The 110,397-nt window shown below is 64.9% G+C and carries 109 protein-coding genes and 1 tRNA gene (1 of these 110 running past the window's edge); 56 read left to right on the forward strand and 54 right to left on the reverse strand.

Annotated elements, in window-relative coordinates; all coding sequences use genetic code 11:
* From B5D62_RS13765 to B5D62_RS13780, 4 genes are all read left to right on the forward strand, one after another.
* On the forward strand, nucleotides 1-654 hold the 3' portion of the coding sequence (locus tag B5D62_RS13765; RefSeq protein WP_085934411.1) for an SDR family NAD(P)-dependent oxidoreductase. Its footprint begins 120 nt before the window's first position; the window shows 654 of its 774 coding nt (coding positions 121-774); its start codon lies off the left edge, out of view; it ends in the stop codon at nucleotides 652-654.
* 29 nt (nucleotides 655-683) lie between these two features.
* A complete protein-coding gene (locus B5D62_RS13770) occupies nucleotides 684-1,217 on the forward strand; it encodes a hypothetical protein (protein ID WP_085934412.1) in 534 nt (177 codons plus the stop codon).
* Nucleotides 1,218-1,325: 108 nt separating this feature from the next.
* On the forward strand, nucleotides 1,326-1,922 hold the full coding sequence (locus B5D62_RS13775) for a 2-hydroxychromene-2-carboxylate isomerase (RefSeq protein ID WP_085934413.1): 597 nt from the start codon (nucleotides 1,326-1,328) through the stop codon (nucleotides 1,920-1,922).
* On the forward strand, nucleotides 1,922-2,356 hold the full coding sequence (locus B5D62_RS13780) for an OmpA family protein (protein WP_085934414.1): 435 nt from the start codon (nucleotides 1,922-1,924) through the stop codon (nucleotides 2,354-2,356). The genes B5D62_RS13775 and B5D62_RS13780 overlap by 1 nt, the downstream gene beginning before the upstream one ends.
* Before the next feature lie 30 nt (nucleotides 2,357-2,386).
* Here B5D62_RS13780 and B5D62_RS13785 read toward each other — a convergent pair whose 3' ends face one another.
* The 5 genes from B5D62_RS13785 to B5D62_RS13800 form a co-directional block, all read right to left on the reverse strand.
* Nucleotides 2,387-3,376 carry an NADPH:quinone oxidoreductase family protein gene (locus tag B5D62_RS13785; RefSeq protein WP_085934415.1) on the reverse strand — a complete coding sequence of 330 codons (990 nt, stop codon included), beginning with the start codon at nucleotides 3,374-3,376 and terminating at the stop codon, nucleotides 2,387-2,389.
* A gap of 4 nt (nucleotides 3,377-3,380) precedes the next feature.
* On the reverse strand, nucleotides 3,381-5,216 hold the full coding sequence (locus B5D62_RS13790) for a carbamoyltransferase family protein (RefSeq protein ID WP_085934416.1): 1,836 nt from the start codon (nucleotides 5,214-5,216) through the stop codon (nucleotides 3,381-3,383).
* 16 nt (nucleotides 5,217-5,232) lie between these two features.
* Nucleotides 5,233-5,385: a DUF5989 family protein gene (locus B5D62_RS32890; RefSeq protein WP_139373871.1), complete on the reverse strand. Its 153-nt coding sequence runs from the start codon at nucleotides 5,383-5,385 to the stop codon at nucleotides 5,233-5,235.
* A 21-nt stretch (nucleotides 5,386-5,406) separates the two neighbouring features.
* Complete coding sequence (locus B5D62_RS13795; protein WP_085934417.1) at nucleotides 5,407-5,838, reverse strand: SxtJ family membrane protein; 432 nt, start codon at nucleotides 5,836-5,838, stop codon at nucleotides 5,407-5,409.
* A gap of 80 nt (nucleotides 5,839-5,918) precedes the next feature.
* Entirely contained in the window at nucleotides 5,919-6,575 is a 657-nt protein-coding gene (locus B5D62_RS13800) for a TetR/AcrR family transcriptional regulator (RefSeq protein WP_085934418.1), read from the reverse strand.
* A 125-nt stretch (nucleotides 6,576-6,700) separates the two neighbouring features.
* Between B5D62_RS13800 and B5D62_RS13805 the strand changes: the two genes are divergently transcribed.
* Genes B5D62_RS13805 through B5D62_RS13825 form a run of 5 tightly spaced genes read left to right on the forward strand, consistent with a single transcriptional unit; the run spans nucleotide 6,701 to nucleotide 10,533 of the window.
* Nucleotides 6,701-7,360 (forward strand): HAD-IA family hydrolase, encoded by a 660-nt coding sequence (locus B5D62_RS13805; protein WP_085934419.1) that lies wholly within the window; start codon nucleotides 6,701-6,703, stop codon nucleotides 7,358-7,360.
* A gap of 11 nt (nucleotides 7,361-7,371) precedes the next feature.
* Nucleotides 7,372-7,926: a regulatory protein RecX gene (locus tag B5D62_RS13810; protein ID WP_231714802.1), complete on the forward strand. Its 555-nt coding sequence runs from the start codon at nucleotides 7,372-7,374 to the stop codon at nucleotides 7,924-7,926.
* Between the two features lie 36 nt (nucleotides 7,927-7,962).
* On the forward strand, nucleotides 7,963-8,313 hold the full coding sequence (gene arsC, locus B5D62_RS13815) for an arsenate reductase (glutaredoxin) (RefSeq protein ID WP_085934421.1): 351 nt from the start codon (nucleotides 7,963-7,965) through the stop codon (nucleotides 8,311-8,313).
* 4 nt (nucleotides 8,314-8,317) lie between these two features.
* Nucleotides 8,318-9,988: an adenylate/guanylate cyclase domain-containing protein gene (locus B5D62_RS13820; RefSeq protein WP_085934422.1), complete on the forward strand. Its 1,671-nt coding sequence runs from the start codon at nucleotides 8,318-8,320 to the stop codon at nucleotides 9,986-9,988.
* Nucleotides 9,989-10,044: 56 nt separating this feature from the next.
* On the forward strand, nucleotides 10,045-10,533 hold the full coding sequence (locus tag B5D62_RS13825; protein WP_085934423.1) for a tetratricopeptide repeat protein: 489 nt from the start codon (nucleotides 10,045-10,047) through the stop codon (nucleotides 10,531-10,533).
* Between the two features lie 15 nt (nucleotides 10,534-10,548).
* On the opposite strand, the gene B5D62_RS13830 is transcribed toward B5D62_RS13825, so the two are convergent.
* Nucleotides 10,549-11,181, reverse strand: coding sequence for a LysE family translocator (locus tag B5D62_RS13830; RefSeq protein ID WP_085934424.1), 633 nt, complete (start codon nucleotides 11,179-11,181; stop codon nucleotides 10,549-10,551).
* 31 nt (nucleotides 11,182-11,212) lie between these two features.
* On the reverse strand, nucleotides 11,213-12,052 hold the full coding sequence (locus tag B5D62_RS13835) for a universal stress protein (RefSeq protein ID WP_085934425.1): 840 nt from the start codon (nucleotides 12,050-12,052) through the stop codon (nucleotides 11,213-11,215).
* 161 nt (nucleotides 12,053-12,213) lie between these two features.
* Between B5D62_RS13835 and B5D62_RS13840 the strand changes: the two genes are divergently transcribed.
* Nucleotides 12,214-15,726, forward strand: coding sequence for an indolepyruvate ferredoxin oxidoreductase family protein (locus B5D62_RS13840; protein WP_085934426.1), 3,513 nt, complete (start codon nucleotides 12,214-12,216; stop codon nucleotides 15,724-15,726).
* A gap of 182 nt (nucleotides 15,727-15,908) precedes the next feature.
* Here B5D62_RS13840 and B5D62_RS13845 read toward each other — a convergent pair whose 3' ends face one another.
* Nucleotides 15,909-16,505 carry a YqgE/AlgH family protein gene (locus B5D62_RS13845; RefSeq protein ID WP_218191055.1) on the reverse strand — a complete coding sequence of 199 codons (597 nt, stop codon included), beginning with the start codon at nucleotides 16,503-16,505 and terminating at the stop codon, nucleotides 15,909-15,911.
* A gap of 134 nt (nucleotides 16,506-16,639) precedes the next feature.
* Between B5D62_RS13845 and B5D62_RS13850 the strand changes: the two genes are divergently transcribed.
* From B5D62_RS13850 to B5D62_RS13865, 4 genes are all read left to right on the forward strand, one after another.
* Entirely contained in the window at nucleotides 16,640-17,122 is a 483-nt protein-coding gene (locus B5D62_RS13850; protein WP_085934428.1) for a peroxiredoxin, read from the forward strand.
* Between the two features lie 218 nt (nucleotides 17,123-17,340).
* Nucleotides 17,341-18,003, forward strand: coding sequence for a hypothetical protein (locus B5D62_RS13855; RefSeq protein WP_085934429.1), 663 nt, complete (start codon nucleotides 17,341-17,343; stop codon nucleotides 18,001-18,003).
* A gap of 66 nt (nucleotides 18,004-18,069) precedes the next feature.
* Nucleotides 18,070-18,945: a shikimate dehydrogenase family protein gene (locus B5D62_RS13860; protein WP_170920933.1), complete on the forward strand. Its 876-nt coding sequence runs from the start codon at nucleotides 18,070-18,072 to the stop codon at nucleotides 18,943-18,945.
* A gap of 65 nt (nucleotides 18,946-19,010) precedes the next feature.
* Nucleotides 19,011-19,850: an SDR family NAD(P)-dependent oxidoreductase gene (locus tag B5D62_RS13865; RefSeq protein ID WP_085934431.1), complete on the forward strand. Its 840-nt coding sequence runs from the start codon at nucleotides 19,011-19,013 to the stop codon at nucleotides 19,848-19,850.
* Here the strand turns inward: B5D62_RS13865 and B5D62_RS13870 are convergent.
* From B5D62_RS13870 to B5D62_RS13880, 3 genes are all read right to left on the reverse strand, one after another.
* Nucleotides 19,840-20,598 carry an SDR family NAD(P)-dependent oxidoreductase gene (locus tag B5D62_RS13870; protein ID WP_085934432.1) on the reverse strand — a complete coding sequence of 253 codons (759 nt, stop codon included), beginning with the start codon at nucleotides 20,596-20,598 and terminating at the stop codon, nucleotides 19,840-19,842. The genes B5D62_RS13865 and B5D62_RS13870 overlap by 11 nt on opposite strands.
* An 84-nt stretch (nucleotides 20,599-20,682) precedes the next feature.
* Complete coding sequence (alkB, locus tag B5D62_RS13875; protein ID WP_085934433.1) at nucleotides 20,683-21,336, reverse strand: DNA oxidative demethylase AlkB; 654 nt, start codon at nucleotides 21,334-21,336, stop codon at nucleotides 20,683-20,685.
* Between the two features lie 18 nt (nucleotides 21,337-21,354).
* A complete protein-coding gene (locus B5D62_RS13880; protein ID WP_085934434.1) occupies nucleotides 21,355-21,861 on the reverse strand; it encodes a MarR family winged helix-turn-helix transcriptional regulator in 507 nt (168 codons plus the stop codon).
* 78 nt (nucleotides 21,862-21,939) lie between these two features.
* Between B5D62_RS13880 and B5D62_RS13885 the strand changes: the two genes are divergently transcribed.
* A complete protein-coding gene (locus B5D62_RS13885; RefSeq protein WP_085934435.1) occupies nucleotides 21,940-22,809 on the forward strand; it encodes an EamA family transporter in 870 nt (289 codons plus the stop codon).
* Here the strand turns inward: B5D62_RS13885 and B5D62_RS13890 are convergent.
* Nucleotides 22,804-23,511, reverse strand: coding sequence for a haloacid dehalogenase type II (locus B5D62_RS13890; protein ID WP_085934436.1), 708 nt, complete (start codon nucleotides 23,509-23,511; stop codon nucleotides 22,804-22,806). The genes B5D62_RS13885 and B5D62_RS13890 overlap by 6 nt on opposite strands.
* A gap of 115 nt (nucleotides 23,512-23,626) precedes the next feature.
* On the opposite strand from B5D62_RS13890, the gene B5D62_RS13895 reads away from it, so the two are divergent.
* The 3 genes from B5D62_RS13895 to B5D62_RS13905 are packed head-to-tail and all read left to right on the forward strand — an operon-like array spanning nucleotide 23,627 to nucleotide 25,115.
* Nucleotides 23,627-24,238, forward strand: coding sequence for a GyrI-like domain-containing protein (locus B5D62_RS13895; protein WP_085934437.1), 612 nt, complete (start codon nucleotides 23,627-23,629; stop codon nucleotides 24,236-24,238).
* 37 nt (nucleotides 24,239-24,275) lie between these two features.
* Entirely contained in the window at nucleotides 24,276-24,572 is a 297-nt protein-coding gene (locus B5D62_RS13900) for an ArsR/SmtB family transcription factor (protein WP_085934438.1), read from the forward strand.
* A gap of 33 nt (nucleotides 24,573-24,605) precedes the next feature.
* On the forward strand, nucleotides 24,606-25,115 hold the full coding sequence (locus B5D62_RS13905) for an SRPBCC domain-containing protein (RefSeq protein WP_085934439.1): 510 nt from the start codon (nucleotides 24,606-24,608) through the stop codon (nucleotides 25,113-25,115).
* A gap of 33 nt (nucleotides 25,116-25,148) precedes the next feature.
* On the opposite strand, the gene B5D62_RS13910 is transcribed toward B5D62_RS13905, so the two are convergent.
* Complete coding sequence (locus B5D62_RS13910) at nucleotides 25,149-26,027, reverse strand: LysR family transcriptional regulator (RefSeq protein ID WP_085934440.1); 879 nt, start codon at nucleotides 26,025-26,027, stop codon at nucleotides 25,149-25,151.
* Between the two features lie 163 nt (nucleotides 26,028-26,190).
* Here B5D62_RS13910 and B5D62_RS13915 point away from each other — a divergent pair, with 163 nt between their 5' ends.
* The 3 genes from B5D62_RS13915 (at nucleotide 26,191) to B5D62_RS13925 (ending at nucleotide 29,208) form a co-directional block, all read left to right on the forward strand.
* A complete protein-coding gene (locus B5D62_RS13915) occupies nucleotides 26,191-27,435 on the forward strand; it encodes an MFS transporter (protein WP_085934441.1) in 1,245 nt (414 codons plus the stop codon).
* Nucleotides 27,436-27,472: 37 nt separating this feature from the next.
* Nucleotides 27,473-28,657, forward strand: a complete 1,185-nt coding sequence (locus tag B5D62_RS13920; RefSeq protein ID WP_085934442.1) for a serine hydrolase domain-containing protein — start codon at nucleotides 27,473-27,475, stop codon at nucleotides 28,655-28,657.
* Nucleotides 28,658-28,791: 134 nt separating this feature from the next.
* Nucleotides 28,792-29,208 (forward strand): VOC family protein, encoded by a 417-nt coding sequence (locus B5D62_RS13925; protein WP_085934443.1) that lies wholly within the window; start codon nucleotides 28,792-28,794, stop codon nucleotides 29,206-29,208.
* A 56-nt stretch (nucleotides 29,209-29,264) separates the two neighbouring features.
* Here the strand turns inward: B5D62_RS13925 and B5D62_RS13930 are convergent.
* Nucleotides 29,265-29,341: transfer RNA gene (locus B5D62_RS13930), tRNA-Arg, on the reverse strand.
* A gap of 251 nt (nucleotides 29,342-29,592) precedes the next feature.
* Between B5D62_RS13930 and B5D62_RS13935 the strand changes: the two genes are divergently transcribed.
* From B5D62_RS13935 to sorB, 3 genes are read left to right on the forward strand one after another with little or no spacing between them, the layout of a single operon-like run.
* A complete protein-coding gene (locus B5D62_RS13935) occupies nucleotides 29,593-30,465 on the forward strand; it encodes a DMT family transporter (protein WP_170920934.1) in 873 nt (290 codons plus the stop codon).
* 48 nt (nucleotides 30,466-30,513) lie between these two features.
* Nucleotides 30,514-31,719 (forward strand): SorA family sulfite dehydrogenase catalytic subunit, encoded by a 1,206-nt coding sequence (gene sorA / locus B5D62_RS13940; RefSeq protein ID WP_085934445.1) that lies wholly within the window; start codon nucleotides 30,514-30,516, stop codon nucleotides 31,717-31,719.
* A gap of 11 nt (nucleotides 31,720-31,730) precedes the next feature.
* Entirely contained in the window at nucleotides 31,731-32,045 is a 315-nt protein-coding gene (sorB, locus tag B5D62_RS13945) for a SorB family sulfite dehydrogenase c-type cytochrome subunit (protein WP_085934446.1), read from the forward strand.
* A gap of 3 nt (nucleotides 32,046-32,048) precedes the next feature.
* On the opposite strand, the gene B5D62_RS13950 is transcribed toward sorB, so the two are convergent.
* Together B5D62_RS13950 and B5D62_RS13955 are read right to left on the reverse strand one after the other, a co-directional pair.
* Nucleotides 32,049-32,891, reverse strand: coding sequence for a GNAT family N-acetyltransferase (locus B5D62_RS13950; RefSeq protein ID WP_085934447.1), 843 nt, complete (start codon nucleotides 32,889-32,891; stop codon nucleotides 32,049-32,051).
* Between the two features lie 49 nt (nucleotides 32,892-32,940).
* Nucleotides 32,941-34,287 carry an LLM class flavin-dependent oxidoreductase gene (locus B5D62_RS13955; RefSeq protein WP_085934448.1) on the reverse strand — a complete coding sequence of 449 codons (1,347 nt, stop codon included), beginning with the start codon at nucleotides 34,285-34,287 and terminating at the stop codon, nucleotides 32,941-32,943.
* A 163-nt stretch (nucleotides 34,288-34,450) separates the two neighbouring features.
* Here B5D62_RS13955 and B5D62_RS13960 point away from each other — a divergent pair, with 163 nt between their 5' ends.
* Both B5D62_RS13960 and B5D62_RS13965 read left to right on the forward strand, forming a co-directional pair.
* A complete protein-coding gene (locus B5D62_RS13960) occupies nucleotides 34,451-36,988 on the forward strand; it encodes a hybrid sensor histidine kinase/response regulator (protein WP_085934449.1) in 2,538 nt (845 codons plus the stop codon).
* Nucleotides 36,985-38,385, forward strand: coding sequence for a sigma-54-dependent transcriptional regulator (locus tag B5D62_RS13965; protein WP_085934450.1), 1,401 nt, complete (start codon nucleotides 36,985-36,987; stop codon nucleotides 38,383-38,385). Before B5D62_RS13960 ends, B5D62_RS13965 begins: the two co-directional genes overlap by 4 nt.
* A gap of 305 nt (nucleotides 38,386-38,690) precedes the next feature.
* Here the strand turns inward: B5D62_RS13965 and B5D62_RS13970 are convergent, their stop codons facing one another.
* The 4 genes from B5D62_RS13970 to B5D62_RS13985 all read right to left on the reverse strand — a co-directional run bounded on the left by B5D62_RS13970 (nucleotide 38,691) and on the right by B5D62_RS13985 (nucleotide 42,104).
* Complete coding sequence (locus B5D62_RS13970) at nucleotides 38,691-39,278, reverse strand: hypothetical protein (protein ID WP_085934451.1); 588 nt, start codon at nucleotides 39,276-39,278, stop codon at nucleotides 38,691-38,693.
* Nucleotides 39,279-39,551: 273 nt separating this feature from the next.
* Complete coding sequence (locus tag B5D62_RS13975; protein ID WP_085934452.1) at nucleotides 39,552-40,400, reverse strand: urea carboxylase-associated family protein; 849 nt, start codon at nucleotides 40,398-40,400, stop codon at nucleotides 39,552-39,554.
* 109 nt (nucleotides 40,401-40,509) lie between these two features.
* Entirely contained in the window at nucleotides 40,510-41,925 is a 1,416-nt protein-coding gene (locus tag B5D62_RS13980) for an Asp-tRNA(Asn)/Glu-tRNA(Gln) amidotransferase GatCAB subunit A (RefSeq protein ID WP_085934453.1), read from the reverse strand.
* A complete protein-coding gene (locus B5D62_RS13985; protein ID WP_139373872.1) occupies nucleotides 41,922-42,104 on the reverse strand; it encodes a hypothetical protein in 183 nt (60 codons plus the stop codon). Before B5D62_RS13985 ends, B5D62_RS13980 begins: the two co-directional genes overlap by 4 nt.
* An 89-nt stretch (nucleotides 42,105-42,193) precedes the next feature.
* Here B5D62_RS13985 and B5D62_RS13990 point away from each other — a divergent pair, with 89 nt between their 5' ends.
* Nucleotides 42,194-44,326: a cation:proton antiporter domain-containing protein gene (locus tag B5D62_RS13990; protein ID WP_085934455.1), complete on the forward strand. Its 2,133-nt coding sequence runs from the start codon at nucleotides 42,194-42,196 to the stop codon at nucleotides 44,324-44,326.
* A gap of 34 nt (nucleotides 44,327-44,360) precedes the next feature.
* Here the strand turns inward: B5D62_RS13990 and B5D62_RS13995 are convergent, their stop codons facing one another.
* Nucleotides 44,361-45,206: a 6-bladed beta-propeller gene (locus B5D62_RS13995; protein ID WP_085934456.1), complete on the reverse strand. Its 846-nt coding sequence runs from the start codon at nucleotides 45,204-45,206 to the stop codon at nucleotides 44,361-44,363.
* Nucleotides 45,207-45,334: 128 nt separating this feature from the next.
* Between B5D62_RS13995 and B5D62_RS14000 the strand changes: the two genes are divergently transcribed.
* Entirely contained in the window at nucleotides 45,335-45,994 is a 660-nt protein-coding gene (locus tag B5D62_RS14000; RefSeq protein WP_085934457.1) for a glutathione S-transferase family protein, read from the forward strand.
* A 7-nt stretch (nucleotides 45,995-46,001) separates the two neighbouring features.
* On the opposite strand, the gene B5D62_RS14005 is transcribed toward B5D62_RS14000, so the two are convergent.
* From B5D62_RS14005 to B5D62_RS14065, 13 genes are all read right to left on the reverse strand, one after another.
* Nucleotides 46,002-50,243 carry a translocation/assembly module TamB domain-containing protein gene (locus B5D62_RS14005; RefSeq protein ID WP_085934458.1) on the reverse strand — a complete coding sequence of 1,414 codons (4,242 nt, stop codon included), beginning with the start codon at nucleotides 50,241-50,243 and terminating at the stop codon, nucleotides 46,002-46,004.
* Nucleotides 50,243-52,132 carry an autotransporter assembly complex protein TamA gene (locus tag B5D62_RS14010; RefSeq protein ID WP_085934459.1) on the reverse strand — a complete coding sequence of 630 codons (1,890 nt, stop codon included), beginning with the start codon at nucleotides 52,130-52,132 and terminating at the stop codon, nucleotides 50,243-50,245. The genes B5D62_RS14005 and B5D62_RS14010 overlap by 1 nt, the downstream gene beginning before the upstream one ends.
* A 44-nt stretch (nucleotides 52,133-52,176) precedes the next feature.
* On the reverse strand, nucleotides 52,177-53,211 hold the full coding sequence (locus B5D62_RS14015; RefSeq protein ID WP_085934460.1) for a P1 family peptidase: 1,035 nt from the start codon (nucleotides 53,209-53,211) through the stop codon (nucleotides 52,177-52,179).
* Nucleotides 53,211-54,404, reverse strand: coding sequence for a class I SAM-dependent rRNA methyltransferase (locus B5D62_RS14020; protein WP_231714803.1), 1,194 nt, complete (start codon nucleotides 54,402-54,404; stop codon nucleotides 53,211-53,213). The genes B5D62_RS14015 and B5D62_RS14020 overlap by 1 nt, the downstream gene beginning before the upstream one ends.
* Nucleotide 54,405: 1 nt before the next feature.
* Nucleotides 54,406-56,076, reverse strand: a complete 1,671-nt coding sequence (gene ggt, locus B5D62_RS14025; protein WP_085934461.1) for a gamma-glutamyltransferase — start codon at nucleotides 56,074-56,076, stop codon at nucleotides 54,406-54,408.
* The gene (locus B5D62_RS14030; protein ID WP_085934462.1) at nucleotides 56,073-56,876 is read right to left on the reverse strand and encodes a methyltransferase domain-containing protein; all 804 of its coding nucleotides are present in this window, start codon (nucleotides 56,874-56,876) and stop codon (nucleotides 56,073-56,075) included. The genes ggt and B5D62_RS14030 overlap by 4 nt, the downstream gene beginning before the upstream one ends.
* Before the next feature lies 1 nt (nucleotide 56,877).
* Nucleotides 56,878-57,276 (reverse strand): carboxymuconolactone decarboxylase family protein, encoded by a 399-nt coding sequence (locus tag B5D62_RS14035; protein WP_085934463.1) that lies wholly within the window; start codon nucleotides 57,274-57,276, stop codon nucleotides 56,878-56,880.
* 66 nt (nucleotides 57,277-57,342) lie between these two features.
* On the reverse strand, nucleotides 57,343-58,068 hold the full coding sequence (gene phbB, locus B5D62_RS14040; RefSeq protein WP_085934464.1) for an acetoacetyl-CoA reductase: 726 nt from the start codon (nucleotides 58,066-58,068) through the stop codon (nucleotides 57,343-57,345).
* A gap of 68 nt (nucleotides 58,069-58,136) precedes the next feature.
* Nucleotides 58,137-59,366, reverse strand: a complete 1,230-nt coding sequence (locus B5D62_RS14045; RefSeq protein ID WP_085934465.1) for an MFS transporter — start codon at nucleotides 59,364-59,366, stop codon at nucleotides 58,137-58,139.
* A gap of 137 nt (nucleotides 59,367-59,503) precedes the next feature.
* A complete protein-coding gene (locus B5D62_RS14050; RefSeq protein WP_085934466.1) occupies nucleotides 59,504-60,685 on the reverse strand; it encodes an acetyl-CoA C-acetyltransferase in 1,182 nt (393 codons plus the stop codon).
* 75 nt (nucleotides 60,686-60,760) lie between these two features.
* Complete coding sequence (locus B5D62_RS14055; protein ID WP_085934467.1) at nucleotides 60,761-62,551, reverse strand: FAD-binding oxidoreductase; 1,791 nt, start codon at nucleotides 62,549-62,551, stop codon at nucleotides 60,761-60,763.
* Nucleotides 62,552-62,670: 119 nt separating this feature from the next.
* The gene (locus B5D62_RS14060) at nucleotides 62,671-63,543 is read right to left on the reverse strand and encodes a LytR/AlgR family response regulator transcription factor (protein ID WP_085934468.1); all 873 of its coding nucleotides are present in this window, start codon (nucleotides 63,541-63,543) and stop codon (nucleotides 62,671-62,673) included.
* Nucleotides 63,540-64,730: an alpha/beta fold hydrolase gene (locus tag B5D62_RS14065; protein ID WP_231714804.1), complete on the reverse strand. Its 1,191-nt coding sequence runs from the start codon at nucleotides 64,728-64,730 to the stop codon at nucleotides 63,540-63,542. The genes B5D62_RS14060 and B5D62_RS14065 overlap by 4 nt, the downstream gene beginning before the upstream one ends.
* 408 nt (nucleotides 64,731-65,138) lie before the next feature.
* Between B5D62_RS14065 and phaR the strand changes: the two genes are divergently transcribed.
* Both phaR and B5D62_RS14075 read left to right on the forward strand, forming a co-directional pair.
* The gene (gene phaR, locus B5D62_RS14070; RefSeq protein WP_085934470.1) at nucleotides 65,139-65,765 is read left to right on the forward strand and encodes a polyhydroxyalkanoate synthesis repressor PhaR; all 627 of its coding nucleotides are present in this window, start codon (nucleotides 65,139-65,141) and stop codon (nucleotides 65,763-65,765) included.
* A gap of 5 nt (nucleotides 65,766-65,770) precedes the next feature.
* Nucleotides 65,771-65,983 (forward strand): DUF1289 domain-containing protein, encoded by a 213-nt coding sequence (locus B5D62_RS14075; protein ID WP_085934471.1) that lies wholly within the window; start codon nucleotides 65,771-65,773, stop codon nucleotides 65,981-65,983.
* On the opposite strand, the gene B5D62_RS14080 is transcribed toward B5D62_RS14075, so the two are convergent.
* The gene (locus B5D62_RS14080) at nucleotides 65,970-66,779 is read right to left on the reverse strand and encodes an enoyl-CoA hydratase/isomerase family protein (RefSeq protein WP_085934472.1); all 810 of its coding nucleotides are present in this window, start codon (nucleotides 66,777-66,779) and stop codon (nucleotides 65,970-65,972) included. The genes B5D62_RS14075 and B5D62_RS14080 overlap by 14 nt on opposite strands.
* A 107-nt stretch (nucleotides 66,780-66,886) precedes the next feature.
* Nucleotides 66,887-67,987: an SGNH/GDSL hydrolase family protein gene (locus B5D62_RS14085; RefSeq protein ID WP_139373873.1), complete on the reverse strand. Its 1,101-nt coding sequence runs from the start codon at nucleotides 67,985-67,987 to the stop codon at nucleotides 66,887-66,889.
* A gap of 205 nt (nucleotides 67,988-68,192) precedes the next feature.
* Here B5D62_RS14085 and B5D62_RS14090 point away from each other — a divergent pair, with 205 nt between their 5' ends.
* Complete coding sequence (locus B5D62_RS14090) at nucleotides 68,193-69,800, forward strand: serine hydrolase domain-containing protein (RefSeq protein WP_085934474.1); 1,608 nt, start codon at nucleotides 68,193-68,195, stop codon at nucleotides 69,798-69,800.
* Between the two features lie 48 nt (nucleotides 69,801-69,848).
* On the opposite strand, the gene B5D62_RS14095 is transcribed toward B5D62_RS14090, so the two are convergent.
* Complete coding sequence (locus B5D62_RS14095) at nucleotides 69,849-70,877, reverse strand: amino acid ABC transporter substrate-binding protein (protein WP_085934475.1); 1,029 nt, start codon at nucleotides 70,875-70,877, stop codon at nucleotides 69,849-69,851.
* A gap of 264 nt (nucleotides 70,878-71,141) precedes the next feature.
* Between B5D62_RS14095 and B5D62_RS14100 the strand changes: the two genes are divergently transcribed.
* Complete coding sequence (locus B5D62_RS14100; protein WP_085934476.1) at nucleotides 71,142-71,816, forward strand: hypothetical protein; 675 nt, start codon at nucleotides 71,142-71,144, stop codon at nucleotides 71,814-71,816.
* A gap of 88 nt (nucleotides 71,817-71,904) precedes the next feature.
* On the opposite strand, the gene B5D62_RS14105 is transcribed toward B5D62_RS14100, so the two are convergent.
* The 6 genes from B5D62_RS14105 to B5D62_RS14130 form a co-directional block, all read right to left on the reverse strand.
* Nucleotides 71,905-72,684, reverse strand: a complete 780-nt coding sequence (locus tag B5D62_RS14105) for a succinate dehydrogenase iron-sulfur subunit (protein WP_085934477.1) — start codon at nucleotides 72,682-72,684, stop codon at nucleotides 71,905-71,907.
* Between the two features lie 15 nt (nucleotides 72,685-72,699).
* Nucleotides 72,700-74,532, reverse strand: coding sequence for a succinate dehydrogenase flavoprotein subunit (gene sdhA / locus B5D62_RS14110; RefSeq protein ID WP_085934478.1), 1,833 nt, complete (start codon nucleotides 74,530-74,532; stop codon nucleotides 72,700-72,702).
* Nucleotides 74,533-74,534: 2 nt separating this feature from the next.
* Nucleotides 74,535-74,915 carry a succinate dehydrogenase, hydrophobic membrane anchor protein gene (gene sdhD, locus B5D62_RS14115; RefSeq protein ID WP_085934479.1) on the reverse strand — a complete coding sequence of 127 codons (381 nt, stop codon included), beginning with the start codon at nucleotides 74,913-74,915 and terminating at the stop codon, nucleotides 74,535-74,537.
* 11 nt (nucleotides 74,916-74,926) lie between these two features.
* The gene (gene sdhC, locus B5D62_RS14120) at nucleotides 74,927-75,325 is read right to left on the reverse strand and encodes a succinate dehydrogenase, cytochrome b556 subunit (RefSeq protein ID WP_085934480.1); all 399 of its coding nucleotides are present in this window, start codon (nucleotides 75,323-75,325) and stop codon (nucleotides 74,927-74,929) included.
* A 142-nt stretch (nucleotides 75,326-75,467) separates the two neighbouring features.
* Nucleotides 75,468-76,535, reverse strand: coding sequence for a MaoC family dehydratase (locus B5D62_RS14125; RefSeq protein ID WP_085934481.1), 1,068 nt, complete (start codon nucleotides 76,533-76,535; stop codon nucleotides 75,468-75,470).
* Complete coding sequence (locus tag B5D62_RS14130; RefSeq protein WP_085934482.1) at nucleotides 76,532-77,410, reverse strand: HpcH/HpaI aldolase/citrate lyase family protein; 879 nt, start codon at nucleotides 77,408-77,410, stop codon at nucleotides 76,532-76,534. The genes B5D62_RS14125 and B5D62_RS14130 overlap by 4 nt, the downstream gene beginning before the upstream one ends.
* A gap of 67 nt (nucleotides 77,411-77,477) precedes the next feature.
* Here B5D62_RS14130 and pdxY point away from each other — a divergent pair, with 67 nt between their 5' ends.
* Nucleotides 77,478-78,329, forward strand: coding sequence for a pyridoxal kinase PdxY (pdxY, locus tag B5D62_RS14135; protein ID WP_085934483.1), 852 nt, complete (start codon nucleotides 77,478-77,480; stop codon nucleotides 78,327-78,329).
* Nucleotides 78,330-78,336: 7 nt separating this feature from the next.
* Nucleotides 78,337-79,032 carry a LysE family translocator gene (locus B5D62_RS14140; RefSeq protein WP_170920935.1) on the forward strand — a complete coding sequence of 232 codons (696 nt, stop codon included), beginning with the start codon at nucleotides 78,337-78,339 and terminating at the stop codon, nucleotides 79,030-79,032.
* 31 nt (nucleotides 79,033-79,063) lie between these two features.
* On the opposite strand, the gene B5D62_RS14145 is transcribed toward B5D62_RS14140, so the two are convergent.
* The 3 genes from B5D62_RS14145 to B5D62_RS14155 all read right to left on the reverse strand — a co-directional run bounded on the left by B5D62_RS14145 (nucleotide 79,064) and on the right by B5D62_RS14155 (nucleotide 82,384).
* A complete protein-coding gene (locus B5D62_RS14145) occupies nucleotides 79,064-79,654 on the reverse strand; it encodes a malonic semialdehyde reductase (protein WP_085934485.1) in 591 nt (196 codons plus the stop codon).
* Between the two features lie 151 nt (nucleotides 79,655-79,805).
* Nucleotides 79,806-81,251, reverse strand: coding sequence for a tetratricopeptide repeat protein (locus B5D62_RS14150; RefSeq protein WP_085934486.1), 1,446 nt, complete (start codon nucleotides 81,249-81,251; stop codon nucleotides 79,806-79,808).
* Between the two features lie 119 nt (nucleotides 81,252-81,370).
* Entirely contained in the window at nucleotides 81,371-82,384 is a 1,014-nt protein-coding gene (locus tag B5D62_RS14155; RefSeq protein WP_085934487.1) for an aspartate-semialdehyde dehydrogenase, read from the reverse strand.
* Nucleotides 82,385-82,647: 263 nt separating this feature from the next.
* Between B5D62_RS14155 and B5D62_RS14160 the strand changes: the two genes are divergently transcribed.
* The 9 genes from B5D62_RS14160 to murJ all read left to right on the forward strand — a co-directional run bounded on the left by B5D62_RS14160 (nucleotide 82,648) and on the right by murJ (nucleotide 90,997).
* The gene (locus B5D62_RS14160) at nucleotides 82,648-83,859 is read left to right on the forward strand and encodes a CaiB/BaiF CoA transferase family protein (RefSeq protein WP_085934488.1); all 1,212 of its coding nucleotides are present in this window, start codon (nucleotides 82,648-82,650) and stop codon (nucleotides 83,857-83,859) included.
* The gene (locus tag B5D62_RS14165) at nucleotides 83,856-85,070 is read left to right on the forward strand and encodes a CaiB/BaiF CoA transferase family protein (RefSeq protein WP_085934489.1); all 1,215 of its coding nucleotides are present in this window, start codon (nucleotides 83,856-83,858) and stop codon (nucleotides 85,068-85,070) included. The genes B5D62_RS14160 and B5D62_RS14165 overlap by 4 nt, the downstream gene beginning before the upstream one ends.
* A gap of 27 nt (nucleotides 85,071-85,097) precedes the next feature.
* Nucleotides 85,098-85,430, forward strand: coding sequence for an Mpo1-like protein (locus tag B5D62_RS14170; RefSeq protein ID WP_085934490.1), 333 nt, complete (start codon nucleotides 85,098-85,100; stop codon nucleotides 85,428-85,430).
* 93 nt (nucleotides 85,431-85,523) lie between these two features.
* A complete protein-coding gene (locus B5D62_RS14175; RefSeq protein WP_085934491.1) occupies nucleotides 85,524-86,456 on the forward strand; it encodes a thioredoxin family protein in 933 nt (310 codons plus the stop codon).
* Nucleotides 86,457-86,477: 21 nt separating this feature from the next.
* A complete protein-coding gene (locus tag B5D62_RS14180) occupies nucleotides 86,478-87,206 on the forward strand; it encodes an LON peptidase substrate-binding domain-containing protein (protein WP_085934492.1) in 729 nt (242 codons plus the stop codon).
* 22 nt (nucleotides 87,207-87,228) lie between these two features.
* Nucleotides 87,229-87,441 carry a Trm112 family protein gene (locus tag B5D62_RS14185; RefSeq protein WP_085934493.1) on the forward strand — a complete coding sequence of 71 codons (213 nt, stop codon included), beginning with the start codon at nucleotides 87,229-87,231 and terminating at the stop codon, nucleotides 87,439-87,441.
* Nucleotides 87,438-87,854, forward strand: a complete 417-nt coding sequence (locus B5D62_RS14190; RefSeq protein ID WP_231714805.1) for a gamma-butyrobetaine hydroxylase family protein — start codon at nucleotides 87,438-87,440, stop codon at nucleotides 87,852-87,854. The genes B5D62_RS14185 and B5D62_RS14190 overlap by 4 nt, the downstream gene beginning before the upstream one ends.
* Nucleotides 87,855-87,960: 106 nt before the next feature.
* Nucleotides 87,961-89,229 carry a flavin-dependent oxidoreductase gene (locus B5D62_RS14195; RefSeq protein WP_085934494.1) on the forward strand — a complete coding sequence of 423 codons (1,269 nt, stop codon included), beginning with the start codon at nucleotides 87,961-87,963 and terminating at the stop codon, nucleotides 89,227-89,229.
* A gap of 181 nt (nucleotides 89,230-89,410) precedes the next feature.
* On the forward strand, nucleotides 89,411-90,997 hold the full coding sequence (murJ, locus tag B5D62_RS14200; RefSeq protein ID WP_085934495.1) for a murein biosynthesis integral membrane protein MurJ: 1,587 nt from the start codon (nucleotides 89,411-89,413) through the stop codon (nucleotides 90,995-90,997).
* Between the two features lie 3 nt (nucleotides 90,998-91,000).
* Here the strand turns inward: murJ and B5D62_RS14205 are convergent, their stop codons facing one another.
* The gene (locus B5D62_RS14205) at nucleotides 91,001-91,945 is read right to left on the reverse strand and encodes a M14 family metallopeptidase (protein ID WP_085934496.1); all 945 of its coding nucleotides are present in this window, start codon (nucleotides 91,943-91,945) and stop codon (nucleotides 91,001-91,003) included.
* 69 nt (nucleotides 91,946-92,014) lie between these two features.
* Between B5D62_RS14205 and B5D62_RS14210 the strand changes: the two genes are divergently transcribed.
* A complete protein-coding gene (locus B5D62_RS14210; RefSeq protein ID WP_085934497.1) occupies nucleotides 92,015-93,298 on the forward strand; it encodes an MFS transporter in 1,284 nt (427 codons plus the stop codon).
* A 3-nt stretch (nucleotides 93,299-93,301) separates the two neighbouring features.
* On the opposite strand, the gene B5D62_RS14215 is transcribed toward B5D62_RS14210, so the two are convergent.
* Nucleotides 93,302-95,092: a peptide ABC transporter substrate-binding protein gene (locus B5D62_RS14215; protein ID WP_085934498.1), complete on the reverse strand. Its 1,791-nt coding sequence runs from the start codon at nucleotides 95,090-95,092 to the stop codon at nucleotides 93,302-93,304.
* A gap of 217 nt (nucleotides 95,093-95,309) precedes the next feature.
* On the opposite strand from B5D62_RS14215, the gene B5D62_RS14220 reads away from it, so the two are divergent.
* From B5D62_RS14220 to trpS, 3 genes are all read left to right on the forward strand, one after another.
* Nucleotides 95,310-96,296, forward strand: a complete 987-nt coding sequence (locus tag B5D62_RS14220) for an MBL fold metallo-hydrolase (protein WP_085934499.1) — start codon at nucleotides 95,310-95,312, stop codon at nucleotides 96,294-96,296.
* Nucleotides 96,297-96,357: 61 nt separating this feature from the next.
* Nucleotides 96,358-97,821: an amino acid permease gene (locus B5D62_RS14225; RefSeq protein WP_085934500.1), complete on the forward strand. Its 1,464-nt coding sequence runs from the start codon at nucleotides 96,358-96,360 to the stop codon at nucleotides 97,819-97,821.
* 138 nt (nucleotides 97,822-97,959) lie between these two features.
* Entirely contained in the window at nucleotides 97,960-99,030 is a 1,071-nt protein-coding gene (gene trpS / locus B5D62_RS14230) for a tryptophan--tRNA ligase (protein ID WP_085934501.1), read from the forward strand.
* Between the two features lie 90 nt (nucleotides 99,031-99,120).
* Here trpS and B5D62_RS14235 read toward each other — a convergent pair whose 3' ends face one another.
* Nucleotides 99,121-99,504, reverse strand: coding sequence for a nuclear transport factor 2 family protein (locus B5D62_RS14235; protein ID WP_085934502.1), 384 nt, complete (start codon nucleotides 99,502-99,504; stop codon nucleotides 99,121-99,123).
* A 143-nt stretch (nucleotides 99,505-99,647) separates the two neighbouring features.
* On the opposite strand from B5D62_RS14235, the gene B5D62_RS14240 reads away from it, so the two are divergent.
* On the forward strand, nucleotides 99,648-100,589 hold the full coding sequence (locus B5D62_RS14240; RefSeq protein ID WP_085934503.1) for a LysR family transcriptional regulator: 942 nt from the start codon (nucleotides 99,648-99,650) through the stop codon (nucleotides 100,587-100,589).
* A gap of 233 nt (nucleotides 100,590-100,822) precedes the next feature.
* On the opposite strand, the gene B5D62_RS14245 is transcribed toward B5D62_RS14240, so the two are convergent.
* Nucleotides 100,823-101,035, reverse strand: coding sequence for a cold-shock protein (locus B5D62_RS14245; RefSeq protein WP_085934504.1), 213 nt, complete (start codon nucleotides 101,033-101,035; stop codon nucleotides 100,823-100,825).
* Between the two features lie 358 nt (nucleotides 101,036-101,393).
* On the opposite strand from B5D62_RS14245, the gene B5D62_RS14250 reads away from it, so the two are divergent.
* Together B5D62_RS14250 and B5D62_RS14255 are read left to right on the forward strand one after the other, a co-directional pair.
* The gene (locus tag B5D62_RS14250) at nucleotides 101,394-101,765 is read left to right on the forward strand and encodes a hypothetical protein (protein WP_218191056.1); all 372 of its coding nucleotides are present in this window, start codon (nucleotides 101,394-101,396) and stop codon (nucleotides 101,763-101,765) included.
* Nucleotides 101,766-102,252: 487 nt separating this feature from the next.
* Entirely contained in the window at nucleotides 102,253-102,594 is a 342-nt protein-coding gene (locus B5D62_RS14255; protein WP_085934506.1) for a hypothetical protein, read from the forward strand.
* Nucleotides 102,595-102,794: 200 nt separating this feature from the next.
* Here B5D62_RS14255 and B5D62_RS14260 read toward each other — a convergent pair whose 3' ends face one another.
* Entirely contained in the window at nucleotides 102,795-103,256 is a 462-nt protein-coding gene (locus B5D62_RS14260; protein ID WP_085934507.1) for an SRPBCC family protein, read from the reverse strand.
* The gene (locus tag B5D62_RS14265; protein ID WP_085934508.1) at nucleotides 103,249-103,584 is read right to left on the reverse strand and encodes an ArsR/SmtB family transcription factor; all 336 of its coding nucleotides are present in this window, start codon (nucleotides 103,582-103,584) and stop codon (nucleotides 103,249-103,251) included. The genes B5D62_RS14260 and B5D62_RS14265 overlap by 8 nt, the downstream gene beginning before the upstream one ends.
* A 266-nt stretch (nucleotides 103,585-103,850) precedes the next feature.
* Here B5D62_RS14265 and B5D62_RS14270 point away from each other — a divergent pair, with 266 nt between their 5' ends.
* A complete protein-coding gene (locus B5D62_RS14270) occupies nucleotides 103,851-104,468 on the forward strand; it encodes a hypothetical protein (protein WP_085934509.1) in 618 nt (205 codons plus the stop codon).
* A 78-nt stretch (nucleotides 104,469-104,546) separates the two neighbouring features.
* Here the strand turns inward: B5D62_RS14270 and B5D62_RS14275 are convergent, their stop codons facing one another.
* Nucleotides 104,547-105,437, reverse strand: coding sequence for an AraC family transcriptional regulator (locus tag B5D62_RS14275; RefSeq protein WP_085934510.1), 891 nt, complete (start codon nucleotides 105,435-105,437; stop codon nucleotides 104,547-104,549).
* A 223-nt stretch (nucleotides 105,438-105,660) separates the two neighbouring features.
* Here B5D62_RS14275 and B5D62_RS14280 point away from each other — a divergent pair, with 223 nt between their 5' ends.
* From B5D62_RS14280 to B5D62_RS14290, 3 genes are all read left to right on the forward strand, one after another.
* Nucleotides 105,661-106,416 carry an SDR family NAD(P)-dependent oxidoreductase gene (locus B5D62_RS14280; protein ID WP_085934511.1) on the forward strand — a complete coding sequence of 252 codons (756 nt, stop codon included), beginning with the start codon at nucleotides 105,661-105,663 and terminating at the stop codon, nucleotides 106,414-106,416.
* Nucleotides 106,417-106,501: 85 nt separating this feature from the next.
* On the forward strand, nucleotides 106,502-106,774 hold the full coding sequence (locus B5D62_RS14285; protein ID WP_139373874.1) for a hypothetical protein: 273 nt from the start codon (nucleotides 106,502-106,504) through the stop codon (nucleotides 106,772-106,774).
* A gap of 103 nt (nucleotides 106,775-106,877) precedes the next feature.
* A complete protein-coding gene (locus tag B5D62_RS14290) occupies nucleotides 106,878-107,291 on the forward strand; it encodes a four-helix bundle copper-binding protein (RefSeq protein WP_085934513.1) in 414 nt (137 codons plus the stop codon).
* A gap of 341 nt (nucleotides 107,292-107,632) precedes the next feature.
* On the opposite strand, the gene B5D62_RS14295 is transcribed toward B5D62_RS14290, so the two are convergent.
* Entirely contained in the window at nucleotides 107,633-109,339 is a 1,707-nt protein-coding gene (locus B5D62_RS14295) for a heparinase II/III family protein (protein WP_170920936.1), read from the reverse strand.
* 284 nt (nucleotides 109,340-109,623) lie between these two features.
* On the opposite strand from B5D62_RS14295, the gene B5D62_RS14300 reads away from it, so the two are divergent.
* The gene (locus B5D62_RS14300; RefSeq protein ID WP_085934515.1) at nucleotides 109,624-110,088 is read left to right on the forward strand and encodes an Hsp20 family protein; all 465 of its coding nucleotides are present in this window, start codon (nucleotides 109,624-109,626) and stop codon (nucleotides 110,086-110,088) included.
* 49 nt (nucleotides 110,089-110,137) lie between these two features.
* On the forward strand, nucleotides 110,138-110,371 hold the full coding sequence (locus B5D62_RS14305; RefSeq protein WP_085934516.1) for a DUF1150 family protein: 234 nt from the start codon (nucleotides 110,138-110,140) through the stop codon (nucleotides 110,369-110,371).
* Nucleotides 110,372-110,397 lie beyond the last annotated feature (26 nt).

The following is a 110,397-nucleotide window of genomic DNA, read 5'->3' on the forward strand; positions in this document are numbered from 1 at the left end:
GGCACGCGCGCGGAGAAGAACGAGAAGGCCGTGGCGCAGCTCAAGAAGCACGGCCGCAAGGTCCATGCGCAGATCGTCGATGTCGGCGACGAGAAACAGGTCGAGGCCGCCTTCGCCGAAACCGTGAAGGTGATGGGTCATGTCGACAACTGCGTCGCCAATGCCGGTGTGTCGGGACGGGGCAAGGGCTCGATCCTGGAGATGGACACCGAGGAATGGCGTCGGGTCCTGCGCATCAACCTGGACGGCGTGTTCTTCACCTTCCGGGCGGCGGCTAAGCACATGGCCGAGCGCGGAAAGGGCGGCTCGCTGGTGGCGATGGCCAGCACTGCGGCAATCGAGGGCGCGGCACGGTCCAGCCACTACGGCGCCAGCAAAGGCGGCGTCTGCGCCATGGTCCGGGCGCTCGCGGTCGAGCTCGCCCGCTACAACATCACGGTAAATTCAATCCTGCCCGGCTGGATCGAGACCGAGATGACGGCCAATGCGGTCGCCAATCCGAAGTTCGCCGGCAACGTCCTGCCGCGTATTCCGGAGCGCCGCTGGGGGACCGGGGCCGACTTCGGTCCGATCGCGGTCTATCTCGCCAGCGATGCGACCCGGTACACGACAGGGCGCGACTTCGTCATCGATGGCGGCTATACGCTGTTCTAGGTTCCATGACAGGCAGGGGAGCAAGGCTCATGATCAAGTGGACAGGGTTGGCAGCGATCGCGCTCGGGATTTCGGTTGCTTCCGCCTCGGCTCAGACGCCCACCAAACCAGTCTCTGCTCCCGCCGCGACGGCCGCCAAGCCGGTGCCCAGCGAAGAGCGCTATGTCGGCTACTATTATCCCAAGCCGACCTCGACCGAGACCTATACCTCCCAGCTGCAGACCATCGCCGGCGTCGACCGGGCCCAGCGCATCCAGTTCGTGACCGTGGTGTCTCAGGGCACCCTGCAATCGACCTATCGCGTGCCCTATGCCGTGTTCGCCAAGGGCGACAAGGCCGAGCACATGATCATCGTCGGCCTGTCGTCCGGTGAGCTGAACACGATCTACCGGATCCGCGCCCTGCTGGCCAACATGACCACCATGTCGCGCACCTCGCCGTTCTTCCAGGAGCATACGGTCGCCGAGGACGCGACCTTCTTCGATCTCCTGAAGCTGCTGGGCTTCCACGACGTCACCGTGACCGATGGCGACAAGATCGCCCATCAGGTGACGATCAAGTAGCGCTTCCTCGCGAACCAGGCGGCGCCGCCGCTTGTGCACGCCCTCGGCAAACTTTCTTGAGCCGCGCCGGCTGCCGGCGCAGGCTCGGCCGGTTTCCGGGAGGAATCGATGTCACGCACGCTTGAATTCTATTTCGACTACGGCAGTCCCTACAGCTATCTCGCCGACACGCAGGTGGAAGGGATCGCGGGGCGCACAGGCGCAACGCTGACACGCAAGCCGATGCTGCTGGGCGGTGTGTTCAAGGCGACCGGCAACAGCTCGCCGGCCGAGCAGCCTCTGAAATCGAAATGGAGCGCCTTCGACATGCCGATGTGGGCGCGCCATTACGGCGTCCCCTTTCAGCGCAATCCCCACTTCCCCGTGAATACGCTGGCGCTGATGCGCGGCGCCGCTGCGGCGGAGCTGGACGGCACCTTCGAGATCTATCATCCGGCCATGTTCAAGGCGATGTGGGTCGATGGCCGAAATCTCAACGACCTCAAGGAAGTGGCCGCGGTCCTGATCCAGGCCGGCCTCGACGCCGCTCACATTGCCAAGCGGATACAGGACCAGGACGTGAAGGATCGTCTCAAGGCCACCACCGACGAAGCCGTGGCGCGAGGCGTTTTCGGCGCGCCGACATCGTTCGTGGGCGAGATGATGTTCTTCGGCAACGACCGTTTGCCGTTCGTCGAGCAAGCTCTCAAGGGAGAACAAATTTGATGCGAGTCGCTGCCCTTTTCGTTGCCGGTGCGCTGGTCGCGGCCAGCCCGGCGCTGGCGCAGACGGTGGCAACGTGCCCCGTCGGCACGGGCGCAGCGGCGGAATCGCAACCGGTCTGGATCCTGTTCGATCTCGGCAGCGCCAAGCTTCGACCCAATGCGAAGCCGGCGATCGCCGAGGCGGTCCGGACGGCCACGGCGCGTCAGTCGGTCAAGGTCTGCGTCATCGGTCAGACCGACAAGCTCGGCGACAAGAACTACAATGCCCGGCTGGCACGGGAGCGGGCCCAGACGGTGGCCACGGAACTCGTCCACGCGGGACTTTCAGCCAGCAAGGTCGTCATCGCCAGCAATCCCGAAGCGTTCGGCAATCTGAGCTTCGGCGAACGCAATGCCCAGGAAGAGGATCGCCGGGTCACGATCGTGTTCCGCTGACAGCTTCCCGCCTGCGGGCCGGCGATGGTACTAAGGCGCCGCCATCTCGATGACGGCTTTGCCGACCACCTTGCGGTCCAGCAGTGCCTGGAAAGCGTCGGCCACGCGCTCCATGGGAAAGCGATGCGAGATATGCGGCCGCATCACACCCAGCGCCGCCAGCCGTGGCAGCTCCTCGACATAATCGCGGCCCAGCTCCGGAGAGAGTCGCTGGACCGTCTCTCCGGCGCGGACGCCCAGGATCGACAGGCCCTTGATCAGCACGTGATTGGACATGATCCGACTCGGGCCGCCCGACGTGAAGCCGACCACCAGCAGACGGGCGCCATAGGCGGCGGCCCGCAAGGACTTCTCCAGCACCTCGCCACCCACCGGGTCGTAAATCACATTGGCGCCTGCGCCGCCCGTCAGGCCTTTCACCACGGCGACGAAATCGCTGGTGCGATAATTGACGACCTCATCGGCGCCCTTGGCCTTCACGATGGCCAGCCTGGCATCGTCGCCGCCGGTCGCGATCACGCGGGCCCCGAGATGCTTGCCGAGCTGGACGGCGGCAAGTCCGACGCCGCCCGACGCGCCATGCACCAGCAGGACCTCGCCCGACTTGAGCTGCCCGCGATGAACCAGGGAGTGGTAGGCGGTCTGCGCAGCGACGCGGAAGCCGGCTCCTTCCGCCTCCGACCAACCCTCCGGCAACGGCAGCAACGGACTGGTTCCCGGCAGCTTCACATATTCGGCGAATGCCCCGGGACGCAGATTGAACATCACGCGATCACCGGGTCGCCAGCGCTCGACCTCGCGACCCACGGCGTGGATCGTGCCCGCCCCTTCGATGCCTGGAATGAAGGGCAGCGCCGGTTTGTGCTGATAGGCGCCGGCGACGGTCAGGATATCGGGGAAGTTGATGCCCGCGGCCCCCACCTTGACCACGATCTCGACGGGCCCGGGCTCGGGGAGCGGCCGCTCCTCAACCCGCAGCACCGAGGGCTCGCCCAAGCGATCGCAGACGATCGCCCGCATGCGGCTAGTCGAGCTCGAAGGCGTTCTTGTAATCGAGCTTCAGCGACGGATCCTGATCTTCCTTCTTCAGGAAGCAGTTACCGACCACCAGAACTTCGATCTCGCTGCCCATGAAGCAGCGGAAGGCATCCTCGGGTGTGCAGACGATCGGCTCACCGCGCACATTGAACGAGGTGTTCACGACCACCGAGCTGCCGGTCTTGGCCTTGAAGGACGAGAGCAGATCGTAGAAGGCCGGGTTGGTTTCCTTGTGCACGGTCTGGATGCGGCCGGAATAATCGATGTGCGTCACGGCCGGGATGTCGGAACGCGGCACGTTCAGCTTGTCGATGCCGAACAGCTTCTCCTCGTCAGCCGTCATCTTCCGGCGGCGGCTCTCCACCACCGGCGCGACCATCAGCATGTAGGGGCTGTCGGTGTCGATCTCGAAATACTTGTCGACGTCCTCGCGCAGCACCGCCGGTGCGAACGGGCGGAACGACTCGCGGTACTTCACCTTGAGATTGAGCGTTTTCTGCATCGACGGCGAACGCGCATCGCCCAGAATGGAGCGGGCGCCGAGCGAGCGCGGACCGAACTCCATGCGGCCCTGCATCCAGCCGACAGCCTTCTCGTCGGCCAGCGCCTGGGCGGTCTGGTCGATCATCTGGTCACGCGTGAGACGTGTGAACTTGGCGCCGACCTTGGTCAGACGCTCGGCGATCTCGTCGTCGCTGAACTCGGGGCCGAGATAGGAGCCGGCCATGCCGTCCTTTTGGCCGTTGAGCTTGCGCGGCTGGCCCATGAAGCCGTGATAGGCGGCATAGGCAGCGCCAACCGCGCCACCGGCATCGCCAGCCGCCGGCTGCACCCAGATATTCTCGAAGATGTTCTCGCGCAGCAGCTTGCCGTTGGCGACGCAGTTCAGCGCCACGCCACCGGCGAGGCAGATATTCTTGGCGCCGGTTTCCTTCTTCACCGCGCGGCCCAGCCGAATGACGATCTCCTCGGTAACCGCCTGCACCGATGCCGCCAGATCCATGTGATGCTGGGTCAGCAATTCCTCGGGCTTGCGCGCCTTGCCGCCGAACAGCTCGCCGAACTTGTCGTTCGTCATGCGCAAGCCGGTGCAGTAGTCGAAATACTGCTGATCGAGGCGGAAGCTTCCGTCCTCCTTCAGATCGACGATCTTGTCGAGGATCAGGTCTTTGTATTTCGGCTCGCCGTAGGGCGCGAGGCCCATGACCTTGTATTCGCCAGAGTTGACCTTGAAGCCGGTGTAATAAGTGAAGGCCGAATAGAGCAGGCCGAGCGAATGCGGGAAGTGAATCTCCCGCAGCATCTCGAGCTTGTTGCCCTGACCCCAGGCCAGCGAGGTGGTCGCCCATTCGCCGACGCCGTCCATGCACAGGATCGCCGCCTCGTCGAACGGCGACGGAAAGAAGGCCGACGCGGCGTGGCTCTGGTGATGTTCGCCGAACAGCAGGCGCTTCTGCCAATCGAACTCCGGCTGCCACTTCTTCATCTCGTCGCGCAGCAGCGTCTTCTGGAACAGCTTCTCCTTCAGCCACAGCGGCATGGCCATGCGGAAGGAGGTGAAGCCGCGCGGCGCGTAGGCGAGATAGGTCTCGATCAGTCGCTCGAACTTCAGGAACGGCTTGTCGTAGAAGGCGACGTAGTCGACGTCGCCCAGCTTGATGCCGGCCGTATCGAGACAGAACTCCACCGCGTTCTGAGGGAAGCCCGCATCGTGCTTCTTGCGCGTGAAGCGCTCTTCCTGCGCCGCGGCGACAAGATGCCCGTCTTCGACCAGCGCCGCGGCGCTGTCGTGATAGAAGGCCGAGATTCCCAACACACGCATGAAGTGCGCGCTCCGATCAGAACAGGGTGTAGATGAACGGCGCGATGGCCGATCCCTTGGTCAGCACGATCAGGCCGCCGAATACCACCATCATGATGAGGATCGGCAGCAGCCAGAACTTCTTGCGTTCCCGCATGAAGGCCCAGAGTTCGACGATGATGGAGCCCATTCGAAGACGGTCCTTTCGAGATCAGAACTGGTTGCGCATGGATTGCGGCGGCGGTCCGGGCGGCGTCCGGTCGATCCAATAGCTCCGGGCGCCGCGGTCGAGCTTCAACCGCAGGAAATCCTTGCCGCCGGCGCGCATCAGCAGGCCGATCGGCGTGATCGTGAGAAAGAAAAGGAGGCCGAGCACGATCGGGTTGACCACCTTGTAGAGGAGCAACCCGAATTTCAGCCACAGCCGATTGAGTGGATTGAGGATGCGCGGATAGACCAACGCGACCAGCAGGAACGCCACCGCCAGCGGCAGCGTCCAATGCCAGCCCGCGTGGCCGCGCCACCAGGAAAGGCCACTGACAAGGGCGAAGAACCCGGCGAAGACCAGACCGAATCCTCGGTCTGATCCCGCCTTCACATGGTCGTCGCGCGAATAGTCCTCGTGTAACTGGCTAGTCGCCATTCGAAGCTGTCGGATCCCTAAAAAAGCGGGCCCTTAAGTCCCCGATCGTTACCGCCAAGTCAATCGGCGCGAACGCTAACTTATTGCTTGGCTGTTCCCAGCCCGTGTGCCAGCAGCGCCCGCAGGGTCAGACGCCATACGGCGGCGGCCCGTTCGAGGCTCAGTCCGTCACGACGACGCAGGACGATCCAGGCATCGAGTGACAGCGCGGCGCCGATCGCGTCCGCGAGTTCCTCGCGCGCCGTTTCGCTCAAAACGGCGAACTCGGGAGCGAAGACTTCCATGGTTGCATCACGCAACTGTTGCCGCAGCGCCAATCCGCGCTCAAGAAGAGCCGGGTGATGGACGAACTGGCCGGCCGCAACGCGCAGCGGGACAGCCTTGTCGAACATCTGGATCAACCCTTCGACCAGGGCATCGATCCGTGCCTCCTGAGGCTGGTCAGCCGGTGGCGGTGCCGCAACCGGGATCTCCTTGCTCATGCTGTCAGCCACAGTCACGAAAAGTGACTCGACGTCGCCGAAATGCTGGAAGACCGAACGGACCGAGACGTCGGCTCGCCGCGCGACACCCACCACCGTGGGAGCCTCGCTGGTCTCCTCGATCATCGCCTTGGCGGCCTCGATGATCTTGCGGCGGGTCGCAGCCGCCCGCCTATTGCGTCCATCCGTCCGGACCAACTCGTTAACTTCAACTGCCACGGCGTTGCCGCGCGGCATAACCGCTGCTTCGCTCATTTGCACTTTCCCGACCGGAGTGATGACATACGGGTAGGAACGACCTGGCCCGTTGCCTGTGGAGGGCGTGAGATATAAGCCGACTGCGGCAGGAACAAGGTGAAGACGGTCGCACTGTGACGAATATGAGCCATGCAAATTTCCCGAAGGCGGTCCTCTGGGATTTCGGGGGAGTCATCCTAACCAGCCCCTTCGAGGCCTTCCGACTCTACGAGCGCGAGGCCGGACTCCCCGAAGATTTCATTCGCACCCTGAATGCGCGCAATCCCGACACCAATGCCTGGGCGAAAATGGAACGAAGTGAGGTATCGCTGGAGGACTTCGTCACCTTGTTCGAAGCCGAGGCGTGCGAAGCCGGATACAGAATCGACGGCTGGCGCGTCCTGCGGTCGATCAGCGGCGACATTCGGCCGCAGATGGTCGAGGCCCTGCGACGCTGCAAGGCCTCCTTCCGAGTGGCCTGCATCACCAACAACATGAAGAACGGCGAAGGTCCCGGTATGGCCCGCAGTCCTGAAAGCGCCGCGGCGGTGGCCGAGGTGATGGCACTGTTTGAAGAGGTGATCGAATCGAGCAAGTTGGGACTGCGCAAACCGGATCCGCGCATCTATCGCCATGCCTGCGAGCTTCTGGGCGTCGAACCCGAACACTGCGTCTACCTGGACGATCTCGGTATCAACCTGAAACCCGCCCGGGCTCTCGGTATGCGCACCATCAAGGTGGGCGATCCCCTTGTCGCGATCGCCGAGCTCGAAGCGATCGTCGGCATTCCCCTGCGCGACTGACGGATCGCGTCTTGAAGCGGCCGGCGCGTCCCATCACTGCCCAGTACCTCCAGAACGCGGCCACGTTCTATCTGGAACGCTATGCCAGCACGGCCGACAGGCTGCGGCGCGTGCTGAACCGGCGGGTACGCCGAGCGGAGATCGCGGGAGCGCCCATCATGGACGGTGTCCAGCCCGCGATCGAAGCCATCATCGCGAGGTTCGTCAACGCCGGCATGATCGACGACAAGGCGTTCGCGCAAACCAAGGCACGGGCCCTTCATCGACGCGGCACATCAACCAAGGTCACGCGCCAGAAACTGAAACTCGCCGGTGTCGATGACGATACGCTCGCGCAGGCCATCGCGGGCCTCGACCAGGAACTGGACACCGATCCGCGGCAACGGGAATGGAAGGCCGCGATCGCTCTTGCTCGTCGACGGCGCCTCGGTCCTTATCGCCCGGAGCAGGATCGCAAGGAACTGCGGGCGCGCGATCTCGCTGCCATGGCGCGGGCCGGTTTCGATTACGACCTTGCCCGCAAGGTGATCGACGCGACGACCGTCGAGTCACTGGACGAAACCTGAGCGGATCGCCAAGGTCCGCGTCCGGAGAGGAAAAAGATGACCATCACGATCTGGCACAATCCCCGCTGCAGCAAATCGCGTCAGACGCTCGAATTGCTGCACGAGAAGGGCGTGACGCCGAAGATTCGCGAATATCTCAAGGAGCCTCCGACCAAGGCCGAGGTCGAGAAGCTGATCGAGCTGGTCGGAGGCGATCCCGCCGCTCTCGTTCGCGACGGCGAGGCCGAGTTCAAGGCACTGAAGAAAAAGAAGGCCGAGCTCAGCAAGGCCGAGATCGTCACCGCGATTGCGGCTCACCCGGTCCTGTTGCAACGACCCATCGTCGTCGCCGGCTCGCGCGCGGCCATCGGCCGACCGCCCGAAGCGGTGTTGCCGCTGCTGAAGTAGGCGCATGGTCGGCCGGCTTCGCCTGTGGTCAGCGTATATCCTTTTCTTCTACGTCATCACCCATCTTCTCAATCACGCCTTGGGGCTGATCTCGCTGCGGGTGGTCGAGGAAGGACGACACTGGTTCGTCTTCCTGTGGCATGGCCTGCTTGGACAGATCCTGCTCTACGGCGCCCTGCTGGTTCATCTCACCCTGGCCTATTGGGCGCTGCTGCGCCGCCGCACGCTGCGATTGACGCCCTGGGAATGGACGCAGTTCATCCTTGGCGCGTCGATCATTCCGTTCGGCACGCTGCACGTTGTCGGCACCCGCATCGCTCACGACTATTTCGGCGTCGATACCGGATATCCCTGGGTGCTCGGGTCCCTGATCGCCGGGACGTGGCTCGGCGTGGCTCGGCAGTTCGGCCTCGTGTTGGTGGTCTGGATCCATGCCTGCATCGGGCTGCACTTCGCCTGGCGCCTGCGACCCTGGTATCGAACCTGGTTGCCCGCGCTCTACGCGGTCGCGCTGCTCGTCCCGGCCGCGGGGCTTGGGGGCGCGGCCATCGCCCTGCGCGATTTTGCCGAGCTCGCACAGCAGCCGGGCTTCCTCAACAACATTTTCGATCTGGTCCACGCGCCGGATCGGGCCGGCATCGCGTCGCTATATGCAACGTCGGATATCCTGGTCGGCCTATCGGGGGCGCTGCTGCTCGCCTGCTTCGGCGCCAGGCCTCTGCGCGATCTGTGGGAGCGACGAGCCGGCGTCGTGCACCTCAATTACGGTGAAGGCAGAACCGTTTCCGCGCCCACTGGCCTCTCGATCCTGGAAATGAGCCGCTTGGGCCGCATTCCCCACGCCTCGGTGTGCGGAGGTCGCGGCCGCTGCTCGACCTGCCGGGTGCGGATCGGTGGTCCCGACCGTGCGTTGCTGCCTCCACCCGCGCCGGACGAGCAGAAGGTGCTGGCACGGGTCGGCGCGCCGGAGAATGTCCGTCTCGCCTGCCAGCTTCGCCCGCCCCCCGGCCGCTATCGCGTCACGCCTTTGCTGCCGGCGTCGTCCGGACCGGTCGAAGCCTATCGCCGTCAACCACAGGCCCATGGCGGCGAGCGCTTCGTCGCCATCCTCTTTGCGGATATCCGCGGCTTCACGTCGATCTCCGAGGGCCGCCTGCCCTACGACGTCGTCTTCCTGCTCAACCGCTATTTTCGCGCCACCGGACAAGCCGTGCAGGCTGCGGGAGGTCGGCTCGACAAGTTCATCGGCGATGGCGTCATGGCCATCTTCGGCCTCAACAGCGAACCACAGAAGGCCTGCCGCCAGGCGCTCGACGCAGCGCGGCGCATGAGCCTGGCGCTCGACGATCTCAACGAGGCGCTGTCGGGCGATCTCGATCAACCGTTGCGGATCGGCATCGGCCTGCATGCCGGGCCGGCCATCGTCGGCGAGATGGGGTTCGAGCGCACCTCCTCGCTCACCGCGATCGGCGATACCGTCAACACGGCGAGCCGGCTTGAGACCCTGACCAAGGATTTCGGTGTCGAGCTCGTTGTTTCGGAGGACCTGCTGGCCCGCGCCGGCGTCGAGCTGCCGGACTCACCGCGATACGAGGTCGAGATCCGCGGACGTCATGGCCATCTGTCGGTCCGCGCCCTTGCCCGCGCGGCCGATCTCACGACCTTGTCATCTTAATTTCGTTGCCTCGACCGGTATCTCCAGAACAATCGTCTGTTCACAAGGAGACCGCAATGCGCTCGACCATTATCTCCAGTGTTGCGTTGTGTGCGTTGATCCTGTCATCGGCCGCCTTTGCCGCAGGTGGCGGTGGCGGTGGTATGGACAGCCCTCCGGCCAAGCCCAGTGATCCGAACTACACCCAGGCCAAGTCGATGATCGAGGCCAAGAACTACAAGGCCGCGATGCCGCTGTTGCAACAGGTGGTGGCAAAGGACCCGCAAAATGCCGATGCCTATACGCTGATGGGCTATGCCACGCGCAAGTCCGGGGACCCCACTGGATCGCTGCAATACTACAACCAGGCGCTGGCGCTCGATCCCAAGCATATCGGCGCGCACGAATATATCGGCGAGGCCTATTTGATGCTCGATCGTCCAGCCGAGGCGGAACAGCACCTGGCGCGGCTGAACTCCATTTGCGTGTTCGGCTGCACCGAGTACCGGATGCTCAAGGCCGCGCTGGCCGACTACAAGGCCGGCAAGAAGCCGGTGACGAACTGACTCTAGCGACCGTCGTCAGCGACCCTCGTCGAGCGCCAGGCGAAGGGCGAGCCCCGCGAACACCGTCCCGAGCAGATACTGCGGCGCCCGCCGCAGGCGGCTACGGCCGGCGAGAATCCGGCCGAGACCGCTGGCGGTCAGGATGACCGTGCCGTTGACGACCAGACCGATCCCGTTGAGCACGGTCGCGAGCAGCAGGATTTGCAATGCGACCGAGCCGGCCTCCGGGTGGACGAACTGCGGGAACAAGGCCAACGCGAACAGCGCCATCTTCGGGTTGAGAAGATTGGTGAACAGACCCTGGCGGAAGACCACGCCGACCGAATAGCGCCGCGTCTCCGCGCTCGGTGCGACGGCGCTCCCGCTCGACCGGATCGTCTTCCAAGCAAGGTAGAGCAGATAGGCCGCACCGAGGTAGCGGACCACGTCGTAGGCGACGGGCACGGCCAGGAAGAGCTGGGACAGGCCCAACGCCGCCGCCAGGGCATGGCAATAGGTGCCGGCCTGGATACCGGCGAGCGTCGCGAACCCGGACGCCCGTCCCTGGGAAGCACTGCGGGACGCGATCAGCAGCATGTCCGGCCCTGGCGTCAGGGTGAGCGCCAGGCAGGCCGCGGCGAACAGGGCAAGGGTGGGAAGATCGAACATCGGTAACCTCCGTCGGCCCTGATTCAACGCCTCAATGGGCGATCAGGATCGGTACCGTCATGCTGGAAAGGATAGTGCGGCTGGCCCCGCCCAGCATCATTTCCCGCACCCGCGAATGGCCATAGACACCCATCACGATCAGGTCGGCGCTGCTGTCCGCCGCACGCGACAGGATGATGTCGCCGACATCGGCATCCGCAGCGGTGTCGCGCTGCAGCGCGGCCTTCACCCCATGGCGTTCCAGCCAGGTCACCGCGCTTGCGGCCGAGGTCGGCTCCTCGTCCCCCACGCCTTTCGGCGGGTCGATGGTCAGGACCAGCACCTTGTCCGCCTTCTCGAGCAGCGGCAGGGCATCCGCGGCCGCCCGCCCGGATTCGCGGCGGCCGTTCCAGCACAGCAGGACCGTCTTGCCGGTCGCGCCGGTGACGCCGATATGCGGCACCACCAGCACCGGCCGCTCGGTCGCCAGCGCCAGCCTCTCCGGCAAGTCCGGCAGTGCGCCCATCGCCGACGGCTCGGGTTCGGCCTGGCTCACCACGACCAGATCGGCGCCGTGGGCGAAATCCGCCAGCGCCTCGTCGGCATAGCCCTCGGCCGTGTGCCATTCGTAGGATCGGCCCTTGCCCTCGAGCGCGGCCTTGAACAATCCCGATGCCGCAGCCTCGTCGGCCTTCACGGCCGCCTCGTAGTTCCGGTAGAGCGCGTCCATCGCCAGGCTGCCGTCGCTGAAGATGGGTGCCTCGAAGCGCGGCCGCACATACAGACCGACCAGATGCGCATCGAAGCGCGAGGCGAGTTCCACCGCGACGCCAATTCGCCCGGCAGCGGTCTTGCCGCCGTCGCAGTGAACCAGAATGACCTTGTATCCCATGCCTTCTTCCTCCTGACGACAGCCCACTGCCCGCGGGGATTTGCGAGCGATGCGAAATTCCTCTCACCCTAACAAGCCTGCGGCCTTTCCTCTCGTCCATCCTCGCCGCTATTGTGGGTGATGAACGTTCGTTTAGCCCCGACTTGGGAGGACTTTAAGCGATGAGTACGTCCACCACACCTGTCCCCCTCGTTTTTGGCGATTACGCTCTCGAGGACCGCTATCGGCTGGAGAAGGGCCGCGTCTACCTGACCGGCATCCAGGCGCTGGTCCGCTTGCCGATGATGCAGCGCCAGCGCGACCTGAAGGCGGGCCTGAACACGGGCGGCTTCATCTCCGGCTATCGCGGCTCACCGCTCGGCATGTACGACAACGCGCTGTGGAGCGCGAAACGGTATCTCAAGGAAAACAACATCCACTTCCAGCCCGGCATCAATGAGGACCTCGCGGCGACGGCGGTCTGGGGCACGCAGCAGACCAACCTCTTCCCCAACGCCACGGTCGATGGCGTGTTCTCGATCTGGTACGGCAAAGGCCCCGGCGTCGATCGCTCGATGGATGTGCTGAAGCACGGCAATGCCGCCGGCACCTCGCCCCATGGCGGCGTCATCGCGCTGGCCGGCGACGATCATGGCTGCCAGTCCTCGACCCTGCCGCACCAGAGCGAGCAGGTTTTCGCTGCGGCGATGATTCCGGTCATCAATCCGGCGACGGTTCAGGAGTATCTCGACTTCGGCATCCTGGGTTTTGCCCTGTCGCGCTATTCAGGCTGCTGGATCGGCTTCAAGGCGATCTCCGAGACCGTCGAGTCGGGCGCCTCGGTATGGATCGACCCCGAGCGCGTGCAGGTCGTCCTGCCGACCGACTTCCAGCTGCCGCCGGGCGGGCTGGGCATCCGCAATCCCGACGCGCCGCTGGAACAGGAAAAGCGCCTGCATGGACCGAAGATGGCGGCGGTCAGGGCCTTCGCCCGCGTCAATGGCTTCGACAGAATGGTGATCGATCCGCCGCGGGCCCGCATCGGCATCATGACCACCGGCAAGGCCTATCTCGACACGCGGCAGGCGCTGGAAGATCTCGGCATCACCGACGAGCGCGCCAAGGCCCTTGGCATCCGCCTCTACAAGGTCGGCATGACCTGGCCGCTGGAGCCCGAGGGCGCGCGGCGCTTCGCCGAAGGGCTGGAAGAAGTCATCGTGGTCGAAGAGAAGCGCTCGAACCTCGAGGACCAGCTCGTCCGCATCCTCTACAATCTGCCGGCCGACCGGCGACCGCTCGTGGTCGGCAAGGCCGACGAGACCGGCCGCATCATCCTGCCGAGCGAAGGCGAGTTGTCGCCGACCGGCGTCGCCCTGGTGATCGCCAACCGGCTGATGAAGCATATGGGTGAGTCGCCGGAACTGAAGCAGCGCCTCGCCCGTCTGGAAGCCAAGGAAAAGCTGCTCAACGCCCCGCCGCCCAAGGTGGCGCGCACGCCGTTCTTCTGCTCCGGTTGCCCGCACAACACCTCGACGCGCGTACCGGAAGGCAGCCGGGCAATGGCCGGCATCGGCTGCCACGGCATGGCCGTGTGGATGCCGGACCGTCGCACCTCGATCATCAGCCACATGGGCGGAGAAGGCGTTTGCTGGGTGGGTCAGGCGCCCTTCACGTCCGAGAAGCATATCTTCCAGAACCTTGGCGACGGCACCTACTACCACTCCGGCCTTCTGGCGATCCGCCAGGCCGCCGCCGCCGGCGTCAACATCACCTTCAAGATCCTCTATAACGACGCTGTCGCCATGACTGGCGGCCAGCCGCATGACGGCCCGCTGACCGTTCCCGAGATCACGCGGCAGGTCGAGGCCGAGGGCGCCAAGCGCATCGTCGTGGTCACGGACGAACCCGACAAGTATCCGCCCAATGCAGGCTTCGCCCACGGCGTGAGCATCCGCCATCGCGATGACCTCGACGCCGTGCAGCGCGAGCTGCGCGAAATCCCGGGCCTGACCGTGCTGGTCTATGACCAGACCTGCGCCGCCGAGAAGCGCCGCCGTCGCAAGCGCGGCACCTTCCCCGATCCCGCGAAACGCGTCTTCATCAACGACGCCGTCTGCGAAGGCTGTGGCGATTGCTCTGACAAGAGCAACTGCGTGTCCGTGAAGCCGCTCGAGACCGAGCTCGGCCGCAAGCGCCAGATCGATCAAAGCAATTGCAACAAGGACTTCTCCTGCCTCAAGGGCTTCTGCCCGAGCTTCGTATCGGTGCATGGCGGCACGCCAGCCAAGGCCCGCCAGCGCCCGCAACTGAAGGCGGTGCAGGACGATCCCTTCGCGGCGTTGCCCATGCCGACGATGCGGCCGTTGAGCGAAGCCTACGGCATTCTCGTGACCGGCATCGGCGGCACCGGCGTGATCACCGTCGGTGCATTGATCGGCATGGCCGCCCATCTCGAGGGCAAGGGTTGCACGGTGCTCGATTTCACCGGCCTCGCGCAGAAGAATGGCGCGGTGATGAGCCATGTGCGGCTCGCGCCCAAGCCGGAGGATCTCCATGCCGTGCGCATTGCCGCCGGCGGCGCCAATCTGGTCCTGGGTTGCGACATGGTCGTCGCGGCTTCGCCCGCCGCTTTGTCGCGCATCGAGCCCGGCGTTACCAAGGCCGTCATCAACGGCTACATGCAGCCGGTCGCGGCTTTCGTGCTGAACGGCGACATGGATCTCGGTGCCGACTCGATGATGAAGGCGATCCGCGACGCGGCCGGCGACGAGGCGACGTCGTTCGTCGACGGCACCGGCCTCGCGACCGCGCTACTCGGCGATTCGATTGCCACCAATCTCTTCATGCTGGGCTATGCCTGGCAGAAGGGACTTGTGCCGTTGTCCCTGGAGGCCCTGATGCGGGCGATCGAGTTGAATGGCGTGGCGATCGAAACCAGCAAGCGCACCTTCGCCTGGGGACGTCTGGCCGCCCACAATCTCGGTGCGGTTCAGGCCGCGGCGAAGCCGACGCTGCGGGTCGAGAAGCCCGTGGCGCGCACGCTGGCCGAGATCGTCGCCAAGCGTGTCGAGCTGCTGACGGCCTATCAGAACAAGGCCTACGCCGAACGCTATCGGGCGTTCGTCGAGAAGGTGGCCAAGGTCGAGAAGGACAAGGCCAAGGGACGTTCCGGCCTCGCCGAGGCGGTGGCGAAGTCGCTCTACAAGTTGATGGCCTACAAGGACGAATACGAGGTCGCGCGTCTCTATACGGATGGCGAGTTCCTGAAGAAGCTGCGCGCGCAATTCGAAGGCGACTATAGGCTGAGCTTCCATCTGGCGCCGCCGCTCTTCGCCGAGCGCGACGCATCGGGTCAATTGAAGAAGCGCGAGTACGGACCCTGGATGCTGTCGGCGTTCCGCCTGCTTGCCTCCTTGAAGGGACTGCGCGGAACACGCTTCGATCTCTTTGGCGGCACCGAAGAGCGCCGCATGGAACGCCGCCTGATCGAGGAATACGAGGCGACCATCGACAGCGTCCTCGCAACGCTCGACCAGAACAACCACGCCCTGGCGGTGCAGATCGCCCAGGTACCGGAAAGCATGCGCGGCTTCGGACACGTCAAGGAGAAGAACGTGAAGGCCGCCAAGACACGCGAAGCATCACTACTGGCCGCCTATCGCGCGCCCGCGACGGCGCAGATGGCTGCTGAATAGATGATGGTCGTATAGGGAACGTGCGCTACGGGACGCCTACGCTCCCGAATGGGGTTGGGGAAGGAGCGAAGGCGTCCCGGCTACGCACGCCCCCGCGAAGGGAGGGTGCGGAGGCGCATCCATGCGTATATGCCCCTTCGTTCTGGACAATCAACGGTAGTAAACGCACACTTGATGTGCGCTCAGGCACGTCCCGTCTGATGTGAATAGGAAGCAGGGTCGAACTTGCCGCCGCCACCGGCCTTGCCGCCGAGCTGGTCGAGCGCACGCTGCCATTTGGCGTCGAAATCGGCGTCGAACACCAGTGACGGATTGGCATCGACGACGAGCCAGGCATTGTCCTGCATCTCATGATCGAGCTGGCCTGGCCCCCAACCCGAATGACCGAGCGCCAGCCAGGCCTGTCTCGGTCCGGTGCCGGCGGCCATGTCCTTCAGGATCTCGAGCGACGCGGTAAGCGCCATCCCGCCATTGATGAGAAGCGTCTCGTCGCGCTTGTAATCGGCGGAGTGCAGCACGAGGCCGCGCGACGTTTCCACGGGACCGCCGAACAACACCGGCTGAGCCGCAGCACTCGACGGCACGTCGATGCCAAGCTGCTTGTAAACCTGGCCTAGCGGCAAATCGTCGACCGTGTTGTTGACGATGATGCCGAGCGCGCCTTCATCGTCATGCTTGCAGATGAAGACCACACTCTTCTGAAAGCGCTCATCCGGCATGGATGGCGCGGCGACCAGGAAGCGGCCGACAAGCGAAGCCGCAGGTGAGGACCCGGACATGATGTGATGTTCCCCCAAATCCATGGGGATTGTCCGGTCAAAGATCAAGGGCCGAGCCCGTTACGGCTGTGGTGATAGACAAGAAAATGCCGCCGGCCTAGGGTCCCGCGTCCCATCCATAGAGGAGCTGAAACATGGCGAAAGTCGGCGACAAGGTGCCCAACGCAACCCTACGCACGATGGGCTCGGAAGGCCCGAAACCGATCACCACCGAAGAGCTTTTTGCGCCCGGCAAGAAGGTCGTGGCCTTTGCCCTGCCCGGCGCCTTCACCCCGACCTGCTCGGCGAAGCATGTCCCTGGCTTCGTTGCGGAATTCGATCAGCTCAAGGCCAAGGGCGTCGACACCGTCGCCTGCATCTCGGTCAATGATGCATTTGTCATGGGAGCATGGGGCAAGGACCAGAAGGTCGGCGACAAGGTGCTGATGCTGGGGGACGGCAATGGCGAATTCACCCAGGCGATGGGCCTGACCATGGATGGCTCCAAGTTCGGCTTGGGCACGCGCAGCCAGCGCTACGCCATGATCGTCGAGGACGGGGTCATCAAGGATCTCTTCGTCGAGAAGCCCGGCGCCTTCGAGGTGTCGTCGGCCGAGAACGTGCTGAAGCACCTCTGATAGCCCTTTAAATAATCTTTCATTTTATCCCCTCGAAGGGGGGCTTATTTTGACGGCGGGATTGAAATAATCCCGCCGTTTTTTGTTTCGTTGATTTCCATTGCTCTGAATCTTTAAGCCTTTGATCTAGATCATCATCCTAGACATTTGGCTGATCTAGCCTTCTTATGTGCTTCGGGAGCTGCGACTTCCCGCACAATCATTTGAGGGAGAATGTCATGGTGAATCCGAGTCGTCGTACAACCTTGAAGTACCTGGGCTTCGCGGCGGTCGCTGCGCCGCTGACCGGCCTTTCCGTCCCGGCCTTGGCGGATGAAGACCTTTATATTGCCAGCCGCTACCAGAACTTCGATCGCGGCACTGTCCATAGTCTCGACCCGAGCACGCGCGGTCTTGTCGTGGATTTCCCGAACAAGGGCAGTGTGAAGATGAAGGCCGCCGACCTGGTCGTGCGGACGAGCTCGGGCTACGCCGGCAACTCCTATGCGGAGCTCAAGGTCGGCCAGACGATCGACGTCCAGTGGTATGACTACGTCGATTTCCTGGTCGCCAAGACGACTCCGGAAGTCACGGCCCATGCCAAGGCGATGGTCGCCCAGGGTGCTCGTATCGAAGGCCTCCCCGGCTCCGAGCATCAGATCCGCCTGTTCAGCCTGGCGGGCATGGTGGTGAGCACGGATCCGCAGTATTCGACGTTCTCGATCATCAACGCCTCCGGCGGCGAGCCCGACAAGCCGGCTCCGGACAGCGGCGAGGTGATCCGCCTGCCGCAGATCCAGACCGATGCGGGCAAGGCTGCTCTGGCGACGCTGAAGCCGGGTGACAACGCCACCACCGTCTACAGCGTGCAGACGGCGATCAAGATCGTGATCATCCGCTAAGCGCGGACGATTTCCAGACGAAGGCGGGGCCTCACGGCCCCGCCTTTTTCGTTTATGGTGGTGGACATGGACTCGACCATTCCACCCCTTTTCACCGGGCTTTTCGCCATCAACGGCGAGACCCGCCTCTACGGCACGATCGGCTCTCCGATCCGGCAGCTGCGCATGACGGGGATCATGCCCCAGGTCTTCGCTGCCGTAGGCGCCAATGCCGTGTGGCTGCCATTCGAGGGCGACGCGGCGCTGTTGCCCGTGATGCTCGAGGCGCTCGCCAGGATGCGCAACCTCGGCGGCTTTACCGTCACGATTCCCAACAAGACGGCCATCATACATCTGCTGGGCCGGACGACGCGGCGTGCCCAGGCGGCGGGCAGCGTCAACCTGGTGAAGCGCGATCCCAATGGCGTCCTGGCAGGCGACATGGCGGATGGTGCCGGCTTCGTTCGCGGTCTGGAAGCGCACGGCCATCGCATCCGCGGCACGAGCGTGTGGCTGGTGGGGCTGGGCGGCGTCGGCGGCGCGATTGCCGCCGCGCTCTGCGAAGCGGGCGTCGGGCGGCTGCTCGTGACTGAAATCAACGAAGCTCGCGCAGACACGGCGCTCGACCGATTGTCGCGTTTCTACCCGGACGTCCCGGTGGCCATGATCTCCGCCGAAAATCCGCCCAAGGGGATCCATTATGCGATCAACGCGACGCCGCTCGGCCTGCGCCCCGACGATCCGTTGCCCTTCGATCCCATGACACTCGATCCCGATGCCGTGGTGGCGGAAGTGATCATGAGTCCCATCGAAACTCAGCTCCTGCAACGCGCACGCACCCATGGTCGGCGTGTGCATTACGGCCGCCACACGCTCGACCACCAGATCCCGGTCTATCTGGAATGGTTCGACATCGACACCAAGGGAATCGACATCGTCCGACTCGTGCGCTCGATTCCCTGAAGCGCGGCGACTTGGCTGTCGCTGCGCTCCTCGCCCCCACTACAACCAACGTCGAGGAGGACCGAATGGCGCAACACGACAATCGGACGGCGCTCGTGACGGGTGCCACAGACGGGGTTGGTCGCCTCGTCGCCCGCCGGCTCGGCGCGGCGGGCTTTCGCGTCCTCGTGCATGGGCGCAATCGCGAGCGCGGCGAGGCGCTGGTACACGCCATCGAGCAAGAGGGAGGTCGCGCCGACTTTCTGGCTGCCGATTTCAGGGCGCTCGACGAGGTCCGCGCCCTGGCGAATGCCGTCATGGCCAGCACCGATCGGCTTCACCTGCTGATCAACAATGCCGGCATCGGCACTGCCGGCGATGAAGCTGGACGGCAGACGAGCGCAGACGGCCATGAGCTGCGTTTTGCCGTCAATTATCTCGCCGGCTTCCTCCTGACGCATCGACTGCTTCCGCTGCTGAAGGCGAGCGCGCCAGCCCGCATCGTCAACGTCTCCTCGGCCGGACAACAGGCGATCGACTTTTCCGACGTCATGCTGACGAAGCAGTACAGTGGGGTCAGAGCCTATTGCCAGAGCAAACTGGCGCAGATCATGTTCACCATCGATCTCGCCGCAGAACTCGAGGGCTCCGGCGTCATCGTCAATGCCCTGCATCCATCGACCTATATGGATACGACCATGGTGCGCCTATCCGGCGCCACGCCCATGAGTCGGGTCGAGGATGGCGCAGAGGCGATTCTCAATCTCGCTATCGGCGACGGCATCGCCGGCAGGAGTGGGCTTTACTTCAACGTCCTGCGCGAGGCGCGCGCCAATGCGCAAGCCTATGATGCAGAGGCACGCCGCCGGCTGCGCACGCTGAGCCTGCGCCTCACCGGCCTGGCGGCGAACGGCGTCAGAGCGTGACGCCGCCGTTGACGTGAATGGTCTGTCCGGTGACGTAGCTCGCGGCAGGCGAGCACAAAAAGGCTATGACGGCCGCCACTTCGGCCGGCGTGCCGTAACGTCCCATCGGGATCGATTCGCTGACTTTTGCCATGCGCTCGCGCGGGACGGCGGCATGGCCATCGGGATCCTTCTCGATGAAACCAGGGGCGACGCAATTCACCGTCACGCCCGATGGCGCCAGATCGGCGGCCAGCGCACGGGCGAGGGCCTCGATACCGGCCTTGGCCGCCGCGGTGGCAGGGAAGTTCATCAGGCCGCGCGCAAAGGCGTGAGCAACAAAGGACGAGACGCCGATCATCCGGCCGCCATGGCCAGACTTCACCAGCCAGGGCTTCGCCGCCGTGGCAAGTTCGAAGAAGGCGGAGGTCATCGCCGCGAGGCTCGCATCCCAGGTCGGACGGTCGACCTGACCGATGGGTCGTCGATCGGCAAAGCCGGCATTGCTCACCACGACATCAAGGCGGCCGAACCGCTCGGCTGTCTTGTTCACCAGCCGCGTAACGATAGCCGGTTCCGCGACGTCACCCTCGAGCAGCAGGGCCTCGCCCCCGGCGTGGCGCACGGCGGCCGCGACCCTCTCGCCGCCCGCCTTGTTCCGACGCACATGGATCGCCACCGCCGTGCCAGGGCCCGCCAGCGCCCGCGCCGTGGCGGCGCCGATACCAGATGATGCGCCGGTGACGAGACAGACACGGGTGATCGACATTGCGCCTGGGATTTCCTTTCGACGGGTCCGAGCCCGGTCCGGGTTCTAGCATGTAAAGGATCCGATACGTCGAGCGACCCGATTTCAGAGCGCCGCGCGGAAGGTGAGATTGATGCGCTGGCGACCGAGCAGCGGATGGGTTCCGTCCTTCACAGTGAGGACGCCATGATGGAACAGGCGGGATGGACCGCCCCAGACGACCACGTCGCCGTGTCGAAGCGGATAGCGTTTGACCGCGTCCTTACGCTTGACCCCGCCGAACTGAAAGGCCGCCGGCAGGCCAAGCGAGACCGAGACGATCGGCTGGGAGAAGTCGCGCTCGTCCTTGTCCTGATGCAACGACAGCCGGGCGCCCGGTAGATATCGATTGATGAGGCAGCTATCGGGCGCAAAGCCACCATAGCCAGCTTCGAGGGCCGCCTCCGCGGCAAGGACCCGGAAAACCGGCGGCATGGCCGGCCATGGCCTGCCGCTGTCGGGGTCCTGGCGGTCATAGCGATAGCCAGTCCGGTCGGTGACCCAACCTGCCCGACCGCAATTGGTCATGGCGACCGACATGACGTAGCCGCTCGGCGTGACCATGCGCCGGAACGGCGCCTGCGCCGCGATGACATCCACCGCCGCCAGAAGTGCGGTCTCGTAAGGCAGGGCCTTGCCGTGCAGCAGCACGGCGCCCTCGGCGATCCCCTCACGAGCCGGAGCGCCATTCATGTCGATGCTATCGAACAGATCGTCCACGCGCGCGGCCCTCGAATCCTAGCTTTTCCCTTCAGACGTGCCCGACTCGAACACCTTGAGATAACGGCTGAGCAGGGCATCGAGCGCCACCCTGTCCTGCTTCGACAGGCCCTCGATGAGCCTGGCCTGAGTGGCAACGTGCGCCGTTACCGTGGCGTCAATGACTGCGAACCCCTTCTCCGTCAGGGCGATCAGGACACTCCGGCCGTCTTCGGGATTTTGCCGGCGCTCGACGAGACCGGCCTTCTCCAACTGGTCGATGCGATTGGTCAGCGTTCCAGACGTGATCATCATCGTGCCCAGCAGATCGCCGGGTGACAGGCTGTAGGGTCGGCCGGACCGACGCAAGGTGGCCAACACGTCGAAGCTTGCCGCGGTCAGCCCGTGCGCGGCAAAGGTCTTCTCCATCCCCCGGCCGAGATGATGGGACAGGCGGTTGATGCGCCCGATCAGCCCCATCGGTGCGACATCGAGATCCGGCCGCTCCCGATGCCATTGCGCCAGGATATCGTCGACACGATCCATGGCGCATCGTGATCCGCGATTATCTTGACGTCAAGATAGGCGCCACTTATCTTGACGTCGAGAAATCTTGGAAGGCCGATGACACGCGACGTCGACTATCTCCTCACGGCTATCGCGCCGGCCGTATGGGGAAGCACCTACCTCGTAACCACACAGTTTCTGCCGCAAGGCTATCCGCTGACGGTCTCCATGTTGCGGGCGCTGCCGGCGGGCTTGCTGCTCCTGCTGGCGGTCCGGCAACTGCCGCACGGAGCTTGGTGGTCCCGAGTTTTCGTCCTGGGCGCCCTCAACTTCTCGATCTTCTGGGCAATGCTGTTCGTGGCGGCCTACCGTTTGCCCGGCGGGGTTGCGGCGACGGTAGGAGCGATCCAGCCGTTGATCGTCCTCCTGCTGGCCCGCTTGCTGTTGGGATCACGCATTCATCCCCTCGCCGTCTTCGCCTCGTTCGCCGGGGTGGCCGGCGTCGCGCTGCTGATCCTGACACCCTCCGCCACGCTCGATCCGATCGGCATCGCTGCCGGCCTGGCAGGCGCCGTGTCGATGGCCGCAGGAACCGTCCTGACGAGTCGCTGGCGTCCACCGGTTTCGTCACTGACTTTCACAGCCTGGCAACTGACGGCTGGCGGCATGCTGCTGCTGCCGGCGGTCCTGTGGCTCGAACCGACGCTGCCGCCTCTCACATCCGCCAACCTCGCGGGCTTCGCCTATCTCGGTCTGATTGGCGCCGCGTTTACCTATTATCTCTGGTTCCGCGGCATCGGCCGATTGGAGCCTGCGACCGTCTCGCCGCTCGCCCTGCTCAGTCCGGTCACGGCCGTGATTCTCGGCTGGGCTTTCCTGGCCCAGAGTCTGACGCCGATGCAGATCGCCGGCATGATCCTCGTGCTGGGCAGCGTCTGGTTGAGCCAGCGCGCGCAATCGCCTGTTGCAGCCCGCCGAGCGTCATGAGGACCAGGGCGACGTGCTGAACAGCCTCGCGACATGGTCCAGCGACGGGAACGTCTCGTCCGAGACATAGTCCGCGAGCGGCTTGCGCCCCGTGCCTCGGTCGATCCAGACCGCGCGAAAACCGATATCGCGCGCCGCCACCAAATCGAGATGCGGACTGGCGCAGATATGGACGACGTCGTCCTTTGTGACGCCGAGCGCCCGATGAGCATAGGCAAAGATCTGGCGGCTGGGCTTGTAGGCCTGCGCCTGCTGCGCCGTGATCACCCGGTCGATATGCCCACCCATCTGCGCGACGTTGCCGGCGATGATGTCGTCATCCGTATTTGAGATGATGCAGAGCCTGAACCCTTGCTGCCTGAGCGCACCGAGCGTCTCCACGACTTCGGGAAACGGCGGCATGCGCGAAATACTCCCGGTGAGGATCTCGATATCCTCGGGTGCATAGGCAAGCTTCAATTCCTCCATTGCCATCTGGAGCGCAGATCCCGCGACATCCTTGAACGACCGGTGCGGCTTCTCGCTTTCCAGTTCGTGCTCGTACCTGTCGTACACCTGGATCAAGGTCGCAGCGTCGACCGTCGAACCGGCATGCTTGACGAGAATCCTGTCGACAGCCGCGAGGAGACCTTCGTCCCACTGGATGAGCGTGCCATAGCAATCGAAGGTCAGCCAGCGCGGCTTCGGACCGGATAGGGGCATTCACGCTCTCCTAGCGACGTCGGATCTTGTCTCGCTGTAGAGCTTGGCGATATCGGCTGCAATCGCCTTTATATTTGTAGGCACACACCTCTCCGCATAGAGACTGGACAGGCGAATGACCAAGGTCGATTTCAAGAAGGACCGCAAGGACCTTTACGCACCACCGCGCAATGCCTTCTCGCTTGTGAAGGTGCCGGCCATGACTTTTCTGATGGTGGACGGCCAGGGCGATCCGAACACGGCACCAGCCTACAGGGAGGCGGTCGAAGCTCTCTATGCGGTGTCGTACGGCGTGAAGTTCGCCAGCAAGAGAATGCTCGATCGCGATTATGTCGTCGCGCCTCTCGAAGGACTGTGGTCGGCAAGGGACTGGTCGGCCTTCACGCGCCGGGCCAAGGACGAATGGCACTGGACCATGATGATCCGCCAACCCGACTGGATCACGGACGCGATGATCGAGGCCGCGCTCGAAGCGGCACAGGCAAAGAGAAGGACATCCGCGCTTTCCCTACTGCGTCACGAGACCTTCGAGGAGGGCCGCTGCGTGCAGATCCTGCATGTCGGCTCGTACGACGACGAAGCGCCCGTCCTCGCCCGACTCCACGACGAATTCCTGCCGCAGCACGGCCTCTCACCAACCGGCCGTCATCACGAGATTTATCTCAGCGATCCCCGCAAGACCGCGCCGGCCAAGCTCCGGACGATCCTGCGACAGCCTGTTCTGTAGTATTGACTTAATTAAGTACATCTTACATTATCGCCAGATGGACAGCCTCGCCGCGCTTGCCGATCCCACCCGTCGGCGCATCGTCGAGATATTGGCGCGGGGGCCGCTTTCATCGGGACAGATCGCGGCGCGTTTTGACATCACGCCGCCGGCGGTCTCGCAGCACTTGAAGACACTGAAGGCCGCCAAGCTGGTGCGCGCGCGCGCGGAGGCACAGCGCCGGATCTACGAGCTCGATCGCGAGGGCGTAGAAGCGCTCGCGGGCTGGGTGAACGATCTGCGACGGTTCTGGTCAGGGAAGTTCGACGCGCTGGAGTCAGCGCTGCGCCGATGAGCCGGCGCAAGGATTGACTGTCGGAGGTGAGCGATGAGCGAGAAAGGCGAAGCATCGACCGTGCCCTGCCTGACTTTCAGGCGCGCACTGCCAGGCCCGGTCGAGAAAGTCTGGGCGTACCTGACCGACACGCGCCTGCTGCCGGCGTGGTTTGGTGAGGACAGCAGCATCGAGCCGCGCCAGGGCGGCAAGGTCCGGCTGATGGGCGGTCATATCCGCGGAGTCGTCACGCAATGGCAGCCGCCGAAGAAGCTCGTCTATACCTGGAATGTCTTCGACGCCGGCGATGGCGCGGATGCCGTATCCGCCTATCCCGAATCCTACCCCACCTTCGAACTCGAGCCGCGCGCCTCGGACGTCCTGCTCACCTTCAGGCACTTCCCGATTCTCGACCGCTTCGTGCCGCAAAGCGCGATGGGCTGGCACACGATGCTCGATATGCTGAGTGCCGGCCTGCGCGGGGATCCGACCGGCGACCGCGCCACCTACAGGCAACGCAACGCCGCTCTTTATGGTGTCGATCTCGACAATCTGGCTCGGTGAGCGACAGAGACGCTCCAGTCGTTGCCGGGAGTTCTAGGCCGGGAGCAGGTTCTCGACCATGAAATCCACGAAGGCCCGCAACTTCGGGGACAAATGCCGGCTGGAAGGCCAGAGCAGCCGGAACGTTCCTTCATGATCAACGTAATCGTCGAGTACGCTGATCAGCGTGCCGACATCGAGTTGGTGTCGGATGGCGAAGTCCGGCAGGCAAGCGATTCCCAACCCCTGCTCCACCATGTAGATCAACGGCTCGACGGTGTTCGCCACCGCCGTCATCGGCAAGTCGATATTCCTCAGCTGGCGCAGCGGCCATGCCTCGAGCTTGCCGTTGGTCGCATAGCGATGCTGCAGGCAGGCATGCACCTTGAGATCCCGCGGTCGTCGCGGCATCCCTCTGGCGGCGAAATAGGCGGATGAACCGACGATGCGATGACGGAATGTTCCCACCGCCCGCGTCATCAGTCGGGAATCGGTCGCGACCGCCGATCGCACCACGCAATCGAAACCTTCATCGATGACGTCGACCAGCCGGTCGGTGAAGTCGAGATCGAGCTCGATGTCGGGATAGGCACGCATGAAGGCGCTGAGCGTCGGCATCATCAGCATGCCGACCAGAGGCAGACTGACGCGCAGCTTGCCGCGCGGCGCCTCGCGCGTCTGCGCCAGCTCGAGTTCGGCCGCCTCGATCTCGCAGAAGATCCGCCGGCACCGTTCGAGAAACAGGGCGCCTTCGGGCGTCAGCGTGACGGTGCGCGTCGACCGATGGAACAGCCGCACGCCGAGCCGCCCTTCCAGCCGCGCGATCGTCTTGCCGACCGCCGATGACGAAACGCCCAACCGTCGTCCTGCGACCGTGAAGCTGCGAGCATCTGCGGCCTGAACGAAGGCGCCGAGCGCTCCCAGGTTCTCCATCGATGCACCTCGAGTCTGGACGTCGACGTCCGATGTGTTTGGAACTCTAGCCAAATTCTCCAAACCGACGCGCAAAATTACCTTGCCCGACAACGAGGTAACCGAGCCGGTCCGTTCCCAAGGCCTCGGTCACCGCTCCCCTCTGTTCAGGATTGGCATCCGCATGGCATGCATCACGACAACTCTCGACACGGACGCGAAATGCACCGAAGCCCCGGCCGGCAGCGAGACGCTTCTGCACGACTCACTCCCCCTTCCTGGCCTGCTCGCACTGGCAATGGCCGCTTTCATCACCGTCCTTACCGAAGCGCTGCCGGCCGGCCTCCTGCCGCAGATGAGCAGTGCCCTCGGCCGGTCCGAGGCGCTGATCGGTCAGCTCGTGACCGCCTACGCCATCGGCAGCTTGTCGACCGCGATTCCGCTCACCGTTGCGACGCAAGGGTGGCGCCGCCGGCCACTGCTGCTTGTCGCCATCGGCGGCTTCGCCATCGTCAATACGATCACCTCCCTTTCGACCGACTATGCGCTCACGCTCGGCGCGCGATTCGTGGCCGGCGTCTTCGCGGGACTGCTCTGGGCACTGGTGGCCGGCTATGCGGCGCGAATGGTCGCCGAGCCGCTCAAAGGACGTGCGATCGCCGTCACCATGGTCGGCATTCCGATCGCCTTGTCGCTCGGCATTCCCGCCGGAACCCTGCTCGGCGCCATCGCGGGCTGGCGAGTCACGTTCGGCCTCATGACCCTCCTGACCATCGTGTTGATCGGATGGATTCTCGCTGCGGTGCCGGACTTTCCCGGACAGGCGGCGGACAAACGCTTGCCGATGCCGAAGGTCTTCTTGATGCCCGGCATCCGCTCGGTGCTCGCCGTCACGCTCACCTTCGTGCTCGCGCACAATATCCTCTACACCTATATCGCGCCTTTCATCGCCCTGGCGGGTATTGGCGACCACCTCGATTTCGCATTGCTCATCTTCGGCCTGTCGAGCCTCGCGAGCATCTGGGTTACCGGCCTGTTGATCGACCGCCTCCTGCGCGAGCTGGTTCTCGGCAGCATCGGGCTGTTCGCGCTCGCCGCCCTGGCACTCGGCATGTGGGGAGACCTTGCAGCGATTACCTACGCCGGGATCGGCCTCTGGGGCCTGGCCTATGGCGGCGCGGCGACCCTCTTCCAGACTGCCTCGGCCAAGACGGCCGGCGATGCGGCCGATGTCGCACAATCGATGATCGTTACCGTCTGGAACCTCGCCATCGCGGGAGGGGGGATGTGTGGCGGTCTTATGCTGGAAACATTCGGCGCCGCTTCCTTTCCATGGGCGCTCATCCTTCTGTTGCTTCCGAGCCTGGCGATCGCCTGGCGCGCCCGGAACCACGGCTTCCCGCCGACGAGCCGGCGATCGGCCGGCTGATCGTCCTCCCAATCCACCACCGAGAAGGTTCCTCCTCATGTCACATGCTGCATCTCCTTCTTCTCCGCTCGCCTCGTCTGAAGAGTCCAGCCTTGCCGCACGGATCGATGCCGTCATCGGCGGCGCTCTCGCTGCGCAACGCATCGTTGGCACCGTGGTCCTTGTCTCCCGAGATGGAGAGACGATCTATCGCCGCGCCGCAGGCTGGGCCGACCGCGAAGCGCATGTGCCGATGCGCGTGGAAACGTTGTTCCGCCTCGCCTCGATGACGAAGCTGTTCGTCTCCACCGCCACCATGGTCCTTGTCGCCCGCAACCAGCTCGATCTGGAAGACGAGGTCAGCCGGTGGTTGCCGGACTTCAAGCCACGACTTGCGAATGGCCAACCCGCCACGATCCGCGTGCGCCACCTCCTCACGCATACGGCAGGATTGACCTACAGTTTCCTGGAACCGGAAGATGGCCCCTATCATCGCGCCGGCGTCTCCGATGGAATGGACCGCGTTCCGCACGGGCTGGAAGAGAATCTGCGGCGCATCGCGAGCGTGCCACTGCTGTTCGAGCCCGGCACGGCCTGGAACTATTCGCTGGCGACGGATGTGCTGGGCGCAGTCGTCGCCGCGGCATCCGGTCTTTCCTTGCCGGCCGCTATCGGCACGCTGGTCGCCGAGCCGCTCGGCCTCATCGACTCCGCCTTCCATGTGACGGACCCGGCACGGCTGGCCGCCGCCTATGCCGACGATGCCCCGCGTCCTCGTCGCATGGGCGAGCCGGAAACGATCAAATGGCTGGAGGGAATGGCCGCCATCGTGATGGACCCGTCTCGCGCCTTCGATCCCAGCGCCTTCCCCTCGGGCGGTGCGGGCATGGTGGGGACGGCGGAGGACGTGCTTCGTCTTCTCGAGACGCTGCGCCGCGGTGGCGCGCCGCTGCTCCCAAGCACCTTGGTAAGCGAAATGGGCCGCAACCAGATCGGCACTCTGCCGGTGCCGGACTGGCCGGGTTGGGGCTTTGGGCTCGGCTTCTCGGTGCTGACCGATCCGAGCGTGGCCGGCACGTTGGAAGCACCGGGCACCTGGCGGTGGGGCGGCGCCTATGGCCATTCGTGGTTTGTGGATCCGGTCCGCAAGCTCAGCGTCGTCGCGCTCACCAACACGGCGCTCGAAGGCATGTCCGGTGGCCGCTTTCCGCAGGATCTCTGCCGTGCCGTCTACAACAATTGAGAGGCCGGTACCGCTGCACGCCGGTCCGCCGCGACCAATGAAGAGCCGTACCATGCCGCCACGCCGTGGCGTTATGGGACGCAGGCGTTGCGCCTGACCGAGACTTGACGGCAAGCTTGTCGTTGGCAGGAGCGATGAACCAGCGTCTTTCCCTCGTCAGCCTCGTGGTCGCGGACTACGACGAGGCGATCGCCTTCTTTACCGGCGCCCTCGGTTTCGAGCTCTGCGAGGACACGCCGCTCGGCCGCGGCAAGCGCTGGGTGATCGTGCGGCCGCGCGGTGGTGCCGGCACCGGCCTGCTCCTGGCGCGAGCTGACGGTCCGGCCCAGGCGGCGCGTGTCGGCGACCAAGCCGGTGGGCGGGTTTTCCTGTTCCTGGAGACGGATGACTTCAACGGCGATCATGCGCGCATGCTGGCCGCCGGCGTACGGTTCCTCGAGGAGCCTCGCCACGAGGCCTATGGCATTGTCGCGGTGTTCGAGGATCTCTGTGGCAACCGCTGGGACCTGATCCAGCACAAGCCGACACAGGGCCGCAGAACCAATCCATGACGGGCAAGCCGCGTCAGGAGGCCATTTGCTCAGCCAAGATATGCTCTGGTGGAGAGTGGCGCGCCCGAAGAGATTCGAACTCCTAACCTTCTGATCCGTAGTCAGATGCTCTATCCAGTTGAGCTACGGGCGCAGCGGGCCTCTCTGTAATGAAGTTGGTCCGGCGTTGCAAGCCGCGCGGGCGGTCCGGGCCAAACTGCCGCCAGAATGCCGCGATCGCGCCCCGCCTGGCGGGCTCCGGATCGCGCAACCCCTTGGCAGGACAGTGTTTTGGGGTTAACGGCTGAGCGATCCCACCCGGCCTGCGGCAATCCTGATCTGCGCCGCCTCAGGAGCCGTTCGCCCGGCAAAGCCCCCCTCTCCTCCCCGAGTTGTCATTCCGCCATGTCTCGCGTCTCCCCCAGGGTCCTGGGACTGCTGGCCACCCTCACGCTGATCTGGGGCACCAACTGGCCCCTGTTCCGCATCGCCCTGGATGAACTGCCGGTGCTGACCTTCCGCAGCGTCGTGCTGGTGACGGGGCTGGTCGTCCTCTACGCGGTGATCCGCCTGCGCGGGGAATCGCTGGCGGTGCCGCCGGGCCGATGGCTGCCGCTCACCGTGGCCTCGGCGACCAACATCGCCATCTGGAACATCGCCACCTCGCTAGCCGTGCTCTATGTACCGTCCGGCCATGCTTCGGTGCTGGCCTACACCATGCCGCTGTGGGTGGCGCTGATCGGTTTCGTCGTGTTCGGCCAGTCACTGACCGGGCGCCTGCTGCTGGCGCTGCTGATCGGGGCGGGCGCGGTCGTGGCGCTGATGGCCCCCAACTTCGTGAGCTACGCCAACGCGCCCTGGGGCCTGTTCTGGGGATTGCTGGCTGGCTTGAGCTGGGCAATCGGCACCTACGTCGTCAAGCGCACGGCCTGGCCCGGCATGGGCCTGTCGCTCACCTTCTGGCAGGTGGTCATCGCCCTGCCGCCGATCGCGCTCGGCGCACTGGTGATCGATGGCCTGCCCCAGCACTGGCCCTCGACGACGGTGATCGTCACCACGCTCTATATCGGCGCCATTCCGATGGCGATCGGAACGGCCACGTGGTTCGCGCTGGTGAAGCTGTTGCCGGCGCAAGTCGCCGCGCTCTCCTCGATCACCATCCCGATCGTCGCTGTCGTGAGCGGTATCTTCCTGCTGCACGAACCTTTGTCGCCGCTGCAGGCCATTGCCATCGCCTCGACCGTAATCTCGCTTTGGCTGGCGCTGGTGCCGCGCTGAAGCGTTGGATAGGATCGGAATAACGATCACCGGGAGGAAGAAGAAGACATGATCAGCAGACGGACCCTGATCCGGAGCTCGGGCGCGCTGGCGGCCAGCCTTGGTCCTCTCGGTGCAGCTCCCCTCAGCGCCTGGGCCGATACCGTGACCTTGCCGTTCGGCAACGGTGAAAGGCCGATGGTCAAGTATCCGCAGAAGCGACTGATGATCGGCCAGACCAGCCGGCCGCCGCAACTCGAGACGCCGTTCTCCGTCTTCAACGAAGGGGCGATCACGCCGAACGACGCCTTCTTCGTACGCTATCACCTGGCCAACATCCCGCTCGAGATCGATCCCGATACCTTCACCCTCGAGGTGAAGGGCAAGGTCGACAAGCCGCTGCAGCTCAAGCTGGCGGACCTGAAGGCCATGCCGGCGATCGAGGTCGTGGCCGTCAACCAGTGTTCGGGCAACAGCCGCGGCTTCTTCGAGCCGCGAGTCGCCGGCGGCCAGCTGGGCAATGGAGCCATGGGCAATGCACGCTGGCGCGGTGTGCCGCTCAAGGCGGTGCTCGACCGCGCCGGCGTCCAGGCTGGCGCCAAGCAGGTGACGTTCAACGGGCTCGATGGACCGGTGTTCGACAAGACGCCCGACTTCGTTAAGGCGCTCGACATCGACCATGCGCGCGACGGCGAGGTGATGCTGGCCTATCAGATGAACGGCGCCGACCTGCCGTTCCTCAACGGCTTCCCCCTGCGGCTGGTGGTGCCCGGATATTACGGCACCTACTGGGTGAAGCATCTGAACGAGATCACCGTCATCGACACGGTGTTCGACGGCTTCTGGATGAAGACCGCCTACCGCATTCCCGACAACGACTGCGCCTGTGTCGAGCCGGGCACCGCGCCCAAGGCGACGATCCCGATCAATCGCTTCAACGTGCGCTCCTTCATCACCAGCGTCGCCGACGGCGACAAGGTCAAGGCGGGCGAGCTGCTGCTGAAGGGCATCGCCTTCGATGGCGGCACCGGCATCAAGCAAGTGGATGTCTCCATCGACGACGGCAAGAGTTGGATGCCGGCCAAGCTCGGCCAGGATCTCGGCAAGTACTCGTTCCGCGAATGGCAGTTGCCGGTGACCCTGGCCGCCGGCGGCCATGTGCTCAAGGTGCGGGCGACCAGCAACGGCGGCAAGGTGCAGCCCGACAAGCCGCTGTGGAATCCGGCCGGCTATATGCGCAATGTCATCGAGACCACGCACGTGACGGCAGGCTGAGGAGACGGACAATGATGCGCATCGCCCTCCCTTCTCTCGTTGCCGCCGGCGCGCTCGCCCTGGCTCTTTCGGTCAGCGCCAAGCCGCTCACCTATACGCTTCCCGACGAGACGGCGGCGTTCAAGCCAGGCCCCAATCTCGACGTCGTGCAGGGCAATTGCGCCGCCTGCCATTCCGCCGACTACATCCTGACCCAGCCGCGCGGCCTGCCCAACAAGAAGGATTTCTGGCAGGCCGAGGTCACCAAGATGATCAAGGTCTATGGTGCGCCGATCGAGGAGAAGGACGTGCCCAAGATCGTCGACTACCTGAGCGCCACCTACTGACCGTCATCCCAGTTCGAGACTGGTCACGGCGAACAGGCCCGCCTGATCGATGGCGGGATCGGCCGCGGTATACATGCGCGCGGTCTCGAAGGAAGGCTTGAGGCCAAGCTGTTCCGCCATCGCTGTTGCCGGCTTGTTGATGTCCGGCACGTCGAGCGCGACCTGCGCCGTGCCCAGATGGCGCGCGAGCGCACTGACCAGCGCTGCCGCGACCGCCGGCGATGCGGCATAGAGCGGTCCGATCCGTGATGCCGCCCGACAGGCCCGGATGACGCCAAAGCCCTGCGGCTCGCCGTCCTTCATCGCCACCAGCGCCACGCGCTCCGGCAGGGAGATCCAGGAGGCGAGGAAGCTGTCGCGGGCCTCGGGAAAGAACCGCCGGTCGTAGGCCGCCAGCATGTCGAACGGCACGTCGCGGGCATCGACAAGCGTCACGCCCGCCGGCACCGGGGCGTCAGCCGGCGCCCCTTCATGCCGGACGTTGTTCCAGGCCGACCGGAAACCCGATTTGCGATAGTTGTGCTGCTGCGCCACCACGCCGTCGAGGCCGACATTGCGTCCGGCCAGCCGCTCCATGCCGGCGCGCCAGACCTGGATGCCATAACCTTTGCCGCGCACCGGCGGGCGGGCGATGTAGAAGCCGAGAAAGCCGAAGCTCGTTCCGTACTTCACGACCGAGATGCAGACCAGGGGCTCGCCGCCGAGCCGCCCGATCAGGAAGGCGCCAGGGTCGGCGGCGAAGAATGCGCCGACGTCTGTATTGCCCGGGTTCCAGCCTTCGTCGGCCGCCCAGTCCGCCATGCGCAGCACGTCCCGGGCGCTGCCGACCCTGATCTCGAAGCTCATGCCTCAGGTTAGACCGGCATCGGCCGCCAGTGCAAAAGCCACCAGAGTCCTATTCCGCAGCTTTGGCCGTGGCGCTGAAGAAGCGGTTCTCCGGTCGCGGCAGGCCGAGATTCTCGCGCAGCGTCTTGCCTTCATACTCGGTGCGGAAGATCCCACGCCGCTGCAGCTCGGGCACGACCTTGTTCACGAAGTCGTCCAGCCCGCCGGGCAGATAGGGGAACATGACGTTGAAGCCGTCGCTGGCGTTGGTCACCAGCCATTCTTCCATCTGGTCGGCAATCATCTTCGGTGTGCCCATCACCGCCAGGCCGCCATAGCCCCCGAGCCGACCGGCAAGCTGACGCACCGTCAGCCCTTCGCGCCGGGCCAGGGCCAGGACGCGCTCCTGGCCACTCTTGCTCTGGTTGGTCTCGGGAATCTCCGGCAGCGGTCCATCAGGATCGAACGTGCGAGCATCGATGCCCAGCGCGATCGACAGGGCGGCGATGCCGCTGTCGTAGTTCACCAGGCTGTCGAGCCTGGCGCGCTTCTCCTTCGCCTCGTCGAGCGAGTCGCCGACGATCGTGAAGGCGCCGGGCAGGATCTTGATGTGGTCGGGATTGCGACCCGCCTTTTCCGCGCGGCCCTTCACGTCGGCATAGAAGGCGCGACCCACCTCGATCGGACCGCCGGCGGCGAACACGACTTCCGCCGTCTCCGCCGCCAGCTGACGGCCGGCGTCCGAGGCTCCAGCCTGAACGATCACCGGCCAGCCCTGGACGGGGCGGGCGATATTGAGGGGACCGCGCACCTTGAGGTACTTGCCCTTGTGATCGAGCACATGGAGCTTCGCAGGGTCGAAGTAGATGCCGCTCTTGACGTCGCGGATGAAGGCATCGTCTGCCCAGCTGTCCCACAGGCCCGTCACGACATCGAAGAACTCGCGCGCCCGGGCATAGCGCTCGTCATGCGCCATCTGCTCGTCCAGACCGAAGTTCAGCGCCGCATCCGGATTGGAGGTCGTGACGATGTTCCATCCGGCGCGGCCGCCGGAGATGTGATCGAGCGAGGCAAAGCGGCGGGCGATCGTATAGGCAGGCTCGAACGTGGTTGAGGCCGTGGCGATCAGGCCGAGATGCTTCGTCACCATCGACAGTGCCGGCAGCAGCGTCAGGGGATCGAAGGAGGTGACGGTGGCGCTCCTCTTCAGAGCATCCATCGGCATGTTCAGCACGGCCAGATGGTCGGCCATGAAGAAGGCATCGAACTTCCCCCGCTCCAGCGTCTGGGCGTACTGCACCAGCGCCTGGAGGTTGAAGTTGGCGTCCGGCGTGCCACCGGGATAGCGCCAGGCTGCGGTGTGGATGCTCACCGGCCGCATGAACGCGCCGAGGCGGAGTTGGCGTTTCTGGGTCATGGCTGGAATTTCGCGATACGCCTACGGCCGCGCAAGATGGGCCGAACGATAAGAACTTGGGATGGCATGAGCTTGTCCTTCGCAGCTGCTGAATATTGAGGCAGGTCAAATCCAATATTGCAGTCAGGCGTAAAAGAATTTGTGATTGTTTATTTCGACCGCGATGAAAACCTTTTCTTTCCTCAGGGCAATACGTTTCGGCCGGCGCGGCAAGGCAGTGATCGTCATCGGCCTGCTGATGACGGCATTCGTCGTGGCGGGCTCGATCCTCATGCTCTGGCGCACCCGGGCGACGGAGATCGCCGAGTGGAAGGCCAATCTCGAGCACAGCTCGATCATGATCGCCGAACACACGCGCCAGAGCATGAAGGCGGCCGATCTCGTCCTGAAGAGCATCATCGAAGATGTGCAGGAGGCCGGCATCGAGGACGAGGCCGATCTGCGACGGGTCCTCGGCACCCAGGACGTCTTCGACATGATGCGCAACAAGGCCAGCAGCCTGCCTCAGATCGACGTCGCGACCATCGTCGATATCGACGGCCGGGTGATCAACTTCACGCGCAGCTTTCCACCACCGCCCATCAATCTCGCCGACCGCGACTACTTCAAGGCCCACATGGCCGATCCCAAGCTGGATCTGTTCCTGAGCGTGCCGGTCCGCAATCGCGGCACCGGCACCTGGACCTTCTACCTTGCCCGCAAGATCAAGAGTCGCACAGGCGCCACCCTCGGCCTTGTGCTGACCGGCCTGGAGGTCAACTTCTTCGAGAGTTTCTTCAAGGCTGTGAACATCAGCTCCGCCAGCGCCATCTCCCTGTTTCGCTCCGACGGCATCCTGCTTGCGCGCTATCCCTTGAATCCGGAACTTCTCGGCAAGTCGTTCGCCGAGCAGGCCGTGTTCCGCGATGTCATCGGACGCGGCAACAGCTCGGGCGCTGTCGTCACGACCAGCCCCCGACTCGCCGACGGCAAGTCGGAAATGCGCATCGTGGCGCCGCGCACCATCCCCGACTATCCGATGGTCATCAACATCACAGCGACGGATGCCCTGATCCTGGCACTGTGGCGATCGACGGCACTGTTCGTGGGCGTTGGCGCGACCATCGTCACCCTTCTTCTGCTCGGCCTCACTGCCTGGATCGCGATCCTGCTGACCCGGCAGGAGATGACGTTGCGCGAACTGCGCCGGGCCCGCCGCGACGCCGAGCAGGCTGCGGATGCCAAAGCCGAATTCCTCGCCATGATGAGCCATGAGATTCGCACGCCAATGAATTCCGTGATCGGCCTGACGAGCCTGCTGGCCGATTCGGACATGGATCCGGCCCAGAAGCGGTCGATCCGCGTGATCGAGAAATCGGCCAATCACCTCCTGACCATCATCAACGACATCCTCGATTTCTCGCGGCTCGAGGCGGGCCGGCTCGACCTCGAGAAGAGCGCTTTCGATCTGCGCGAACTCTGCGACAGCGCGATCATGATCACGCGAAGCCTGCCCGGAGCACGAGCCCTGGACATCGCCGCCGACATTTCGCCGGTCTTGCCGGCATTCCTGACTGGCGATGCCGGCCACATCAACCAGATCCTGCTCAACCTTCTGAGCAATGCGGTGAAATACACCGAGCACGGCTCGGTCCGCCTGCGGGTCTCGCAGCTCGGACGGCTCGACCCGGTGTGCCGCTTGCGCTTCGAGGTCATCGATACCGGCACCGGCATCGCGCCCGAGATCTGCGCGCGGCTGTTTCAGCCGTTCGAGCAAGGCGACCCCCGGCTGGCCCGTCGCAAGGGCGGGACCGGCCTGGGACTGGCGATCTGCAGGCGCATCGTCGAGCTCATGGGCGGTCGGATCGGCGTCGACTCCAGACCGGGACATGGGTCGACGTTCTGGTTCGAGCTCGCTCTCGAACAAGCCCCGGCCGAACAGCTTCAACCGCAAGCGGAGGACGCGGCAAGACCGATGCAGCGGCCGCTGCGCATCCTGGTGGCCGAGGACACACCGGCGAACCAGGTCGTGGTGCGCGCCATGCTGGAGCAGCTTGGTCACCGCGTCCAGGTCGTGAGCGACGGCGACGAGGCAGTGACAGCAGCCGCGGCTCGCGCCTTCGATCTCATCTTGATGGATGTGCAGATGCCCCTCGTGGACGGGTACGAGGCCGCACGCCGTATCCGGGCCCTGCCTGGCCAATCGGCGCAAGCGCCGATCGTTGCCCTGACCGCCTTCGCCCAGCCAACCGACCGCGAACGGGCGCTGGCAGCCGGTATGACGGAATACCTGCGCAAGCCCATCCGCATGCGCGAGCTGGCGACGATGATCGAGAGGCTGGTCCCGGCGGCGGTGGATGAAGGCGAGAGGGCCCCGGCGCTCGATGCCGCCGCTCTTGCCGATCTGCGCGCGGCCGTGGGCGTGGACACCTTTCATCGGCTGGTCGGCCATTGCCTGCACGATGGTGCGGCACTGGTGGCCGAGATCGAGGCGGCGCAGGCTACCGGCGACCAGCGCCGTCTGCGCAGTGCCGCCCACCGCCTCAGTGGATTGTTCCCGCAGTTCGGCGCCGAACGCGCGGGTGCCGCAGCGCTGGCACTCGAGATCGAGGCCGGCGGAGCGGTCGCGGAGCGGACGGCTACACTCCTGGCCGAGGCACGCGCCGCTCTCGCGGCCCTCGCCGCGCTGGCCGAGACACATGCACAGGAGGTCGCGCCATGACCGTTTCGCCTGCCATTGTCCTGATCGTCGAGGATGTCGCGGCCTTGGCCGAGACCTACGCGTCGTACCTGGCGAACGAGCGCTGCACGGTCGAGCGTGCCGGTAGCGCGGCGGCAGCGAGGGCAGCGATCGACCGCCGCGTGCCAGAGGTCATGCTGCTCGATGTCATGCTGCCCGACGGCAGCGGCATGGACATCCTGCGCGACGTGCGCACACGAGATTTGCCGACCGATGTGGTGGTGATGACGAGCGAGGGGTCGGTCGGGCTTGCCGTCGAAGCCATGAAGCATGGCGCGATCGACTTTCTCACCAAGCCGTTCAGCGCCGACCGGCTGCGCGTCACGGTGCGCAACGCGCTGATGCGGCGCAGGCTCGAGTCGCAGATCGCGGCGATCCAGGACGAGGTCGAGCGCGAGGAGTTCTGCGGCTTCGTCGGCCAATCGATGACGATGCAGTCGGTATACCGGATCATGCAGAACGCCGCGGCCAGCACCGCGCCGGTCCTTCTCAAAGGCGAGCGAGGCACCGGCAAGGCCCTGTGCGCGCACGCCCTGCATCGCATGAGCCGCCGCCGCGATCGTCCCTACCTTGCCCTCGACTGTGCCGCATTGGCACCGGACAGGCTCGAGGTCGAGCTGTTCGGACGCTGGGCCCGCGCGGCGACGATGGATCGCGAGGGAGCGCTGCTGAAGGCCAATGGCGGCACGATCTTCCTCGACGAGGTGTTCGCCCTTGGCCCCACGGCGCAGGCGCGACTGTTGCGCTATCTTCATACGGGAAGCCTGAAACGCATCGACGAGCACCAGCTGCGACGGACCGATGTGCGCCTGATCTGTGCGACCGAGCGCGATCCGCAGGCAGAGATCGCAGCGGGCCGATTCAGCGAGGAACTGTTCTACAAGCTCGACATCCTGTCGATCGAGCTGCCGCCGCTGCGGGAACGGGACGACGACGTCCTCCGTCTCGCCAGTCACTTTCTGCCGCGGCTCGGCATGGAGGAGCGAAAGCGATTCACGGGCTTTTCGCCGGAGGCCGAGGCGGCGATGCTGGCCTACGACTGGCCGGGCAATGTTCAGGAACTGCAGAACGTCCTGCGCGGACTCGTCATCCTGAACGAGGGTGGAACGGTCGAGGCGAGCATGCTGCCGCCCACCCTGGCCGTCCATGCGCCACGCCCGGCCTCCAGTGCCGGCGCGGACGTCGAACCGCTGGCGCCGCACGAGCCGGCAGTCATCGAGCCTCTCGAAAGGGTGATGCGCCGCACCATCGAGGAGGCGATCGCCAAATGCAGCGGTAACATTCCGCGCGCCGCGGTCGCCCTGCAGGTCACGCCCGCTTCGCTCTACCGTCGTCTCCAGAGCTGGCAGGCGCAGAACGCCACCCCGGCCTCCCGTTAAATAAACGGAAATTAAACGGGACCACCGCACGCACGGCCTGCAGCAAAGGACGGGCGTACCCGCGACGACCGGCATCAACGGCAACTGTAATAAGCCGGCAGACAAGGCGAACACGTGCATCGGCGACCTGGGCAAGGACAATGAACGCGCCATCATAGGCGCGCATTGGGCCGCCGCCGATTATGGTCACCAACGAGCCCGCCCTGTCTGGTGGTATCGGATGCTATTGCCTTGGCATCGACCGATCCCGCTCCCGCTCGACCAGACGGCAGGCCCATCTGGTCGAGGTGGGAGTTCCGGGAGGTTCATCGCCCGTGAGCGTGGCCGCTATCCTGCTGCTGGAGATAGGGCGAACGGCTGAACACCACATTGAAGAGGTCCTTCATGAGGTCGCCCATGGCAGCGTCCTCCGGCGCACTGGATGTCGTCCAGCCCGTAGCCTCGGCCATTGCCTGATCGTTGCGGCAGTAGACGCCGTAGACGTAAATCCGCTCGGGCGTGCCCGGCCGCAATCGGCTGACTCCGCGGCATACTTCGGCGGAGTTCAGGTCGTTGGCCGGATTGAATACCAGCACCAGACGATAATCCGGATACTGCGGCTCGGCCGGCGTCGCATAGGTGAAGGTGAGACGCGGCTCCGGCTTGTTGGCCTGCATGACCGGCAGGAGTCGCCGCGCGACTTCGCCGGGCTCCAGGTTCGGATACGGGTTGCCTTGCAGCACGACCCGGAAGGGCTTGTTGTCGGTCGCGGCATAGAAGTCGCGATAGTCGTATTGGATGGCGTGGTACGAATTGCCGATGGTCGCGGCATGCGCGAGGACCGGCAAGCCCGCGGCCAGCGCCGCTGTCGCAATCGTTCTTCCGATCGCGGATTTTACGATGGTGCGCATCATGACTCCTCCAAGTGTCGGAACATTGTGGTGACCTACGGAGACGGCCCGCGCATTCGCCTTCGAACGCGATCTGTAAGCCGGCTGTAAGTCCTCGAGGATCAAAGATCGCCGATGAATCCGGCCTTTTTCCGGATGGTTGAGCAGGCTGACAGATTTTCTTCCCGCTCTCGCGCGAGGATCATCTTCGACGCGTCAGCCCTCTGTAAGGCCGTCCCTCTATAGTCGTCTCGGACGGTCAGAGACGAACCTGATCGAGCGGAAGATGCGGCGCGATCAGCGTGCCCAGGGTGGCGCTTTGAGTCCAAGGCCATGGCCGCCGCCATAGGCTGCAATGTCCGGCGACTTCCAGTCTTTCAGGAGATCGCGATCGAGCGCATAGACCTCGATGCCGAGCGGTCGACACACATCGAGGGGATCGCGCGCCTCGGGGCCCCACAACGGTACGGACAGATCGCCGCCGGGACAGGTCGACAGCGCACAGAGCAGATCGATCTCGGCGAAGAACTCGATGTGGTCTCCCTTGCGCACCGGACTCGCGCGCATGAAGTATTTGTCCTCGCTGTTGAGGCCCGTGCACTGAAAGACGTTCAGAACGTCGTGCACGTCGAGCTCCGTCAATCCGTGTGGCGCCACCGCACGCACCAGATTGGAGTGGCAGCAGAAATCGAAATCCTCCCCGGTCAGCATGCGGTTCACGTACGGGTCGCAACGCGTCCCCAGGAGGTCGTGGACGCGGCCGCCATACTCGTCGACGCCGTAGTCGGCGAGACTGTCCGAGGTGATGGTCACGAGCGGCCGCAGGTAAGGCAAGGTCGACCATAGACGATCGAAGGTCGTCACATGCGCGGCCTGGAGCTGGCGCGTGCGCGAGGCCCACAGCCGTTCCCTGGGATTCTGAAGGTTCCAGAGATTGAGGTCGCCTACCTGGGGACCCTCCACGGCGACGATGCGAAAGACATGGCCCGCCGGCACCTTCCACGCCCGGCCGGTACGGATCGGGATGACGAACTGGTCGACAAGCTGGCGACCTGCGATGGCGTCGGCGATTCGCCGGTAAAAGGCCTTGTCCACGGCGAGGGCGGAGCCAGCGGTAGATTGATAGGCGGCGGGAAAGTCCTTCATGCTGCCCTCCCTGCAAACCGATCGTCGTCGATATCAGGCGAGGAGCCCGGGGCTTCGCCTGATACCGACGCTGGCGGCACGGGGCGAAGCCGGGATCCTCAAAGTCATCTCACAGAGCCGGATGCTTCTTGTCGACACCCGATGACTGCTCCCATGTCCGGGCGACGCGGAAGAGCATGGCCTCGTCGAAATATCTCGCGACGAACTGTACCGACAGCGGCAGTCCGCCCGAGGAGAGCCCCGACATCATGGCCAATGCCGGGTGGCCGGTCACGTTGAAGGGCGTACGCGCCTGTCGCGGATAGGTCCGCTCGATATCCGCCGGACGGTCGATGCGGCAGGCCGGATCCATCGAGCTGGCGCACAGAAGAACATCCACCTCGGCCAAGGCCGCATTGACAGAGGCAATCATCTCGGTACGGCGGCGGCTGGCGAGGACATAATCCCCGGCACTCAGGAACGCGCCGGCCAACAGGCGCTGCCGCGCCAGCTTGCCGTAATCGCCGGGCCGCTCGCGCAGCCACGGCGCATGGATCGACCATGCCTCGCTCTGCAGGATGACGCGATTCACCGCCGCGAATTCATTGAGCGACGGCAGGCGGATATCGCGGATATCGGCGCCCAGCATCTGCAGGGTGCGCATCACATTCTCCAGCGCCGCCGTCACCTCCGGGTCGGCCGGCATGTCGACTTCATGGAAATGGCGCACGAAGCCGATCCGCAATCCGACAACACCGCGATCGAGCGCGGCGGCGTAGCGGCCGCTGCCTGCGGCGGCGCTGCCCGGATCGAGGGGATCATGACCGGCGATGGCCGCCAGCATCAACGCGTTGTCTTCGACGGTGCGCGTCATCGGCCCGATATGGTCCAGCGTGAAGGACAGTGGGAAAACCCCGCGTCTCGACACGAGCCCGTAGGTCGGCTTCAGGCCGACGATACCGCAGCAGCTTGCGGGGTTGCGCACGCTGCCGCCGGTATCGGTGCCGAGCGCCAGCGGGAACAGGCCGGCGGCGAGGCCCGAGCCGGAACCGGATGAGGAGCCACCCGGATGGTGGTCAGGGTTCCACGGATTGCGGGCTGGCGGCCAGGGCAGATCGAAGCTCGGTCCGCCAATGGCGAATTCGTGTGTCGACAGCTTTCCAACCGAGATGGCGCCAGCCTGGCGCAGCTTGGCGACACACACTGCATCGGCCGTGGCCATATTGCCCTCGAGAACCTTCGAGTGGCAGGTGGTCGGCAACCCGGCGACATCGATGATGTCCTTGATGCCCACCGGAACGCCATGCAGCGGTCCGCGCAATCGGCCCGCCATGGCCTCGGCCTCGGCGATCCTCGCCGCCTCGAGCGCAGCTTCGGCGTCGAGACGAATGAAGACGTTGAGCGCCGGATCGAGCTTTTCGATGCGGGCGAGGTATGCCTTCATCAGCTCGACTGGCGAAAGCTCCCGCTTCGCGATAGCCGTGGCGGCCGCAGTGGCCGACAGGAAATGCAGCGGGCCTTCGACCAACCCGAGGCCCGCGTTCATAGCCCTTCTCCTGGCCGCATCGCCGGCCACGGTTCGGCGCGCGGGTCGCTCGGCGCGATTATCTTCTGGCGGGCCCCCGCTGCCTGGCGTGCGGCGGCGGCGACGTCCTCCGGAAATTCCGCCAGGGCCTTTTCCAACCCCGCCTCGCGCGCCAGAAGCGCGACCTTTTCCTTGTCCATGCGGTGCATCCCTTCCAAGCTTTCGCCGTTGTTAACGTCAGCACAAATCGCGCCATTCCGTCCATTGGCGGATTTGGACGGGGGACTGTTTGGAATCCGATCACACGCTGGCGATTTTCATCGCAGAGCTGATCCTGCTCCTGCTGGTCGGCCGGTTGCTGGGCGAGGGCATGAACCGTCTGGGGCAGCCGGCGCTGTTCGGTCAGCTGCTGGCCGGCGTGCTGCTCGGCCCTTCCGTCTTCGGCGCGGCATTTCCCGAATGGCGGCACCTGGTGTTTCCCGAATCGAGAACGCTGAAGAGCATGATCGATGCCGTGTCGCAGATCGGCATCCTGCTGTTGCTCTTGCTGACCGGAATGGAAACCAACCTCGCGTTGATGCGGCGACGGACGCATGCGGTGATCTCCTCCTCCCTGAGCGGCATTGCCGTGCCGTTCCTCTGCGGCATCGCACTCGCCTACGCCTTGCCGGCCGTTGCCGTACCCACACACGCCAACAGGCTCGTGACGGCGCTCTTCCTCGGGACGGCCCTGTCGATCTCCTCGGTGAAGATCGTCGCCATGGTGCTGATGGAAACGGGAGCGATCCGGCGTGATCTCGGCCAGCTCATCCTGGCGACGGCGATCCTCGACGACACGGTGGCCTGGATCATCATCGCCATCATTTCGGGCATCGCGGCCAAGGGTGTCGTCGATATCGTGAGCATCAGCGGCGCCGTGGCCGGAACCGCCTTGTTCCTGGCCTTCTGCCTCGGCATCGGCAGGCGGCTGGTGGCGCGCCTGATCGTCTGGGTCAACGACACCATGACGATCGAAGTGCCGGTGATCACAGCGATCCTGATCGTCATGTTCATCCTGTCGCTCACCACGGAAATGATCGGCGTACATACGGCCCTGGGCGCGTTCGTGGCCGGCATCCTTGTCGGACAGTCGCCGATCCTGACGACCCATATCGAGAGCCAGTTGCGCGGCTTCATCATGGCCTTCTTCAGCCCGGTGTTCTTCGCTGTTGCCGGGCTGGGAATGGACCTGCGGACGTTGATCGATCCTACCCTCGCCCTCTTCACGCTCGCGGTCATCCTGGTGGCGACCGTCGGCAAGTTCTCCGGCGCGTTGATGGGCGGACGTGTCGGCGGGCTGACGCTGCGCGAATCGATGGCCCTCGCCACCGGCCTCAACGCGCGCGGCTCGACCGAGGTCATCATCGCCAGCATTGGTCTTTCCATGGGGGCGCTCAGCCAGCAGCTCTATACGATGATCGTCGCCATGGCGGTGGTCACGACGATGGCCATGCCGCCGACATTGCGTTGGATCATGGCCCGCGTGCCGCTCGGCGAACAGGAAGCCCGGCGCCTCGAGAAGGAGGAGGCGGCCGAAGCCGAGCACCTGCCCGAGATGGAGCGCGCGCTCGTCTATGTCGACGACAGTCCGAATGGCCGACTGGCGGCGCGTCTCGCCGGCCTGTTCGCGGCCCGCCAACAGGTCCTCACCACCGTCTTGGAACCGGCGGCGGCGGAAGAGCGCGGACCGGAAGAAGCCGCCGCGCGCAAGCATGTCGCCGAGGCCGCGGAGGCCACCGGTCCAATGCTCGACTCCCGGCCGCCGCCGGCCAAGGAGCTCGTCACCGAGCGACCGCCGGCGCACAGCGAGGCGCTCGATCGCGAAATCGCGCGCGGCTACGACCTCGTTTTCGTCGGTGTCGACCGACCTATATCGCCGACGGGCCATTTCGACGCCCGCGTGCAGCGGCTGATCGACCGGTTCGACGGCCCCGTGGCCATCACGGTCAATGGCGCCGGCGCCGCCGGGCCGGCGGATGTGCCGATCGACATCCTGCTGCCGGCCGCAGGGACGCAGGATGCGCGGCTGGCGATGGAGATTGCCCTGGCACTTGGCCAGGCCTCGAAGGGCAGCGTGACGGCGCTGCATGTGTTCGACCCGCAGGATGACGCCGAGTTGCTGCGCGGCCGCGCCCGCCGCCTCGGCCTCTCGGTGCTGGTCGATATCCATCGCGCCGGCAAACGCAACGGGGTGCCCGTCAAGGGGTTGACCGCCACCAACGTGCGGCCCGAGGTCGAGATCCGGCGTGCCGTACGCGGCGGAAACTTCGATCTGGTGGTTCTGGGTTCATCGCTGCGCCAGGGCGAGACCAAGTTCCTTGGTCCTCGCAGCGCCGCCCTTCTGCGGACGTTGCGGACGCCCATCCTGCTGATTGCGCGGTGAAGACGCTTTCGCGCCGGCCGCGTCCTGGCCGGACCTATGCCAGCCGCTCCAGCTTGGTGACTTCCTGCGGCGGCAGCTCGGCGAGATAGAGATTGCCCTCGGCATCGCCAGCAAGACCGTGTGCGCCGTTGATCGCGCCGCGGCAGCGTCCGACAAGCGTCCCGTCGAGATCGAGCAGGCTGATGCGCGGAATCTGGTCCGTGACGAAGACGAGGCCGCGCTCATCGATCCAGATCTGCATCGGATGGTAGAAGTCGCGCCACTCGGTCAGGTAAGCACCCTCGCGATCGAACAGCTGCACGCGATTGTTCTCCCGATCGCCGACAAGGACACGATTGCGGGAATCGATGGCAATAGCGTGCGGCGTCGTGAAGGCGCCCGGCCCCGAGCCGGCCCCACCCCAGCTTTGCCGCAACCGACCGTCGCCGCCGAAGCGATGGACATGCGAGTTGCCATAGCCATCGGCGACATAGATCTCACCGTCCGGCGCCAGCGCCGCCGCGGTCGGATGATTGAAGGGCGCTCCGAGCGCTGGCCAATGCCGCCGTCCGAGCGCCTGCATCGGAGCACCGGTCCGGTCGAAGCGCAGCACCTGATGCGCATCGCGATCGGCAACCAAAAAGGTGCCGTCGGCGGCAGCGTCGATGTAATGCGGCTCGGCGAGCGTGCCTTCGCCCCAAGAGCCGACCTTCTTCCCCGCGCGATCGAACACCAGCACCGGCTGGTCGGTGCCGCGCTGGGCCACATGCACATTGCCCTCCGCATCGACCGCCACGTCGGAGAGGAAGCCAAAACTCTCGCCAGGCGGCAGCCTGGCCCATTTGCGGTGGATCGCGTAGCGGCGGTCGCCGAGGATCACGGTGTAAGGCTCGTCGGACATCGGACTACCTCGAGGCTCGGAAGGCCCGCGGCGTGCCCCAGGGGCGAAACCACGGCAGGCATCGGCGAAGCAATAGCCATTCCAGGCGGACAGGTAAAATCCGGCCGGACAAGAAAAAGGAGGACGCCATGATCGACAGCGACAGGAGCGATGCCGAGCGGTTCATCCTGCACGGCAGCTTTACGTCGAGCTCGACCTACAAGCCGATGCTGTTTCTCGCCCTTTCCGGACTCCCCTTCTCGTTTCGCACCGTCAATCTCAAGAAGGGCGTGCAGAAGGAAGCGCCGCACCTGGCTCTCAGCCGTTACGGCCAGGTGCCCGTGCTGCAGCACCGCGGGCTCACTCTGGTGATGTCGAACGTGATCCTCGACTATCTCGCCCGGACCACCGGCAGGTTCGAGGGAAGTACCGAGCAGGAGCGCATCAATGCCCGCGAGTGGTTGTCCTGGGAGAATGACGCCATCACCAATGTCGCCCGGGTCCGCCATTTCGCCCGCTTTCGTCCCGACGTCGAACCGCCCATCGTGAACTTCTTCAGACCGCAGGCGGAGGCGGCACTCGATCTGATCGACCGCTGGCTGGACGGCCGACAATGGCTGGTGGGGGAGCATTGCACCATCGCGGATGTCGGCTGCTGGGGCCGCATGGTGTTCATGGCCGAGGGCGGCATGTCCCTCGACCGACGCCCCAATGCCAGGGCGTGGCGCGACCGGCTGATGGCCCTGCCGGGCTTCGCTCTGCCCTACGATCTGATCCCCCAGAAGGACGCCGAATTCTCCGGCCAGTGAATTCGGCTCAGTAATCCCATTCCATCTTGGCACCGATCCGGTCGTTGGAATCGGTGCCGATCGCGCCCTCGATCTTGGTGTGCGGCAGGACTTCGATCTCGACCACGCCGCGCGTGGAGTTGTCGCTCGCGCCTTGCTGGGCGCCGACATAGACGCCCGGCGCCACGTAGCGGCCGCCCTGCAACGACGGCGCGCTGGAGGTCGCCCCGGTCGTGGCGTTGGTGGTCGAGCTCTGGTTGATCGACAGCTGATCGAGGCCGAGGCCGCGGCGCAGGCGGGTAAAGAAGCCGCCGCCCATGGGCGAGCCGCCGGTCAGCTCGCCCAGCGCTTGTGCGGCCGTCAGCAGCTCGAACGGACTTAGCGTCGAGCTGGGTTTGCCGAACAGCAACATGGCCATGGCCTCGTCCTGCGGCAGGGACGGCGACGAGGTCACCGAGATCTTCGGCGCCCGCGGCGTGCCGGTGATATCGATCTCGATGGTCGTGGATTGCACCGTCGTCGTTGCCGCGAAGTCGAGCGCCGGATCGATGGTGTTGGCATTCTCCAACCAGACATTGCCGCGCGTGAAGGTGAGCTGGCGGCCTAGCAGGTTGAAGGTGCCGCGGCGCAGCGACAGCGCACCCAGCACCGTTGGCTTGGATGGATCGCCGGTCACGGTGAATTGGCCGCCAACCTCCGCATTGAGCCCACGGCCGCGCACGAACACGGCGCTCGGCGCGGAGATATTGAGGGCGAGGCGCACGCTGGGTGAGGCGGACTCCGCAGGGGGACCAGCGGCAAGCGATGTCGGCGCTTGCGGGCTCGAAGCCGCAGCCGGCGAACCGCCATAGATCTCGCGAACCTCGATGGTGGGAAAGTTGCCGCCGCCGCTGCCACCAATGCCAATATCGGCACGGTCGATCTTGACCGGACCCGAGATGGTAAAGCCGTTCAGCGTCGAGCCCGCGATCTTGAGATTGCTCGACACCGCGGCGATGAGGTCAGGGCGGTTTGCCACCAGTGCCTGCTGGGAGCCAACAGTGAGGTCGGTGGGGAAGCCCTCGGCAGGATCGAGACGCACCGTGCCACTGCCGGAGAAGGTACCGTTGCGCGCAGTCTGGAAGCTCAGGCTCTGCAGCAGCAGAGTGTCGCCCTGCAGGACCAGATTAGCCTGGCCGTTGCTCAGCCGCAGCCCGCTGGCCGGCAAGGCCACGGCACCGCCGCTGAGCGTCATCGTGCCCGATCCGTTGAGGGAGGAGCCGTTGGTCGTCAGGCTGAGATTGGGGCTGAGGGTACCAGCGACATTGCGCAGGCTATTGCCCAGGACCGGCCCGAACGGCGCGAGATCCATCGAACCGGTGACGGCGACGGTTGCCGCCAATGGGACGTTGCCTTGGGGAATGGTGGCATTGCCCTTGAAGGCGAGATGCGTACGGCCACCGGCGGTGACGGAGGCGTCGAAGGTGGCCCGTCGATCCATCACAGCCGCCGTGCCGCGCAAGGCGAGCGAGGGCACCAGCGCCATCTCAGGCAGTTTCAGCCGCAGGCCGTCAGCGCTGTATGTGGCGTCGATCCGCGGATTGGCGAGCGCTCCCGTCGCATGCATGCGCGCCTGAAGCGTGCCCTCGACACCGGTGCCGGGCGCGAAGGCCTCGAGCAATGACAGCGGCAGGGCGGCGATGTCGACCGTCAGGTCGCTCGCCGCCTCGTCGACGGTGCCGCCCACCGTCAGGCGACCACCGCCCAGCCGCAACGACGCCGGCTGGATCGTCACGCGTGGCCCCGCGACCGTAACCTGGGTCGGAGCATTCAGGGCGACCGGAATGTTCTGATAGCGCGCGTCGAGGCGCTGGAGGGCGATGCGAATCGCCTCGGCCGTCGCCTCTACCTTGGCGGCGACATTGGCACTGGTGGTGGGGCCGCCGACCTGGAGCGCGATATCGTAGGCGCTGCGATCGCCCTTGATAGTGGCATTGGCTTGGCTGAGACCGGAAACACCGGAAAGGCCACTGGCCTTGATCGTCGCTTCACCCGCCGCGCGTCCAAGCGGATCGCCGACGGTCGCGTCGAGTTGGAGTGCAGCCACCCCCGTGGAGCCGGCGCGCAGCCGGTCGCCCCGCAGGGCGGCGACGACCTTGCCGCCCGGTACCTCCGAGCCGGTGGTCACATCCAGCGCGATGGCTCCGGCGAGCGGCGTGCCAACCAGCGGCGCCAGATCCTCGAGCCGCGCCATCTTGAGGTGGCCGCTGCCCGTCGCGCCGCCAGGCGTGATCTCCAGGTTGGCGACATCGATCGACGCGCTGGCCCAGCTGCCCTGCACGGATGGGACATGAATGCCGCCGTCGCCGGTGCGCGAGAAGTCACCCGCCAGCGACAGCGGCTGGTTGGCGAGATCACCGTTGGCCTTCACGCTGCCGCGCGCCGCCGCGCCGTCGAGCGAACCATCGAGCACAAGGGCAAGTCGCTGCGAGGTCAAGGTTCCGCGCCGCAGGTCGTTCAGGTCCAACGCGACATGCAGGTCGCCGCCGGACGGCTTGAGCGTCACCTTGGCTTTAGCCGAAGCAGCCCCGGTTACATCCTGCTGCAGGGTGGCAAGGCGAGGCAGGTCGAGCGTGAGAGCGAGATCGCCGGTGCGGTCCTTGCCGCTGCCCGACAGGCCGAGCGTCAGGTCCTGGCTCGCCACCCGCACCGCATCGAGCTGCCAGGCACCGTCGCGCTGCAAAGCCCCGCCGCCGCTCAGGCGCAGGGTCTGGTGCTGCAGATCGGGCGGCATACCCGGCAGGCTGAGATTGTCGACATGGCCTTGCCACTGCACACGCTCGGCTTCGCGCTTGTGCGACAGGGTCAGCTCGATCTGTCCGGCACCGCCCAGCGCCAGGCCTGCCAGCGAGGAGAAAGAAGACAGGCTGGGCAGATCGACGGTCATCCGGCCGTCCGCCGCTTCCGTCGAGGGCAGATAAGTGGCATTGCCCTTGAGACCGATCAGTGGCGACGATGCTTCGAGCGACTGCACCACGAGTCGACCATCGGCTTGCACGCCGAGCTTGAGCGCGAGGTCGACATGCTGCGGCGGCATGCCATCGCCCAACAGCGCTTTCGCCTGCAGATCGTCGACAGAGGCCGTGAGAGTCGCATTGCCCTGGGGATGCGTGCCGAGGCCTGCCAGGTCCGCCGTCATGTCAGCTTGCAAATGCTGCCAATCGATCCCACCAGTCAGGTCCGCGAGCGCCCCTGCCTGGTCGGTCTGCAGCTTGGCTGTTGCCTGAAGGCGGTCGCTGTTCGGTTCGTAGTGCGCGGTGGCATCGATCTTCGCCGGCCCGACGGTCAGAGCAAGCGCGCGCACATCGAGGACATTGGACGGAGCGAGAACCGCCTCGCCCTTGAGTGTCGCCGGCTGGCGCAGGAGCCGAGCCACCGGCGAGTCGGGCAGGCCGGGTGCGACAGCGGAGAGATCGAGCGCGATCGCCGTTGACTGCCCATCGGGCTGCCAGCGCACGGTGCCGGCCGAATGCGCTGCATCACCCGCCGCGACGTTCAACTCGGCAGTGCCGGCGCGGCGATCGCCCTTGGCGACGAGTTTCGCCGAGACGCGCTCGAGGTCGGGCCGGCCGATCAGCGCCGCGACCACACCGCCCGGCGTCGACTCCTCGGCCGAGATCTGACCGTCGATGCTGAAAGGGTCGAGGTCGAAGCCGAAGTTGGCGGAAACTTCCGCCTTCGGCCCGTCGGTGCGGCTCATGCCGAGTTCGAGATGACTCTGCGACCGATCGGCGGCGAGAAGCCCGGCGGCATGCAACGTCCAATGAGAGTCGACGCCGCCGGCCAGGGGCGCGCCGACATGGAGATCGTCGACCGCCAGACGGTCAAGCCGGATGCCAACCGGCAGCGTGATGCCGCTACTGGGGCTCGACGACGAAGGTGTTTGGCTGGCGGCCGGTGCGCGCAGGACATCGATGCGGCGCGCTGAAATCTCCTCGATCCTGAGCCTGCCGCTCAGCAACGACAGGAATGACCAGCGCAGCCGTGCATCCTCGAGATCGAGCCAAGTACCCTCGCGATCGGCGAGGGAGACTTTTGCGATGCCAAGATCAGTCGGCACCCACCCGCTCAGTCCCGTTACCTCGATCCTGGAATCGGCTGAGGACGCTATCGATGAAATCAGGCTCGCCAGCAGACGCTTGCCGGGCGCGGTCTGCAGACCGGCAAACAGGAGCGCAAGCACTCCGATCACGATGCTTACCGTCCAGCCGAGGATCCGAATCGCACGCATCAGAAGGCCTGCCCGATGCTGACATAGACTCCGAATGGCGCATCACCCTGCCGCTTGTTGAGCGGCAGGCCGACATCGAGCCGCAACGGCCCGAAGCCCGTATAATAGCGTACACCTACGCCGGTTCCGATGCGCGGGAACATCTGACTGAAATTGGGCAAGGTATTGGTATAGGCGCCGCCGGCATCGACGAAGACGACCGCGCCTAAAGACTCGCCAAACCGTTGGCGGAATTCGAGGCTGGCCTCGACCAGGCTCGCGCCGCCGATCGGATTGTTATAGGCATCGCGCGGTCCCGCCGACTGATAGGTGAAACCTCGGATCGAGCCGCCGCCGCCGGCATAGAATTGCTTGTCCGGTGGTATCGCGACGTTGTGGCCACCGGGAATGCTGCCGAAGGCAGCGCGCGAGGCGACCACGCTGCGGCCATCGCCGCTGACATCCAGATAGGTGGTGCCGACCAGCTTGGCGATCGCGAACAGATCGTCGCTGTGATTGAGATCAGCGTAGGGCGACACGTTCAGCACCAGCCGGTAGCCGCGCGTCGGATCGAGATCGCTATTGGACTCGTTGAGGCTGGCCATTAGCGGCACGCCGAACAGCTTGTAGTAGGAGGTAAGGCCGTACTGGGTGATCTGGGAGGCCTCGATGCTCAAGCCGGCGGACACACGCCAATGCGGCGACAGCACACGATTGAGACCGACTGCCAACGACGCACCGTTACGGGTATAGGCAGGATAAACATCCCGTGACGCCAGCGCCGTCGCTGTCGCATCCTGACCCGCGATCCACCAGTCCGGCTTCAGGAAGTCGGCCTTGAAGCCATAGCCAAGATCGGACGGGATGGCACCCTGGCCGATATGGTTCACCAGCGCCGATAGTCGCAGGCTTTCGGCTTCTCCAAACAGGTTGCGATGCAACCATGACACGTTGGCGCCTGCGCCGAGGATCGTTTCGTAGCTGACGCCGAAACCGATGGTGCGCGGCAAGCGATCCTGGAGGTCGACGTCGATCGGAAGCTCGCCCTTGTCGTTCAGCGCAGTAGCTTGCTTGATGCGGATGGCGCTGAAGACACCGAGCGCGTTGAGCCGGTCGCGCAGAGCGCTCACCTTGTCGGGCGCATAGGGCTGGCCCGCCTTGAAGGGCACGCGCTTCTGCAGATAGGTCGTATCGACCTTCTCGGTGCCGGAGAAATGGACCGGTCCCATCTTGGCCTCGGGACCAGGCTGCACGTAGTAGGTGACATAGGCGAGGCGCGTGGCGTGATCGATTACGACCTCTCGTCGTGCGACCTTGGCGAGCGCGTAGCCATGCTCGCGCACCTGATCGAGAATCTGGTTTTCGGCATTGATGATGGTGGCCGCATCGGCCGGCTGGCCCGGCTTCAGCGCCAGCTTGCTGCGGTCGAGACCAGGATAGTCGACGACCTCCTTCGGCCCATCGATGTTCAGGCTCTCGACCCGATAGATCGGCCCGGTCGCGACATTGAATGCGAAGTTTATGTCAGCGGAGTCCGGCTGGTTCTCGATGGCATCGAGCGCCGAAGCGTCCTCGATCGGCCGGTTGTCCACGGTCGCGATGACGCGCGAATCATAGAAACCTCGCGAGCGCAGGGCCGAAGCGATGCTCGAACGCCGGGCCTGCGCGCCCTGTAACAGGGCCAGCGCGTCACCGGAGAGGGGCTGGTCCTTGTCGAGGTCGGCGGAAAGCTGCTTCAGTTCGTCGGTCATGCGCTCGTCCCCCACGATGGTGAGGGAGATGTGCCCCGTCCGCGCATAGGCGCCGCCACAGGCCATCAGTCCCATGACGACGATGGGGGTGATGCGGCCGATCCAGAGTGTTCCGGTTCGCCGTCGCAGGAGGATGTTCTTCAGGATGCCGGCGAACATAGCAACAGTATGGGACCCTAACGCCTGACGAACCGACAGGATGCTTATATCCGGCCGGCGAATACGTCCTTCCAACTGCGTACCGCCCCAAGGCTCGCTGCGTGGTAGACACCGCGCGCCACAGCACGCGCCAGGCAATCCGCCGCCAGCGTGCCGACTTCCCCAAGCATCAGCGGATCAACCCCGATGTCGTGACGACCGGTGGCGATCGCGAACACGGTATCACCATCGTGCGGCGTATGGACAGGCCGAATTGAACGCGCCAAGCCATCCTGCGCCATCATCGCAATGCGATGGGCAGCACCCTTGTCGAGCCGGGCGTTGGTGGCGACGACCGCAATGGTGGTGTTGCCGCGGGGATCGTGACGGGCCGCAGCAGCGGAATCCGGCACAACATCTTCCCGCCTGTGTGACACGGCAAGCTCAAGCGTGTGCGGTGGCGGCGGCAGGCCCCCGAATTCACCCTGCTGCTCCAGTGCCCAGGCCCAGAATTGCGGCAGTCCGCCCATGGTGGTGTAGCCGCGCGCATTGACGGCGACCAGCGCACCAACCTGCAGGCCGGTCCGCGGATCGACCGCCGAGGCGCTGCCAAGTCCACCCTTGAGATTTCCAGCCTTGGCGCCCATGCCCGCACCGGCGTTACCAAGCGCGAAGTCGTGCCCCGCCTTTCCTGTCGCCGCATAGGCGAGGTCTCGATAGGGCGGCCAGTCCCAGCCCTTGTCGCCGCCATTCAACAGGTCGAACAGGATCGCACCAGGCACAATCGGCACCACGGTGTCGGCGATGGCCATGCCGCGTCCACGCTCGCGCAGCCAGCGCATGACGCCATCGCATGCCGACAAGCCAAAAGCCGACCCGCCCGACAGGCACAGAGCATCGATGCGGTCCACGAGGCAGCTCGGATCGAGCAGATCGGTCTCGCGCGTACCGGGTCCGCCGCCACGCACATCGACGGAAGCCACTGCAGACGGATCGCACAACACGACTGTCACGCCGGAACGCAGCCTGTCATCCTCGGCATTGCCGACCAGAAGGCCGTCGACGTCGGTGATCAGATTACGGGAGCCAGGTTTAAACATCAGTCGAGTTGCAGCGTCAGCGCCTTCAGGTAGGCGGTCTCGGGCAGGCTGGGATGCACCGGATGATCGAGGGCGGCGCCCGAGCTCCGAAGGATCCGGCCGGTGCGTTCGGCATCGCGCAATCCGCGGCGCACCTGTTCGGCAAACAGGGCCGTGTCGGCGAGATGCGAACACGACGCCACGAAGAAGAAGCCGCCGCGTGCCACCAGCGGCGCCGCCAACCGCACCAGCTTGCGGTATCCCTGCGCGCCTGTCTTGAGATCCTTGCGGCTCTTCACGAAGGCCGGCGGATCGCAGATCACGACATCGAATTTGCGCGCCGCCGTGCCGCGGAGCTTCTCCAGCGTCTCGAATGCCTCGGCCTTCTCGAAGGTCATTATCTTGTCGACACCGTTCAACTTGGCCGCCTGCCTGGCTGCATCCAGAGCGGCGGCGGAACGATCGATGCAGGTCACCGACTTCGCCCCCTCCCTCGCTGCGAGCACGCCGAAGCCGCCGCTGTAGCTGTAGACATCGAGCACGCTGGCATCCTTGGCCAGACCGGCCATGAAGCGGCGATTGTCGCGCTGGTCATAGAACCAGCCGGTCTTCTGACCACCCGACAGATCGGCCACGAAGGTAGCGCCATTCTCCGTCAGCTCAATCGGATCGACGTCCTCGCCCTTGGCGACGGTGACCTCCCGCTTCAAGCCTTCTAGCTCGCGGACAGGCGAATCGTTCTTGAGCACGATCGTCTTCGGAGACAGCTCCGCCTCGAGCGCTTCCAGCAGGATCGGCGTGAGCACATCCATGCCCGCCGTATTTACCTGCACGACCAGTGAGTCGCCGAAGCGATCGACGATCACACCCGGCAGGCCGTCTGCCTCGGCATGCATGAGCCGGTAGTAGGGAATCCCGATCAGCTTGTCGCGCAGCGCAGCGGCCTGCGCGATACGGCGACCGAAAAAGAGCGCATCGACCTTGGCTTCGGGATTCGAGGTGAGCAACCGTGCCGCGATCAGCGAATGTGGATTGAAGGTAACGAGCCCAAGCGCCTCGCCGCCCGGTGCGCGCAGGATTGCCAGCGAACCCGGCGGCAGCGCCTTGGTCTCGGCATCCATGAGGATCTCGTTCGAGAAGGCCCAGGGATGGCCGCCACGAACCCGGCGATCCTCGCCGGCGCGCAGCAACACGCTGGGCAATTTGTTGGACACGCTATTCTCCTTTGGCGACACCATCGCGCCGCGGATCGGCGCCTCCTTCCCAGCCATCGCCGACGCGGCGGATGGCCGTGAGGCCGCTCTCCAGACGGCTGACTTGTACTTCATGGCCAAGCGCGCGCAAGGCGTCCGCTTGGGCGGTGAGTGCCGGCACGTCCTCCAGGATCGTCGGTCCGTTCATGTTCAGGATCCGCGGCAGGCTGACCGCCTCCTGCGGCGCGAGGTTCCAGTCCAGCATGCCGATCAGCGCCTGCAGCGTATCGCCAATGATGCGCGATCCGCCGGCCGAGCCCACGGCGGCCACCAGCCGGCGATCCTTGTCGAGCACGAGGGTGGGCGACATCGAGGAGCGTGGCCGCTTGCCCGGCTGGACCCGATTGGCCACCAGTCGCCCATCGATTTCAGGCTGGGCGGAGAAATCGGTGAGTTCGTTGTTCAGGATGAAGCCACGCACCATCATCTGGGCGCCGAACGGCGCTTCGATGGTCGTGGTGAAGGAAACGGCATTGCCCCAGCGATCGACGATCGTCATGTGGCTGGTGCCATGCTCGGGATAGCTGGGGTCGCCCGGCCCGACCTTGCCCATGCTCCGATCGAGCGAGATCAGCTTGCGGCGCTGCGCAATGTAGGCCGGTGCAAGCAGCTTGGCGACGGGCACATCGACGAAGGCCGGATCGCCGACATAGCGGTCGCGATCGGCAAAGGCCAGCCGGCTCGCCTCGGCGATCAGATGCAGCGACCGCAAGTCGTCCGGCTTATCCTGGGAGAGCTTGAAAGGCTCCAGCAGCTCCAGGGCCTCGAGCACCGCCAGCCCGCCCGACGAAGGCGGCGGCATGCCGCAAACGATCCAGACGCGATAAGGACCACACAGTGCTTCGCGCTTGATTGGATGGTAATCGGCAAGATCTGCGAGCGACAGCGTCCCTGGTCGGACATGCGCGTGCACATGGGCAACGATCTCCTCGGCGATCGGCCCTTCGTAGAGGGCCTTGGCGCCTTGTGCCGCGATGAGTCGCATCGTGTCGGCAAGTGCCGGATTGACGACCCGGTCGCCGACTTTCTTCGGCCCACCATCGGCATTGTAGAAGATCGAGCGCGCGGCGGGATCGTTGCGGAAGCCCGTGATGATCTCCAGCCAGGCAGCCAGCCGTGGCGACACCGAATAGCCTTCCTGGGCAAGCCGGATGGCCGAGGGGAACAGGTCTTTCCAAGCGAGCTTGCCGTGTTCCTTGTGTGCAAGCTCCAGCAATGCGACAGCCCCTGGCACCCCCACCGACAGGCCCGACGCGACAGCCTCGCGGAAAGGCAAGGGCTTGAGAGTGCCGCTTGCATCCGCCGCCAGGAAGAGATTGGGCGTGGCGCCTGCCGGCGCCGCCTCGCGGCCGTCATAGACCGTGATGGCGTGCGAGGTGCCGTCGTAATAGAGCAAGAAGCCACCGCCGCCGATACCGGAGGCTTGTGGTTCGACGACGCCCAGCGCCATCTGCACGGCCACGGCCGCATCGACCGCGGAGCCTCCCTTGCGCAGGACCTCCAGTCCAGCCTCGACAGCCAGCGGATGCGCTGCTGCCACCATCGATCGGGATAGAGTGGCGCGCTGTGCGGCCGCCGAGGCCGCCGTGGCCACCAGGATGAGGAAAGCGAAAAGAAAGCGACGGAGCGTCATGTGCGGCGCGCGACAATGAACAGACGACGGAACGGGAACAGCGTGATGCCGTCCGGTCTCGTGGGATAGGCCTCGGCCGTCATGCGGGCGTAGGTGTCATAGAATGCACCGCGCTCCGTCTCGTCCAAGGCTTCGAGAAAGGGCCGCAATCCAGTCGAAGCGGTGTATTGCGCGACAGGATCCTTGCCGGTCAGCACCTGCTGGTAGATCGTCTCCCACACCTCGAGCTCGGACGACAGCGGTTTCAGCACATCGTAATAGCGCGCCGGATCCTCGACGCGGGCGATGCCGCCGATGCCGGCGAGCTTGTCGCGCCAAGGGCCCGCCTCTGCGGCCTTGCGCATCAGCGCATGCGACGGCGCCTCGTGATTGCGCGGCATCTGGATGGCCAGCTGCCCACCCGACGGCAGCAGCTTCATCAGGTGAGGAAACATGTCGATATGTCCCGGCAGCCACTGATACGCGGCATTGCTGTAGAGGATCAATGGCGGGATTTCGGGCCTGAAATGCGCAAGGTCTCCCTTCGCAAAGGACAGGCGTTCACTCGCGGTTTGGGCGCGCGCCTTGTCCAACATCTGCTCGGAGGAATCGATCCCGATGACTCTTGCCTGCGGGAAACGCTCGGCGAGGATGCGCGAGATGTTGCCGGCTCCGCAGCCGAGATCATAGATCGCATGCCCTGACCGCGACCCGTTGGCGGGATCGAGCCGGGCCATCAGATCGAGCGCCGGCCGGGTACGAGCATCGGCGAACTTCAGATAGAGGTTCGCGTCCCAAACCGTCGAGGCGGGACGATCCATGTTATTTCTCCTCGAAGGCCGGATCGACCGGCACGCGATAGGCCATGGTGATCTTGTTGCCCTTCTGGGCCGCCAACACGACGGCCATGAATTCCTCGAACATCTCCTCCGTCATTCCCTTGCGCCGCGCCATGGCGCCGTGCGAGGCAATGCAATACTCGCACTGATTGGTGATGCTCACCGCGAGATAAATTAACTCCTTGGTGAGCGGATCGAGCTTGCCGGGAGCGAAAGCGGCCTTCATCTCCGCGGCGAAGCGCTCCATCACGTCGGGATGACGGGCCAGTCCCTTCCAGACATTGTTGATGTCGGCGGGATCGATACCCCGCGCCTGAGCGATACCGTCGACCACGGCCTTGGCGCGTGGACTCATGTCCTTGTACTCGATCAGCTTCGGCATGGGATGCTCCAAACAAATGGGCCGGCTCACCGGCCGGCCCATCTTATCCGCGCAAACCCGGAAGCGTCAGTACATGTGCTGGCCGCCATTGATGGAGAGGGTGGAGCCAGTGATGAAACCGGCATCGTCGGCCACCAGGAACAGCACGCCGCGCGCGATTTCATCGGCCTTCCCGAGCCGTCCGACCGGGATCTTGGCGATGATCTTCTCCAGCACGTTGGGCGGCACGGCCGAGACCATGTCGGTATCGGTATAGCCAGGGGCGATGGCGTTTACCGTGATGCCTTTGGAGGCGCCTTCCTGCGCCAGCGCCTTGGTAAAGCCGTGGATGCCGGACTTGGCGGCCGCGTAGTTGACCTGGCCATATTGTCCGCCCTGCCCGTTGATCGAACCGATATTGACGATGCGACCAAAGCCGCGCTGATTCATGCCATCCCAGGCAGCCTTGCAGACATTGAAGCAGGAGCCGAGATTGGTATCGATCACGGCATCCCACATGCTGCGATCCAATTTGCGCATGGTTGCATCGCGGGTAATGCCGGCATTGTTGACGATAATGTCGATCGGACCGAGGTCCTTCTCGATCTTCGTCACAGCCTCCTTCACGGCGGCATAGTCGCCGACGTCGAATTTGTAGACGGGAATGCCCGTTTCCTCGTGGAAGGCCTTGGCGGCCACGTCGTTGCCCGCATAATTGGCCGCCACCTCGTAACCGCGAAGCTTCAACATCTTCGAGATCGCCGCGCCAATGCCGCGGGTGCCTCCGGTTACCAACGCAACTCTACCTGCCATTTTTTCCTCCCTGCCTCAGCCCCGGTACTGTAGCCGGAGTCTTGGGGGCTGAGGCAAGAAAAGCGATGTCAGTCAGCCACCATCTCCGGCTGCCGCGATAGAGCAACAGCCTGTGACATGAGAATGACGAGAGCCTGCAGGACAAAGCCCGCCACCGCCACGTACAGGCAGATCTCGGCACCGAAGATGGCCCCGAGGACCGCGCCCAGACCGGCGCCTAGCGGGCGGGCGCCGTAGGCCATGATGTTGATGGCCGAGACCCGGCCGAGGAGGCGCGGCGGGGTCACCGACTGACGCAGCGTCGTCGTGCTGATGACCCACAGGATTGGCCCCGCGCCGAGCAGGAAGAAGCTCACCGCAGCCAAGATCGGTGTCGGAAATACTGTCGTCAACGCCATCACGGCGGATGAGACGACACCCATGACGGGCCCCAGCCCGATGACACCGCCAAAGGAAATCCAGCGCATCACCCGCGTGGCCATCAAGGCTCCAGCCACCATGCCGACGCCGTACATGGCCAGCACGGTGCCGATGCCCGAAGCCGACAGGCCAAGATGACGGACGCCATAGGGGACGAACACCGCGAGCATCAGGAACCAGGCGGTATTGAAGATGAACTGGGTGACAAAGACCGGCCGCAACAACGGATGATTGAAGACGAAGGCAGCGCCCTCCTTGATCTCCTGCACCGGATGACGGCGCACCATCTCCGGACGGCCGGGCTCGAGGATTCCGGCCAGCAGGAAGACGGCGATGATCGACAGCGCTGCCGCAACGCCAAAGGCTGGGGCGCCGCCGATCCAGCCGACGAGGAAGCCGCCCAAAGCCGGCCCGCCGGCGAAGGCCACCGTGCGCGCCAGCTCGATGCGCGCGTTCGCCGTGGACAAGGCGGAGGCCGGTACCAAGGAAGGGACCAGCGAAGGTGCCGCGACGCTATAGACCACCGTGCCGCAGACGGCGATGAAGCCAAGCACGGCGAGCAGCAGGAGATTGATCGCGCCGAAGGCGATCGCGACCAGGATGGCAAGCAGGGCCACCGCGCGCATCGCTTCCGCGCCGGCCATCAGCCACCGTCGCGACAGACGATCGGCCAGCAGGCCGGCCGGTATGGCAAAGAGAACGAACGGCAGGGTGAGCGCCGTCTGCAGCGCGCCGGTCTCCCCTTCCCCCGCACCCAGCATCAGCACGGCGACGATGGGCGCCGCCGCAAGCGCCACCTGCTCCGCAGATTGTGCTGCGAGGTTGGACCACGCCAGCCGATTGAAGGTCGGCGGCAATAACTTGCTTTCTCGGGACATCGGGGGGCTCCTGGGTTCGCTTGTTGGCTCGAACCTAGGAACCCTCAGCGGGCCGCTCTATCCGTGAGCGGCCGGGTATTATCTTTCGGAACGTCCCCGTCTTCTCGCGACTGGGCTGAACGTTCGCGTCAAGCAACTCAGTCGCGCTGGACGCACATGGCGATGCCCATACCGCCACCGATGCAAAGCGTGGCGAGGCCCTTCTTGGCGTCGCGCTTCTGCATCTCGTACAGCAGGGTCGTGAGCACGCGGGCACCCGAGGCGCCGATCGGATGGCCCAACGCGATCGCGCCGCCATTGACGTTCAGCTTGGCAGGATCGAGGCCCAGCTCCTTGCCGACCGCGACGGCCTGTGCCGCAAACGCCTCGTTGGCTTCGACGAGGTCGAGATCTTTCACCGTCCAGCCCGCCTTCTTCAGGGCAGCCTGCGACGCCGTCACGGGACCGATTCCCATGACCGACGGATCGACGCCCGTGGTCGCCCACGAGACGATTTTCGCCAGCGGCTTGATGCCACGCTTCTTGGCCTCGTCGCCGCTCATGAGCACCAGCGCGGCCGCGCCATCATTGATGCCCGACGCGTTGCCGGCCGTGACCGAACCGCCCTCCTTGGTAAAGGCAGGACGCAGCTTTGCCAGCGCTTCGAGGGTCGTGCCGTGGCGGGGAAACTCGTCCGTGTCGACGACGACCTCGCCCTTGCGGGTCTTGACCGTCACCGGAACGATCTCGTCCTTGAACCGGCCGCTCTTCTGGGCCGCCTCGGCCTTGTTCTGCGAGGAGACCGCGAAGGCATCCTGCTCCGCACGCGTGATCTGGTATTTCTGCGCGACGTTCTCGGCCGTGTTGCCCATGTGATAGCCGTGGAACGCATCCCACAGACCGTCCTTGAGCATGGAGTCGATCATCTTCATCTCGCCCATCTTCACGCCGTCGCGGAGATGGGCGACGTGCGGGGCCTGGCTCATGCTCTCCTGGCCGCCGACCACCATGATGGAGGCGTCGCCGTTGCGGATCGCCTGCCAGCCGAAAGCGACGGCACGCAGACCGGAGCCGCAGAGCTGGTTGATGCCGAGCGCCGTCTTCTCGACCGGAATGCCCGAATTGATCGCGGCCTGGCGGGCCGGATTCTGTCCCTGACCGGCGGTCAGGATCTGACCCAGAATGACCTCGTCCACTTCTTCCGGCTTCACCTTGGCACGCTCAAGCGCGCCCTTGATGGCGATCTTGCCGAGGTCGTGCGCCGGAACCGCGCCGAAGGCGCCATTGAAAGAGCCGATGGGCGTGCGCGCCGCGCTCGCGATGACGATATCGACTGTCATGAATTCCTCCTTGCAGGCCGCCCTGCCACACATGTTATAGGCTCGCCGACGCGGCCCGCAAGGAGCGCCAGCCCGCTAGGTAAGGCGGGTAAACCCGTCCGCACTCCACTCTTCGCTGCCCACGCCGTGATGAGCGAAGAACAGACCGTCAGGATCGTACTTCTTCTTTACGGTCTGGAGGCGGCCATAATTGTCGCCCCAATAGGCGCGCTGCCAATCCTTCTGGAAATAGCCCGACTCCGCAACATAGGTGCCGCTGTTCGGCGCGACAGTGCGCATTTGGGTAAGGACGGCAGCGACGGCCGTGGCTTCGCGACGGGCGCGGGCCAGATCGGGTTCATGACCAGGAACGCCGGCAAAGGCAGGTGCACTCGATGCCGATGCAATGACCAGCGCAAAGGCGTCGACCACGTCCGGGTTCATCGGTGTCTCACGCGCAGCAGCTAGCGCTTCGGCTGGGGCGCCCGCAAGGCCTTTATTGAAATGCAATTGTAACGACCAATGTCGCGAGGCCTGAAACAGGGCCTCGGTCAATCGCGACTGCGAGTCCTCTGCCAAAAGGCCCTGGGATAGCCAGATCGATTCGTAATCGTGCAGGTACCAACCGGCTTCACCGAGGTTGGACGCCCAGAAGACCGCGTCGTCGGGCGCACTGGGACGATCATCCGCGATAATCACCTGCGGCAGGTTCTTCTTGAGAAAGCTCACGTCCCAGAAGAAATGCGCCGGCGCCGCCAGCGCCATGAACGGCGCCGCGATAGTATAGTCCGTCGGCGAGGCCGCAACCCAATCGAGAAAGGGCTTCCAGGTTGCGGCGGCGGTTGTCTGATCGAGGCCCTGGAAGACCATACTGATCTCGAACAGGTTGTTGCGGTTGAAGCGTACGGTTTCTCCCCAATGCGGGTTGAAGAGCCGCTCGCGATAGAAGGCCACGAACCGAGCGATGAGCCGGCGATAGGCATCGTCCGAATGCGCCTGGATGGCGCCAAAGGCGCCGCCCAGGAAATTCGGCAGGTCATGCGTCTTCAAGGTCACCCGGGTGATGACGCCGAAACTGCCGCCGCCACCGCCTTTGAGCGCCCAGAACAGATCAGGGTGCGTGCAGGCATTGGCGATCCGCACCTGGCCGTCCGCCGTCACGATCTCCGCCTCGAGCAGGCTGGCACCGGCGAGACCAAACTGTTTCGAGAAACTGCCGAAGCCGCCGCCCTGGACCAAGCCGGCGACATTGACCGTACAGCAGCCGCCGCCCTGGACATAGCGGCCGGTCTTGGTCACGGCGGCATAGGCCCTCAGCCACACATTGCCGGCGCCTAGCGAAACTGCGGGCTGCGGCGCGTCACTACAGCCTTGAGCGACGAAGGCATCGTGGATCGCCAGCGAATCCATCGGCCGGGTCCAGATCAGCAGCGAATCCGGAGCACTGGAGGCGCCGAGATAGCTATGGCCCCCGCCCCGCACGACCAGTCGCAGTCTGTTCTCGCGCGCAAAGTCGACGGCGGCCGCGACGTCGCCGGCATTCCGCGCCGCAACGGCATACGTACTTGGCTGAGAGACCCAGGCGTCAGCCCAGCCTGTGGTCTGCGTCAGGGCAACATTGTCACGGATGAAATAGGGGTTCTTGAAGCTCGCAAAGAGGGCATCGCAGGCCGCCCGATCGCCGCCCTTGCAAGCATCCAATGGGGAGCGCACCGCCGAGAGCCGTCCGCCCACACGCTCGTTGAGCACCTGCCAGCGCGCTTCCGACGGCCATCCGGAATCGCCAGGCCGCACCCGCTGGAAGGGCTGGCTGCCGGGCTGGGCGTTTGCGACGCCAGTCAGCAGGGGTAGACCACCGGCAAGCTTGATCAGGTCCCGTCGCATCATCTGTTCTCTCCGCAAGTCGTCGATGCGCCCCAGATACAAGCCAGGCCCTTGATCCTGCTGCGGTTTGTGACGACCGGCGCGGCCAGCGGGACGACCGGCGATCGCCGCGGGACGAACGGTCAGGTCCGGACCGGCGCCAGCGCCTCGAAGCGTTGGCGATAGCGACGGCTGAGATTCACCTCAGCGCCGTCGCGCAGGCGGATACGCCAATCCCCATTCACCCATGGCGTGACCTGGGAGACTCGCGTGATGTTCACCAGATGGGATTTGTGCACGCGCACGAACTGTTTCGGGTCGAGTTCGGCTTCGAGCTTTGCCAGTGACGACCGGATCTCGAATGTCTCGCCTGCGACATGCAGGATGGCGTAGTTGCCGGATGCCTCGATCCAGTCGATGTCCGCCACCGCAACCACGACTTCCGCCCCGCCTCGCTTGCGGACGGCAAAGCGCTCCGGCCGGGCCGCACTGGCCGGCGCTTCTGGAAGAGACGGCGCCGGCGGTGCCATCGCTGGCCGCCCGCCCGCCCGCTCCCTCCAGTGGCGGAACGCCATGATGGCCGCGATCATGAGGCAATAGGTGAAGATGTCCTTGCTGAACTCGTAGGACAGGCGCTCGAAGGTGAGCGGGAAGCGAAACGATTCGCCCCAAATGGCGGAAAACCACAGGAGCCGCAGGGCCGCCATGCCGGTGGTATGGACCAAGCTAAATGGCACGATGGCCAACGCATGCAGCAGGAAATTGCGGGGCTGCGACAGCGGGAAGTGCCGCTGCATCCAATAGACCGCCGGAGCGAGCGCCGCGATCATCAGATGGCTCGAGGCTTCCACCGCGAAGGCATGTCCAAAGGACAGGACATGGCCGTGCCGGGCCTCGTCGACCACCATGACGTAGGACTGTGTCAGGCAGGACAGGCCGAGAACGAGAGCCCAGACCAGCAGTGGCCGCCAGTCCAGGGCGTCCGCCGATGCCGGCCGTGTCGTGTCGGCATTCATCGCGCCTTCAGCCACTCGATCAGCGGTTCCCAGGCCAGGCGCCGCGCACGGCTGCTGACCACCATGCCGATATGACCGAGCGGCAGGTCGAGGCGAGTCACATTCCGGAGACCGCGCCTGGCATCCACCAGGGCGGCGGCAGATCGCGGCGGCACGATACGATCGCCCGAGGGGATCATGACCAGCGCCGGCGTCTTGATCTTCCTCGGCACTATGGAGCGACCGGCGACGACCCATTGGTTTGCGGCAGTGACGTTGTTGCCATACCAGCCCACGAGGCATTCCCGCGCCACCGGACCGGCCAAGGGCGGTCCTTCGTTCAGCCAATCCTCCAGCAGCACGAATTCCCGCGCCTGATCGCTTCCTTGATCGAGCCCCAGAAACCGGCCGAATTTCTTCACCGCCAGCCAGGGATCGAGCGACCAGAACAGGGTCTGGAGAATATCGACCGGCAACTCGCCGGCCCGATCCGCCAGATCGGCTAGCAGGGGCCCAGCCGACAGCAGGAAGCCGTGGCCGGTCGTATCGGCGTGGAAGTCCCAGGGCGCAGCCAGCAGCGCCAGCCCCGCGACACGTCGCGGGCGCAAAGCCGCCAGCGCCACGGTCAGCGTACCGCCCATGCAGTAGCCCATCACCGCGGCGCGCCGGTGTGCCCGCTTGGCGACGAACGCCAGTGCCCGATCAAGTCGGGATACGTACGCAGTCAGATCGAAATGCCGCTCCTGCTCGTTCGGGCTCCCCCAGTCGACGAGGTAGGGCCGCAAGCCTTGCGCCGCCATCGCGCGCAGCAAGCTCTTCTCCGCCGTGAGATCGAGCACTTCCCAACGGTTGATCAGGGATGGAACCACCAGAACGGCTCGGGCCCCTTTTTTTCGGGCCAGACGGTGCGTCGCCCCGAAATCGAGCAGGCGCGTGTTGCCGTCGCGCCAGACGGTCGGTGGTTCCTCGAGGGTCCGGTGGACCGGATGCTGGCGGTAGGCCAGGACTCCATCGGCCAGCCGGTCCATGCGCCGCGCGATTTCACGGCGAAGTGATGCTTCGAACCGGCCCGCGCCGCCTGTCGCCTCCAGCGCGTTGGCCTCGGCAACAACCGGCGCAAGAAGTTCAGGGACGGCCGAGTCTGGATTCGAGATCGGCGAGTCGCGCTTCCAGAGCTGCCACGCGTTTTCGGAGCTCGCCCACGTCATCAATGCCGTTCCCAGATGCAGGGGCAGCGGACGGGGCCCCAGACGCATGATCTGCTGAGGCGGCTGTGGGGGCGGCGGCAGCGGCATGGGGCGTAGCTTGGGCGGCTTGTATTACGGACGCAACCTGTGCGTTTGCAGCCGCGAAAAGCCGCGCAATTTGTTCCGTCACGGTCTGATCCGCGGCCAGACCCGCGAGCTGGCTTTGCCATAAATCGAGGTAGCGCCGGGCCAAGCGGTCGAAATCACCCGACATATCGTCCTTGTCCGAGGCCATGCCCCATTATAGCCCATCAAGATGCAATGGCATTGTCTCGCGTTCGCTAAGCCTTACTTGTCGCACTGCGGCATCGGCGCTAAGGTCCAAACACTGGGAGAGCGTTCAGCGTACGGGCAAAGGAGCGCAGCGTAATGGCCGAACAGGCACCGGAGAGCGGCCCCAAACCGGCCCCCGTCGTCATCAAGAAGTATGCGAATCGACGACTCTACAATACCGCCACGTCGGCCTACGTGACCCTCGATCATCTGTCGCAGATGGTGAAGGACAAGACCGATTTCGTGGTCTACGACGCCAAGACCGGCGAGGAGATCACGCGTTCTGTTCTGACGCAGATCATCTTCGAGGAAGAGAGCAAGGGCGGGCAGACGCTGCTGCCGATCCCGTTCCTGCGCCAGCTCATCTCGTTCTATGGCGACAGCCTGCAGGGCGTGGTGCCGCAGTACCTCGAAATGTCGATGACGCAGTTCGCGCGCAATCAGGAACAGATGCGCCACTACATGCAGAATGCCTTCGGCTTCAATCCGTTCCAGCAGTTCGAATCCATGGGCAAGCAGAACATGGCGATGTTCGAGCAGGCGATGCGGATGTTCAATCCGTTCGCGGCGGGTCAAGGAGCGGCAGCTCATGCCAATGGGGCAGAGGCACCGAAGCAGGAGCCGTCTGCCCCGTCTGCTGGTAGCCCCGAGGCAATCGACGAACTCAAACGCAAGCTCGATGAGCTGCAGGGCCAGCTCGCGGCACTTAGCAAAAAGCCCTGATCCCCATGGGAGGGATCGCACCTCCGCCTCGTCCGCCGCGTGTGATCTCGCCCTGTATCGGTGTCTGTACCATCGAGGCGGGCAGTCCCTATTGCATCGGCTGCAAGCGTACGATCGATGAGATCGGACGGTGGGTGATCATGGACAACGCCGAGCGGCTGAGGATCCTCGCGGAATTGCCGAAACGAGAGACCCGATCCGGCACTAGCGCCCTTTGAACACCGGCTTGCGCTTCTCGCGAAACGCCGAGGTTCCTTCCTTGTAGTCCTCGGTAAGGCCGGTCAGCACGTTCTGGTCGGCATCCATGTGGGCAGCAAGATCGTCGAGCGCGTGGGCCAGGCGATTCACGGAAAGCTTGGACATGCGCACGGGGATCGGCGGCTGCCGCGCGATGCGGTCGGCGAAAGCCATCGCCTCGGCCAGCGCCTGGCCATTCTCCACGACCTCCTCCACAAGGCCCCATTCCTTCGCCTGGCCCGCAGTGACGCGGTCCGAGGCCAGAATTACCGCCTGCTTGGTACGCGCCGGCCCCATCAGCGCCAACATCCGCGGGATCGAGCCCCAGCTCATGTTCATGCCCAGCTCGACCTCGGGGATGCGAAAGTGCGCGCCGCGGCCGCAGAAGCGGAAATCCAGCGCCACGACCAGCGCCGCGCCACCGCCAATGCAATGGCCTTCGATAGCGGCAATGGTGACCTGTTCCATATCCTGCCACGCCTTGCACATCTTCGGCCCCAGGCGCTGGCGATGGAGGCGCTCGCCGATCGGCAAGGCCGTGCGCTGCCAGGCCTCTGGATCCTTGAGATCGAACCCCGCCGAGAAGGCCTTGTCCGAGCCAGTGAGAATCACGACGGAGGTGTCGAGGTCATCCTCGAAATCGTGCGGCACATCCCGCAATTCGCGCATCGCCTGCTGGCTGAGGGCGTTTATGTTGTCGCCGCGATCGAAACGCACGACGGCGATACGGCCTTGCGGGCCAAGCCCTTTCTCGACGGTGACGAAGCGACGATCCATTTTGTTTCCTCCGAGCTCCGGACCCTAGCGCTTCGATCCTGATCGGGCGAGCGGTGCGACGGCTGCCCATTCCGCGCCGTGGCGCCAGACGGGTCGCTGCCAGCGCGTCAGTAATCACCGCCTGTCGCGCGCTTCAGCTCGTCGAAGAGCAGGCGATGACCCGCGGCGCTGAAGTGCACGTCCCCGGCGATGAAGTACTTGTGGATCGCCACGCTGGAAGGCTCGCGAAAGAAAGCGGCAAAGCCATCGATGAAGCGGACATGATGCGAGGCCGACCAATCCCGCCAATAGGTAACCTGAATGCTGTTGCGGTCGCCCGAAGCGATGCTGTCCGGCCACGGATAGACCACGAGGGTAACGCTGCAGTCCCATTCCCGGCAGATCGCGACGACCTGGTCGAGGTTTCTCGCGGCAATCTCGAGTCCGCGTTGGCCCCATTCCTTCATCAGGGTCGGATCGACGGTCCAGCGCGCACGGTCCTTCCCCAATGATCCCACCGTGGCGAGGGAAGACGACAAATAGAGGTCGTAGGCCAACCGGAAGGTCGCGAAATTGCCGAGAAGGAACTGGCCGATATTGAACCAGTGAAACGCGCTCGACGTGACGATGCCGTCTGGGCTCACATGATAGACGTTGGCGTCGTCATCAATGTCGGAGAGGTCGAGGAAGACATAGATCTCGCGCGGCGTGATGCCCAGCTTCTGGGCGGCGACGCGGATCTTGCGATGGTAGATCGCCGGGCTGTACGACGCCACGCCGAGATTCCAGACCGCTTTGCCCTGGCGCGCAGCATCGCACGCCATCAGTCCGGCAAAGCTGTTCTCGTAGCTAGAGCCGATAGCCTCGGTGAATGAATCACCGATAACGAAGATCGCCGGCCGCGACTTTTCGGCTTCACCTGGCGCACAAGTTCCGATTCTGAAGCCATAACGGTCGGTATGCCAGGGATAGACGATATTTCCCCAAACTCGCGTCGAGTCGGAATTGGGAGCCAGATCATGATCATAGGCGGTCTTTATATAGGCCTCTGTGTAAGCCGATGCCGCATCGGCCCAGCGCTGCTTCCAGCGCGAGAAGACAGTGGCCAGCAGGACATAATCCAGAACCAGGCAGATCACGAAAATCGCGAGGATTTGGCCCAGCACCCGCAACACGCGAAGGCTTGCCCTTGTCGCTGCTTTGCCAAGCCCGCCAGTTCCGCCCACCATTCGCGTTCGCCTCGTCGTCGCCGCGCGAGTGCATCCCTCCGGGAAGGTCGACATGGCCTGAGCACCGGCTTTCCAACACCGGCAGGAGGGCAGAGCGAGAGCCCACCGATACTCGCCACGAGAGCACCCCGGAAGCGCAGTCTCTTTTCTTGCAGATAGCGCCACAGCTTTACAAGCGTGAGGGGTCCGGGCTTCACTGCGGCAAATGTCAAAGCCGGTTGATACCCTTTCCCTCGAACGGCGCGTCGATGCGTTGTTTTCCCGTTACACCCAATCCGGATCGCCGGGCGCCGTCGTCGCCGTCATGCGATCGGGCCATGTCGAGCTGTGCAAGGGCTATGGCCTCGCCAGCATCGAACTGGGCGTTCCGATCACGCAGAAGACACGGTTTCGCATTGCGTCAGTGAGCAAGCAGTTCACGGTTTCGGCCGCCCTGATGCTCGTCAATGAAGGCAGGCTCAAACTATCCGATCCACCGCACAAATATCTGCATGAACTGGCCCCATTGCCGGTCACCATCGATCAGATGATGCGCAACTGCTCCGGCCTGCCTGACTTCCTCGAATTGTTGCGGCTCGGCGGACATGGGCTCGACAAGCCCGCCCGACCGGCCGACCTTCTGGCCGCCTGCGTCCTCAATCGGCATCTGAATTTCACGCCGGGCAGCCGTTTCCTCTACAGCAATACCAACTTCCTGTTGCTCGGCCTGATCATCGAGCGCATTGCCGGGAGGAAGCTCGGCGATTTCCTGGCTGAGCGGATCTTCAAGCCACTCGGCATGAGCCATACGTTGCTGGCGCCGGAAATCGACACCGTCATTCCGGATCTCGCCACCGGCTATCTGGGCGATATCGAGAAAGGCTTCCGCCGTGCGCAGCACGCCTACCCGCAGGGCGGTGAAGGCGGCCTCGTTTCGTCGGTCGAGGATCTATTGATCTGGAGTCGCCACTTCGACAAGCCGAAGCTCGACCCGACCGACTTGCCGGCCCAGCTCATGGCGCAGAAGCCGTTGAATGACGGCCATGCCAACCACTATCGCCGCGGTCTCGATACGAGCCTGCTGCGCGGCCTCCAGACGATCGGGCATGGCGGGCTATGGCCCGGCTTCCGCACCGAATTCCTGCGCCTGCCGAGCGTCGAGCTCACGGTCGTCGTGATTTCCAACCTGGGCACCCTCGATCCCTGGCGCCTGGCCCGCGGGGTGGCGGTCGAGGCGCTGGCTGGCACACGAGCCATGGCAAGGCCAATACCGGCGCCGACACAGACGGAGATCGAGGCGCTCTCTGGCACCTGGTTCAACGCCGAGGAGCCCTCGTTGTTCGAGCTCGCCTGGCGCAACAACGAGCCGACCGTTACCCAGAACGGCTTGCCCTTCGCCTTGGCTCGGCGCTCCGACGGGTGGCTCGCGGCCGAACGCGGCTCGTTCGAGTTCGCGCTGAAGCCCATGGGCCCACGCTCGGTTCAGGTCGCTCTCGGCGCCGGTCGCATCGTCACCTTCAGGAAGCTCGGCCGGCGCAAGCCTGTGCCATCCGGCATTGCCGGCGCCTACGTCTCCGCCGATACCGGTGCCACATGGCATGTGCGACGCGGGGGCGCCGACTACACGATTGGCGTCAGTGGGCCCCTGATTGCCGGTGGCGCGCCCTGGCCGGTGCGCGGCATCGACGAGCACACGGTGGAGATCCAGACGCCCGGCCCTTGGCTGACCGTGACCCAGCTTGCCCATCTCGAGCGCGGTCGAGGCGGCCGGATCAAGGCGCTGGTCGTTTCCACCGGTCGGGTGAAGAGCCTGCGTTTCGAGCGGGCCGACTGAAGTCCCGCTCGTTCCTTTCCTTGGGTAAGACCGTGAAGGCGACCGCGCTCAACGGAACGGAATCGCGTACATCAGGCCGCCATTGGTCCACAGCGCGTTGAGGCCGCGATCGAGCTTGAGCGGGGTGTTCCTGCCGACATTGCGCTCGAAGCTGTCGCCATAGTTCCCGACCTGCTTGATGACGTTGTACATCCACTTCTCATCGACCCCCATGGCCTTGCCGTAACCCGGCGTCACGCCGAGGAAGCGCTTGATCACCGGATCGTCGCTCTTCGCCATCTCGTCGACATTCGCCTGGCTGATGCCGAGTTCCTCGGCTTCGATCATGCCGTCGAGCACAAAACGCACGAGATCGAACCACTGATCGTCGCCGTGGCGCACCAACGGCCCCAGCGGTTCCTTGGAGATGCGCTCGGGCAGGATGACGTGCTCGCCTTTGCCGGAGAGCTGTCCGGCGCGCACGGCCGCGAGCCCCGAGGAGTCGGTCGTGTAGGCGTCACAGCGCCCCGCCGCATAGGCCTGAAGCAGCTCATCGAGCTTCTCGATCAACACCGGCTTGAAGGTCATCTTGTTCTTGCGGAAGTAGTCCGCGAGGTTGAGCTCAGTGGTCGTGCCAGGCTGCACGCAGATGGTGGCTCCATTCAACTCCTTGGCACTCTTGATGCCGGACTTGGCCGGCACCAGGAACCCCTGGCCGTCATAGAAGTTGACGCCCGCGCTGTTGAAGCCGAGCTGCGTGTCACGGAGCAGGGTCTGGGTGGCGTTGCGCGTGATGACGTCGACCTCGCCCGATTGCAGGGCCACGAAGCGCTGCTGGGCGGTGGTCGGAATGAACTTCACCTTCTCGGCATCGCCGAACATTGCTGCCGCGAACGCCTTGCAAAGATCGACATCGAGGCCGGTCCACTTGCCCTGGGTATCGGCGAAGGAGAAGCCGGCGAGGCCCGTGTTGACGGCGCATTGCACGTAGCCCTTGGCCTTGACGGCATCGAAGGTCTGGCCAGCGGAAGCCGGCAGAGCGGGTAGCGCCCCCGACACCGCAATCGCCGCCGCAGCGGCAAGACGTTTGAAGAACAAGACGAGCCCCCAAGTTTGTTTCCGACCCAACTTAGCAAAAGATGCGCCGTCCGCGGTCGGCCTTTCCGGCTGAAGGATCAAGGGCCAGCTTGCGGCGGCAATACCCGTCCACAATTTAATGGCGAGCAACGCAGGGCATTGCACTCCCCTGTCGGCCCCAGAGAAGATTGCAGTCACGCATGGACCAGAACCTTCGTTACCCCACAAAGCTCGCTCGCCAAGTCGATCGCTGGTATGACGATGCCGCGATCAAGGAGCCGTCCAATGTCTTCGATGCCCCGGCGCCTGCGGCCTTCCCGGCGCCTTCTCCTTTCGGGGATCCCGGCCACTCTGCTGGCGTCCCTGCTGGTCAGCACGCCCGGCTTCGCCCAGTCCTGCTGCGGCCCCATCACCCCCAACGGGAAGCGGCTGCTCCAGCGCCTCGATGCCTCGGGCGTCGATCATCTGTGGCTGCCCTACAAGCCGGTCGAATGGGAGACGGGCGAACTCGATCCCAATCCCTATGCCAAGCCGGCGGCCACCCATTGCAGCGCCTTCGTCGCCGCCTTCGGCAAGCAGCTGGGCGTCTATATCCTGCGTCCGCCTGAACATTCGCCAACACTGTTGGCGAATGCCCAGATGCGCTGGCTGCTGACAGACGGTCCCTCTTCGGGCTGGCGTCCGCTGGCAGACGCCGCCGCTGCGCAACAGAGCGCGAACCTCGGCAATCTGGTTGTCGCGGCGTACGAAAATCCCGACCCGCACAAGGCCGGCCACATTGCCTTCATTCGGCCAGGCGTGCCGACGGCCGCGCGACTGGCATCGGAAGGTCCCGACGTCACCCAGGCCGGCGCATCCAACGCCCTGTCAATGCCGCTCAAACGCGCTTTCAGCCATCATCGAGGCGCGTGGCCCGATGAGATCCGCTACTACGAACATCCGATTGCCTGGCCAAGTTAGGCGCCCGACCCGGTGAGCCGAAACGACAAGCCCCGATATGCTGGAGCATATCGGGGCTTGGGACTCGCCGAGCCTGACGGCAACCGATCTAGACGACCCGCTCGACCAGCATCTTCTTGATCTCGCCGATCGCCTTGGCGGGATTGAGACCCTTGGGGCAGGTCTTGGTACAATTCATGATGGTGTGGCAGCGATACAGCCGGAACGGATCTTCGAGCTGGTCGAGGCGCTCGCCTTTGGCCTCGTCGCGGCTGTCGGCCAGCCAGCGATAAGCCTGCAACAGGATCGCCGGGCCGAGGTAACGGTCGCCGTTCCACCAGTAGCTCGGGCACGACGTCGAGCAGCAGAAGCAGAGGATGCATTCCCACAGGCCGTCGAGCTTGGCGCGCTCCTCCGGCGACTGCAGGCGCTCGCGTGTCGGCGGCTGGCTCGTCGACTTCAGCCACGGCTCGATCGACGCGAGCTGGGCGTAGGGAACGGTCAGGTCAGGCACCAGATCCTTCACCACCGGCATATGCGGCAGCGGATAGATCTTCACCTCGCCCTTCACATCCGAGATGTACTTGGTGCAGGCGAGCGTGTTCGTGCCGTCGATGTTCATTGCACACGAACCGCACACACCTTCGCGGCAGGAGCGCCGGAAGGTGAGCGAGCTGTCCATCTCGTTCTTGATCTTGATCAGCGCGTCGAGAACCATCGGGCCGCAGCTGTCCATGTCGACTTCGTAAGTGTCGACCTGCGGATTCTTTCCGTCTTCCGGCGTCCAGCGATAGACCTTGAACACCTTGACGTTCTTGGTGCCTGCCGGAGCCTTGAAGGTTTCGCCAACGCCGACCTTGGAATTGGCGGGCAGTGAAAACTCAGCCATCGCTTCCTCTCGAACTCAGTACACCCGCGCCTTGGGCGGGAAGGACTGAACGTCGTTGCTCATCGGTTGCAGATTGACCGGGCGGTAGTCGATGCGGGTCTTGCCAGTCTCGGGATCGACCCACACGGCCGTGTGCTTCAGCCAGTTCTTGTCGTCGCGCTCGGGATAATCTTCCCGGGCATGGGCGCCACGGCTTTCGTGGCGATTGGCAGCGGAGCGGATGATGGCCTGGGCCTGCAGGATCAGGTTTTCGAACTCCAGGGTCTCCATGAGATCGGAGTTCCAGATCATCGAGCGATCCTTGACGCGGATGTCCGACTTGCCGGCGAACACCTTGTCGAGATTGGCGCAGCCTTCGTCGAGGCTTTGCTGGGTCCGGAACACAGCGCAGTCGTTCTGCATGGTGCGCTGCATCTGCGTGCGCAGCTGGGCTGTCGGCGTGCCGCCCGTGGCATGCCGCAACTTGTCGAGACGGGCGAGCGCCTCTTCGCCGGCATTGCGCAGGTCCTTGTGCGGAGCCCCTGGCGTCAGCTGGCTGGCCGTGCGGTTGGCAGCAGAGCGGCCGAACACCACAAGCTCGAGCAGCGAGTTGGACCCCAGGCGATTGGCGCCATGGACGCCGACCGATGCGGCCTCGCCGAGCGCCATCAGACCCGGTACGGCGGCGTAGGGATCGCCGTCCTTCACGGTCATGACTTCGCAGTGATAATTCGCCGGGATGCCGCCCATGTTGTAGTGGCAGGTCGGCAGGATCGGGATCGGCTGACGAGTCACGTCGACGCCGGCAAAGATGCGCGCCGTCTCGGCGATGCCGGGCAGGCGCTCATGGATGACCTTGGGGTCGAGATGCTCGACATGCAGCTCGATGTAATCCTTGTTCGGGCCGCAGCCGCGGCCTTCGCGGATCTCGATGGTCATCGACCGCGAGACGACGTCACGCGAGGCAAGGTCCTTGGCCGACGGCGCATAACGCTCCATGAAGCGCTCGCCGTTGCCGTTGGTGACGTAGCCGCCCTCGCCGCGCACGCCCTCGGTGATCAGGCAGCCGGCGCCGTAGATGCCGGTCGGATGGAACTGCACGAACTCCATGTCCTGGAGCGGCAGGCCCGCGCGCAGCACCATGGCACCGCCGTCACCCGTGCAGGTGTGCGCCGACGTGGCGGTGAAGTAGACGCGGCCGCAGCCGCCGGTCCCCAGCACCGTGCGATGGGCACGGAAGCGATGGATCGTGCCGTCGTCGAGGTTCCAGGCCATCACCCCGCGGCACACGCCCTCGTCCATGATCAGGTCGAGCGCGAAATACTCGACGAAGAACTCGGCGTTATTCCGGAGCGACTGCTGGTAGAGCGTATGCAGCATGGCGTGACCGGTGCGGTCGGCCGCCGCGCAGGTGCGCTGGGCGATGCCCTTGCCGAACTCCGTCGTCATGCCGCCAAACGGCCGCTGATAGATCTTGCCCTCGGGCGTGCGGCTGAACGGCACGCCGAAATGTTCGAGCTCGATGATCGCGGGAATGCCGTCGCGGCACATATATTCGATCGCGTCCTGGTCCCCGAGCCAGTCGGAGCCCTTGACCGTGTCGTACATGTGCCAGCGCCAGTCGTCCGGACCCATGTTGCCGAGCGCCGCCGAGATGCCGCCCTGCGCCGCCACGGTGTGGCTGCGGGTGGGGAACACCTTGGTGATGCAGGCCGTCTTCAGGCCCTGCGCCGCCATGCCGAACGTCGCGCGCAGGCCGGCGCCGCCGGCACCGACGACGACGACGTCATATTCGTGATCGATGATGGTGTAGGCGCGGCCACCGATGTTCATCGTGCCCGACGTGGCGCCATTGCTCTTCTCGGCCATGATTAGCCTCCAAATCCGATACGCAGGATGGCGACGATGGCGCTCAGGCCGAACAGCACGGCGATGAACTTCACCAGCACGATCAGCGTCAGACGCCAGGCGCCTTCGGTATAGTCCTCGACCACGACCTGCAGGCCGAGCTGGCCATGATGCATCCCGATGCCGATGGTCAGGATCAGCAGCACCATCACCAGGGGTGAGCCGATCCAGGCGCGCACCGTGGCGTAGTCGGCGCCGCTCAGCATCACCAGGGAAATGGCGAACCAGACGACGAGCGGGATCAGCGCGACGGCGGTCAGCCGCTGCGCCCACCAATGGCCAAGACCGTCCTTGGCCGAACCGAGGCCGCGGGCACGGGCGAGAGGAGTTCTGCGATCAACCATATCCGCCTCCCTCACACCAGCCGCAGGCCGACGATCCACGACACCACCGTGGCAACGAGTGCCACGATGACCACGGTCCAGCCGCTGCGATAGGCGTCCTTGAGCTCGAAGCCGTAGCCCGCATCCCAGAACAGGTGCCGGATGCCGTTGCAGAGATGGAAAAAGATGCTGAACAGCCAGCCACCCAGCACCAACCGGCCCACGATCGAGCTGTTGAAGCTCTGGAACACCGCATAGCCGCGCGGTCCGCTGGCGGCATAGATGACCCAGGTCGCCAGATAGAGGGCGCCCACCGCAAGGGCGATCCCTGTGGCGCGATGCAGGATCGAAAGCACCGAGGTGAGTTGCGGTCGATAGACCTGCAAATGGGGAGAGAGCGGCCGATTTGACGGCCGATTGGCAACGCTCATGGCGCGGAAACCTCTGTTACCCCTACAGACATGAAGGGGAGCGGGACTTTTTTAGCGCGCGTGTCTGTCAAGTCAATGAAACTCAGCCCTGCGCCACAGGTAACCCTCGGATTTTTCAGCGAAATTCGCGCGTCGAGCAGCCCTAGGCCGCCCGCCGCGGCAGCAGCAGCCAATAGTCCAGATCCAGGACCACTGCAGGATGGTACTTGCCGTCCGCTTCTTTGCCCGGCCAGGAGCCGCACGGGCAGTCCTTTGCCGCGTAGGTACGCACACGCAAGGCACCCAGATCAGCGCGACCGGGCAGCGGCGCCCGCTCCAGGACCTCGGACCAGGCGTAGATCGTGTCGCCGCCGAAGGTCGGCGCCACGTGGCTGCCGGCATTGACGGCCGCCACCCGGAAGCCGTTGGCGAGGCCGTTGAAGGACAGCGCGCGGGCCAACGAGATCACGTGGCCGCCATAGGCGAGTCTACGGCCGAAGCGGGTGCTCTTGCCGGCATGGGCATCGAAATGCACCCGTGCAGTGTTCTGATAGAGCCGCGTCGAGAACATGTGGTCCGAGTCCTCGAGCGTGATGCCGCTCACATGGTCGATGCGCTCGCCCGCCTCGTAATCTTCCCAGCGATAGGGCGAGCCCGCGGCGACATCGTCGTAGCCGGCCAGCGACAGGCCCGCCGGCACGATCAGATCCGCGGGCGCGACCGACGCCGCCGGCTTGGGCACGACCGGCGCCGAAACAACGGCGGCGGGATCGCGCTTGTGCACCATCACCCAGCGTATGTAGTCCAGCACCATCTCGCCACGCTGATTGATGCCGGTCGAGCGCACCCAGACCACGCCACTGGTGCGATTGGAGTTTTCACGCAGCCCCAGCACCGTCGAACTCACCGACAGCGTATCGCCCGGATAAACGGGCACACCCCAGCGAAATTCGGCGTAGCCGAGATTGGCGACGGCGTTCACCGAAATGTCGGGTACGGTCTTGCCGATCACGACATGAAACACCAGCAGGTCGTCGAGCGGCGCGCGCGGCAGGCCGACGGCGCGCGCGAATTCGTCGGACGAATTGATGGCGAAGCGCGACCCATAAAGTGCAACGTTCAGGGCCGCATCAGCCTCGGTCAGCGTACGCGGCGTCGCATGGCGGATTTCCTGGCCGACCTTGAAGTCCTCGAAGAAATTGCCGCCCTCGGTCTTGCTCTTGGTACTCATGCTGCCTGCAACTCCTTGATCGCGGCGGCGAGGGCGAGCGCGCGCTCGGCCTGCTCGACATGGAGATTCTCGATCATGCGTCCGTCGACAGTGACGACGCCCTTGCCCTCGGCCTGGGCGGCCTTGAACGCCGATACGATCTTGCTCGCGGTCTCCAGCTCGGCGGACGAGGGCGCAAAGACCTCGTTGCACGGATCGACCTGGCTGGGATGGATCAGCGTCTTGCCGTCGAAACCCATTTCCAGGCCCTGGCGACACACTTCCTTGAAGCCCTCGGCGTCCTGGATGTCGTTGTAGACGCCATCGAGGATGGTGAGCCCATAGGCACGCGCGGCCAGCATGCCGAGGCCGAGTGCGGTGATCATGGGCAGGCGCATCGGCGTGTGCCGGGCCCGCATGTCCTTGACGAGGTCGTTGGTACCCATGACGAAGAGCTGCAGCCGCTTGTGGGAGGCGGCGATCTCCTCGGCGCGCAGGATGCCCTTGGGCGTCTCCATCATGGCCCACACCGCCATCGAGGACGGCGCACCGGCAGCATCGAGCAGCGACACGACACTGGCCACGTCGGCCGCGCTTTCCACCTTGGGCACCAGAATGGCATCGGCCCCGGAGGCGGCGATCGCCGCTACGTCGTCCTTGCCCCAGGGTGTTGCGAGCCCGTTGCAGCGAATGGCAATCTCGCGCTTGCCGTAGGCTTTGCTCCTGGCAGCCGCGACGACGTTGGCGCGGGCGGCTTCCTTGGCATCGGGGGCGACGGCGTCCTCGAGATCGAAGATCAGGGCATCGGCCGGCAGGGTGCGCGCTTTTTCCAGCGCACGGGTATTTGCTCCCGGCATATAAAGCACGCTACGACGCGGACGAACGGTGCTGGACATATCAAACCCTCTCAAGGACGCCGCGGACTATAATGAGGGGTCTCGTTGTGGCAAGGTGGCATTGGCCATGCGCTTTCTCTCGCTTCAGAGCCATGTCGCCTACGGTTACGTCGGCAATCGGGCAGCAGCTTTCCCCCTCCAGCGATTGGGCCACGAGGTCTGGGCGGTGAACACCGTCGAATTTTCCAACCACACGGGATACGGCGCGTGGCGCGGCCGCGTGGCGCCGGCCGATCAGGTCGCCGACATCGTGCACGGCATAGAAGCGCTGGGGCAGCTTTCGCGCTGCGATGCATTGCTCACGGGTTACGTCGGTGATGCCGCGCTTGCGGACGTGATGATCGACACGGCGTACCGCGTCCGTAGCGCCAACCCCAAGGCGATCTGGTGCTGCGACCCCGTGCTGGGAGACATCGACACCGGCATTTATGTGAAGCCAGGCATCGACGTCTTCTTTCGTGAGCGTGCGATTCCCGCCGCCGACCTCATTACCCCCAACCACTTCGAACTCGAGCATCTGACCGGCGGCAAGGTTGCTACGATGGCCGACGCACTGCGGGCGGCACGCAGCCTGATGAAGGGGCCGCGCCTGGTCCTGATCACCAGCCTGCGCCGTGCCGATGCGCCGGCACACCAGATCGAGATGGTCGCGGTGACGGCCGACGCGGCCTGGCGCATCACGACGCCGCTGATCGGCTTCGACATCATGCCCAATGGCACGGGCGACATGGTCTCGGCCCTGTTCACAGCTCACTGGCTCGGCAGCGGCGACATTGCCCAGGCGCTCGGCAGCGCCGCCTCGTCGGTCTATGCCGTGCTCGAAGCGACGCAGGCAATGGGCGAACGAGAGCTGCAGATCGTCGCGGCGCAGGATCGCATGGTCGCGCCGCCGCGTCGGTTCATGGCGGAAAAGCTTTAGGCTGGCGATGAACGTGCCAGGCTTCGTGTTCAACCCGATCACGCTCGCCATAGAGGGAGCCGTGATCGGCTTCGTCATTGCCGTGCCGGTCGGGCCCGCAGCCGCACTCTGCATTCGCCGCGCGATTACCGTCAGCGCGTTGGCCGGCTTTCTCACTGGAGTCGGCGCCGCCCTGGGCGACGCTGTCTTCGGCGCCGTCGCCGCCTTCGGCCTCTCCTTCGTCGAGGAGTTCGTCGCCCGGCACGAGGCGTGGCTACGGGGAATTGGCGGCGTGGTGCTGGTGGTGATGGGCGTGACGACGATGCGTCATCGGCCTCGCACCGTAGGCGATCCGGTCGCCAACGACATCGAACACACGATCTCGACCCACTTCCACTATACGAGTTCGAGCTTCTTCATCACGGTCTTCAATCCACTGACCGTGATGGCATTTGGCGCCGCCTTCGCCGGTCGCAACCTCGCCGGTGTTGGCACCAGCCTTGCCGATGCCGGCCTGCTGGTGGCCGGCGTCTTTTGTGGCGCACTCGGCTGGTGGACCATCCTCTGCTCCGTGGCTGCCGCCCTGCGCGCGCAGTTCACGCGCACGGGCATGGTCTGGCTCAACCGCATCTCTGGCGCCATCATCCTCGCCTTCGGATTGGTGGCGCTGATATCGCTGCTGCCCTTGCCCTGGCGACATATCGGCAAGGCCCTGGGCGTTTGAGCTTCCTGTCCGCGTCTGAACGCCGTCGGTCTTAGGCCAGCGCGCAGGCCTGCTCGAACGAGAGCCGGGGGCTGCGATTGAACAGCTTTGTGTGGTCGCCGTAGCCGATGTTGCAGAGGAAGTTGGTCTTGAAGCGGCCGTCCGGAAAGAACGCCTCGTCGACCTTGGCATTGTCGAAGCCGCTCATGGCGCCGACATCGAAGCCCAGGGCACGGGCGGCGATCATCAGGTAGGCGCCCTGCAGCGAGCCGTTGCGGAAGGCCGTGGCGGCGCTGACCGCTTCCTTGCCTTCGCCGCTGAACCAGTACTTGGCGGTCTGGTCGTGGGGAAAGAGCTCCGGCAGATGCTCGTAGAACTGCGTGTCGTAGGCCACGATCGCGGTCACCGGTGCGGTCATGGTCTTTTCAGTGTTGCCGGCGCTCAGCGCGGGCTTCAGCTTCTCCTTCCCTTCCTTCGTACGCACGAACACGATGCGGGCGGGAGAGGAGTTGGCCGAGGTCGGCCCCCACTTCATGAGATCGTAGATGGCCTTCAATTGATCGTCGCTGACGGGCTTGTCGAGCCAGCCATTGTGCGTGCGAGCGCCACGGAAAAGCCTGTCGAGCGTCTTGTCATCAAGCATGGGAGTCCCCCTTACGTCCGGTGGAATAGGATCGCGCGGAACGTAAAGGAGCGTATTCGCGCGGTCGAGCCGACGCGTAGGTAAGCAAGTTACCTGCCAGAGGCCGGATTGCCGCCCCGCCAGAAGGACTCGTGCCGGACGCCGTCCGACCTCAGGAGCGCTCGGACGTCAGCAATGGCGCCTGCAGCTTCAGCAGCTCGATCTCGTTGTGGACGGCGGCAAATACCGAGTCCCACTCGCCGGGAGCTGTTTGCCGGAACAGCCGCACGGACGGATACCAGGGCGCGCGGCTGCCACCGAGGTGCCAGCGCCAATCGGACGGCGACGGCAACAGCACCCACGTCCTCAAACCCATCGCCGCCGCCAGATGCGCAATCGGCGCATCGATCGAAATCAGCAAGTCGAGTTGCGACAGGGCGCTTGCCGCTTCGGCGAAATCGAAGATGCCACGGCCGACATCATGGACAAGTCCGGCCGCCCCGAACTGCTTGATGTCCTTCTGGTGGGCGCCGCCCTGCAGACTGAAGATCAGCAATTCCGGATCGCCGGTGAAGGCGAGGAATTCCGCAAACGGCGCCGAACGCAGCCTGTCCTGGGGCCGGCTGCCGCTGGCGCCCCAGTAGATACCGATGCGCAGCTTGGCCTTGTCGAGGCGCCCCAGCCGGACGAGCTTGTCGGGAGGCGGAACCAGATACGGGCCGGACATGGCATCGAAATCCGGCTGACACAGATGCGGCAGTGAAACCAGCGACGCATGGAAATCAAATGGCGGCAGGGCTTCGCCCTCGATCACGACCTCGTCGATGAAATCGACTTCCTCCAACAGGCCCTTGAGCGGCGCCTGACAGAGGACGAGGACCGTAGCGCCGCGCCGCTTCAAGTCGCGGGCGAAACGAACGAACAGCAGCACATCCGTCAGACCCTGCTCGGCATAGAGCAGGAGCCGCTTGCCCTCGATCGGACCGCCTTCCCAAGCGGGTTGTACAAAATCGGGAGTGGGAACCTCGGGCAGGCGCTTGCGCGCCTCGTAAGCAGCGAAGCCCTCGCGCAACTGGCCGCGCATCAGAAGCGCGACGGCAAATTCGGTTCGGGCCCGCTTATGGTCGGGCGTGAGGGCGAGCGCGCGCGTGAAGCACCCCACCGCCTCGTCAATCCGACCGAGATCGCGCAGGCACAGGCCAAGATCGAAGAAGCCGTCGGCGTAGTTGCGGTTGAGCGCGATGGAGCGGAAGTGATGCTTGACCGCCTCGTCGGCGCGATTGGCCGCGCGCAGGGCATTGCCGAGATTGGAATGCAGCGCCGCATTGTCGGGATCTTCCGCCAACGACAGGCGGTGATGCGACACGGCCGCCTCGAGCTTGCCCGCCTGTCGTAAGGCCATGCCGAGACTATTGTGCAGTTCGGCATGGTACGGCCGCTGCGTCAGCAGCTTGAAATAGGACGAGATCGCTTCATCGAGCCGGCCGGCGCGAAACGCCTGACCGGCCAGCCGCAACTGCTGGAGAAACGTATCGACGGCGGCACCGAACAAAGGGGTCGGCGCTGCCGAGATCCGGGATTCGGACCTCAGCGGATGAATGGTCGACAGATCGGTCACGGTATCGCCCAGTCGGAAGCCTTATTCTTCCAACATTACATCAGTCGATACTCTTAAGCATCTGATATTTAAGGCGAAATTTGGGCGTAGGCCTAGTGGAGAAGGATGCTTGCCCCCTACTAGATGTAGCCCTTGATCAGTTCCTCGGCGATCTGGATAGCGTTGAGCGCCGCGCCCTTGCGCAGATTGTCGCTGACGCACCAGAGCGACAGACCATGCTCCACGGTCGGATCGACTCGCACGCGGCTGACGAACACCGCATCCTGTCCAGTCACCTCCTTGGGAGTCACATAGCCGCCCGGTTCGCGACGATCGACGACAAGAATGCCGGGCGCAGCGGCAAGCAGACGGCGCGCCTCGTCTTCTTCGAGCGGCTGCTCCAGCTCGATGGTCACGGCCTCGGCGTGACCGATGAATGTCGGCACGCGCACACAGGTCGCATGCACCTTGATCTTGGGATCAAGAATCTTCTTGGTCTCGACCACCATCTTCCATTCTTCCTTGGTCGAGCCGTCTTCCATGAAAACGTCAATCTGCGGGATGACATTGAAGGCGATGTTCTTGGCGAACTTCTTCGGTTCGAGATCCTGGTTGACGAAAAAGCTCTTCGTCTGGTTCAGCAGCTCGTCCATCGCCTCCTTGCCGGCGCCCGAGGTAGATTGATAGGTCGCTACCACGACACGCTTGATGGTCGCCGCGTCATGCAGCGGCTTCAGTGCCACCACCATCTGGATCGTGGAACAGTTGGGATTGGCGATGATGCCACGGCGCTTGTAGCCCGCGATCGCCTCGCGATTCACTTCGGGCACGACGAGCGGCACGTCGGGATCCATGCGCCAGTACGACGTATTGTCGATCACGACCGCACCGGCCTTCGCCGCCCGCGGGCTGTGCTCGGCCGAGACCCTGGCGCCAGGAGAGGACAGCGCGATATCGATGCCCTTGAAGTCGAACTTGGCGAGATCCTGGACTTTCAGCACAGCGTTCTCACCGAACGATACTGACTGGCCGGTGGAGCGCGACGAGGCAAGCGCCACGACCTCATCGGCCGGAAAATTCCGCTCGGCCAGGATCTGCAACATTTCGCGCCCGACATTGCCGGTCGCGCCGATGACGGCGACTCTGTAGCCCATGACTTCACTGCGCTAGCCGCGCGCACTCCCAGGATTCGAGGAAGCGAAGGAGATAGGCTGAGAGGTCGCGCTTGGCAAGGAAGCGCCCGCAGATCGGGCCAATTCGCGCCCGTGCGGCATCGACCAGAACCGCGCAACTTCGGTCGTGCTTCTCCGTGCGATTTGCCGTTGCACGTCGCGGACCGGAACGACTGCATGACGTGCTCTTGACGGCGACCAGAAGCCCGCGCCCTAAATCGGGCAAGCATCTCCGAGGATCGACAATGACCGAGTCTCCCCTGCCGCTGGCAGGTCTGCGCGTACTGGATATCAGCTCGTTCATCGCGGCGCCGGCAGCGGCGGTCGTGCTGGGCGACTGGGGCGCCGATGTCATCAAGATCGAAGGACCCGACGGCGATCCCAATCGCACGATCATGAACGACTCGGCCAACTACCCCAAAGGCAAGGTCAACTATCCCTGGCAGATGGATTCGCGCAACAAGCGTTCCATCGTGCTCGACCTCAAGAAGCCCGAGGCACGCAGCGCGCTCGACAGGCTGATCGCGGGCGCGGACGTGCTCATCTGCAATTTCCCGCCACTCGTCCGCGAGAAACTGCGGCTCGGCTACGACGCCGTGAAGGCCGTCAATCCACGGCTGATCTATGCCTCGTTGACCGGCTATGGCGAGAGCGGGCCGGATCGCGACCGACCGGGCTTCGATGCCACCGCATACTTCGCCCGATCGGGGCTGCTCGACGCCCAGCGCTACGAAGGTGGACCGCCTGGCGTGCCGGGCCCGGCGCAAGGCGATCGTGCCACGGCGATGGCGCTGGTTTCGGCGATCCTGATGGCGCTGATCCATCGCATGAAGACCGGCGAGGGCTCCTGGGTCGGCACATCATTGTTGGGCAATGGCCTCTGGTCCTGTGGCGTCATCGCCCAGGCCGCACTCGTGGGCGCCTTTCTTCCTCATCGACCGCCACCGGAAAGACCGCGCTCGGCTCTCGGCAACATCTATCGGACCGCCGACGATCGCTGGCTGCAGCTGACCATCGTGCGCGAGGACAAGTTGTGGGCACCGCTTTGCACGGCTCTCGAACGCAAGGAGCTGATCGACGATCCGCGCTTCGCGGCGGTCGAGGAGCGGCGCAACAATTCCGCGGCCCTGGCCACGATCCTGCGCGATACGTTTGCCAAACGCGACTACGCCCATTGGATGAAGGCGCTGGCGGCCCACGAAATCACCTTCGGCGTCATCAGCCGTCCCCAGGACGTACCCGACGACGTGCAAGCGGTCGCCTGTGGCGCCGTGGTCGAAACGGCGATTCCGGATATGCCGCGCACGCTCAGCAACCCGATCCGGCTTGGCTTCGCGGAACAGCGACTCGCGCACCCGGCGCCGGCCCTTGGCCAGAACACTGACGAAATCCTGCGCGAGGCCGGCCTGTCGGCCAGCGAAATCAGCACCCTGCGCGATAGCGGAGCGGTCCGGTGACAGAGGAGTTGCCGCTGGCCGGTCTGCGGGTGCTGGATATCAGCTCTTTCATCGCCGCGCCGGCGGCAGCGGTGGCATTGGCGGATTTCGGCGCCGACGTGATCAAGGTAGAGCCGCCGGGCGAAGGCGATCCGCATCGTCACAACTACAAGAGCCCGAACTATCCGCGAGCGCCGAAGCAGGTGAACTTCCCGTGGCAGCTCGACGGCCGGCTCAAGCGCTCGCTGGCGCTCGACCTCAAGAACGAGCAGGCGCGACCGGTTCTCGAGCGATTGATCGCCCGGGCCGACGTCATGATCGTGAACTTCCCGCCGCCGGCGCGCGAGCGACTCAAGCTGCGCTGGGAAGATGTCGAGCCCACCAACCCACGACTCGTCTATTGCTCGCTGACCGGCTACGGCGAGACCGGACCCGATCGCGATCGGCCGGGTTTCGACATCACGGCCTATTTCGGCCGCTCGGGCATCCTCGATGCGGCTCGATACGAGGGCGGTCCGCCGGGCCTGTCGTTGCCGGCACAGGGCGATCGCGCCACGGCGATGACGCTGGTCGCCGCGATCCTGCTGGGCCTCCGTCAGCGCGACCGCACTGGCAAAGGCTGCTGGGTCGGCACCTCACTCTATGCCAATGGCGTCTGGGCCAACGGTACCTCGGCGGCCGGTGCCCTGGTCGGCGCGACGCTGCCGCCTCGCCTGCCGCCCGACAAGCCGCGTAACGCCCTCACCAATCTCTACCGCACCAAGGACGATCGCTGGCTGCAGCTCTTGATGGTGCGCGATGACCGGCTGTGGGCGCCCTTCTGCCAGCTCGTCGGCCGCGACGATCTGCTGGCCGACCCGCGCTTCGCAGATCGCGAGGAGCGCAAGACCCGAGCAGCGGAACTATTCCAGGAACTCGCCCCGCTGTTCGCGTCGAAGACTTATGCCGAATGGGAGCAGTTGCTTTCCAGCACCGGCATCCCATTCGGCGTGATCGGCCGGCTGAGCGATGTGATCGACGACCCGCAGGCGGAGCATGCCGGCATTTTCGCCGACACGGCCAATCCCGAGGTACCGCGCACCGTCAACAACCCCATCCGGCTGGGTTTCGCCAAGCCGCGCCTGTCGGGACTGCCACCCGACGTCGGCCAGCACAATGAAGAGGTGCTGCGCGAACTTGCCTACAGCGAGGCAGACATCGCGGCGCTGAAAAGGGCAGGCGCGCTGGGATAACCGGCCGGGAAGGGCTAAAATTCCGGCATGCCTTCGAACTTCCGAACGTATGGCGAGTTCTGGCCCTTCTATCTGCGCGAGCATGCCCGGCCGGCCACCCGCGCGGTCCATTATGCAGGGACGATCTCTTCCACCGTCTTCCTGATCGCCGTCCTCGTGACCGGCCGATGGGGGTGGCTGCTGGCCGTCCCGTTTTTGGGCTATGGCCCGGCCTGGATTGGCCATTTCTTCATCGAAAAGAACAGGCCGGCCACATTCAAGGCGCCATTCTGGTCCCTGATCAGCGATTACCGCATGTGCGGCCTGTTCCTGAGCGGGCGGCTGGGGCATGAATTGGTGAGATATCAGGTTCGACCCTGACCGCGGCCTCCGGACCGCCCCTTGCGTCCTCGGGGGGCGGAGGCCACATTGCGGGCAACAATTTTTCCCGCTCGATATGCTCCAAGGGGATCCATGGAAACGATGCTGAAAGGCGCCGCGCCGCAGGCTGCGCCCGCCGACCTCATCAAGGACAGCGACCAGACGAAGTTCGCCAAGGACGTGCTCGAAGCCTCGCGCACGGTTCCGGTGATCGTCGACTTCTGGGCACCCTGGTGTGGGCCCTGCAAGCAGCTGCAGCCGGCCATCGAGAAGGTGGTCAAGGAAGCCAAGGGGGCGGTGAAGCTCGTCAAGATCAATATCGACCAGAACCAGATGCTGGCCCAACAGCTCCGCATCCAGTCGATCCCGGCGGTCTACGCCTTCTTCGGCGGCCGGCCCGTGGACGGCTTCATGGGCGCAGTGCCGGAGAGCCAGGTTCGGCAATTCGTCGATCGCCTGATCCAGGCGGCAGGCGGAGTGCCGGGCGAAGGTGGCGGCAACGAGATCGCCGAGTTGCTCGAGCACGCGAAGGCCGCGGTGGCCCAGAACGACTTCGATCTTGCCGCACGGATCTACAGCGAAATCCTCGGCGCCGATCCGACCAACGTCACGGCGCTCGCCGGCATGGCGCGCTACCAGGTACAGATCGGCGATATCGAGCAGGCCAAGGAGTTGCTGGGCCAGATTCCGGCGAAGGACCGTACCGGCGCTGACGTCGTCGCCGTGCAGGCCGCCATCGACCTCGCCGAGAAGGCCAAGGAAGCCGGCCCGATCGCCGAACTGAAGGCCAAGGCCGCCGCCGATCCCAAGGACTTCCAGGCCCGCCTCGACCTGGCGATGGCCTACTGGGCCGCCAGCCAGAAGCAGGAAGCGATCGACGAACTGCTCGCCATGATCAAGCTCGATCGCAACTGGAACGAAGGAGCGGCGCGCCAGCAGCTCCTGAAGTTCTTCGAGGCTTTGGGTTTCAGTGATCCGCTGGCTGTCGACGGCCGCAAGCGCCTTTCGACGATCCTGTTCGCGTAAGATGGCCGCGGCCGGCATGCCATGACCGACCGACCGCCAAGCAACAACCCTGCGCGCAGCCCGTTCGAGCCGAATTTCGAGCAGCTGCCAGAGGCCTTGCCGATCTTTCCCCTGTCGGGCGTGCTGTTGCTGCCCGGCGGCAAGCTGCCGCTCAATGTCTTCGAGCCGCGCTACCTCGCCATGATCTTCGACTCCCTGGCGGGACATCGCATGATCGGCATGGTCCAACCGGTCCAACCCGGCGGCTACGCTGGCGATGGACTCCCGACGGGAGATGGTGGGCCACCGAAGGTACAGCGCATTGGCTGCGCCGGGCGCATTTCGAGCTTCAACGAGACCGAGGACGGTCGCCTGCTGCTGGCCCTTTCGGGCGTGTGCCGGTTCGAGATCGGGCGCGAGCTCGACCTGGCGCCGGGCGGCTATCGACGCGTGATGTCGATCTTCGCGCCTTTCCGCGGCGATCTGGATCATGCCGACGAACTGGTCGATCTCGACCGCGAACGATTGATGGCGGCGCTGGCGGCGTATTTCCGTAGCCGCAACCTCTCGACCGACTGGGAGGCGGTGAAGCAGGCGGCGGACCGCAATCTCATAACCTCGCTGTCCATGGTGCTGCCGTTCGGTCCGGCGGAGAAGCAGGCCCTGCTCGAGGCCGCCGATACGACCGCGCGGGCCAAGCTTCTGATCGCCCTCCTCGAGATGGCGTCGTTTGGCCAGCCGCCGGAGACAACGCCGCAGCGCGCCAACTGACCGCATGCTATAAGACAGACCCATGACGGCTGATGACACTGCCGCGCCACGTCGTGCCGGCATCGACCCCAAGCTGCTCGAGATCCTCGTATGCCCGGCGACGCACGGGCCGTTGGAATATGATGCCGAGGCCGGCGAGCTGATCAGCCGCAAGGCAGGTCTCGCCTATCCGATTCGCGACGGCATTCCGATCATGCTCGTCAGCGAAGCGCGGCCGCTGAAGGATGGCCCGTGACCAGCGGCGACTTCCCCAAATCGGTGCCGGATGGCGGCTCCTACGAAAGCAGTGCGGCGCCCTGGCCCATGGAGTTGCGCGTCTTCAAGAACGAGGGCCGGCTGGAGATCGATTTCTCCGACGGCAAGCATTACGTGCTGCCAGCCGAATATCTGCGCGTCGAAAGTCCGTCCGCCGAGGTCCAGGGCCATGGCGGCCCTGCGACGAAGAAAATCGTCGCCGGTCGACGGCACGTGAAGATCGTGGAAGTCGAGCCGGTCGGCAACTACGCCATCCGCATCGTCTTCGACGACAAGCACGATACCGGCATCTACAGCTGGGCTTACCTGCACAAGCTTGGCGACACGCAGGCCGAGCGCTGGTCGGCTTATATGGCGGCACTCCTCCATCGGGGCCTGAGCCGGGATCCCTAACCGCGATGCCCTCGGCCCGGCCCCGTGTTCCCCACGATATCGTCGCCGATCCGGCGCGGAATCCGTGTCGGCATTCTGATCCAACAGCGATAGCTCGAGCTCTCTCATGAAAATCATCATCGCAGGCGCCGGTATCGGCGGATTGACAGCGGCCCTATGCCTGCATCGGGCAGGCTTCGAGGTAGACGTGTTCGAGGCCGTGACCGAACTCAAGCCGCTTGGCGTCGGTATCAACGTGCAGGCGGGCGCGGTCCGCGTGCTTTCCGGTCTCGGGCTCGAGCCGGCACTGGCCGCGACCGGGATCGAGACGCGCGAGCTGCGTTACGCCAATCGTCACGGCCAGACGATCTGGGCCGATCCGCGTGGCCGTCATGCCGGCCTTCCCTGGCCGCAATTCTCGATCCATCGCGGCGAGATGCAGATGGTGCTGCTCGATGCGGCACAGCGCGAGCTCGGCGCTGAACGCATCAAGTTCGGGCGCCGCATCCAGAGCTTCGAGCAGCGCGGCAACAAGGTCTTCGCGCGCTTCGTCGATCGCGACGGCAAAACCGTCGAGCAGGCGGAGGCCGATCTGCTGATCGGTGCAGACGGCATCCATTCGGCCGTGCGTGCGCACTTCTTCCCCAACGAAGGCCCGCCCAAGTGGCAAGGCATTCTGATGTGGCGCGGCGTCACCGTGGGAAAGCCCTATCTCGGCGGCAACACCATGGTGCAGGCTGGGCACCACACGCAGAAATTCGTCTGCTACCCGATCAGCCGCAAGCATGCCGATCGCGGCGAGTCACTGATCAACTGGATTTGCGATCGTTACATCGGCGACAAGGCCATGCTGCCGCGTGAGGACTGGAACCGGCCCGGCCGGATCGAGGACATCCTGCCGTACTTCAAGGATTGGAAGTTCGAATGGCTCGATGTTCCCGAAGTCATCAAGGCGGCCCGTGCCATCTACGAATTCCCGATGGTCGATCGTGATCCGCTGCCGCGCTGGAGCCATGGCCGCATCACGCTGCTGGGCGATGCCGCGCATCCCATGTATCCGATCGGTTCCAATGGCGCCTCGCAGGCGATCATCGATGGCGATGTGCTCACGCAGGAGCTCCTGGTCGGTGACGATCCGGAGCTGGCGCTGAAGCGATACGAGGAGCGCCGCCTGCCGCCCATGGCACGCATCGTCGAAAGCAATCGCCGCAAGGGCATCGACGTCATGCTCGATATCGTCGAGCAACGCGCGCCCCAGGGCTTCACCAACCTCGAGACGGTGCTGCCGGCAGACGAGCTCGAGAGGATTGTCGGCGACTACAAGAAGCTGGTGTCCCAGGATCGGGAGACGCTGCTCGGACTCGCGGCGGCGCAGGCGCAGCGGAGTCCGCAATAAAAAACCGGCCCCTCCTCGGGACCGGCCGTGGTAGCGGTTTAGACCGACCATCACATCGCCGGCCGCCACCGGGGAGAACTATGGCAGCATTCGATGACGGGAATATGGCAGTGATGAAAAAGTCCCGTTCCGTCATCCTGCAGCCGACAGTTCCCGCTTCGCGGTGCACCACAGGGATTAGATGAGCCTCGGTCGCGCCATCACCACCGTCGGCGGCTATACGCTGCTCAGCCGCATCGTGGGTTTCGTGCGCGACATCGTCCTGTCGGCGGTGCTCGGCTCCGGCCCCGTCGCCGACGCCTTCATCATCGCTTTCAAGTTGCCGAACTTCTTCCGCCGCCTTTTCGCCGAGGGCGCCTTCTCGGCCGCGTTCGTGCCGCTATTCGCGCGCGAGCTGGAAGGCAACGGCCGTGCGGCCGCCGTCGCCTTCGCGCGCCAGGCGCATGCCGGGCTGCTGCTTATCCTGGTGCCCTTCTCGCTGCTGCTGATCGTCGGCATGCCGCTCGCGGTGTCGCTGCTGGCGCCTGGCCTGCCGGACAGCTCGACGACCTTCGAGCTCGCGGTCCGCTTCGGGCGCATTGCCTTCCCGTACCTTATCTTCATCTCGCTGGCCTCGCTTTATGGCGGCGTGCTGAACGGTATCGACCGCTTTGCCGAGGTCGCGGTGACGCCCGTGCTGCTCAACATTGCCCTGATCGGCGCGGTGCTGGGCCTCACGCCGTTCCTGCCGAACGCTGGCTACGCCGCCTCCATTGGCGTGGCCATTGCGGGACTGGCGCAATGGCTGTGGCTGCTGATCTCCTGCAGCCGTGACGGCGTCGGCATGAAGCTGGTGTGGCCGCGCTATACGGAGCGCGTGGCGCGCCTGGTCAAGCTCGCGACGCCGGTGGCGATCGGCGGCGGCGTGCAGCAGATCAGCACCATGCTCGACGTTGTCTGGGCGTCGCTGTTGCCGGCGGGGTCGATCTCGGCGCTTTACTACGCGGATCGGCTCGCCCAGTTGCCGCTGGGCGTGGTCGGTATCGCCGTCGGCACGGCGCTGTTGCCGCTGCTGGCACGACAGCTGCGAGCCGGACAAGTCGACGCGGCAATGGCCAATCAGAATCGCGCCATCGAGTTCGGCCTGCTGTTCAGCCTTCCCTCCACGGCCGCGCTGTGGCTCCTGGCCGATCCGATGATCCGCGTCCTGTTCGAGCATGGCCAGTTCGGCCCTGCAGACACCGGCCGCGCCTCGGGCGCGCTGGCCGCCTTCGCGCTCGGCCTGCCAGCTTTCGTCCTGGTGAAGGCGCTGACCCCCGGCTTCTTCGCGCGCGAGGATACGCGCACGCCGCTCTATATCGCGATCGTGTCGATCACCGTGAACATGGCTTTGAACGCTGTCTTCCTCTATGGCACGCCGCTCGCCCAGGTCGGCATCGCGCTCGCCACCTCGATCTCGGGCTGGCTGAACACCGTGATGCTAGGCGCGGTGCTGATGCGTCGCGGCCAGCTCAAGCCCGATGCGCGCCTGATCTCACGAGCGCTGCGCACCGCGATCGCCACCATCGGCATGGGCGCCGTGCTCGTCGCCTGCCTGGCCGTCCTGCATTCACCGCTGTCGCACCCCAATCTGTTGGGCGTGGCCGCCCTGGCGGCGGTGTGTGCGATCGGCGGATTGGCCTATGGCTTGCTGGCGATGGCGCTCGGCGTGCTGAACCTCGCCGATCTTCGCTTCATGCTGCGCCGTCAGACCCCGCCCGCCGCGGAAGACGCGCCGGCCGAGCCCTGACGTTCACACCAGGCGACCGAGGCGCACCACGGTCACGCCCGGCCGCAACGGCCGATTGGACGACGGCATCACCAGAACGCAATTGTCGTACGGCGTCGTCACCGGCTCGTCGTCGTCGTGACCCAGGATCGTGCCGGCCTTGGCAATGATCTCCTGGCCCTCGAAACGGCGGGCGGAGGCGAAGTTGCCGCGCTTGGTGGCAATCGCATGGGTCACCTCGACGACACGCTGCTGCGCCGGCGATGGCTGCTTCCAGTCACCCGGCAGATCGGCTGGCTCGACGGCTCCCGTTTCGAGGAGGAACCGCGCCGTCACGTCCTTGGCGACAGTCACCGAGGAGGCGCGCCAATGCTGGCCGGTCTCGATCAGGAGCGCGTTCTTCGGACTGCCGGGATCGCCGAAGGCACCATAGTCGCGCATGCGCATGCCGGCGGCATGCCCGGCGTCGCGGATGATGTCGACCGGTGCGCCGACCTTCCTGGCCAGCGCCACCCCCTTGTCGAGCGGCCCGGCGAGCATCAAGGGCACGCCGTCGTCGTGCATCGAATGGAGATCGAGCAGGAAGTCGGCCCGCTCGACGAAGGGGCGGACCACCTGGGCCCGGCGGGTCTCGACCGTCGTCGCCGGCTGGTCGAGCCGGCCCCAGGTGCGATTGAAATCCTCGTCGATCATGCGCGACTTGAAGGGCGTGCGTGGATCGAAGCTGTGATAGGCCTCGATGTTGTTGAAGGAGAGGATGAGCGTGCCGCGACGCGGCCGCAGCCCACGTTCCAGCAGCGCGTCGACCACCACTGCTCCGGACACCTCGTTGCCATGCGTCAGCGCCGCCACCATGACGGTGGGACCGGCCATCCCGCTCTCGAAGACGTGGATATAGGGCGCCGCGCCCTTCTCCCATTTACGCAGGTCGGGAAAGGCAAACTCGATCGGAGGATTACGTTCGGACATCGCTTCGGACCATCTGGAAGGTTGCGCCGTTCCTTCGCATGCTCCCTTATGCCGGACAAGGAGTAGCTAATGTCGCGCAGCCGGTACCGCTGGTTCATCGTCTTCCTGCTGTTCGCGATCACCGTCGTCAACTACATCGACCGGGCTGCCCTGTCCTACGCCATCCCGCTGATCGAACGCGATCTCGGCCTGTCGCCAGCGGACAGCGGCGCGATCCTGGGCGCCTTCGGCCTGGGTTATGCCATCACCACGCTGATCGGCGGTTTCGCCGTCGACCGCTATGGCGCGCGCGCCGTGCTCACGGTGGCGGCCCTGCTGTGGAGCCTGTCGATCGGGATGACGGCGCTCGCGACGGGTCTCGTCGTCCTTTATGCCGCCCGGGTCCTGCTGGGCGTCTCGGAAGGGCCGAACTTTCCCGCCTTGACCGGCGCCGTCAGCCACTGGCTGTCGCCCCACGAGCGGGCGACGGCATTGGGCAACGCCCTGCTGGCCGTACCGCTGGCACTGGCCATCGGCGCGCCACTGGTAACCCAGCTCCTGGCCTGGCTCGACTGGCGCGGCACGTTTGCGGTGCTGTTCGTTCTATCGGCAGCCTGGGTCCCGCTATGGTTCTTCTTCTTCCGCGACGATCCGGCAGATTCGCGCTACGTCGATTCTACGGAACTGGCCCATATTCGCTCCGGCGATGCCACCGACGGGGCGCGGTCACATATGGTGCTCAAGTCCTGGCCGGGACGGGATGGGCTCAAGGCGCTGCTCACCAACAGGACCCTGCTCGCCAACACCTGGGCCTTCTTCGTGTTCGGCTATTTCCTGTTCTTCTTCATGACGTGGCTGCCGAGTTATCTGGCGCGCAAATACGGTCTGAACCTGGCCGCCGTCGGCCTGTTCTCGGTGCTGCCGTGGCTGGCCGCCGCCTTGCTGCTGTGGCTGATGGGCCGCTGGTCTGACCGTCTTGCCAAGAGCACCGGGCGGCTGCGGATCGCACGCTCGTGGCTGATCGCCGGCAGCCAGTTCGTCGCGGCACTGGCGGTGGTGCCGGTGATCCTGACCAGCGATCTCACCATCGCAATCGTCTCCATTACGGTGGCGGTAGCAGCGTCGATGGGCGCCAATGCAGCCTACTATGCGGTGAATGTCGACATCGCCCCGCAGCGCGCGGCGACAGCTCTCGGCATCATGGACTTCGCCTTTGCGATCGCCGGGTTCCTGGCGCCGGCCGTCACCGGATGGATGCTGAATGTCGGCGGCTCGTTCGCCGATGTCTTTCTCCTGATGACCGTGCTCGCGCTGTCCTCGGTGATGGTCGTGCTGCTTTTCCATCATCCCGATCGGGACCGCGAGACTGCCTGACGATCAGCCATCGCGGTACCAGTTGGCGAGATCCCACGTGTTGTTGTCCCAGCCGCTGATCTCGGCCTGCAGGCCGTTGGCCGCCGCCACGACCTGCGGCCGCGCGACCAGCGGAATGACGACGATGTTGTTGACCGCCAGCTCGTTCAGCTTGATCAGCAGCGCCGCGCGCTTGATGGGATCGAGTTCGACCTGCGCCGCCTTGTGCGTGTCGTCGTATTCCTGGTTCTGCCAGCGCGTGATGTTGCGGCCCTGCCACTTGTTCTCCTTGGTGGCTGCCTCCCACGAACAGAACTGGCGCAGGAAGACCTCGGGGTCAGGCGCGTTCATGCCGTTGTTGTATTCCTGCAAGTCGGCATAGAAGTGCGGATAGGTGTCGGGATTAGCGACGTCCGACGAGAAGAACACCGATGACGTGACCGCCTTCAGCTCGAGATCGATGCCGGCCTTCTGGCAGGCCTGCTTGATGATCGCCTGGGTCTTCTGGCGCGGCTGGTTGATCGAGGTCTGGAACAGGAACTTCAGCCGCTTGCCGTCCTTGGCGCGGATGCCGTCGCTGCCGCGCGCCCAGCCGGCCTTGTCGAGAAGCTCGTTGGCCTTGTCGACATTGAACTCGTAGCGCGTCGTCTTGGAGCGGAAGCGCTCGGGATTGTTGATGAAATTCGCGGTCGCGAGGCCCGTGCGGCCATAGATGTATTTCTGGACCGAGTCCTTGTCGACCAGCAACGCCACCGCCTGGCGCACTGCGGGATCGGACAGCGTCGGATGCTTGGTCTTGAGGCTCGAGCGCTCACCGTCGACCTCGGTCCAGGGGTCGGTGCTGTTGAGCTGGATATGCTCGATCGATCCGCCCGGCACGATGATGATCCGGCCCTTGCCGCCTTTCTCCAGCCGCTGCAGCACCTCGTCCTCGACCTGCATGTTCCAGGCGAAGTGATACTCGCCGGTCTGCAGGACCGCCCTTGCGGCCGAGACGGCGTCGCCGCCGCCCTTCATCTCGATCGCGTCGAAATGCGGCCGGTTGGGCTCGTGGTAGTGGGGATTGATCACGCCGCTGACCAGATCGCCGGGCTTGAAGTCCTTGAACATGTAAGGGCCGGTGCCGACCGGCTTGAGATTGGTCGGCGCCTCGCGTGACTTCTCGCCGGCATAGTCGCCGAACAGGTGTTTGGGGATGATGCAACCGGCCCAACCGACGAAGGCATCGGCCCAGAACGGCGTCGGCCGCGGGAAGCTCACCTTGACGGTATAGGCATCGACCTTCTCGACCGTGACGTCGGCGTAAGAACCGCTCGATGTCGCGGCCGTGGCCGGATTGCGCGCGAACTCCCACGTGAAGACGACATCGTCGGCGGTGAAGGGCTTGCCGTCGTGCCACGTGACGCCCTGCTTCAGCTTCCAGACGACCGACTTACCGTCGGCCGCCACCGAGCCGTCCTCGCGACTGGGGATGGCGGCGGCGAGCTTGGGTCGCAGATTGCCCTCTGGATCCCAGGCAGCCAGCGGCTCATAGAACAGGCGTGATCCGTCCTGGTCCTTGGTACCGACGGCGAAATGCGGGTTGAGCAGGGTCGGGCCCTGCCACCACAGCACCTTCAGGAGCCCGCCGCCGCCACGCTTCGTGGGCTTGTAGGTCGATTTCGCCTGCGCCATGGCCACACCGGCATGCGCCAGGAGCTGCGTCGCCAGCGGTGCCGTCAATCCCGCGGCGACGAGCCGTTGCACGAAGCCGCGGCGCGACAGGCGGCCCGCTTTCACCCGATCGACCAGACCTCGCAGTTTCCGCTCATCCATCGCCTGCTCCTCCGCGCTACCGCGCCGCCTGCCCCCACGATGCCGCTTGCCCAGCAAAAGCCGTGCAACAAGGAATGGAAACAGGGGCCGTCGGCACCGTCAATGCAGCACGCCTCCGGCAGCAAAGGTTTCTCCGGAAGGCCCGTGCCACGCTACGATGCGGTCGGTCCGGTCCGCGCCCGAAAGGACCTTTGCCGCAAAACGACAGGAGGTTCCGATGCCCCAACTCAAGGCCGTCGAGTCGGTCGACATCCAGGTGCTGGTCGACAATGTCACCGACTCGCTCTCCTCCGTTCCCTCCTTCGTGGAGACCGAGCTGGCCGGGCTGGGACGCCGGCGCGGGGCGGCGTGGGTGCTGGGCGGCACGTGCCTGTGCTGCGCCGCGCACGGACTTTCCTGTCTCCTGACCATCCGCAGCGGCGACAGGAGCCATACCGTGCTGTTCGATACCGGGCCGGAGGACCGCGTGTTCGAGCAGAACGTGTCGCGCCTCGGCGTCAATCTCGCGCCCCTGGAGGCGATGGTGCTGAGCCACGGCCACTGGGATCATGCCGGCGCCATGCTGCGGGCGCTGCAGATCGCGCGCGACCGCAACGGCGGCCGCGACATCCCCTGCTACATGCATCCCGACATGTTCAGGAGCCGCGCCGCCAAGATCGCGGCCGACACGTTCCGGCCGATGGAGGACATTCCCTCGATCGCCGATCTCGAGGCTCAGGGAGGGCGCGTCGTCGCCTCGCGCGAGCCGCAGTCGATCGCCGGCGACACTGTGTTCGTGAGCGGCGAGATCCCGCGCGTCAGCGGTTTCGAAATCGGCCTGCCCGGCCAGCACCGCCGCACCGAGGACGGCAAGGGCTGGGAACCGGACGAGCTGCTGATGGACGAACGCTTCATCGCCGTGAACGTGCGCGGCAAAGGCCTTGTCGTGCTGACCGCCTGCAGCCATGCCGGCGTGATCAATGTGCTGACCCAGGCCCGCAACAGCTTTCCCGGCGTGAAGCTGCACGCCGTGCTGGGCGGCCTGCATCTCAGCGGCATCAACGAGCGCGTCATCCCGCAGACGGTGAAGGCGCTGGATGGCTTTAACCTCGATGTGATCGCCGCCGGCCATTGCACCGGCTGGCGCGCCATGTCCGCCCTTGCCAACGCGTTTGGCGATGGCAAGCTCGCGCCCCTCGCGGTTGGCAAGCGGCTTCGCTTCTAGAGCACAGCGTCGCCGCGGACACATCGATCGCCTGGCAGGGTGCCGGGCAAACGGGGAGCAGATGAACACCGACCATGTGACAGCGCGCACGCCGCTGTCCCAATACATCGCCGACGGCAAGGCCCATCCGCTGCCCAAGGTCCTGGGGCCCATCAGCATCACCTTCATGGGGATCGGCGCCATCATCGGCGCCGGCATCTTCGTGCTCACCGGCACAGCCGCCGCGCTCTATGCCGGTCCCGCCGTCATCGTCTCGTTCGTGCTGGCGGCGATCGCCTGCGGCTTCGTCGGACTCTGCTATACCGAACTCGCCACGCTGATCCCGATCTCCGGCAGCACCTACACCTATACCTATATCAGCCTCGGCCGCTTCGCCGGCTGGCTGATCGGCTGGACCCTGATCCTGGAATATTCCATCGGCGCCGCCACGGTGTCGGTGGGATGGTCCGGCTATTTCAGCCGCACGCTCGCCACGCTCGGGCTCGGCATCCCGCCGCGCCTGGCCGCGCCGACCGGTCAGCTCGTGACGCTATCCGACGGCACCACGGCAACAGCCTTGCTCAATCTGCCCGCGGTCGCCATCGTCGCCGTGCTGACCTTCCTGCTGGTGCGCGGCACGAGCGAGTCGTCGCGCGTCAACAATCTCATGGTGACGCTGAAGCTCGCGGTTGTTCTGGCCTTCGTCCTGCTCGGCGCACCGCATGTCGATCCTGCGAACTGGCGCCCCTTCGTGCCGCCCAACGAGGGCACGTTCGGCCAATTCGGCTGGAGCGGCGTGCTGCACGGCGCCTCGGTCGTGTTCTTTTCCTATATCGGCTTCGACGCCGTCTCGAACTGCACGCAGGAAGCCAAGCGACCGCAGCGCGACATGCCGATCGGCATCCTGGGCTCGCTGGCGGTTTCCACCGTGCTCTACATCGCCGTCGCCGCGGTGCTGGTCGGGCTGGTGCCCTATCAGAAGCTCGATGTGGCGGCGCCGATCGCGCTCGGCGTAGCGAAAATCGGGCTGCCCTGGCTGCAACTCTTCGTCGATGCCGGCGCGCTGATCGGCATCACGACCGCGATCCTGGTGCTTCTTTACGGCCAGAGCCGCATCTTCGCCCGCATGGCCCACGACAGACTGCTCCCCCCGGTGCTGGCGCAGGTCCATCCACGGCTGCAGACACCCTGGATCAGCCAGATCCTGATCGGCGTGGCGGTGGCCGCGGTCGCGGGTTTCATTCCCATCGAGCTTCTGAGCGAACTGGTCGGCGTCGGTACCCTGTTCGCCTTCATCCTGGTCAGCTTCGCCGTGATCCGCCTGCGTACGCTGGAACCGACGGCCAAGCGGCCGTTCCGTGTGCCCGCGGTGCCATGGGTGCCACTGCTCGGCGTGCTCTGCTGCCTCGTCCTGATGGCCGGCCTGTCGCCACTGACCTGGGCCTGGCTCGCCTCGTGGATCGCGATCGGGCTGGTCGTCTACTTCACCTATTCGCGACGGCGTGCGCCGACGCCGAAACACCGCCGATCAAGGTCGATGGGGTGAACGAGGTCGACGGCAATCCACCGCCACCTTGATTCCTTTCCCGTCCTGAGCGATACCCGCCCGCCCTCGCCTTCCACCGGCGGGGTGCGCGGAGGTCCACACCCCGCGCTCCTGAAACAGCAAGCGGAGTCCACATCCATGCCTAACGTTTCCACCGAAGCCGTCGCGCCCAATCCGCATCTGGCGCAATACGAGGCAAAGGGCCTCAAGGGCCGCATCCTCTCGGGCGTTCAGCCCACCGGCAACCTGCATCTCGGCAACTATCTCGGCGCGATCCGCAACTTCGCGCGCCTCCAGAACGACTACGAGTGCCTCTACTGCGTGGTCGACATGCATGCCATCACCGTGTGGCAGGATCCGAAGGCGCTGGCCGCGCAGACGCGCGAAATCGCCGCCGCCTTCCTGGCCGCCGGCGTCGACGGCGACAAGCATGCCGTCTTCAACCAGTCGATGGTGCCCGAGCACGCCCAGCTCGCCTGGATCTTCAATTGCGTCGCCCGGCTCGGCTGGATGAACCGCATGACCCAGTTCAAGGAGAAGGCCGGCAAGGACCGCGAGAACGTCTCGCTTGGCCTTTATGCCTATCCGGCGCTGATGGCGGCCGACATCCTGATCTACAAGGCCACCCACGTGCCGGTCGGCGAGGATCAGAAGCAGCACCTCGAGCTGACGCGCGACATCGCCATCAAGTTCAACAACGACTTCGGCGTGCCGGATTTCTTCCCGATCACCGAGCCGCTGATTTTCGGTGCCGCCACCCGCGTGATGAGCCTGCGCGACGGCACCAAGAAAATGAGCAAGTCCGACCCGTCGGATTACTCGCGCATCAATCTCACCGACGACGCCGACGCGATCGCCCAGAAGATCCGCCGCGCCAAGACCGATCCGCATCCCATGCCGGAGACGGCGTCGGACGCGGAGAAGCGGCCCGATGCCGACAACTTGCTCGGCATCTACGCGGCGCTGGCCGACATGGAGAAGGATGCCGTGATCTTCGAGTTCGCCGGCAAGCAGTTCTCGGAGTTCAAGTCGGCGCTGACCGACCTCGCGGTCACCAAGCTCGGCCCGGTGGGCGCGGAGATGCAGCGGCTGATGAAGGATCCGGGTCACGTCGACCGCGTCCTGCATGCCGGCGCGGAGAAGGCGCGGGCCATCGCCGCGCCGATCCTGGCCGACGTCTACAGGACCGTGGGCTTCCTGAACCCGTAGGGGCTTCGCGCGCGATCCAGGCGGCTCGCGCGCCGTTCGCCCGGCCACACGGTCTCCGCAGCCGGCTCGTGGCGGTGTCCGGCGGGAGGGTTACGATCCCGTCGGGAAGATCTGCGCGACGTGGAACGCCTTCGACGTCACGAGCCATTTGCCGTCGACGCGGTGATAGGTGAGGTGATCGAGGAAGCCGATCTGGCCGATCCTCACGCGCACCTTGGCGGACGCCAGGTCGGGCAAAGTGTGTTCGATGCTCAGGATTTCCTGGTCGCGCGGGGATTTCAGGGATGCCGGCGACGGCCGGTTGCGCATCACGTCCCGAAACTCGGACGCCGACCAGGCGGTGAGCTTTCCCTCCCGCAGGCCGTGGATCAAGGACGCCTCATGGAAGACATCGGGGAACCGGCTGTCGTCCGCCTCGTACATGAGGTCGAAATAGCCGTTGATCGCGGTGGCGATGGTTTGGATCTCGTTCATTCAAGTCTCCATTACGGGGAGCGCCCGGAGCGCTAAACTCATCCGGCCGAATCGGCGTCTTCGGGCTTGGCAACAGTGGTCCATGCAATGGCGGCGAACCATCGCTCGCGCGTCATCCTTTGGATGACTGAGAGGCATCACGGATGGATGGAATAGACGGTCGACTGGTTGAGGGTCTGGTCGTGCTCGCCGCGATTGCCGAGGCGCGCAGCTTCGGCAGGGCCGCCGAGCGGCTGGGCATGACGCAGTCGGGTGTCAGCAAGGCGATCGCGAAGCTCGAGGACCGCCTCAACGCCCGGCTGGTCCATCGCACCAGCCGCGCCGTCGATCTCACCGACGAGGGCCGCGCCCTCTGCGAGCGGGTCGCCGAGCATTTGGCCGGGATCGGCGAAGCGGCCGCGGAGACCTCGAAGGCGCGGAATGCGGTCCGAGGCAGGCTGCGGGTCAATGTCGATCCGCTGTTCTCCCGCATGATCCTGTCGCCGAACCTGAGCGCCTTCCTCATGCAGAACCCAGCGATGGAGCTCCGCATCGAAACCCGGGATCGCATCGCCGATCTCGTCAGCGACGGCTTCGACCTGGCGGTGCGGTTCGGGGAGCCGACGCCATCGGCACTCATCCATCGCCGCATACTGAACGCCCGCATCCTGACGGTTGCGGCGCCGGCCTATATCGAGCGCCACGGCGCACCGACCCATCCGCAAGATCTGGAAAGCGGCAGCCACGAATGCATCCACGCCATCGATCCGTCGACCGGACGTCCTTTCGACTGGGAATTCTGGCGCGGGAACGAACGGATCTCGGTGACCGTCAGCGGGCGGCTGACCGTAACCGACTCGGGCACCAAGCTCGGGGCCTGCCTGGCCGGGTTCGGGATCGCGCAGGCGATCGATCTCGGGCTCGAAACGCACTTGCGGAGCGGAGCGCTCGTCAACCTGTTCCCCGACTGGTCCGACGAGCGGTTTCCGCTCTACGTCTATTACGCGTCGCGCAACCACGTCCCCGCCAAGGTGAGGACATTCATCGATTTCATCACGGACGTACTCGACGCCCAGCGCCGGCCTTCGATGACAGGCCCTCGATGACAGGCAAGGCCGCTCCATAAAGCAAAGGCCCCGCCGGCTTGCGCCACGGGGCCTCCTTCTCCTGCCACGCCCGCCGGTACATCCGCGGCTGGACGCTCAAGGAGATCGCTGGCTTGAACCAGCGGGAAATTCACGACGGCGCAACCGCTTTAGCAAGGGACGCCGTGGTTCCGGCATTTCCGCCGGTGTGCTCCGGCCGTCGGGACGACGACCGGCGCAGAACTCACAGTGCTTTAGTCGACCTGCTTCAGGTTGTCGGCCGACATCTTTCCGGTGCGGCGGTCAGAGACCAGCTCGAACTGGATCTTCTGTCCTTCGACCAGGTGGCTGATGCCAGCACGCTCGACGGCGCTGATATGCACAAAGGCATCCTTGCCGCCATTGTCGGGCTGAATGAAGCCAAAGCCCTTGGTCGCGTTAAACCACTTCACGGTTCCCGTCATCATGGGAAAACCCTTTCACTACATAGACATGCTAGCCCACCCGCGTAAGGCAGGCCGTCGAACTTGCATTTTTTCGGGAGCAAAGTCAGAGGCGGCGCGAAACTCACAGGGCGCGGCCAAGTCGTCAGTCCGTATATCGACGAATTTGATATGGGCCCTTTCAGGCGCGATTGCAAGGGATCCATTCCAAGCCATCTATTGCAAGGCATCCATTGTGCCCGCGCCTGAGAAGGCTCATGCTTGCAAAAGCATCAGTGCTTTCTTTGCATCGCCAATCCGGGCACAAGGTCGTGATCGCCCTCTCGCTTGGCTTGATGCGCGCGACTCGTGCAGCGACGGCTCTCTCTTCCGATCTCGTATCGTGTCATCGTGGAAAGGCACACCTCTTGATTCTTCTCGGGAAACCTTAATGCGCCATCTTGGTGTGCTTAAAGGCAGCGGCTCGCTCGAATGCGAGGGCAAATCGTTGGGTCGCGCCGACTACGAATTCGACGGCTATCTCGTCCGGCCGGGAGAAATCGTTGCGTCCGGAGAGGTTCACATGGACGCCGTCGCACTGGCGGAGGCGTTCGGTCGCGCCAATCTGGTCCTGCGCACCGAGGACGGCCGCCTCCTGTCGATTCGATTCAGCGGCAAACGACTTCCAGCGGAAAGCGCTGTGGCGCATGCCGATGTGCGCGAGGGATTACCCGACGAAAAGGAGTGGCGCCGGTCTGGCCAGGACGCGCAATAGGAACAGCGCGCCAAAAGCAGCTTCGGCATCTGACAGGGGCATGTCGGCAAGACGGCGGAATGTTCGGTCGAAGCTGCTTCCGCCTATATTGCGCATTGGACGGCGTCCGTCTGGAGGCGTAGACAGGGCCCGCCATCGCATGATGACCATAGGCAGCGATGGGTGAGAGAGATGCGTGTGCTCCTGCCCGAATGCGAGGGGAGCCGAGAAGAACGCCTGGTTCGTTCCATCCGTCCTTACCTGACTTCCATGCGCCGGCCAGTCTACGCCGCGTTTCGCCTCTGGCGCCGATGCCCTTTCTGACCACGGAAGGTTTTCATGCAAACACTCGACGAAAAGTGCAGGCGTCCGCAGCGCGACCTCCCGGAGGCTCACAGCCCCTGGCTGCAGACGGGCGACCTCCCGGCGGTCCGGTAAAGGCTCCGTGTCGTCCCCCAAGGCCAAGAGACGATGCCCGCCAGGATCGCTGGCCTGGCGACAATACGAAGTGAAACTGCTGTCGGGTCGCACCGCGACGCTGGGGTTCTCGCTGTCGGATCCGGACGACGTGATCGTTTATCGATTGCAGCAGGAGCACGAGGCCGCGCACCTCGGCATGCTCGTTGTCCTCGATGATCCGGAGTCGCTGGAAGAGGTGGTCCTGTGGTTCCAGCAGGAGACATCGCTGACGCTTGTCTCGCAGAACGGCGAGACGATGATCGGCGAAGAAATGAAGAACCTTCTCCCCCGCTACTTCGCGATCTTCTTCGACGACATCAAGGATGTGGCGCCGGACCTCGCGAACATCCGGCTCGCCGTGCCCAGGACAGGCGACAAGACTCTTCACTGAACAACCGCTTGGCGCGCTTGGCATCCTGCCGGCGGCCGCGGTCGCAACGCCTCTCCAACGCCTGCAAGCCCCTGCCGTCGGCGCTCTCGTGCCCTTCTTGCGCCTGGAGCGCCCGCCACGACCTGGACATCCCGCGGCAAGCGAAGCGTCCGCGCGATGTCCAGGAATGGCGGTCGGCGCCCCGTTCCGCTCCGGTGGGATCAGGCCGCCTGGGCGGGATACGGGTCCGACAAGACGACCGAGCCGGTCTCCAGCAGGGACTTGAGATTGGAGAGGATCTTGGGCCAGCCGCCGGACACGGCGGTGATCAGCGTCGAGGGCTCGCGCTCGATCGTATGGGTGATGGAGAGCTTCACGGCCGTTCCGACCGCTTCCAGTTCCATGGTGCAGAGCGACGGCCCCTCTTCCTTGAGCTCGGGCTTGTTCTGGTGCTGCCAGCGGATCACCAGGCGCCGCGGCGGCTCGGCCGCGACGATCTCCCCGGCATCGAACACGGCGCCCGTCGAGGATACCAGTTTCCACGGCGAGCCGGCCGTCCACTCGCTCTCGCAGTGCATGCCGAACCAGTATTGCTTCATGAACTCGGCATCGGTCAGGGCCGACCACAGCTTTTCGGGCGTGGTGCGGATGTAGGTGACGTAGACGTAGGTCGATCTAGCCATTGCCCTTCTCCAGTCGTCGTTTCATATCGGTGAGTGCCTTCAGGCGCGGCTTCTCGAACTTGGCAATCCAGCGCTCGTAGATCTCCTGCAGCGGCACCGGATTGAGGAAGTGCAGCTTCTCCCGGCCGCGCCGTACGGTGGCGACGAGGTTCGCCGCCTCCAGTACATCCAGGTGCTGCGTCACGCCCTGCCGCGTCATGTCCATGTGCTCGCACAATTCGCCAAGGGTGCGGCCATCGTGCTGGTGCAACAGATCCAGCAGCTTGCGCCGATTGGGATCCGCCAATGCCTTGAACAGGAGGTCCGTATCCTCGGACGGTTCGACCATGGACACACAATGCAAGTAATGACTTGCCTATTAATATGCAAGTGTTCGATTGCCTGTCAAGAAACTCGAGACCCTTGCTTCTTCCGCCCGTTCGGCATGGCGCCATGATACGGGTTGGATGTTCGGCTCCTCGCGCCGGGTCGAGGGAGTTCGGGGCTTGATGAGCCCCGCACACGTCGATCGCCTTGATCTCTTCCTCACGCAATCGTCAGCGGTCCCGAGCAGTCGGCCGTGACAAGCTGCGCGCCCTACTTAGGGAGGCAGCAATGACAGTCATCCGCCTGCTTGCTGGCGCCATTGCGGCGTCGATCGCTTTTGCCGGTGCCGTCGCGGCCACGGCGCAGACTGCCCCGCCTACGCGATTGCGCGGATCGATCGCCGCCATCGACGACAAGACCGCGACCATCGCCACGCGTGAAGGCAGTAGCGTCAAGGTCAAGCTGGCCGACAACTGGAGCGTGGCACTGGTGTCGCCCCTGTCCGCGGCCGACATCAAGCAGGGCAGCTTCGTAGGCGTCGCCTCGATGAAGGAGGCGGATGGCAGTCAGAACGCACTAGAGGTGCTGGTGTTTCCCGAAGCAGCCCGCGGCAGCGGCGAGGGCCACTACCCATGGGATCTGCAGCCTGAAAGCATGATGACTAACGCCACGGTAGCGACGCTGGGCACAGCCAGTGACGGCCAGACCCTCAAGCTCGACTACAAGGGCGGCACCCAGACGATCAAGGTCCGCCCCGGGACGCCTATCGTGACCTTCACGCCGGGCACCAAGGCCGATGCCAAGGTCGGCGCCAAGGTCTTCGTTGGCGCCGTGAAAGCCGCCGACGGCAGCCTGACGGCCTCGCGCCTGCTGGTCGGCAAGAACGGTCTCACGCCGCCGATGTAGCGCAGGTTCGGGCCACGCACGACGAGGACATTGCGAGATCCTCGAGGCCGCTTGACCGACGCGACGGGCCTCTATGTCTCAGGCGGCCGACTGCAGGCGCGACCTCACTGCTTTCATGTCGCGCGCCGGAGACAGGCCGAACATGCGCCCATATTCGCGGGTGAACTGGGAAACGCTCTCGTAGCCGACGGCGTAGGCGGCATTGCCGATCGTCGCGCCATGGGTGAGCAATATCCGCCTCGCTTCGATCAGGCGCAGTTGCTTCTGGAACTGCAACGGCGTCACGGAGGTGATGGCGCGGAAATGCTCGTGGAAGGATGACACGCTCATCGAGGCCGCCTCGGCGAGCCGTTCCACCCGCAGCGGCTTCGCGTATCCGGCGCGCATGAGCGAGACGGCTCGCGCGATACGCTGCGCATGACTGTCGGCGACGCCGAGACTGCGGATGGCACCGCCATGCCGGCCCGACAGCAGCCAGAAGTGCAGCTCGCGCACGAGCTGCGTCTGCAGCACTGGCAACGAGGCCGGGCGGTCCAGGAGGCGCATGAGCCGCAGGGCCGCATCGGCAACCTCCACTTCGGTCGAATCGACCCGGACCGCCGCGCCAACGGCGAATGGAACGGAGCCCATTTCCGCGACCAGCTCTTCGATAACCGCGAGATCGAGATCGATGACCAGCGAAAGATAGGGCATCCCGGCCGTCGCCCGCGTGATCTGGCTGACAGTGGGCACGTCCATGGTGATCAGCAGCGACTGGCCGGCGCCGAAATCGACGACGTGACTTCCCGTGGCGACCCGCTTGCCGCCCTGAAGCACCAGCGCGACCAGCGGCTTCGAGACGGTGTAGGTCAAGGCGGTCGGCGCCATCTCGCGAAGGACCGTGAGCCCGGGAATGGGCGTCGGCGCCACGCCGTTGCGGCAGTGCGCATCCGCGTGGCGGCGCACGCTTTCGAGGAGGGAGCCCATCATGACGCCAGCAGGATAGCCGACGCCGCCTGGTCGCGCGATCTGAGGCGGAGAATTAGGCAAGAAATCCGAAGCTTCAGGCAATAGCCCGTGACCCGGCGAGTCTTCCCGGAGCCGTATGTTCACAGGAACGGGCAAGAGAGGCCGAGAATCGGGCAACAACGACCGGTCGTTTCCGTGGATATCGGGGACATCGCAACATCGACAAGACAACAGGAGATCTCCGATGACCACCGTCTCGCTCGTCACCGGCGCCAACCGCGGACTTGGTCGCAGCACGGCCATCAGCATCGCCCGCCATGGCGGCGACGTCATCCTCACCTATCGCAACGGCGAGGAAGAAGCGCAGGCCGTGGTCGCGGAGATCGAGGCGCTTGGCCGCAAGGCCGTCGCGCTCAGGCTCGACGTAACCGCGGTCCCGACGTTCCCGACGTTCGTCGAACAGTGCCGCTCGATCCTCGCGGCGACGTGGGGCCGCAGCAGCCTCGATCATCTCGTAAACAACGCCGGACAGGGCGAGATGGCGAGCTTTGTTGAAACGACCGAGGCACAGTTCGATGCCTTGTTCGCCACTCATGTCAAAGGCGTGTTCTTCCTGACGCAGGCGCTCCTGCCCCTGCTGGCGAATGGCGGGCGCATCGTGAATTTCTCCTCCGGCCTCACGCGCGTATCCTTCGCGGGCTTTTCCGCCTATGCGGCAGCCAAGGGCGCCGTCGAGATACTAACGGTCTACATGGCGCGCGAACTGGGCGGACGCGGCATCACCGTGAACACGGTCGCTCCCGGCGCGATAGAGACCGACTTCCTCGGCGGCGCCGTTCGCGACATGCCCGACCTCAACAAGCAGTTCGCAGGGATGACCGCTCTCGGCCGTGTTGGCCTGCCCGAGGATATCGGGCCGATGGTCGCGAGCCTGCTCGGGCCCGACAACCGCTGGGTCACCGGTCAGCGCATCGAGGTATCGGGCGGGCAGGTGATCTGATCGCCCAGCGGTCGAGGCGGATGGCGGCGACGCGGCGTCGAGGCGGGTTGCCCTCGCCGGCCCTCTCGGTCGTAATGCGGGCGAGATGGCACGGACTTCCCAACGCATACCGCCGCCCTTGGTGCGGCGCGTCCTAACCGCCGTTCATGAGGCAACCAAGGATACGACCGCGCCCAGCTGGGTGAATGTCGGAACATTGAGCCTGCGCATCGACCGCATGCGTCTCGATCAAGCGATTGCGCTGGCTGTCCGCTCGGGATGGCTGAAGACAGCCGGCGATCCGCCGATCAGCCTCGCGATCACGGTCGCCGGACTGCAAGCGCTCGGTGCCGGCGCCGGGCACGACAGCCAAGGGTGAGCCGGCCCACTTCCGACGAGGCATGTCGACACTCCGGCAACCTCTCCCGGCTGGCGATCATTGATCGCGCGAAGCTTCCTCAACGGCTCGCACGGAGATCCGGATGCATACCCAGGAAATGATCGCCGCCCATCCGCACGTTCAGGGCAACGTCAATGAGGCGCTGCTGCGCTGCATCGATCTTTGCCACGACTGCGCCCAGGCCTGCACTGCCTGCGCCGATGCCTGTCTCGGCGAGAAGGGTGTGTCCGAACTGATCCAGTGCATCCGGCTGAACCTCGATTGCGCCGATCTCTGCAACGCGTCGGCCGGTATCGGCTCGCGCCGCACGGGCAGCAACCAGGAGGTCATGAAGCGGGTCCTCGAAGCCTGCGCCGAGGCCTGCCGCGTTTGTGCCGAGGAATGCGGGAAGCACGCCACCCGGCACAACCATTGCCGCATCTGCGCCGATGCTTGCCGGGCCTGTGAGGATGCCTGTACGCGCGCCATCGGCACCATCAAGGTGGCGATGCACTGAAGCGCAACGAGCTTTGACGCGATCGTCGAGGCAATAGGCGAGGCGTCATTGACGACCGGAATCGTGGGTCGATGGTCGGCGGCCTTATGGTGGCGCTATGTCGCCGCTTCCCCGCCTCAAGAAATCGCCTGCGTCGTTCGGAGGGATGCTGCGCTTTTCGCGAAACGTCGCGAAAGCCTCGCGAGGCGCTCGCGAACAAGCGCTGAAGCCCTTGCGACAGGTGGCTCTTCCACGGTTGGGCGCCGGAATTCGCGAAGTTCATGCGAGCGTCGCACCCGAGGTAGTTACCGCACGGTACTCGTTATTTTTCCGTTTCTTTAACGGCAAGGGCCCGACCGGCCTTACCCTTCCATGCGCGTCAGCGCCCATTTTATGGCAATGCCTTCCGCCGGAATCTGGCCCACCAGCACAATCTGCTCGGTGCGGCGCTGGCGGCCCTCCTCGCCCAGATAAATGCTCTCGGCCAACCCGATCCCGGCACCGGACGCACGAAGCTTCCAGCCTCGGCCGCTTGGCAGGCGCATCAGCACCGCCTGGCCGCTCTGCGCCAGCGTCGCCTTCACCGCAGGATGCAGGTGGAAGCGGACGATGAAGCGCTTGTCGGGGATCGTGACCGGACGGCCCTCGTGCCCGGTGAACATCTCCTCGCCGCGCAGGTCGCCGCCATCGGGCGACAGCCACAGGCGGCGGCGATGGATGATGCCGAACAGGGAGCGGTAGCCGTCATGGCTCATATCGAGCCACTGCGCGCCCTGATCCTCGGCGCGATCGACCAGCACATTGCCGGCCCGGTATTCGAGAGCCCCGTGCTCGGTGATCTCGCTCGAATTGGTGTCGTCGACCACGGCCGTCGAATGCGCCGCGGTGAAGCGCATGAAGTGGCGCCACTCGCGCGGCGCGCCGGGATAGACGCCGCAATTGACGATCAGCCGTTCGTGCGCGGCACTCATCTCGAAGGACAGCGTGCCGGCATGGGCCTGGGCATCCGTGCCGCGGCCGGGAGGACTGCCGGCATCGGCGATCACCAGGGAGGTGCCCGCGGCGAGACGCTGAAAGCCGCTCGCCAGTGCCATCGCCGGCGCCGCCTCGGCCGATCCGGAGCGCGCCAACACGAGATCGATCGTGGCGCGGTCGCCTTCCCAGGTGCCGTTGAAGAGCGCGAGCCCGCCATCGCCATGGCGGAAGAAGCGCAGCATCGGCGCCAGCCGGTCGATCGCGGCAACGATCTCGGCGGTCGGACGGCGCTCGGCCGAGATCAGCGCCGCGCGCACGTCGAGCAGATGGCGCAGCACCGCGAGCTGCAGATGCGGCGCGCGTTCGGCGACGACGCCGTCATGCAGCACGTAGCGCTTCACGAAGCGCGACAGGCGCAAGACGGCCTGGTCGAGACTCTTCTCGAAGCCCTTGCCTTCGCGCAGGAAGGCGAGATCGGCGAAGATCTGCGCCTTCAGCACCGCGACCGCTTCGTGACCGGCAAGGCCGGTGCGCGAGACGCGCTTGAGATGAAGGCGCTGGCGTCCGAGCGACTGGACAAAGCGGCCGGCAAAACCGGGATCGGCGGCGCTCGACAGCCAATCGTAATGCCGGATCCATTCGACGATGCGGGTGGCGAGGACGTCGCGCTGCCAGCTGGCGCCGGAGAAGAACCGGCCCTCGCGTCCCATCCAGTCGTCGACGAGGTGGACGGCCAGCGCCACGCCCGAGGGATCGCCGCAATCGCGCAGGTCGCGCAGCCAGGCGAAGCCATTCAGGGCGGCGATCCACAGCGGCGAAGCACCGGAACGCTGCCATGGCGGATCCTGGTCGCCCAGCAAGATCGGGCCGCTCTCGCCGAAGGCCAGGAAGGAGCCGGACAGCAGGCGCTGGCCGGCCACGGCATTGCCTGGCCATCCGTCGGGAGCGACGGCAAAGAACGAGCCCGGCGTGCGATGCCCCAGCGTCAGCAGACGAAGAGGCGAGGCCAGCAGGGTCCGTCCCCACCGGGCAAGCTTGTCGGTAAGGCCCGGCGCCTGGGCAGCTGAGGAACGAACCGGCCGAGAACCCGCCATAAGGGGCTCACCAGGCCGTCTGGAGTCTGAGGCGACCAGTGTCATCTTCTTCTGATCTTTGGTCCGGCAAGCGGGCCGGACGGTGAGGGTTACAGGCACTTTACCCGAGCTTGACGGTCCTGGCGATGCCCCCGAAAGGACCCGGCCTGGGGTTTTTCGGTGGTTTTGCAGGACCGAGCCGGCCGGCATGCCCTCTTGAACCAGCCCGAGGGAACCCCAGATTCGTTGCAAGGAAAGCCGATCATGGTTTCCGGGCCGCTCGCTCCTGAGGAGGGGGGTTTCTGATGAGTCGTGTTCCTCTGTTCAATTCGCCCCTGCTCCTGGGCTTCGACCATTTCGAGCGGACGCTCGATCGGCTGGCCAAGAACGCCGAGGGCTATCCTCCCTACAATATCGAGAAGATCGGCGAGAACGGGCTGCGCATCACGCTGGCCGTCGCAGGCTTCACCAGCGACGACCTGGTGATCGAGCTGGTCGAGAACCAGCTCACGGTGCGCGGTCGCCAGGCCGAGGATCCGGACCGGATTTTCCTGCATCGCGGTATTGCGGCGCGCCAGTTCCAGCGGGCCTTCATGCTGGCCGACGGCATCGAGGTGACGGGCGCCCGGCTGGACAACGGCCTGCTCGAAATCGACCTCGTGCGGCTGGTCGCAGAGCCGCGCGTGCGCACCATTCGGATCGACTCCGGCAACGAGAGCCAGTCGAACCAGACCATCGACATCGGCGCCCGACGGGCCCAGGTCAAATAAGACCGCTCAATAAGACCGCCAAACGCGGATGTCGCCAAGGAGGTAGGATATGGAAAACCAGACCAACAAGACAACGAGCGCCTTCACGCCCCTTGCCGAAGACGCTTTCCTGAGCCTGGGCGCGCAGCAGATCGCCTACATCAAGTCGGTGAACCTGCCGGACGGCGCGCACGCGGTGGCAATCTTCTCGGCCGACGGCAAGCCGATGGCGGCCGCGCCGACGATCGAAGTGGCTGAGGCGTTGTTGCGGCAGCACGATCTCGAGCCGGCGCTGGTCCACTGACAGGAAGACATCGGCGACTCCAGCGG

The sequence above is a fragment of the Enhydrobacter aerosaccus genome (assembly GCF_900167455.1).
Taxonomy (GTDB): Bacteria; Pseudomonadota; Alphaproteobacteria; order Reyranellales; family Reyranellaceae; genus Reyranella; species Reyranella aerosaccus.

What these genes read in the sequence shown, in the direction of transcription:
- B5D62_RS13865 (WP_085934431.1), top strand. Translation starts at nt 19,011, where the DNA reads ATGGCGCAACACGACAATCGGACGGCGCTCGTGACGGGTGCCACAGAC.
- B5D62_RS14305 (WP_085934516.1), top strand. Translation starts at nt 110,138, where the DNA reads ATGGAAAACCAGACCAACAAGACAACGAGCGCCTTCACGCCCCTTGCC.
- B5D62_RS14280 (WP_085934511.1), top strand. Translation starts at nt 105,661, where the DNA reads ATGACCACCGTCTCGCTCGTCACCGGCGCCAACCGCGGACTTGGTCGC.
- B5D62_RS14085 (WP_139373873.1), bottom strand. Translation starts at nt 67,987, where the DNA reads ATGGTGGGCGGAACTGGCGGGCTTGGCAAAGCAGCGACAAGGGCAAGC.
- B5D62_RS14270 (WP_085934509.1), top strand. Translation starts at nt 103,851, where the DNA reads ATGACAGTCATCCGCCTGCTTGCTGGCGCCATTGCGGCGTCGATCGCT.
- B5D62_RS13950 (WP_085934447.1), bottom strand. Translation starts at nt 32,891, where the DNA reads ATGAGCTTCGAGATCAGGGTCGGCAGCGCCCGGGACGTGCTGCGCATG.
- murJ (WP_085934495.1), top strand. Translation starts at nt 89,411, where the DNA reads ATGAGCCTCGGTCGCGCCATCACCACCGTCGGCGGCTATACGCTGCTC.
- B5D62_RS13890 (WP_085934436.1), bottom strand. Translation starts at nt 23,511, where the DNA reads ATGCCCCTATCCGGTCCGAAGCCGCGCTGGCTGACCTTCGATTGCTAT.
- B5D62_RS13975 (WP_085934452.1), bottom strand. Translation starts at nt 40,400, where the DNA reads ATGAAGGACTTTCCCGCCGCCTATCAATCTACCGCTGGCTCCGCCCTC.
- B5D62_RS13825 (WP_085934423.1), top strand. Translation starts at nt 10,045, where the DNA reads ATGCGCTCGACCATTATCTCCAGTGTTGCGTTGTGTGCGTTGATCCTG.
- B5D62_RS13985 (WP_139373872.1), bottom strand. Translation starts at nt 42,104, where the DNA reads ATGGACAAGGAAAAGGTCGCGCTTCTGGCGCGCGAGGCGGGGTTGGAA.
- trpS (WP_085934501.1), top strand. Translation starts at nt 97,960, where the DNA reads ATGCCTAACGTTTCCACCGAAGCCGTCGCGCCCAATCCGCATCTGGCG.
- B5D62_RS14050 (WP_085934466.1), bottom strand. Translation starts at nt 60,685, where the DNA reads ATGACAGTCGATATCGTCATCGCGAGCGCGGCGCGCACGCCCATCGGC.
- B5D62_RS14090 (WP_085934474.1), top strand. Translation starts at nt 68,193, where the DNA reads ATGTCAAAGCCGGTTGATACCCTTTCCCTCGAACGGCGCGTCGATGCG.
- B5D62_RS14205 (WP_085934496.1), bottom strand. Translation starts at nt 91,945, where the DNA reads ATGTCCGAACGTAATCCTCCGATCGAGTTTGCCTTTCCCGACCTGCGT.
- B5D62_RS14195 (WP_085934494.1), top strand. Translation starts at nt 87,961, where the DNA reads ATGAAAATCATCATCGCAGGCGCCGGTATCGGCGGATTGACAGCGGCC.
- B5D62_RS13840 (WP_085934426.1), top strand. Translation starts at nt 12,214, where the DNA reads ATGAGTACGTCCACCACACCTGTCCCCCTCGTTTTTGGCGATTACGCT.
- B5D62_RS13900 (WP_085934438.1), top strand. Translation starts at nt 24,276, where the DNA reads ATGGACAGCCTCGCCGCGCTTGCCGATCCCACCCGTCGGCGCATCGTC.
- pdxY (WP_085934483.1), top strand. Translation starts at nt 77,478, where the DNA reads ATGCGCTTTCTCTCGCTTCAGAGCCATGTCGCCTACGGTTACGTCGGC.
- phbB (WP_085934464.1), bottom strand. Translation starts at nt 58,068, where the DNA reads ATGGCAGGTAGAGTTGCGTTGGTAACCGGAGGCACCCGCGGCATTGGC.
- B5D62_RS13850 (WP_085934428.1), top strand. Translation starts at nt 16,640, where the DNA reads ATGGCGAAAGTCGGCGACAAGGTGCCCAACGCAACCCTACGCACGATG.
- B5D62_RS13895 (WP_085934437.1), top strand. Translation starts at nt 23,627, where the DNA reads ATGACCAAGGTCGATTTCAAGAAGGACCGCAAGGACCTTTACGCACCA.
- B5D62_RS13960 (WP_085934449.1), top strand. Translation starts at nt 34,451, where the DNA reads ATGAAAACCTTTTCTTTCCTCAGGGCAATACGTTTCGGCCGGCGCGGC.
- B5D62_RS13790 (WP_085934416.1), bottom strand. Translation starts at nt 5,216, where the DNA reads ATGCGTGTGTTGGGAATCTCGGCCTTCTATCACGACAGCGCCGCGGCG.
- sorB (WP_085934446.1), top strand. Translation starts at nt 31,731, where the DNA reads ATGATGCGCATCGCCCTCCCTTCTCTCGTTGCCGCCGGCGCGCTCGCC.
- B5D62_RS13845 (WP_218191055.1), bottom strand. Translation starts at nt 16,505, where the DNA reads ATGTCCGGGTCCTCACCTGCGGCTTCGCTTGTCGGCCGCTTCCTGGTC.
- phaR (WP_085934470.1), top strand. Translation starts at nt 65,139, where the DNA reads ATGGCCGAACAGGCACCGGAGAGCGGCCCCAAACCGGCCCCCGTCGTC.
- sdhC (WP_085934480.1), bottom strand. Translation starts at nt 75,325, where the DNA reads ATGAGCGTTGCCAATCGGCCGTCAAATCGGCCGCTCTCTCCCCATTTG.
- B5D62_RS14185 (WP_085934493.1), top strand. Translation starts at nt 87,229, where the DNA reads ATGACGGCTGATGACACTGCCGCGCCACGTCGTGCCGGCATCGACCCC.
- B5D62_RS14015 (WP_085934460.1), bottom strand. Translation starts at nt 53,211, where the DNA reads ATGTTTAAACCTGGCTCCCGTAATCTGATCACCGACGTCGACGGCCTT.
- ggt (WP_085934461.1), bottom strand. Translation starts at nt 56,076, where the DNA reads ATGACGCTCCGTCGCTTTCTTTTCGCTTTCCTCATCCTGGTGGCCACG.
- B5D62_RS14235 (WP_085934502.1), bottom strand. Translation starts at nt 99,504, where the DNA reads ATGAACGAGATCCAAACCATCGCCACCGCGATCAACGGCTATTTCGAC.
- B5D62_RS14295 (WP_170920936.1), bottom strand. Translation starts at nt 109,339, where the DNA reads ATGGCGGGTTCTCGGCCGGTTCGTTCCTCAGCTGCCCAGGCGCCGGGC.
- sdhD (WP_085934479.1), bottom strand. Translation starts at nt 74,915, where the DNA reads ATGGTTGATCGCAGAACTCCTCTCGCCCGTGCCCGCGGCCTCGGTTCG.
- B5D62_RS14260 (WP_085934507.1), bottom strand. Translation starts at nt 103,256, where the DNA reads ATGGCTAGATCGACCTACGTCTACGTCACCTACATCCGCACCACGCCC.
- B5D62_RS13920 (WP_085934442.1), top strand. Translation starts at nt 27,473, where the DNA reads ATGTCACATGCTGCATCTCCTTCTTCTCCGCTCGCCTCGTCTGAAGAG.
- B5D62_RS13970 (WP_085934451.1), bottom strand. Translation starts at nt 39,278, where the DNA reads ATGATGCGCACCATCGTAAAATCCGCGATCGGAAGAACGATTGCGACA.
- B5D62_RS14065 (WP_231714804.1), bottom strand. Translation starts at nt 64,730, where the DNA reads ATGACGTGGGCGAGCTCCGAAAACGCGTGGCAGCTCTGGAAGCGCGAC.
- B5D62_RS14180 (WP_085934492.1), top strand. Translation starts at nt 86,478, where the DNA reads ATGACCGACCGACCGCCAAGCAACAACCCTGCGCGCAGCCCGTTCGAG.
- B5D62_RS13830 (WP_085934424.1), bottom strand. Translation starts at nt 11,181, where the DNA reads ATGTTCGATCTTCCCACCCTTGCCCTGTTCGCCGCGGCCTGCCTGGCG.
- B5D62_RS14035 (WP_085934463.1), bottom strand. Translation starts at nt 57,276, where the DNA reads ATGCCGAAGCTGATCGAGTACAAGGACATGAGTCCACGCGCCAAGGCC.
- B5D62_RS13910 (WP_085934440.1), bottom strand. Translation starts at nt 26,027, where the DNA reads ATGGAGAACCTGGGAGCGCTCGGCGCCTTCGTTCAGGCCGCAGATGCT.
- B5D62_RS14100 (WP_085934476.1), top strand. Translation starts at nt 71,142, where the DNA reads ATGTCTTCGATGCCCCGGCGCCTGCGGCCTTCCCGGCGCCTTCTCCTT.
- B5D62_RS13955 (WP_085934448.1), bottom strand. Translation starts at nt 34,287, where the DNA reads ATGACCCAGAAACGCCAACTCCGCCTCGGCGCGTTCATGCGGCCGGTG.
- B5D62_RS13860 (WP_170920933.1), top strand. Translation starts at nt 18,070, where the DNA reads ATGGACTCGACCATTCCACCCCTTTTCACCGGGCTTTTCGCCATCAAC.
- B5D62_RS14075 (WP_085934471.1), top strand. Translation starts at nt 65,771, where the DNA reads ATGGGAGGGATCGCACCTCCGCCTCGTCCGCCGCGTGTGATCTCGCCC.
- B5D62_RS13980 (WP_085934453.1), bottom strand. Translation starts at nt 41,925, where the DNA reads ATGAACGCGGGCCTCGGGTTGGTCGAAGGCCCGCTGCATTTCCTGTCG.
- B5D62_RS13915 (WP_085934441.1), top strand. Translation starts at nt 26,191, where the DNA reads ATGGCATGCATCACGACAACTCTCGACACGGACGCGAAATGCACCGAA.
- B5D62_RS13835 (WP_085934425.1), bottom strand. Translation starts at nt 12,052, where the DNA reads ATGGGATACAAGGTCATTCTGGTTCACTGCGACGGCGGCAAGACCGCT.
- B5D62_RS14175 (WP_085934491.1), top strand. Translation starts at nt 85,524, where the DNA reads ATGGAAACGATGCTGAAAGGCGCCGCGCCGCAGGCTGCGCCCGCCGAC.
- B5D62_RS13935 (WP_170920934.1), top strand. Translation starts at nt 29,593, where the DNA reads ATGTCTCGCGTCTCCCCCAGGGTCCTGGGACTGCTGGCCACCCTCACG.
- B5D62_RS14245 (WP_085934504.1), bottom strand. Translation starts at nt 101,035, where the DNA reads ATGATGACGGGAACCGTGAAGTGGTTTAACGCGACCAAGGGCTTTGGC.
- B5D62_RS13925 (WP_085934443.1), top strand. Translation starts at nt 28,792, where the DNA reads ATGAACCAGCGTCTTTCCCTCGTCAGCCTCGTGGTCGCGGACTACGAC.
- B5D62_RS14030 (WP_085934462.1), bottom strand. Translation starts at nt 56,876, where the DNA reads ATGGATCGTCCCGCCTCGACGGTTTGGGACGCGAACCTCTATCTGAAG.
- B5D62_RS13820 (WP_085934422.1), top strand. Translation starts at nt 8,318, where the DNA reads ATGGTCGGCCGGCTTCGCCTGTGGTCAGCGTATATCCTTTTCTTCTAC.
- B5D62_RS14240 (WP_085934503.1), top strand. Translation starts at nt 99,648, where the DNA reads ATGGATGGAATAGACGGTCGACTGGTTGAGGGTCTGGTCGTGCTCGCC.
- B5D62_RS14130 (WP_085934482.1), bottom strand. Translation starts at nt 77,410, where the DNA reads ATGTCCAGCACCGTTCGTCCGCGTCGTAGCGTGCTTTATATGCCGGGA.
- B5D62_RS13885 (WP_085934435.1), top strand. Translation starts at nt 21,940, where the DNA reads ATGACACGCGACGTCGACTATCTCCTCACGGCTATCGCGCCGGCCGTA.
- B5D62_RS14265 (WP_085934508.1), bottom strand. Translation starts at nt 103,584, where the DNA reads ATGGTCGAACCGTCCGAGGATACGGACCTCCTGTTCAAGGCATTGGCG.
- B5D62_RS14000 (WP_085934457.1), top strand. Translation starts at nt 45,335, where the DNA reads ATGATCGACAGCGACAGGAGCGATGCCGAGCGGTTCATCCTGCACGGC.
- sorA (WP_085934445.1), top strand. Translation starts at nt 30,514, where the DNA reads ATGATCAGCAGACGGACCCTGATCCGGAGCTCGGGCGCGCTGGCGGCC.
- B5D62_RS14170 (WP_085934490.1), top strand. Translation starts at nt 85,098, where the DNA reads ATGCCTTCGAACTTCCGAACGTATGGCGAGTTCTGGCCCTTCTATCTG.
- B5D62_RS14145 (WP_085934485.1), bottom strand. Translation starts at nt 79,654, where the DNA reads ATGCTTGATGACAAGACGCTCGACAGGCTTTTCCGTGGCGCTCGCACG.
- B5D62_RS13905 (WP_085934439.1), top strand. Translation starts at nt 24,606, where the DNA reads ATGAGCGAGAAAGGCGAAGCATCGACCGTGCCCTGCCTGACTTTCAGG.
- B5D62_RS14275 (WP_085934510.1), bottom strand. Translation starts at nt 105,437, where the DNA reads ATGATGGGCTCCCTCCTCGAAAGCGTGCGCCGCCACGCGGATGCGCAC.
- B5D62_RS13965 (WP_085934450.1), top strand. Translation starts at nt 36,985, where the DNA reads ATGACCGTTTCGCCTGCCATTGTCCTGATCGTCGAGGATGTCGCGGCC.
- B5D62_RS14055 (WP_085934467.1), bottom strand. Translation starts at nt 62,551, where the DNA reads ATGATGCGACGGGACCTGATCAAGCTTGCCGGTGGTCTACCCCTGCTG.
- B5D62_RS13800 (WP_085934418.1), bottom strand. Translation starts at nt 6,575, where the DNA reads ATGAGCGAAGCAGCGGTTATGCCGCGCGGCAACGCCGTGGCAGTTGAA.
- B5D62_RS14080 (WP_085934472.1), bottom strand. Translation starts at nt 66,779, where the DNA reads ATGGATCGTCGCTTCGTCACCGTCGAGAAAGGGCTTGGCCCGCAAGGC.
- B5D62_RS14010 (WP_085934459.1), bottom strand. Translation starts at nt 52,132, where the DNA reads ATGTTCGCCGGCATCCTGAAGAACATCCTCCTGCGACGGCGAACCGGA.
- B5D62_RS13795 (WP_085934417.1), bottom strand. Translation starts at nt 5,838, where the DNA reads ATGGCGACTAGCCAGTTACACGAGGACTATTCGCGCGACGACCATGTG.
- B5D62_RS13880 (WP_085934434.1), bottom strand. Translation starts at nt 21,861, where the DNA reads ATGGATCGTGTCGACGATATCCTGGCGCAATGGCATCGGGAGCGGCCG.
- B5D62_RS14155 (WP_085934487.1), bottom strand. Translation starts at nt 82,384, where the DNA reads ATGGGCTACAGAGTCGCCGTCATCGGCGCGACCGGCAATGTCGGGCGC.
- B5D62_RS14160 (WP_085934488.1), top strand. Translation starts at nt 82,648, where the DNA reads ATGACCGAGTCTCCCCTGCCGCTGGCAGGTCTGCGCGTACTGGATATC.
- B5D62_RS32890 (WP_139373871.1), bottom strand. Translation starts at nt 5,385, where the DNA reads ATGGGCTCCATCATCGTCGAACTCTGGGCCTTCATGCGGGAACGCAAG.
- B5D62_RS14140 (WP_170920935.1), top strand. Translation starts at nt 78,337, where the DNA reads ATGAACGTGCCAGGCTTCGTGTTCAACCCGATCACGCTCGCCATAGAG.
- B5D62_RS13770 (WP_085934412.1), top strand. Translation starts at nt 684, where the DNA reads ATGATCAAGTGGACAGGGTTGGCAGCGATCGCGCTCGGGATTTCGGTT.
- B5D62_RS13805 (WP_085934419.1), top strand. Translation starts at nt 6,701, where the DNA reads ATGAGCCATGCAAATTTCCCGAAGGCGGTCCTCTGGGATTTCGGGGGA.
- B5D62_RS14285 (WP_139373874.1), top strand. Translation starts at nt 106,502, where the DNA reads ATGGCACGGACTTCCCAACGCATACCGCCGCCCTTGGTGCGGCGCGTC.
- B5D62_RS14105 (WP_085934477.1), bottom strand. Translation starts at nt 72,684, where the DNA reads ATGGCTGAGTTTTCACTGCCCGCCAATTCCAAGGTCGGCGTTGGCGAA.
- B5D62_RS13870 (WP_085934432.1), bottom strand. Translation starts at nt 20,598, where the DNA reads ATGTCGATCACCCGTGTCTGTCTCGTCACCGGCGCATCATCTGGTATC.
- B5D62_RS14300 (WP_085934515.1), top strand. Translation starts at nt 109,624, where the DNA reads ATGAGTCGTGTTCCTCTGTTCAATTCGCCCCTGCTCCTGGGCTTCGAC.
- sdhA (WP_085934478.1), bottom strand. Translation starts at nt 74,532, where the DNA reads ATGGCCGAGAAGAGCAATGGCGCCACGTCGGGCACGATGAACATCGGT.
- B5D62_RS14060 (WP_085934468.1), bottom strand. Translation starts at nt 63,543, where the DNA reads ATGAATGCCGACACGACACGGCCGGCATCGGCGGACGCCCTGGACTGG.
- B5D62_RS14210 (WP_085934497.1), top strand. Translation starts at nt 92,015, where the DNA reads ATGTCGCGCAGCCGGTACCGCTGGTTCATCGTCTTCCTGCTGTTCGCG.
- B5D62_RS14220 (WP_085934499.1), top strand. Translation starts at nt 95,310, where the DNA reads ATGCCCCAACTCAAGGCCGTCGAGTCGGTCGACATCCAGGTGCTGGTC.
- B5D62_RS14045 (WP_085934465.1), bottom strand. Translation starts at nt 59,366, where the DNA reads ATGTCCCGAGAAAGCAAGTTATTGCCGCCGACCTTCAATCGGCTGGCG.
- B5D62_RS13780 (WP_085934414.1), top strand. Translation starts at nt 1,922, where the DNA reads ATGCGAGTCGCTGCCCTTTTCGTTGCCGGTGCGCTGGTCGCGGCCAGC.
- B5D62_RS14215 (WP_085934498.1), bottom strand. Translation starts at nt 95,092, where the DNA reads ATGGATGAGCGGAAACTGCGAGGTCTGGTCGATCGGGTGAAAGCGGGC.
- B5D62_RS14290 (WP_085934513.1), top strand. Translation starts at nt 106,878, where the DNA reads ATGCATACCCAGGAAATGATCGCCGCCCATCCGCACGTTCAGGGCAAC.
- B5D62_RS14225 (WP_085934500.1), top strand. Translation starts at nt 96,358, where the DNA reads ATGAACACCGACCATGTGACAGCGCGCACGCCGCTGTCCCAATACATC.
- B5D62_RS14005 (WP_085934458.1), bottom strand. Translation starts at nt 50,243, where the DNA reads ATGCGTGCGATTCGGATCCTCGGCTGGACGGTAAGCATCGTGATCGGA.
- arsC (WP_085934421.1), top strand. Translation starts at nt 7,963, where the DNA reads ATGACCATCACGATCTGGCACAATCCCCGCTGCAGCAAATCGCGTCAG.
- B5D62_RS14125 (WP_085934481.1), bottom strand. Translation starts at nt 76,535, where the DNA reads ATGAGTACCAAGAGCAAGACCGAGGGCGGCAATTTCTTCGAGGACTTC.
- B5D62_RS13775 (WP_085934413.1), top strand. Translation starts at nt 1,326, where the DNA reads ATGTCACGCACGCTTGAATTCTATTTCGACTACGGCAGTCCCTACAGC.
- B5D62_RS13785 (WP_085934415.1), bottom strand. Translation starts at nt 3,376, where the DNA reads ATGCGGGCGATCGTCTGCGATCGCTTGGGCGAGCCCTCGGTGCTGCGG.
- B5D62_RS13855 (WP_085934429.1), top strand. Translation starts at nt 17,341, where the DNA reads ATGGTGAATCCGAGTCGTCGTACAACCTTGAAGTACCTGGGCTTCGCG.
- B5D62_RS13995 (WP_085934456.1), bottom strand. Translation starts at nt 45,206, where the DNA reads ATGTCCGACGAGCCTTACACCGTGATCCTCGGCGACCGCCGCTACGCG.